103 protein-coding genes and 5 pseudogenes (1 of these 108 only partly in view) are annotated in these 107695 nt (G+C 59.1%); 45 read left to right on the top strand and 63 right to left on the bottom strand.

Features of this window, described 5'->3' with window-relative positions:
• The 3 genes in view from radA to katB are tightly spaced (at most 60 nt apart) and all read right to left on the bottom strand, a layout consistent with a single transcriptional unit that may run on beyond the window.
• A protein-coding gene (radA, locus tag HXW87_RS28140) for a DNA repair protein RadA (protein WP_003228407.1) crosses the window boundary here: on the bottom strand, nucleotides 1-827 show its 5' portion. Its footprint begins 541 nt before the window's first position; 827 of the gene's 1368 nt are visible here — the first part of the coding sequence; it begins with the start codon at nucleotides 825-827; its stop codon lies off the left edge, out of view.
• Nucleotides 828-870: 43 nt separating this feature from the next.
• The gene (locus tag HXW87_RS28145) at nucleotides 871-1407 is read right to left on the bottom strand and encodes an ankyrin repeat domain-containing protein (RefSeq protein ID WP_047296693.1); all 537 of its coding nucleotides are present in this window, start codon (nucleotides 1405-1407) and stop codon (nucleotides 871-873) included.
• A gap of 60 nt (nucleotides 1408-1467) precedes the next feature.
• Nucleotides 1468-3009, bottom strand: coding sequence for a catalase KatB (gene katB, locus HXW87_RS28150; protein WP_047296694.1), 1542 nt, complete (start codon nucleotides 3007-3009; stop codon nucleotides 1468-1470).
• Between the two features lie 285 nt (nucleotides 3010-3294).
• Between katB and mscL the strand changes: the two genes are divergently transcribed.
• Nucleotides 3295-3708 (top strand): large-conductance mechanosensitive channel protein MscL, encoded by a 414-nt coding sequence (gene mscL, locus HXW87_RS28155; protein ID WP_115986790.1) that lies wholly within the window; start codon nucleotides 3295-3297, stop codon nucleotides 3706-3708.
• 42 nt (nucleotides 3709-3750) lie between these two features.
• On the opposite strand, the gene HXW87_RS28160 is transcribed toward mscL, so the two are convergent.
• On the bottom strand, nucleotides 3751-4527 hold the full coding sequence (locus HXW87_RS28160; protein ID WP_239778182.1) for a ferredoxin--NADP reductase: 777 nt from the start codon (nucleotides 4525-4527) through the stop codon (nucleotides 3751-3753).
• Between the two features lie 336 nt (nucleotides 4528-4863).
• Between HXW87_RS28160 and HXW87_RS28165 the strand changes: the two genes are divergently transcribed.
• Both HXW87_RS28165 and HXW87_RS28170 read left to right on the top strand, forming a co-directional pair.
• The gene (locus tag HXW87_RS28165; RefSeq protein WP_047296699.1) at nucleotides 4864-5586 is read left to right on the top strand and encodes an autoinducer binding domain-containing protein; all 723 of its coding nucleotides are present in this window, start codon (nucleotides 4864-4866) and stop codon (nucleotides 5584-5586) included.
• Nucleotides 5587-5742: 156 nt separating this feature from the next.
• Nucleotides 5743-6867: a class I SAM-dependent methyltransferase gene (locus tag HXW87_RS28170; RefSeq protein ID WP_239778183.1), complete on the top strand. Its 1125-nt coding sequence runs from the start codon at nucleotides 5743-5745 to the stop codon at nucleotides 6865-6867.
• A 75-nt stretch (nucleotides 6868-6942) separates the two neighbouring features.
• On the opposite strand, the gene HXW87_RS28175 is transcribed toward HXW87_RS28170, so the two are convergent.
• From HXW87_RS28175 to HXW87_RS28185, 3 genes are all read right to left on the bottom strand, one after another.
• Nucleotides 6943-7110, bottom strand: coding sequence for a DUF2474 domain-containing protein (locus tag HXW87_RS28175; RefSeq protein WP_080963309.1), 168 nt, complete (start codon nucleotides 7108-7110; stop codon nucleotides 6943-6945).
• A gap of 84 nt (nucleotides 7111-7194) precedes the next feature.
• Nucleotides 7195-8202, bottom strand: coding sequence for a cytochrome d ubiquinol oxidase subunit II (cydB, locus tag HXW87_RS28180; RefSeq protein ID WP_007963753.1), 1008 nt, complete (start codon nucleotides 8200-8202; stop codon nucleotides 7195-7197).
• Between the two features lie 3 nt (nucleotides 8203-8205).
• Complete coding sequence (locus HXW87_RS28185; RefSeq protein ID WP_041065206.1) at nucleotides 8206-9648, bottom strand: cytochrome ubiquinol oxidase subunit I; 1443 nt, start codon at nucleotides 9646-9648, stop codon at nucleotides 8206-8208.
• Nucleotides 9649-10199: 551 nt separating this feature from the next.
• On the opposite strand from HXW87_RS28185, the gene HXW87_RS28190 reads away from it, so the two are divergent.
• From HXW87_RS28190 to HXW87_RS28200, 3 genes are all read left to right on the top strand, one after another.
• A complete protein-coding gene (locus HXW87_RS28190; protein WP_239778185.1) occupies nucleotides 10200-11438 on the top strand; it encodes an MFS transporter in 1239 nt (412 codons plus the stop codon).
• A gap of 100 nt (nucleotides 11439-11538) precedes the next feature.
• The gene (locus HXW87_RS28195; protein ID WP_121187832.1) at nucleotides 11539-11817 is read left to right on the top strand and encodes a type II toxin-antitoxin system RelE/ParE family toxin; all 279 of its coding nucleotides are present in this window, start codon (nucleotides 11539-11541) and stop codon (nucleotides 11815-11817) included.
• Nucleotides 11818-11831: 14 nt separating this feature from the next.
• Nucleotides 11832-12119 (top strand): HigA family addiction module antitoxin, encoded by a 288-nt coding sequence (locus HXW87_RS28200; RefSeq protein WP_108183866.1) that lies wholly within the window; start codon nucleotides 11832-11834, stop codon nucleotides 12117-12119.
• Nucleotides 12120-12124: 5 nt separating this feature from the next.
• Here HXW87_RS28200 and HXW87_RS28205 read toward each other — a convergent pair whose 3' ends face one another.
• Together HXW87_RS28205 and HXW87_RS28210 are read right to left on the bottom strand one after the other, a co-directional pair.
• Nucleotides 12125-12676, bottom strand: coding sequence for a DJ-1 family glyoxalase III (locus tag HXW87_RS28205; RefSeq protein WP_239778187.1), 552 nt, complete (start codon nucleotides 12674-12676; stop codon nucleotides 12125-12127).
• Nucleotides 12677-12742: 66 nt separating this feature from the next.
• Nucleotides 12743-13192 carry a DUF4879 domain-containing protein gene (locus HXW87_RS28210; protein WP_108183867.1) on the bottom strand — a complete coding sequence of 150 codons (450 nt, stop codon included), beginning with the start codon at nucleotides 13190-13192 and terminating at the stop codon, nucleotides 12743-12745.
• A 224-nt stretch (nucleotides 13193-13416) separates the two neighbouring features.
• Here HXW87_RS28210 and HXW87_RS28215 point away from each other — a divergent pair, with 224 nt between their 5' ends.
• The 4 genes from HXW87_RS28215 (at nucleotide 13417) to HXW87_RS28230 (ending at nucleotide 17360) form a co-directional block, all read left to right on the top strand.
• A complete protein-coding gene (locus tag HXW87_RS28215) occupies nucleotides 13417-14712 on the top strand; it encodes an NCS2 family permease (protein WP_047296708.1) in 1296 nt (431 codons plus the stop codon).
• Nucleotides 14709-15788, top strand: coding sequence for a tRNA (uridine(54)-C5)-methyltransferase TrmA (gene trmA, locus HXW87_RS28220; RefSeq protein WP_041065191.1), 1080 nt, complete (start codon nucleotides 14709-14711; stop codon nucleotides 15786-15788). The genes HXW87_RS28215 and trmA overlap by 4 nt, the downstream gene beginning before the upstream one ends.
• Before the next feature lie 271 nt (nucleotides 15789-16059).
• Nucleotides 16060-16509, top strand: a complete 450-nt coding sequence (gene aroQ / locus HXW87_RS28225; protein WP_025108744.1) for a type II 3-dehydroquinate dehydratase — start codon at nucleotides 16060-16062, stop codon at nucleotides 16507-16509.
• Complete coding sequence (locus HXW87_RS28230; RefSeq protein WP_239778189.1) at nucleotides 16506-17360, top strand: shikimate dehydrogenase; 855 nt, start codon at nucleotides 16506-16508, stop codon at nucleotides 17358-17360. The genes aroQ and HXW87_RS28230 overlap by 4 nt, the downstream gene beginning before the upstream one ends.
• 79 nt (nucleotides 17361-17439) lie before the next feature.
• Here HXW87_RS28230 and HXW87_RS28235 read toward each other — a convergent pair whose 3' ends face one another.
• Together HXW87_RS28235 and quiC are read right to left on the bottom strand one after the other, a co-directional pair.
• On the bottom strand, nucleotides 17440-18117 hold the full coding sequence (locus HXW87_RS28235; protein WP_007963740.1) for a TetR family transcriptional regulator: 678 nt from the start codon (nucleotides 18115-18117) through the stop codon (nucleotides 17440-17442).
• Between the two features lie 102 nt (nucleotides 18118-18219).
• Nucleotides 18220-20121 carry a 3-dehydroshikimate dehydratase QuiC gene (quiC, locus tag HXW87_RS28240; protein ID WP_182402553.1) on the bottom strand — a complete coding sequence of 634 codons (1902 nt, stop codon included), beginning with the start codon at nucleotides 20119-20121 and terminating at the stop codon, nucleotides 18220-18222.
• Here quiC and HXW87_RS28245 point away from each other — a divergent pair.
• Both HXW87_RS28245 and HXW87_RS28250 read left to right on the top strand, forming a co-directional pair.
• Nucleotides 20120-20353 carry a hypothetical protein gene (locus tag HXW87_RS28245; protein ID WP_095668261.1) on the top strand — a complete coding sequence of 78 codons (234 nt, stop codon included), beginning with the start codon at nucleotides 20120-20122 and terminating at the stop codon, nucleotides 20351-20353. The genes quiC and HXW87_RS28245 overlap by 2 nt on opposite strands.
• 111 nt (nucleotides 20354-20464) lie before the next feature.
• Nucleotides 20465-21802 carry an MFS transporter gene (locus HXW87_RS28250; RefSeq protein WP_086792894.1) on the top strand — a complete coding sequence of 446 codons (1338 nt, stop codon included), beginning with the start codon at nucleotides 20465-20467 and terminating at the stop codon, nucleotides 21800-21802.
• A 128-nt stretch (nucleotides 21803-21930) separates the two neighbouring features.
• Here HXW87_RS28250 and HXW87_RS28255 read toward each other — a convergent pair whose 3' ends face one another.
• The 4 genes from HXW87_RS28255 to HXW87_RS28270 all read right to left on the bottom strand — a co-directional run bounded on the left by HXW87_RS28255 (nucleotide 21931) and on the right by HXW87_RS28270 (nucleotide 25759).
• Entirely contained in the window at nucleotides 21931-22809 is an 879-nt protein-coding gene (locus tag HXW87_RS28255; RefSeq protein WP_047296716.1) for a DMT family transporter, read from the bottom strand.
• 64 nt (nucleotides 22810-22873) lie between these two features.
• Entirely contained in the window at nucleotides 22874-23689 is an 816-nt protein-coding gene (locus tag HXW87_RS28260; RefSeq protein WP_239778191.1) for a sugar phosphate isomerase/epimerase, read from the bottom strand.
• Between the two features lie 2 nt (nucleotides 23690-23691).
• Entirely contained in the window at nucleotides 23692-24753 is a 1062-nt protein-coding gene (locus HXW87_RS28265) for a Gfo/Idh/MocA family oxidoreductase (RefSeq protein WP_239778192.1), read from the bottom strand.
• 229 nt (nucleotides 24754-24982) lie between these two features.
• On the bottom strand, nucleotides 24983-25759 hold the full coding sequence (locus HXW87_RS28270; RefSeq protein WP_047296719.1) for an IclR family transcriptional regulator: 777 nt from the start codon (nucleotides 25757-25759) through the stop codon (nucleotides 24983-24985).
• 176 nt (nucleotides 25760-25935) lie between these two features.
• Between HXW87_RS28270 and HXW87_RS28275 the strand changes: the two genes are divergently transcribed.
• From HXW87_RS28275 to HXW87_RS28290, 4 genes are all read left to right on the top strand, one after another.
• The gene (locus HXW87_RS28275; RefSeq protein ID WP_239778194.1) at nucleotides 25936-27675 is read left to right on the top strand and encodes an FAD-dependent oxidoreductase; all 1740 of its coding nucleotides are present in this window, start codon (nucleotides 25936-25938) and stop codon (nucleotides 27673-27675) included.
• A complete protein-coding gene (locus HXW87_RS28280) occupies nucleotides 27659-28492 on the top strand; it encodes an aldo/keto reductase (RefSeq protein ID WP_239778195.1) in 834 nt (277 codons plus the stop codon). The genes HXW87_RS28275 and HXW87_RS28280 overlap by 17 nt, the downstream gene beginning before the upstream one ends.
• Before the next feature lie 189 nt (nucleotides 28493-28681).
• Nucleotides 28682-29569, top strand: coding sequence for a neutral zinc metallopeptidase (locus HXW87_RS28285; protein ID WP_108183876.1), 888 nt, complete (start codon nucleotides 28682-28684; stop codon nucleotides 29567-29569).
• Complete coding sequence (locus HXW87_RS28290) at nucleotides 29570-30523, top strand: alpha/beta hydrolase family protein (protein WP_239778197.1); 954 nt, start codon at nucleotides 29570-29572, stop codon at nucleotides 30521-30523. It abuts the gene before it with no gap.
• A gap of 114 nt (nucleotides 30524-30637) precedes the next feature.
• Here HXW87_RS28290 and HXW87_RS28295 read toward each other — a convergent pair whose 3' ends face one another.
• The 3 genes from HXW87_RS28295 to HXW87_RS28305 all read right to left on the bottom strand — a co-directional run bounded on the left by HXW87_RS28295 (nucleotide 30638) and on the right by HXW87_RS28305 (nucleotide 32772).
• Complete coding sequence (locus tag HXW87_RS28295) at nucleotides 30638-31231, bottom strand: HAD family hydrolase (RefSeq protein WP_198760290.1); 594 nt, start codon at nucleotides 31229-31231, stop codon at nucleotides 30638-30640.
• Entirely contained in the window at nucleotides 31228-32097 is an 870-nt protein-coding gene (tesB, locus tag HXW87_RS28300) for an acyl-CoA thioesterase II (RefSeq protein ID WP_003228466.1), read from the bottom strand. Before tesB ends, HXW87_RS28295 begins: the two co-directional genes overlap by 4 nt.
• 105 nt (nucleotides 32098-32202) lie before the next feature.
• On the bottom strand, nucleotides 32203-32772 hold the full coding sequence (locus tag HXW87_RS28305) for a GNAT family N-acetyltransferase (protein ID WP_047296730.1): 570 nt from the start codon (nucleotides 32770-32772) through the stop codon (nucleotides 32203-32205).
• An 82-nt stretch (nucleotides 32773-32854) separates the two neighbouring features.
• On the opposite strand from HXW87_RS28305, the gene HXW87_RS28310 reads away from it, so the two are divergent.
• Together HXW87_RS28310 and HXW87_RS28315 are read left to right on the top strand one after the other, a co-directional pair.
• On the top strand, nucleotides 32855-33775 hold the full coding sequence (locus tag HXW87_RS28310) for a histone deacetylase (protein WP_047296732.1): 921 nt from the start codon (nucleotides 32855-32857) through the stop codon (nucleotides 33773-33775).
• Between the two features lie 278 nt (nucleotides 33776-34053).
• Nucleotides 34054-35298 (top strand): TIGR03862 family flavoprotein, encoded by a 1245-nt coding sequence (locus HXW87_RS28315; RefSeq protein ID WP_239778199.1) that lies wholly within the window; start codon nucleotides 34054-34056, stop codon nucleotides 35296-35298.
• A 137-nt stretch (nucleotides 35299-35435) separates the two neighbouring features.
• On the opposite strand, the gene HXW87_RS28320 is transcribed toward HXW87_RS28315, so the two are convergent.
• Complete coding sequence (locus HXW87_RS28320; RefSeq protein WP_041065140.1) at nucleotides 35436-36776, bottom strand: DEAD/DEAH box helicase; 1341 nt, start codon at nucleotides 36774-36776, stop codon at nucleotides 35436-35438.
• Nucleotides 36777-36841: 65 nt separating this feature from the next.
• A complete protein-coding gene (yedA, locus tag HXW87_RS28325; RefSeq protein ID WP_239778200.1) occupies nucleotides 36842-37783 on the bottom strand; it encodes a drug/metabolite exporter YedA in 942 nt (313 codons plus the stop codon).
• A 163-nt stretch (nucleotides 37784-37946) separates the two neighbouring features.
• Between yedA and HXW87_RS28330 the strand changes: the two genes are divergently transcribed.
• The gene (locus tag HXW87_RS28330; protein ID WP_041065134.1) at nucleotides 37947-38399 is read left to right on the top strand and encodes an Lrp/AsnC family transcriptional regulator; all 453 of its coding nucleotides are present in this window, start codon (nucleotides 37947-37949) and stop codon (nucleotides 38397-38399) included.
• Between the two features lie 144 nt (nucleotides 38400-38543).
• Here HXW87_RS28330 and HXW87_RS28335 read toward each other — a convergent pair whose 3' ends face one another.
• The 3 genes from HXW87_RS28335 to HXW87_RS28345 all read right to left on the bottom strand — a co-directional run bounded on the left by HXW87_RS28335 (nucleotide 38544) and on the right by HXW87_RS28345 (nucleotide 40667).
• Nucleotides 38544-39149, bottom strand: coding sequence for a 3'-5' exonuclease (locus HXW87_RS28335; RefSeq protein WP_239778202.1), 606 nt, complete (start codon nucleotides 39147-39149; stop codon nucleotides 38544-38546).
• Between the two features lie 35 nt (nucleotides 39150-39184).
• Complete coding sequence (locus tag HXW87_RS28340) at nucleotides 39185-39664, bottom strand: NYN domain-containing protein (protein WP_041065128.1); 480 nt, start codon at nucleotides 39662-39664, stop codon at nucleotides 39185-39187.
• Nucleotides 39665-39908: 244 nt separating this feature from the next.
• Entirely contained in the window at nucleotides 39909-40667 is a 759-nt protein-coding gene (locus HXW87_RS28345) for a DUF2076 domain-containing protein (RefSeq protein ID WP_239778204.1), read from the bottom strand.
• A 178-nt stretch (nucleotides 40668-40845) separates the two neighbouring features.
• Between HXW87_RS28345 and HXW87_RS28350 the strand changes: the two genes are divergently transcribed.
• Both HXW87_RS28350 and HXW87_RS28355 read left to right on the top strand, forming a co-directional pair.
• A complete protein-coding gene (locus HXW87_RS28350; RefSeq protein WP_047296744.1) occupies nucleotides 40846-41520 on the top strand; it encodes a YciC family protein in 675 nt (224 codons plus the stop codon).
• A gap of 74 nt (nucleotides 41521-41594) precedes the next feature.
• On the top strand, nucleotides 41595-42674 hold the full coding sequence (locus HXW87_RS28355; protein WP_239778206.1) for an endonuclease/exonuclease/phosphatase family protein: 1080 nt from the start codon (nucleotides 41595-41597) through the stop codon (nucleotides 42672-42674).
• 109 nt (nucleotides 42675-42783) lie between these two features.
• Here HXW87_RS28355 and HXW87_RS28360 read toward each other — a convergent pair whose 3' ends face one another.
• From HXW87_RS28360 to HXW87_RS28375, 4 genes are all read right to left on the bottom strand, one after another.
• Nucleotides 42784-43620, bottom strand: coding sequence for an ABC transporter ATP-binding protein (locus HXW87_RS28360; RefSeq protein ID WP_239778208.1), 837 nt, complete (start codon nucleotides 43618-43620; stop codon nucleotides 42784-42786).
• Nucleotides 43608-44411 (bottom strand): ABC transporter permease, encoded by an 804-nt coding sequence (locus tag HXW87_RS28365; RefSeq protein WP_041065113.1) that lies wholly within the window; start codon nucleotides 44409-44411, stop codon nucleotides 43608-43610. Before HXW87_RS28365 ends, HXW87_RS28360 begins: the two co-directional genes overlap by 13 nt.
• A gap of 10 nt (nucleotides 44412-44421) precedes the next feature.
• Nucleotides 44422-45408 carry an ABC transporter substrate-binding protein gene (locus HXW87_RS28370; protein WP_047296750.1) on the bottom strand — a complete coding sequence of 329 codons (987 nt, stop codon included), beginning with the start codon at nucleotides 45406-45408 and terminating at the stop codon, nucleotides 44422-44424.
• Nucleotides 45409-45785: 377 nt separating this feature from the next.
• Nucleotides 45786-47276 carry an aldehyde dehydrogenase gene (locus tag HXW87_RS28375; RefSeq protein WP_239778209.1) on the bottom strand — a complete coding sequence of 497 codons (1491 nt, stop codon included), beginning with the start codon at nucleotides 47274-47276 and terminating at the stop codon, nucleotides 45786-45788.
• A 222-nt stretch (nucleotides 47277-47498) separates the two neighbouring features.
• On the opposite strand from HXW87_RS28375, the gene HXW87_RS28380 reads away from it, so the two are divergent.
• Nucleotides 47499-48443: a LysR family transcriptional regulator gene (locus tag HXW87_RS28380; protein ID WP_239778211.1), complete on the top strand. Its 945-nt coding sequence runs from the start codon at nucleotides 47499-47501 to the stop codon at nucleotides 48441-48443.
• On the opposite strand, the gene HXW87_RS28385 is transcribed toward HXW87_RS28380, so the two are convergent.
• The 8 genes from HXW87_RS28385 to HXW87_RS28420 all read right to left on the bottom strand — a co-directional run bounded on the left by HXW87_RS28385 (nucleotide 48426) and on the right by HXW87_RS28420 (nucleotide 57770).
• A complete protein-coding gene (locus HXW87_RS28385) occupies nucleotides 48426-49610 on the bottom strand; it encodes an MFS transporter (RefSeq protein ID WP_239778213.1) in 1185 nt (394 codons plus the stop codon). The two genes, HXW87_RS28380 and HXW87_RS28385, sit on opposite strands and share 18 nt — an antisense overlap.
• Nucleotides 49607-50842 (bottom strand): ATP-grasp domain-containing protein, encoded by a 1236-nt coding sequence (locus HXW87_RS28390; RefSeq protein WP_239778214.1) that lies wholly within the window; start codon nucleotides 50840-50842, stop codon nucleotides 49607-49609. The genes HXW87_RS28385 and HXW87_RS28390 overlap by 4 nt, the downstream gene beginning before the upstream one ends.
• A 38-nt stretch (nucleotides 50843-50880) precedes the next feature.
• The gene (locus HXW87_RS28395; RefSeq protein WP_239778216.1) at nucleotides 50881-52263 is read right to left on the bottom strand and encodes an FAD-linked oxidase C-terminal domain-containing protein; all 1383 of its coding nucleotides are present in this window, start codon (nucleotides 52261-52263) and stop codon (nucleotides 50881-50883) included.
• A 139-nt stretch (nucleotides 52264-52402) separates the two neighbouring features.
• Entirely contained in the window at nucleotides 52403-53302 is a 900-nt protein-coding gene (locus HXW87_RS28400; protein WP_239778219.1) for a hypothetical protein, read from the bottom strand.
• A 25-nt stretch (nucleotides 53303-53327) separates the two neighbouring features.
• Nucleotides 53328-54068 carry an alanyl-tRNA editing protein gene (locus HXW87_RS28405; protein ID WP_047296767.1) on the bottom strand — a complete coding sequence of 247 codons (741 nt, stop codon included), beginning with the start codon at nucleotides 54066-54068 and terminating at the stop codon, nucleotides 53328-53330.
• A 42-nt stretch (nucleotides 54069-54110) separates the two neighbouring features.
• On the bottom strand, nucleotides 54111-55172 hold the full coding sequence (locus tag HXW87_RS28410) for a histidinol-phosphate transaminase (protein ID WP_239778220.1): 1062 nt from the start codon (nucleotides 55170-55172) through the stop codon (nucleotides 54111-54113).
• Nucleotides 55169-56752, bottom strand: coding sequence for a phenylalanine aminomutase (D-beta-phenylalanine forming) (locus tag HXW87_RS28415; protein WP_182401489.1), 1584 nt, complete (start codon nucleotides 56750-56752; stop codon nucleotides 55169-55171). Before HXW87_RS28415 ends, HXW87_RS28410 begins: the two co-directional genes overlap by 4 nt.
• A 4-nt stretch (nucleotides 56753-56756) precedes the next feature.
• Nucleotides 56757-57770: a TauD/TfdA family dioxygenase gene (locus HXW87_RS28420; protein WP_239778222.1), complete on the bottom strand. Its 1014-nt coding sequence runs from the start codon at nucleotides 57768-57770 to the stop codon at nucleotides 56757-56759.
• Nucleotides 57771-58097: 327 nt separating this feature from the next.
• Here HXW87_RS28420 and HXW87_RS28425 point away from each other — a divergent pair, with 327 nt between their 5' ends.
• Nucleotides 58098-59507, top strand: coding sequence for an amino acid permease (locus tag HXW87_RS28425; protein ID WP_239778224.1), 1410 nt, complete (start codon nucleotides 58098-58100; stop codon nucleotides 59505-59507).
• 668 nt (nucleotides 59508-60175) lie between these two features.
• Here the strand turns inward: HXW87_RS28425 and HXW87_RS28430 are convergent.
• Nucleotides 60176-60724 (bottom strand): antitoxin Xre/MbcA/ParS toxin-binding domain-containing protein, encoded by a 549-nt coding sequence (locus tag HXW87_RS28430; RefSeq protein ID WP_017849609.1) that lies wholly within the window; start codon nucleotides 60722-60724, stop codon nucleotides 60176-60178.
• Between the two features lie 237 nt (nucleotides 60725-60961).
• Between HXW87_RS28430 and HXW87_RS28435 the strand changes: the two genes are divergently transcribed.
• Nucleotides 60962-62131 (top strand): lysozyme inhibitor LprI family protein, encoded by a 1170-nt coding sequence (locus tag HXW87_RS28435; protein ID WP_179294960.1) that lies wholly within the window; start codon nucleotides 60962-60964, stop codon nucleotides 62129-62131.
• A 317-nt stretch (nucleotides 62132-62448) separates the two neighbouring features.
• A complete protein-coding gene (locus HXW87_RS28440; RefSeq protein ID WP_239778225.1) occupies nucleotides 62449-62940 on the top strand; it encodes a hypothetical protein in 492 nt (163 codons plus the stop codon).
• A 720-nt stretch (nucleotides 62941-63660) separates the two neighbouring features.
• Here HXW87_RS28440 and HXW87_RS28445 read toward each other — a convergent pair.
• Complete coding sequence (locus HXW87_RS28445) at nucleotides 63661-63900, bottom strand: hypothetical protein (protein ID WP_081791613.1); 240 nt, start codon at nucleotides 63898-63900, stop codon at nucleotides 63661-63663.
• A 301-nt stretch (nucleotides 63901-64201) separates the two neighbouring features.
• Here HXW87_RS28445 and HXW87_RS28450 point away from each other — a divergent pair.
• Together HXW87_RS28450 and HXW87_RS28455 are read left to right on the top strand one after the other, a co-directional pair.
• Nucleotides 64202-64531: pseudogene (locus HXW87_RS28450) on the top strand (Tn7-like element transposition protein TnsE); the annotation flags it as partial.
• Nucleotides 64532-64622: 91 nt separating this feature from the next.
• A pseudogene (locus tag HXW87_RS28455) lies at nucleotides 64623-64721 on the top strand (ATP-binding protein); the annotation flags it as partial.
• Nucleotides 64722-65014: 293 nt separating this feature from the next.
• Here the strand turns inward: HXW87_RS28455 and HXW87_RS28460 are convergent.
• Both HXW87_RS28460 and HXW87_RS28465 read right to left on the bottom strand, forming a co-directional pair.
• Nucleotides 65015-65167 (bottom strand): annotated as a pseudogene (locus tag HXW87_RS28460) (transposase domain-containing protein); the annotation flags it as partial.
• Complete coding sequence (locus HXW87_RS28465; RefSeq protein WP_001446199.1) at nucleotides 65124-65387, bottom strand: transposase; 264 nt, start codon at nucleotides 65385-65387, stop codon at nucleotides 65124-65126. The pseudogene HXW87_RS28460 and the gene HXW87_RS28465, both read right to left, overlap by 44 nt.
• Nucleotides 65388-65692: 305 nt before the next feature.
• Here HXW87_RS28465 and HXW87_RS28470 point away from each other — a divergent pair, with 305 nt between their 5' ends.
• The 15 genes and pseudogenes from HXW87_RS28470 to HXW87_RS28535 all read left to right on the top strand — a co-directional run bounded on the left by HXW87_RS28470 (nucleotide 65693) and on the right by HXW87_RS28535 (nucleotide 79649).
• Nucleotides 65693-65965, top strand: coding sequence for a helix-turn-helix domain-containing protein (locus tag HXW87_RS28470; RefSeq protein WP_034126242.1), 273 nt, complete (start codon nucleotides 65693-65695; stop codon nucleotides 65963-65965).
• Between the two features lie 43 nt (nucleotides 65966-66008).
• Entirely contained in the window at nucleotides 66009-66578 is a 570-nt protein-coding gene (gene hsp20 / locus HXW87_RS28475; RefSeq protein WP_239778226.1) for a small heat shock protein sHSP20, read from the top strand.
• A gap of 105 nt (nucleotides 66579-66683) precedes the next feature.
• On the top strand, nucleotides 66684-69533 hold the full coding sequence (gene clpK / locus HXW87_RS28480; RefSeq protein ID WP_239778228.1) for a heat shock survival AAA family ATPase ClpK: 2850 nt from the start codon (nucleotides 66684-66686) through the stop codon (nucleotides 69531-69533).
• Nucleotides 69534-69679: 146 nt separating this feature from the next.
• A complete protein-coding gene (gene hsp20-GI / locus HXW87_RS28485) occupies nucleotides 69680-70138 on the top strand; it encodes a small heat shock protein sHSP20-GI (protein WP_016782889.1) in 459 nt (152 codons plus the stop codon).
• 21 nt (nucleotides 70139-70159) lie between these two features.
• On the top strand, nucleotides 70160-71068 hold the full coding sequence (yfdX1, locus tag HXW87_RS28490) for a heat resistance protein YfdX1 (RefSeq protein ID WP_016782890.1): 909 nt from the start codon (nucleotides 70160-70162) through the stop codon (nucleotides 71066-71068).
• A 102-nt stretch (nucleotides 71069-71170) separates the two neighbouring features.
• Nucleotides 71171-72058 (top strand): YfdX family protein, encoded by an 888-nt coding sequence (locus HXW87_RS28495; RefSeq protein ID WP_016782891.1) that lies wholly within the window; start codon nucleotides 71171-71173, stop codon nucleotides 72056-72058.
• Between the two features lie 85 nt (nucleotides 72059-72143).
• Entirely contained in the window at nucleotides 72144-72755 is a 612-nt protein-coding gene (locus HXW87_RS28500) for a DUF308 domain-containing protein (protein WP_000993372.1), read from the top strand.
• Between the two features lie 98 nt (nucleotides 72756-72853).
• Nucleotides 72854-73999, top strand: a complete 1146-nt coding sequence (locus HXW87_RS28505; RefSeq protein WP_029611654.1) for a hypothetical protein — start codon at nucleotides 72854-72856, stop codon at nucleotides 73997-73999.
• Nucleotides 73989-74429 (top strand): heat resistance system thioredoxin Trx-GI, encoded by a 441-nt coding sequence (gene trx-GI / locus HXW87_RS28510; protein WP_000787151.1) that lies wholly within the window; start codon nucleotides 73989-73991, stop codon nucleotides 74427-74429. The genes HXW87_RS28505 and trx-GI overlap by 11 nt, the downstream gene beginning before the upstream one ends.
• A 3-nt stretch (nucleotides 74430-74432) precedes the next feature.
• Nucleotides 74433-76139, top strand: a complete 1707-nt coding sequence (locus HXW87_RS28515) for a cation:proton antiporter (RefSeq protein WP_034113490.1) — start codon at nucleotides 74433-74435, stop codon at nucleotides 76137-76139.
• Between the two features lie 20 nt (nucleotides 76140-76159).
• Nucleotides 76160-77053: a GGDEF domain-containing protein gene (locus HXW87_RS28520; protein ID WP_176464243.1), complete on the top strand. Its 894-nt coding sequence runs from the start codon at nucleotides 76160-76162 to the stop codon at nucleotides 77051-77053.
• Nucleotides 77054-77176: 123 nt separating this feature from the next.
• Nucleotides 77177-77665, top strand: coding sequence for a phosphate-starvation-inducible PsiE family protein (locus tag HXW87_RS28525; protein ID WP_047290147.1), 489 nt, complete (start codon nucleotides 77177-77179; stop codon nucleotides 77663-77665).
• Nucleotides 77652-78615, top strand: a pseudogene (locus HXW87_RS28530) (zinc metalloprotease HtpX). The gene HXW87_RS28525 and the pseudogene HXW87_RS28530 overlap by 14 nt, the downstream one beginning before the upstream one ends.
• 19 nt (nucleotides 78616-78634) lie before the next feature.
• Complete coding sequence (locus HXW87_RS29540) at nucleotides 78635-78766, top strand: hypothetical protein (protein WP_257012236.1); 132 nt, start codon at nucleotides 78635-78637, stop codon at nucleotides 78764-78766.
• A 340-nt stretch (nucleotides 78767-79106) separates the two neighbouring features.
• On the top strand, nucleotides 79107-79649 hold the full coding sequence (locus tag HXW87_RS28535) for a DUF1523 family protein (RefSeq protein ID WP_033896496.1): 543 nt from the start codon (nucleotides 79107-79109) through the stop codon (nucleotides 79647-79649).
• A 127-nt stretch (nucleotides 79650-79776) separates the two neighbouring features.
• On the opposite strand, the gene HXW87_RS28540 is transcribed toward HXW87_RS28535, so the two are convergent.
• The 6 genes from HXW87_RS28540 to HXW87_RS28565 form a co-directional block, all read right to left on the bottom strand.
• Nucleotides 79777-80202, bottom strand: coding sequence for a hypothetical protein (locus HXW87_RS28540; protein ID WP_042561205.1), 426 nt, complete (start codon nucleotides 80200-80202; stop codon nucleotides 79777-79779).
• Between the two features lie 93 nt (nucleotides 80203-80295).
• Nucleotides 80296-80772, bottom strand: a complete 477-nt coding sequence (locus HXW87_RS28545) for a hypothetical protein (protein ID WP_042561206.1) — start codon at nucleotides 80770-80772, stop codon at nucleotides 80296-80298.
• 84 nt (nucleotides 80773-80856) lie between these two features.
• Nucleotides 80857-82068: a hypothetical protein gene (locus tag HXW87_RS28550; RefSeq protein ID WP_033896493.1), complete on the bottom strand. Its 1212-nt coding sequence runs from the start codon at nucleotides 82066-82068 to the stop codon at nucleotides 80857-80859.
• Between the two features lie 11 nt (nucleotides 82069-82079).
• The gene (locus HXW87_RS28555; RefSeq protein ID WP_042561207.1) at nucleotides 82080-84062 is read right to left on the bottom strand and encodes a hypothetical protein; all 1983 of its coding nucleotides are present in this window, start codon (nucleotides 84060-84062) and stop codon (nucleotides 82080-82082) included.
• A gap of 9 nt (nucleotides 84063-84071) precedes the next feature.
• Nucleotides 84072-84929 (bottom strand): SH3 domain-containing protein, encoded by an 858-nt coding sequence (locus HXW87_RS28560; RefSeq protein WP_033896491.1) that lies wholly within the window; start codon nucleotides 84927-84929, stop codon nucleotides 84072-84074.
• 22 nt (nucleotides 84930-84951) lie between these two features.
• Complete coding sequence (locus HXW87_RS28565) at nucleotides 84952-86211, bottom strand: hypothetical protein (RefSeq protein WP_042561208.1); 1260 nt, start codon at nucleotides 86209-86211, stop codon at nucleotides 84952-84954.
• Between the two features lie 418 nt (nucleotides 86212-86629).
• Between HXW87_RS28565 and HXW87_RS28570 the strand changes: the two genes are divergently transcribed.
• Together HXW87_RS28570 and HXW87_RS28575 are read left to right on the top strand one after the other, a co-directional pair.
• Nucleotides 86630-87883: a TerD family protein gene (locus tag HXW87_RS28570; RefSeq protein WP_042561209.1), complete on the top strand. Its 1254-nt coding sequence runs from the start codon at nucleotides 86630-86632 to the stop codon at nucleotides 87881-87883.
• A gap of 327 nt (nucleotides 87884-88210) precedes the next feature.
• Complete coding sequence (locus HXW87_RS28575) at nucleotides 88211-89467, top strand: VWA domain-containing protein (protein ID WP_042561210.1); 1257 nt, start codon at nucleotides 88211-88213, stop codon at nucleotides 89465-89467.
• 57 nt (nucleotides 89468-89524) lie between these two features.
• Here the strand turns inward: HXW87_RS28575 and HXW87_RS28580 are convergent, their stop codons facing one another.
• The 18 genes and pseudogenes from HXW87_RS28580 to HXW87_RS28665 all read right to left on the bottom strand — a co-directional run bounded on the left by HXW87_RS28580 (nucleotide 89525) and on the right by HXW87_RS28665 (nucleotide 107234).
• Nucleotides 89525-90718, bottom strand: a complete 1194-nt coding sequence (locus HXW87_RS28580) for a DUF4236 domain-containing protein (protein WP_080896062.1) — start codon at nucleotides 90716-90718, stop codon at nucleotides 89525-89527.
• A 137-nt stretch (nucleotides 90719-90855) separates the two neighbouring features.
• The gene (locus HXW87_RS28585; RefSeq protein WP_162184592.1) at nucleotides 90856-91812 is read right to left on the bottom strand and encodes a lysozyme inhibitor LprI family protein; all 957 of its coding nucleotides are present in this window, start codon (nucleotides 91810-91812) and stop codon (nucleotides 90856-90858) included.
• A 101-nt stretch (nucleotides 91813-91913) separates the two neighbouring features.
• Entirely contained in the window at nucleotides 91914-92921 is a 1008-nt protein-coding gene (locus tag HXW87_RS28590) for a hypothetical protein (RefSeq protein ID WP_095668235.1), read from the bottom strand.
• Between the two features lie 166 nt (nucleotides 92922-93087).
• A complete protein-coding gene (locus tag HXW87_RS28595; protein ID WP_033896483.1) occupies nucleotides 93088-93666 on the bottom strand; it encodes a TerD family protein in 579 nt (192 codons plus the stop codon).
• A gap of 84 nt (nucleotides 93667-93750) precedes the next feature.
• Entirely contained in the window at nucleotides 93751-94326 is a 576-nt protein-coding gene (locus tag HXW87_RS28600; RefSeq protein ID WP_042561212.1) for a TerD family protein, read from the bottom strand.
• A 27-nt stretch (nucleotides 94327-94353) separates the two neighbouring features.
• On the bottom strand, nucleotides 94354-95355 hold the full coding sequence (locus HXW87_RS28605) for a TerC/Alx family metal homeostasis membrane protein (RefSeq protein ID WP_042562209.1): 1002 nt from the start codon (nucleotides 95353-95355) through the stop codon (nucleotides 94354-94356).
• Between the two features lie 44 nt (nucleotides 95356-95399).
• A complete protein-coding gene (locus HXW87_RS28610) occupies nucleotides 95400-95849 on the bottom strand; it encodes a tellurite resistance TerB family protein (protein ID WP_033896478.1) in 450 nt (149 codons plus the stop codon).
• A gap of 45 nt (nucleotides 95850-95894) precedes the next feature.
• Nucleotides 95895-97076: a TerD family protein gene (locus tag HXW87_RS28615; protein ID WP_033896477.1), complete on the bottom strand. Its 1182-nt coding sequence runs from the start codon at nucleotides 97074-97076 to the stop codon at nucleotides 95895-95897.
• Nucleotides 97076-97663, bottom strand: a complete 588-nt coding sequence (locus HXW87_RS28620) for a TerD family protein (protein WP_033896476.1) — start codon at nucleotides 97661-97663, stop codon at nucleotides 97076-97078. The genes HXW87_RS28615 and HXW87_RS28620 overlap by 1 nt, the downstream gene beginning before the upstream one ends.
• Before the next feature lie 2 nt (nucleotides 97664-97665).
• Nucleotides 97666-98424, bottom strand: coding sequence for an HAD family hydrolase (locus HXW87_RS28625; RefSeq protein WP_042561213.1), 759 nt, complete (start codon nucleotides 98422-98424; stop codon nucleotides 97666-97668).
• Nucleotides 98421-99371 (bottom strand): HpcH/HpaI aldolase/citrate lyase family protein, encoded by a 951-nt coding sequence (locus HXW87_RS28630; protein WP_042561214.1) that lies wholly within the window; start codon nucleotides 99369-99371, stop codon nucleotides 98421-98423. The genes HXW87_RS28625 and HXW87_RS28630 overlap by 4 nt, the downstream gene beginning before the upstream one ends.
• Nucleotides 99371-100465: a cysteine protease StiP family protein gene (locus HXW87_RS28635; protein ID WP_042561215.1), complete on the bottom strand. Its 1095-nt coding sequence runs from the start codon at nucleotides 100463-100465 to the stop codon at nucleotides 99371-99373. Before HXW87_RS28635 ends, HXW87_RS28630 begins: the two co-directional genes overlap by 1 nt.
• Nucleotides 100458-101216, bottom strand: a complete 759-nt coding sequence (locus HXW87_RS28640; RefSeq protein WP_033896472.1) for a hypothetical protein — start codon at nucleotides 101214-101216, stop codon at nucleotides 100458-100460. The genes HXW87_RS28635 and HXW87_RS28640 overlap by 8 nt, the downstream gene beginning before the upstream one ends.
• Nucleotides 101206-102333 (bottom strand): phosphoribosyltransferase domain-containing protein, encoded by a 1128-nt coding sequence (locus HXW87_RS28645; protein ID WP_042561216.1) that lies wholly within the window; start codon nucleotides 102331-102333, stop codon nucleotides 101206-101208. The genes HXW87_RS28640 and HXW87_RS28645 overlap by 11 nt, the downstream gene beginning before the upstream one ends.
• A gap of 73 nt (nucleotides 102334-102406) precedes the next feature.
• Nucleotides 102407-103546 carry a trypsin-like peptidase domain-containing protein gene (locus HXW87_RS28650; RefSeq protein WP_042561217.1) on the bottom strand — a complete coding sequence of 380 codons (1140 nt, stop codon included), beginning with the start codon at nucleotides 103544-103546 and terminating at the stop codon, nucleotides 102407-102409.
• Nucleotides 103547-103624: 78 nt separating this feature from the next.
• Entirely contained in the window at nucleotides 103625-104623 is a 999-nt protein-coding gene (locus HXW87_RS28655; protein ID WP_033896469.1) for an ATP-grasp domain-containing protein, read from the bottom strand.
• Nucleotides 104624-105249: 626 nt separating this feature from the next.
• A pseudogene (locus HXW87_RS28660) lies at nucleotides 105250-106644 on the bottom strand (DEAD/DEAH box helicase family protein).
• Nucleotides 106641-107234 carry a hypothetical protein gene (locus HXW87_RS28665; protein WP_033896466.1) on the bottom strand — a complete coding sequence of 198 codons (594 nt, stop codon included), beginning with the start codon at nucleotides 107232-107234 and terminating at the stop codon, nucleotides 106641-106643. The pseudogene HXW87_RS28660 and the gene HXW87_RS28665 overlap by 4 nt, the downstream one beginning before the upstream one ends.
• A 101-nt stretch (nucleotides 107235-107335) precedes the next feature.
• Here HXW87_RS28665 and HXW87_RS28670 point away from each other — a divergent pair, with 101 nt between their 5' ends.
• Nucleotides 107336-107590, top strand: coding sequence for a helix-turn-helix transcriptional regulator (locus tag HXW87_RS28670; protein ID WP_095669281.1), 255 nt, complete (start codon nucleotides 107336-107338; stop codon nucleotides 107588-107590).
• The last annotated feature ends 105 nt before the right edge of the window (nucleotides 107591-107695 follow it).

A 107695-nucleotide genomic window follows, 5' to 3' on the forward strand; every position in this document is an offset into this window, starting at 1 on the left:
ACTTCTTTCAGGCCCTTGTCGGTCATGCCGAACACGCCGAGTTCGTTGACCGCGCCGAAACGGTTTTTCACCGCCCGCAGCAAACGCAAACGCCCGTCCGATTCGCCTTCGAAATACAGCACGGTATCGACCATATGCTCCAGAACTCGCGGGCCGGCGAGCGCGCCTTCCTTGGTGACGTGGCCGACGAGAAAAATCGCCGTGCCGCTCTGCTTGGCATACCGCACCAGCAACGCCGCACTCTCACGCACTTGAGATACGCCACCCGGAGCAGATTGCAGCTGTTCGGTGAAAATGGTCTGAATCGAGTCGATCACCATCACCTTGGGCTTTTCCTGGCGGGCGGTGGCGATGATGGTTTCGATGCAGGTTTCGGTCATCACCCGCAGTTGATCCTGCGGCAGTCCGAGACGACGCGCACGCATGGCCACTTGTTGCTGGGATTCTTCGCCGGTGACGTACAGCGCCGGCATGCTCTTGGCGAGGTTGCACAGTGTCTGCAACAGGATCGTCGACTTGCCGATGCCCGGGTCACCGCCGATCAATACCACCGAGCCGTCGACCAGACCGCCACCCAGGACCCGGTCCAGCTCTCCGGACGCGGTAGAGAAACGCGGAATCTCTTCGATGCTGACTTCGGCCAGAGTCTTGATCTGCGCCTGCTGCCCGGCCCAGCCGGTACGCCCGGTGGGCGCCGTGGCGCCGCCGCTCTCGATCATGGTTTCGGTCAGGGTGTTCCAGGCGCCGCACTCGCCGCACTGGCCCGCCCATTTGGGAAAGGTTGCGCCGCATTCGGTGCAGCCGTACATGCGCTTGGCCTTGGCCATCTGGATCCCCCGGCAAAAACCGCGATGATAACGCAGCCACCGCTCAGCGCGGCACGGCGGTGCGGATTTCGCCGTTGGCCAGACGCGCGGCGCTATTGCCCAGCGGATCCTCGGCATTGAGGTCGGCGCCCTTGGCCTTGAGCGCGTCGAGCAGTTCGATGCGCTTGAACAACCCGGCGTACATCGCCGCAGTCTGGCCGGCGCCGTTGCGTTGATCCGGGCTGCAATCGGTGGCCATCAGTCGCCGGGCGATCTGCATCTCGCCCTTGAAAATCGCGCCCATCAGCGCCGTGTTGCCGCGCTGGTCCTGCGCGCAGGCATCCGCCCCCGCCGCCAGCAATTGCTCAACTGCCGCCCCCTGGCCGTGATACGCCGCCAGAATCAGTGCGGTGTAGCCCTTGCTGTCGCGGGTATCGAGGGAATAACCGGACTCGATGAAGGTCTCGAGCATCGGCACATCACCACGCCGGGCGGCATCGAAGTAGTAATCCTGCAACTGGGCCTTGATCGCCTCGGGGTTCTGTTCGGCCACCGCAGTCAATGACCAGCAACCGAGCAACAGTAAAAGGAAGGGACGCATAAATGCTCTCCTGGGGCAGAACGGGGCCTGCATCAGGCCCCGCGTTGCATGGCGTCGAGATCAGTCGACCAGTTTCGCTGCCAGCGCCTTGACCCGGCTCAAGTCACCCTTGGCCACTTTGGTCACGCCGGTGCCGTATTCCGGGTCGGCCTTATAAAGGAAGGACAGGATGATGTGCTTGCTCTCGTCATCGGTGGTCGCCAGCGAGCCGCCGAAACTGGCGATCAGGTCCTGACGCTCCTGCTGGCTGAACGAGCGATACAGATCACCGGCCTGCTTGAAGTTCTGCTCGCGCTGAATCTTCGCCTGCTGGGTGCTGCCGGACAGCGCCAGCTGGCTGTAACGCGCGCTTTGCGGCTCTTCACGCGGTTGCAGGCGGCTTGGCTGATAGTTCACGCCAGACTGCGTAGCACCGAAGTTCAGCGCACCGTCCTGATTGCCATTGTTGACCGCAACTTTCGGCGCATTGATCGGTAGTTGCAGGGCATTGGCACCTAAGCGATACATTTGCGTATCGGCATAAGAAAATACCCGGCCCTGCAACAAACGATCTTCCGAAGGTTCGATACCCGGCACAACATTGGCCGGGGCCATCGCAACTTGTTCGGTTTCCTGGAACACATTGGCCGGATTACGGTTCAACACCATTTGTCCAACTTTTCGCTCAGGAACATTTGGCCAGATCTTGGTAGCGTCCAATGGATCGAAATCAAACTTGGACAAATCTTGCGGATTTAGCACTTGGATGTACAAGTCCCATTTCGGGAAATCACCCTTGTTAATATGGCTGACCAGATCATTAGTCATATGACTGTAATCCTTGCCCTGAACTTTCTCGACTTGTTCAGGTGTCAGGTTTTTGATGCCCTGCAAACTTTTCCAGTGAAACTTCACGTAGTGCACTTCGCCCTTGGCGTTCACCAACTTGTAGGCATGCACGCCATTACCGTCCATCTCGCGATAACTGGCCGGAGTACCCGAATTGGAATACAACTCGGTCAGCGTGCGGGTCGCTTCCGGCACGTGGGAGAAGAAGTCGAAACGACGCGAGTCATCGTCCAGGTTGGTACGCGGATCGGGCTTGAAGGCATGAACCATGTCCGGGAACTTGATCGCGTCGCGGATGAAGAACGTCGGGAAGTTGTTGCCCACCAGATCCCAGTTGCCATCGGCGGTGTAGAACTTGGTGGCAAAACCCCGTGGATCGCGCAAGGTTTCCGGTGAGTGGTTGCCATGCACCACGGCGGAGAAACGCACGAACACCGGTGTGACCTGGCCGGCGGCGAATACTTTGGCCTTGCTCAAATCGCTGAGGTCGTTAGTCACGGTGAAGGTCCCGTGAGCCCCGGTGCCGCGGGCATGCACCACGCGCTCGGGAATGCGCTCACGGTCAAAACGCTGGAGCTTCTGGATCAGTTGCACATCCTGCAGCAACACCGGACCGGTGGCACCGGCAGTCTGCGAATTCTGGTTGTCGCCGACCGCGGCACCGTTATCCCGGGTCAGGGGTGCAGCGTGCACGGAGAAGGTCAGCAAGCTGGCGGCGAGCACGCCGAAAGTACGGCGATGGGGAAAAGCCCCCAGTCCAAGAGTGGAATTCATATCAGGTTCCTCTGGTTTTTTGGGCGCATCCAGGTGCGCAAACCAGAGGCTAGAGGGCTATGGCGGTGAACATAAATAGAAAGTTCGTAACTCGACGATTGAAAAAAATGGCTTTGCGATCAGCGATTTACGGCGTATTTCGCGCGCGATTAGTGGCACTTTGCAAACTAATCGTTGATTCATGTGTCGATAAAAACGGGCATTGTAAGAAGGTGTTTCGCGCAGGACGCGTTTTGCTGATTTACACTGCGTACACCAAACTCATCTGTAACAAGGAAATAACCTATGGGCGTGCTAAGTGAGTTCAAGGCCTTCGCGGTCAAAGGCAATGTGGTCGACATGGCCGTCGGTATCATCATCGGTGCAGCCTTCGGCAAAATCGTTTCATCGTTTGTCGGCGACGTGATCATGCCGCCAATCGGCCTGTTGATCGGTGGGGTGGACTTCAGTGATCTGGCCATCACGTTGAAAGCCGCCGAGGGTAACGCCCCTGCCGTGGTACTGGCTTACGGCAAATTCATCCAGAGCGTTCTGGACTTCGTGATCGTTGCTTTTGCGATTTTCATGGGTGTCAAAGCCATCAACCGCCTGAAACGCGAAGAAGCCGTAGCCCCTTCCCTGCCGCCGGTTCCAACCAAGGAAGAAGAGTTGCTCGGCGAGATCCGCGATCTGCTCAAGGCGCAGAACAATCGGCCTTGACGGTTTCATGAATGAAAACGGCGCCTGATGGCGCCGTTTTTTTTACCAGTAATTTTCCACCGCCACCTGACCGGGCCGCCGCGTCAGGCTCAGGCTCATGTGGCGTTTCTTCAGCAACGCGCGGGTGTCATCGATCATCTGCGGATTGCCGCACAGCATGACACGCGAGTGCTCAGGGGTCAGTTTCACGCCGGCTTCACGTTCCAGTTCGCCGCTTTCGATCAACGTGGTGATGCGACCGTGCAAGGCGCCAGGCCCTTGTTCGCGGGTAACCGTGGGGATGAACCGTAATTTATGGGCATGCTCTGCCAGGTAATCACGTGTGGAAAGCTCAGCGATCAATGATTGATAGGCCAGCTCCCTAGCCTCGCGCACGCTGTACACCAGAATAATTCGCTCGAAACGCTCCCACACTTCGAAGTCCTGCAGGATCGACAGAAACGGTGCCACGCCGGTCCCTGTGGATAACAGCCACAGATCCCGGCCGTCGACAAAACGATCCAGCGTCAGGTAACCAAAGGCCTGGCGCTCCACCAGCACGGTATCGCCGACCTGCAACCGGTTCAGTTCGCTGGTGAATTCGCCACCCGGCACCACGATAGAGAAGAACTCGAGAAACTCGTCGAAGGGTGAAGAAACCATCGAGTAGGCACGCCACACCGTGCTGCCATCCGCCTTGGTCACGCCCAGGCGCGCGAATTGTCCTGCGCGGAACCTGAAACCTGTATCGCGCGTAGTGCGCAACGTGAACAGGCTGGGGGTCAAGGGCTGCACGTCGAGCAAGGTCTGGGCAGTAAACTTTTCTGCACTGACAGTCATGGGCCACTCCACTGTAAAGAACCCAGACAGTTTCGCGCAAACTGACACTGTAAACACCACTGTTTTTGTAATGTCTTTTCATTTAGCTAGCGAACCCAATGAGACACAAACTCAGATACACCAATGGAGAAATTTTCAGATTTCAATCTGAAATTGAATGACACATTGAATACAACGCTCTACTCCGGGCTAATAACATTCTTGCAATCAAACTTCTCTGCAAAGAGCAAAAAAGTTCAACGCCAACTGTAGGACATGTCCTAAACTCGGTTGCGTGATGGATTCATTGGATCCAAAAAGCCCAGCGCGTAAAAACGATTTCACGGAGCGTTTGTGATGGAAATGTGGAAGGAGTCGCAATTAAAGCAACTGACTTTCGCGAGAGAAATAGAGACTGCTTATCCGATCCTGCTGAGATTCGCTCAAAACATAGGCTTCAACTTTTGTGCCATCTCTTTGACATCAAACAATCGGAACGCCGACTTTAAAGCCTTGCAAATCAATAACTACCCCACGCAATGGAACAAACTTTATGAACAGGAAAGCTACAGCAAAATCGACCCGATAGTTACGCATTGCAGCCAATCCATGCAGCCCATTGTCTGGAGCGAAGCGTTGTTCTCGCAGACGCCAGCATTGTGGAGCGCTCAGCAGAAACACGGTTTGCGGCACGGCTGGTCGCAGTCGTTCCACCATGACGCCACCGGGTTGTGCAGCACACTGAGTCTGTGCAGAAAAAATGGTCCGCTAAGCCCACTCGAGTTGTACGAGCATTTTGGCTACATGTTTTACGCGACCAGTCATCTTAGTAATCTGTTTGCCAGAAACCTGCCCAAACCACCGGAAAAACCAGCCCGACCCCATCTGTCGCCGCGGGAGCTGGAAGTGTTGAAGCTGTCGGCCGTTGGCAAGACAGCCTATGAGATCGCCAGGATCCTCTGTTTGAGCGAGCGAACGGTGAACTATCACGTGCAGAACATCATCCTGAAACTCGACGTTTGCAACAAAATCTCAGCGGTCTCTGCCGCCCAGCAATTGGGCCTGCTCAGCGCCAGTTAACACTAAATCCCGCGGGCAATCGGCCGGAAAAAAACGTACCATTTGTGACCTTCCTGAGTGATGACGTGCACTGCACGCCGCAGTCCACTCGGACGGTTCCGCCGCGCTATGCCCAAGGCAGCGGGCCACCCGTTGATTAATCAGAGTCCCCGCCCCATGCCTTTGCTCGACACGCCCTTCGCCCAACTCGACCTGATCCGCCAGCCTGAGCAGCAGAATGAACCGCTGCAAGCGTTCGATGCGGCTGACGAGTACCTGCTCAATCATCTGGCCGCGCAACAACCGGCGGCAGACACTCGGGTATTGGTACTCAATGACAGCTTCGGGGCCTTGGCGGCGAGTCTGGCGGGCAAGGTTCAGGTCAGCAGCAGCGGCGATTCGTTTCTCGCGTTCCAGGGGCTGGAAAAGAACCTGGTACGCAACGGCCTGGCATTTGATGCCGTGCGAGGGATTGCGGCGAGTGAGCCGTTGACAGGGCCGTTCGACAAGGTATTGATCCGCGTCCCCAAGACGCTCGCACTGCTGGAAGAGCAACTGATCCGTCTGCAAGGGCAACTGGCCCCCGGCGCCGAAGTGGTGGCAGCGGCCATGGTCAAACACTTGCCGCGCGCCGCCGGTGATCTGCTGGAGCGTTACATTGGCCCGGTACACGCTTCACTGGCGGTAAAAAAGGCTCGCCTGCTGATCGCGACACCCGAAGCCAAAGCCCCGGCGACCTCGCCCTACCCTTCACGCTACCAGCTCGACGAGCCGGCCATCGAATTGCTCAACCACGCCAACGTGTTCTGCCGTGAAGGTCTGGATATCGGCACCCGGGCCTTTCTCCCGCACCTGCCCAAAAACCTTGGCAGCGCCCGGGTCGCCGACCTTGGCTGCGGGAACGGCGTACTGGCCATCGCCAGCGCGCTGCGCAACCCTGACGCATACTACACGCTGGTCGACGAATCGTTCATGGCCGTGCAATCGGCTGCGGAGAACTGGCGCGCCGCGCTCGGCGAACGCGAAGTGATCGTGCGCGCCGGCGATGGTCTGGCCGGGCAGGAGCCGCAATCGCTGGACGTGGTGCTGTGCAATCCGCCGTTCCATCAACAGCAAGTGGTCGGCGATTTCCTCGCCTGGCGCATGTTCCAGCAGGCCCGCGAGGCACTGGTGGTGGGCGGTGCGTTGTACATCGTCGGCAACCGGCACCTGGGTTATCACAGCAAGCTGGCGCGGCTGTTCCGTGGCGTTGAGCAAGTGGCGGCCACGCCGAAATTCGTGATTCTCAAAGCCCGCAAGTAAACCATCAGGCAAAAAAAACCCTCCGCGGTACAGAGGGTCATAAAACCGTGCCCAAGGGCAACGGGACGGGATGTCTCAGTGTGTGGTCAGGCCGGCCGCGCTCATGAACAGGCGCATCAGACTGGCGGCAATGAACAGCGCGCCGACGCTACCGATCCAGATCAGGGCCAACCAGCCGAGCCGCTGCCACAGCGGCTTTTTTTCGGCTTCTTCAATCTCGTGCAGGGAATGTTTGCCGTTCATTGCATCGTTCCTCCATCAGGCGATGACGTCGTCAGGGACGCCATCGCGAGCAGGCTCGCTCCCACAGGTGTGCGGGGCGGCAGTCTAGTGGTAACCGTCTTCATGGGTGACCTTGCCGCGGAACACGTAGTAGCTCCAGAAGGTATAACCCAGGATGAACGGGATGATGAACAGCGTACCGACCAGCATGAAGCCCTGGCTTTGCGGCGGTGCGGCGGCGTCCCAGATCGAGATCGACGGCGGCACGATGTTCGGCCACAGGCTGATGCCCAGACCGCTGTAACCGAGGAAAATCAGCACCAGGGTCAGCAGGAACGGCATGTAGTTGGCGTTGCGTGCCACCGCGCGGATCAGCCCGTACAGGGTGACCAGCACCAGAATCGGCACCGGCATGAACCAGAACAGATTCGGCATGCTGAACCAGCGAGTGGCAATTTCCGGATGCGCCAGCGGCGTCCACAGGCTGACGATACCGATCACAGCGAGCAGCACGAACGCCAGCGGCCGCGCCAGGTTGTGCATCTGCTCCTGCAACTTGCCTTCGGTCTTCATGATCAACCAGGTACAACCGAGCAAGGCATAGGCCACCACCAGCGCGGCGCCGCAGAACAGGGTGAACGGTGTCAGCCAGTCCAGTGAACCGCCGGCGTATTGCCGATTAACCACCGGCAAACCGTCGATGAATGCCCCGAGTGCCACGCCCTGAAAGAACGTCGCTGCCACTGAACCGCCGATGAACGCCTTGTCCCACAGGTGACGTTTGTCGTCCTTGGCCTTGAAGCGGAACTCGAACGCCACGCCGCGGAAAATCAGGCCGATCAGCATGAAGATCAGCGGCAGGTACAGCGCCGACAGCACCACCGAATAGGCCAGCGGGAACGCGCCAAACAATGCCGCGCCCCCCAATACCAGCCAGGTTTCATTGCCGTCCCACACCGGGGCGACAGTGTTCATCATCACGTCACGGTCGGTCTTGCCCGGGATGAACGGGAAGAGAATCCCGATCCCCAGGTCGAAACCGTCCATGACCACGTACATCATGATGCCGAAGATGATGATCACGGCCCAGATCAGCGGAAGATCAATACCCATGAGTCAAATCTCCTTTTCCAGGCTGCGCGGCGAGTCAGCGTCGGCGCCTTCGTCATCGGCGGCGGACAACGGCCGCGCCGGTGTGCGTTTCTGGCCAGGACCACCTTCGTTGGTTTCCTTGCCTTCGTCGGTTTTCGGCCCTTTGCGCACCAGACGCATCATGTAGCCGAGCCCCGCACCGAACAGCGCGAAATACACCACGACGAACATGATCAGGGTGATGCTCATCTGCATGAAGCTGTGATTGGACGAAGCATCCGCCGTGCGCATCAGCCCGTAGACCACCCACGGCTGGCGACCGATCTCGGTGGTGAACCAGCCGGCGAGGATCGCGATCAGGCCGGACGGCCCCATCCACAACGCCAGATACAGGAACGGGCGCGAGGTGTAGAGCGTGTCGCGCTTGCGCAGCCACAGGCTCCACAGACCGGTAAAGATCATCAGGAAACCGAGGCCGACCATGACCCGGAACGACCAGAACACGATGGTCGAGTTCGGCCGGTCTTCAGGCGGGAACTCCTTGAGCGCCGGCACCTGCTTGTCCAGCGAGTGAGTCAGGATCAGGCTGCCGAGGTACGGGATCTCCACGGCGAATTTGGTTTTCTCTTCTTTCATGTCCGGCCAGCCGAACAGGATCAACGGGGTCGCTTCGTTGCCTTTATTCTCCCAATGGCCTTCGATCGCGGCGATTTTCGCCGGCTGGTGCTCAAGGGTGTTGAGGCCGTGGAAGTCGCCGATCACCGCCTGGATCGGCGCGACGATCAGTGCCATCCACATCGCCATCGACAGCATGGTGCGGATCGCCGGGTTGTCCCTGCCGCGCAGCAAGTGCCAGGCCGCCGACGAGCCGACGAAGAACGCCGTGGCGACGAACGCTGCCGTCGCCATGTGCATCAGGCGATACGGGAACGACGGGTTGAACACGATGGCCAGCCAGTCGGTCGGGATCACTTGACCATTGACAATCTCGAAGCCTTGCGGCGTCTGCATCCAGCTGTTGGACGCGAGAATCCAGAACGTCGAAATCAGCGTGCCGATCGCCACCATCACCGTGGAGAAAAAGTGCAGTTTTCGTCCGACCTTGTTCCAGCCGAACAGCATCACCCCGAGGAAACCGGCCTCAAGGAAGAACGCCGTGAGCACCTCATAGGTCAGCAACGGTCCGGTGACGGAACCGGCGAAGTCCGAGAAACGGCTCCAGTTGGTACCAAACTGGTAGGCCATGACCAGACCAGAGACCACACCCATGCCGAAGTTGACGGCAAAGATCTTCGACCAGAAGTGGTACAGGTCTCGGTAAGTGTCGTTATGGGTTTTCAACCACAGCCCTTCGAGCACCGCCAGGTAGCTCGCCAGACCAATGGTGATGGCCGGGAACAGGATGTGGAACGAGATGGTGAATGCGAACTGAATTCGGGCGAGATCGAGCGCCTCTAAACCGAACATAAGTCTTCCTCTGTCAGGTAATACCGGCGATGGGGCTTGTGGCCCCTGCACCTACTGCCCCCACGGATATCGAGTGCGGCGAATTCTGATTCGTTCTTTTTTAATAACCATCGCAACGCAGGGAGTCTGGCCGTCGGGCCACCAGACCATGGCCCGGGAGGGTCTTGATCTGGATCAAGCAACGTTAAAAGAGTAGTCCCATTTCCGACGAAGAACGGCGTGGTCGTTTGCCGCGTGACAAGTTGCCTCAGCGCCTGGGCAACGCTCTGAAATACATGTCCCAGAGCGGCACGACCTGTAGGGAGGGGATTCATCCCCGATGGGCGGCGAAGCGGCCCCCCTCCAATACACAATACACACTGCCTTTTGGTCGTGTCGGCAGTTTTTACGACTGCTACGCAGTCGATCGGGGATGAATCCCCTCGCCACAGGGGGATCGGCATCCAGTCCGGAGATAGATGTCTGGCTAACTAAATTTTTCGTCATGGCAACTTCCTGTTACAGACTGGTGATAACCTCACCCCTCCGCCCCGAGCCAGACCTGCCTTCAGATGCCCAGCCAAGAGCCCCTGCTGTTACGTCACCATCGTCCGTTTCTCGCGTTCTGGTTCGCCCGGATCTTCACCGCCAGTGGCTTTCAGATGCTCACGGTGGCGATCGGCTGGAATCTGTATCAGTTGACCGGCAACGTGCTCGACCTGGGTCTGGTCGGTCTGGTGGAATTCGCGCCACGGGTGCTGTTCATGCTGCACACCGGTCACGTCGCCGACCGCTATGACCGGCGCCGGGTCGCGGCGATCTGCCAGTCGTTGCAGGCGTTGATTGCCCTGGCACTGGCCATCGGCAGTGCGACCGATCACGTGACCCGGGAAATGATCTTCGTCCTCGCCTTCCTGCTCGGCGGCGCGCGCTCCTTCGAGCTGCCGACCACCCAGGCGCTGCTGCCAAGTATCGTGCCCAGCGCCCTGCTTCCACGGGCGGTCGCCGCAGCGCAATCGGCTCAACAATCAGCCACCATCGTCGCCCCGGCCCTCGGTGGCTTGCTTTACGCGTTTGGCAGTGTCTGGGTCTACGGCCCGACGGTGTTGCTTTACGTCATCGCCTGCACCTTGATGCTCAACCTGCCCGCGCGACAGACGCCATTGAACAAAGGCAAAGCCACGCTCGACTCGTTGCTGGCGGGCATCCGTTTCATTCGCAGCCGTCCGGACATTCTCGGAGCGATCTCACTGGACCTGTTCGCCGTGCTGCTGGGCGGCGCCACCGCGTTGCTGCCGGTGTTCGCCAAGGACATTCTGCTCACCGGGCCGTGGGGCCTGGGCCTGCTGCGTTCGGCGCCGGCGGTCGGCGCGCTGGGGATGTCGCTGTTTCTGGCGCGATTCGCCGTCGAGCGCAATGTCGGTCGCGTGATGTTCACCGCCGTCGGCGTCTTCGGCGTGGCGACCATCGCCTTCGGCCTGTCGACCTCGTTCTGGTTCTCACTGGCGGTGCTGGTGGTGCTCGGCGCGGCGGACATGATCAGCATGGTGATCCGCGCCTCCTTCGTGCAACTGGAAACCCCGGACGAAATGCGCGGCCGGGTCAGCGCGGTGAACGGCCTGTTCATCGGCGCCTCGAATCAGCTCGGCGAATTCGAATCCGGCCTCACCGCGCACTGGTTCGGCACCGTCCCGGCTGTAGTGATGGGCGGGATCGGCACGCTGGTGGTCACCGGGACGTGGATCAAACTGTTCCCGACCCTGGCCAAACGCGACCGGATGCATGTGCCGGTGGAAGAGGTGAAGGTCTGAGGCACATCAGCGAAATCAACACGCCAAGCACAAATTGATCGAAAAGGTGCGGTACATAGTTACCGCACAGAGTGTAATGTATCGCCTTACACTCGCCGCCATGATCAAATCCTTTCAGCACAAAGGCCTTCGTGGTTTCTATGAAACAGGTTCGACCCGCGGAATTCGCGCCGATCACGCAAAACGGCTGGCGCGTATGCTGCAGTTCATGGATCGCGCAGCACTTCCCGCAGACCTTGATCTGCCGGGTTGGCGCCTGCATCCACTGAAGGGTGAACTGTCCGAATATTGGTCGCTCAGTGTTTCAGGCAACTGGCGGGTTATCTTTCGTTTTGTCGGTTCGGACATCGAATGGGTCGATTATCTGGACTACCACTGACAGGAGGCAGGCTCATGCCCATGCACAACCCGCCACACCCCGGTGAAACACTGCTCATGGATGTCTTGCCAGAGTTAGGTATCAGCGTGAGTGAATTGGCCCGACATCTGGGCTTCGCCCGCCCTCATCTTTCCCGCGTATTGCACGGCCATGCACCGATCAGCCCGGATCTGGCAGTAAGGCTGGAGCGAGCAGGTATTGGCAAGGCGCGTGTGTGGCTAGGCGTTCAAACCGATTACGATCTGTGGCAAGCAGAGCATCGGGAGCAACCCGCCATTACGCCTATCGCTGCCCACGCCTGAAGCCATCACACCAACATTTCCCCCGCCACTTTCGCCCGCAACGCCTTGCCACCAAGTTGCTCGACCAGCGTCAGGGCAAACGCCAGTGCGGCGCCGGAGCCCTGGGCGGTGATGCAATTGCCGTCGACCACCACCGGTTGATCAACAAACGTACAGCCCGACAACTGGTGACTGACACTTGGCAGGCAAGTCATGCGTCGCTGGCGTAATACGCCAGCGGCTTGCAGGGCGATGGCCGGGGCTTCGGCGATGGCGGCGAACAGGCGTCCGGCGCTGGCCTGGTCCTTGAGCAATTGTTGCAGCGGCTGAGGCGCCGCCAAATGTTGAGAACCGACAACCCCGCCGGGCAGGACGATCAGGTCAAACGTCTGCGCCAGTACATCGACCAGCATGCCGTCCGCCGTCAGGCGCGTACCGCGTGCGCAGGTCAGCATGCGCCGGCCTTCGATGCTGGCCGCCACCACTTCAATGCCGGCGCGGCGCAGCACGTCGATCAGGGTCACGCTGTGCAGATCATCGATGCCCTCGGCGAGGGTAATCAGGGCTCTAAAGGTCATGGGCGCTATCCGCTGAGTGATCTTTAAAGCGTAGTCAGCTTTGCCCTGCCTGTTTGCTGACAGCCGTTACTTGATGTAAAGCTGGGTCGACATCGTGTTGCGTGGCGCGTTGATCGAGGTGTTGCTGAAGCTGAACGTGCCTTCCTGCTTGCCCGCCAGATCGAAGGTATACAGCGAGCCGACCGTTTTGCTGCCGGGGGTGCATTCGGTCAGATTGCCGGTATCGAAAGCGCACACCGGGGCGCGGGTGCCATTCACTTCAAAACCGTCCAGCGTGGCGTGTGGCTGGTTCTGGCCATAGCCGATTTCCAGGACATACACCTTGATACTCGGCCCGCTGTGATTACATTGGGTTTGCGGCTGGTTATCGCCAATGTCTTCCAGGCCACAGGCCGGCGACTGGACCTTGATCACTTTCACCTCAGTCAACGGTGGCGCCGAGGCTGCCAGCACCGCCGTCGACCCGGCCATCAGCCCTGCCATTAACCCGAAAGCCTGCATCCAGCGCTTGCCCATGTGATCGCGTTTCCCCGAAAAATTCAGCGCGCAGTATGGCGCAGATAACCCTGCTACAAAACTTCGACGACGTTCGGCACCAACAACCGCCATATTCCTCACGCTGCTGGTATGATGCGCGGCTTTTTCCGGCCCACCACAAATTCCCAGGCGCTTGCGACGGTCTGTGCTTTGCTGTTGAGGTCGATACATTCACGGCGCAACGCGCGCCACGGGGAGCAGACATGCTGGAAAGGCTGTTTCAACTCAAGGCACACAACACCAACGTGCGGACCGAGATTCTGGCGGGCGTCACGACTTTCCTGGCCATGGCCTACATTCTGTTCGTCAACCCGAGCATTCTCGGCGAGACCGGCATGGACAAGGGCGCGGTGTTCGTCGCCACCTGTCTGGCAGCCGCCATCGGCTCGACCATCATGGGCCTGATCGCCAACTACCCGATCGCCCTCGCCCCGGGCATGGGCCTGAATGCGTTCTTCACTTACACCGTGGTGCTGCACATGGGCCACACCTGGCAAGTGGCGCTGGGCGCGGTGTTCATCTCGGCGGTGTGCTTCTTCCTGCTGTCGATCTTCCGCATCCGCGAATGGATCATCAACAGCATCCCGCTACCGCTGCGCTCGGCCATTGCCGCCGGTATTGGCCTGTTCCTGGCGCTGATCGCCCTGCATAACGCCGGTATCGTGGTCAGCAACCCGGCGACCATGGTCGGCCTCGGTGACCTGAAAGCCCCGGCCCCGATCCTCGCCACCCTCGGCTTCGCCCTGATCGTCGCTCTCGAAGCACTGAAAGTGCGCGGCGCGGTGCTGATCGGCATTCTGGCGGTGACCATCATTTCCATCGCCATGGGCTTCACCCCGTTCGGCGGCGTGACCTCGATGCCACCTTCGCTGGCCCCGACCTTCATGCAACTGGACATCAAGGGCGCCCTGGACATCGGTCTGGTCAGCGTGATCTTCGCCTTCCTGTTCGTCGACCTGTTCGACAACTCCGGCACCCTGATCGGCGTCGCCAAGCGCGCCGGCCTGATGGGCAAGGACGGCCACATGCCGAAAATGGGTCGTGCACTGATCGCCGACAGCACCGCGGCGATGGCCGGTTCGCTGCTGGGTACTTCGACCACCACCAGCTACATCGAATCCGCTGCGGGCGTGAGTGCCGGCGGCCGTACCGGTCTGACAGCGATCGTTGTGGCGATCCTGTTCCTGTTGGCGCTGTTCTTCTCGCCACTGGCGGCCAGCGTTCCGGCGTTCGCCACCGCACCGGCGCTGCTGTTCGTCGCCGTGCTGATGACCTCGGGCCTGGCGGAAATAGACTGGGAAGACATCACCGTTGCCGCACCGGTCGTGGTCACCGCGCTGGCGATGCCGTTCACTTACTCGATCGCCAACGGCATCGCCTTCGGTTTCATCGCCTGGACCGTGATCAAACTGCTGTCGGGGCGCGCCCGTGAGCTGAACCCGGCGCTGGTGATTCTGTCGATTCTGTTCGTGATCAAGTTGGGTTGGTTCAACGCATGACATTCGATTCCCAGGCCTACGCCACTCAACTCGAAGACAAGGTCACGCGTTTGCGTGACCTGCTGGCCCCGTTCGATGCGCCAGAGCCAACCGTGTTCGACTCGCCGCTGCAGAACTTCCGCCTGCGCGCAGAATTTCGCCTGTGGCGCGAGGCCGGCGAACGGCACTACGCGATGTTCTCCCAGGACGACAAACGCACGCCGATCCTGATCGAAGAGTTCCCGATTGCCAGCCTGCGCATCAACCAGTTGATGCCGCAGCTCAAGGCGGCGTGGCAGGCCAGCGCGGCGCTGAGCCACAAGCTGTTCCAGGTGGAATTCCTGACCACTCTGGCCGGCGACGCGATGATTACCCTGTGCTATCACCGTCCGCTGGACGAGCACTGGCATGCGGCCGCGTCGAAGTTGGCGGCTGATCTCAACGTCAGCGTCATCGGGCGTTCCAAGGGCAAGCGCGAAGTGATCGGCCACGATTACGTGGTGGAGAAACTCGACGTCGGCGGTCGCACCTTCAGCTACCGTCAGCCGGAAGGCGCGTTCACCCAGCCCAACGGCACGGTGAACCAGAAGATGCTCAACTGGGCCTACGAAGCACTGGGCGATCGTCCTGACGATCTGCTGGAGCTGTATTGCGGCAACGGCAACTTCACCCTGCCGCTCGCCACCCGCGTGCGCAACGTGCTGGCCACCGAGATCAGCAAGACCTCGGTCAACGCCGCACTGAGCAACCTCAGCGAAAACGCTGTGGATAACGTCACGCTGGTGCGGCTGTCCGCCGAAGAGCTGACCGAAGCACTCAACGAAGTGCGCCCGTTCCGTCGCCTGCAGGGCATCGACCTGAAGAGCTACGAGTTCGGCAGCGTATTCGTCGACCCGCCGCGCGCCGGCATGGACCCGGACACCTGCGAGCTGACGCGGCGCTTTGACAACATCCTGTACATCTCCTGCAACCCGGAAACCCTGGCGGCCAACATCGCCCAACTGCACGACACGCACCGCATCAGCCGCTGCGCGATGTTCGATCAGTTCCCGTGGACGCATCACATGGAGTCCGGGGTGTTGCTGACCCGGCGTTGATGGCCAATGCCAGATGCGAGAAAGCCGTCGTGATTGACGGCTTTTTTGTGGACGCCACAAAAGATCGCAGCCTGCGGCAGCTCCTACCTCTGGAATGCGACCCTCCTGTAGGAGCTGTCGCAGGCTGCGATCTTTTGTTTTGTGCGATTAACGAACACTAAGCGCCAAGGGCAACGCCGTTCAATTGACCAAGGTAACCATCTGGTACATTTTACCTCCACAGGCTGAAACCCTCAGCCCAAGCCAAAAACAATAAGTGGAGTTTGCCCCCATGCCCCCTATCGTTCTGGTGCTCAACGGCCCGAACCTGAACCTGCTCGGCACCCGTGAACCGGCAACCTACGGTCACGAAACCCTGGCCGATATCTCTGCCCTGTGCGGGCGCGCCGCCGAAGAATTCGGCCTGGCCGTGGAGTTTCGCCAGACCAATCACGAAGGCGAACTGCTCGACTGGATTCACGCGGCACGCGGCCGTTGCGCCGGGATCGTGATCAACCCGGCAGCCTGGACGCACACCTCGGTGGCGATCCGCGACGCCTTGGTCGCCAGTGAGTTGCCAGTGATCGAAGTGCACCTGTCCAACGTGCATGCCCGCGAGCCGTTCCGCCATCACTCGTTCGTCTCCGCCATCGCCACGGCGGTGATGTGCGGCTTCGGCAGCCATGGCTATCGCCTGGCTCTGGAGCATTTCAGTCAGCGACTGAAGGGGCGCGCAGCATGACCCGTAAACCGGTAATACTGGCTGGCCTGATCGGTGCGGGCATTCAAGCCTCGCGCACGCCATCCCTGCATGAACACGAAGGCGATGCCCAAGGCTTGCGCTATCTCTATCGGCTGATCGACCTCGATCAGTTGCAACTCGACAGCAATGCCCTGCCCGACTTGCTGCAAGCCGCCGAGCGAATGAACTACACCGGCCTGAACATCACCTTCCCGTGCAAGCAGGCGATCATCCCGCTGCTCGACGAACTGTCGCCGGAAGCCCGGGGCATCGGCGCGGTCAACACCGTGGTGCTCAAGGACGGCAAACGCATCGGCCACAACACCGATTGCCTGGGTTTTGCCGAAGGTTTTCGTCGCGGCTTGCAAGATGTCGCCCGTGAGCGTGTCGTGCAGATGGGTGCCGGTGGCGCAGGCGCGGCGGTGGCCCATGCGCTGTTGAGCGAAGGCGTGCAGCAACTGAGTATTTTCGACGTCGACCGCGAGCGCGCCGAGAGTCTGGCGAACAACCTCAACCAGCATTTCGGCTCAGGTCGCGCGGTGGCCGGGCACGATCTGCCGAGTACGCTGAACCAGGCCGATGGTCTGGTGAACACCACGCCGATGGGCATGGCCAAACTGCCGGGCATGCCCGTGCCGGTGGAGTTGCTGCGCAAGCAATTGTGGGTCGCGGAGATCGTGTACTTCCCGCTGGAAACCGAACTGCTGCGCAACGCCCGCGCCTTGGGCTGCCGCACGCTGGACGGCGGCAACATGGCGGTGTTTCAAGCGGTGAAGGCGTTTGAGCTGTTCAGCGGCGTGGTGCCGGATGCACAGCGGATGCTGGCGCATTTTCAAAGCATGAACGTTTAAAAGATCAAAAGATCGCAGCCTTCGGCAGCTCCTACAGGGCCTTGTGTAGGAGCTGCCGAAGGCTGCGATCTTTTGCTTGTCAGGGCTGCAAGTAGCGCAACACCGACTCGCAGATCATCTCGCGATGACGCTGCTTGATGCTTTCGTCCGGCAGGTCGATCTGAAAGATCTCACCGAACGTGTGGCGGTTCGAGACGCGGTAGAAGCAGAACGAGCTGATCAGCAAGTGCACATCCAGCGCGTCGAGCCCGGCGCGGAACACCCCTTCTTCAGCACCGCGGCGCAAAATCTCGCCCAGCGAATCGAGGATCGTATTGTTCATCGCCTTGATCGCATCGGAACGCTTCACGAATTCGGCGTTGTGGATGTTTTCGATGCAGACGATGCGCACGAAATCGACGTTGCGGTCATGGTGGTCGAAGGTGAACTCCACCAGTCGGCGGATCGCCACCACTGGCGGCAACTCGGCCAGGTGCAGGCGGTTTTCGGTGCTGCGGATGTCGCCGTAAAGCTTCTCCAACACCTCGACGTACAACTGCTCCTTACTGCCGAAGTAGTAATAGATCATGCGTTTGGAGGTATGGATACGCTCGGCGATCGCGTCAACGCGGGCACCGGACAAACCCTGCTGGACGAACTCGACGATCGCCTCCTGCAGGATGTTCTCGCGGGTCTTTTCCGGGTTGTTCTTGCGACTCTTGCGCGGCTCGATGCCGGATTCGACGGGAGCGGCGGGGAGTTCTGAAGTCATTGTCATTGCGGGCTCACGGCCATCACTGCACAGGTGGGCGATTATGGGCCGCGCTGCACAGTGAAGGAAGCCACGCGGCCCGTGTTTAATCCCGCGTTTACGAAATTCCTACAACTTCGCCTGGCGCACCGCGCCGCTGCGTGATTTGGCCATCGCCGCCAGACGTACCGCGACGTTCGCCGCACCATAACCGGCATAGCCGTTTTTACGCTGGATGATCTCGAAGAAGAAGCGTCCCTCGAACGGCTCGGTATAAACGTGGAACAGCTCACCGCCCTGGGCATCGCGGTCGTAGAGCACGTTGTAGTACGCCAGTTCGCTGAGGAATTCATCGTCGAAATCGAAGCGCGCAGCGAGGTCGTCGTAATAGTTGAGCGGAATATCCAGCAACGGCACGCCAGCCTCTTTGGCGCGACTGACTTCAGCGAAGATGTCATCACAATCGAAGGCGATGTGATGCACACCCGAGCCGCGATAACTCGACAGCGCATGGGAGATCGCGGTATTGCGGTTCTCCGAAATATTCAGCGGCAAGCGGATCGAACTGTCGCGGCTGCGCAACGCGCGGCTCTTCACCAGCCCGTACGGATCGGGCAGTACCACCTCATCGTCGGCCTCGAAATCCAGCAGGCTCTTGTAGAACAGCACCCAACTGTCGAGGCTGTCGGCCGGCAGTGCCATCGCCATGTGATCGATGCGCTTGAGGCCGCCACGGGCCTGAGCGTTCGGCAGCAGATTGAAGTCGGTGCCATAGACATCCGCCGCTTCATCCACCAGATAAATCAGGCTGCCGTCCGGTGCACGCACCGCGGCCAGTTCCAGTTCGTTGGGGCCGACCAGGCCGCGATAGGGCTGGCCCTTGTAGGCGACGGCGCGGGCCAGGGCGCTGGCGCTGTCCTTGACCCGCACGGCAGTGGCGCACAGCGACGGGCCGTGCGCCTCAAAGAAACTGTGGCCGAACGAATACGGTTCGGCGTTGAGGATCAGGTTGATATCGCCCTGACGCAACAGGCTCACGCTCTTGGAGCGGTGCTGCCCGGCCTTGACGAAGCCCAGGCGCTCCAGCCAGTTGCTCAGTTTGGCGCCGAGGCTTTCGTCGACAGCGAACTCCAGAAACTCAATGCCGTTGTACTCGCTGGCCGGTGGCGTTTCGAAGAGGATTTCGCGGTTGGCCACCGGCGTCGGTTGCTGCTCCAGCCGCTGACGGGTCTTCTCTTCCAGGTACAGCAGCGAACGCAGACCATCGGCGGCATTCGCCCGTGGTGGTGCGGCGCGGAAGCCGTCGTTGAAAATTTCCAGCGACAACGGACCGGTGTAACCGCTCTGGATGATCGGTGCGAGGAAGCCGGGCAGATCGAACTCACCCTGCCCCGGGAAGCAGCGGAAATGCCGGCTCCACTCCAGCACATCCATGGCGAGGATCGGCGCGTCGGCCATTTGTACGAAGAAGATCTTGTCGCCGGGAATGTCGGCGATCGCGCTTGGATCGCCTTTCAATGACAAGGTGTGAAAGCTGTCGAGCAGCACGCCAAGCGCCGGATGATCGGCCTGACGGACGATGTCCCAGACCTGTTGATACGTATTGACGTGCCGGCCCCAGGCCAGCGCTTCATAACCGATGCGCAACCCGCGCGCGCCGGCCCGTTCGGCCAGCAGGAGCAGGTCATCGACGAGAATCTGTTGATCGCCGATGCTGTCCGCCGAGGCGTTGCTGCAGACCAACACCAGATCGGTGCCCAGTTCCTGCATCAAATCGAACTTGCGCTCGGCCCGCTCCAGATTGCGCGCCAGCCGATCACGCCGGCAGCCCTCGAAGTCGCGAAACGGCTGGAACAGCGTGATAGCGATCCCCAGGTCAGCGCACATCTGCCTGATTTCCCGCGGGCTGCCGTCGTAATACAGAAGATCGTTCTCGAAAATCTCGACCCCGTCGAACCCGGCGGCGGCAATGGCTTCGAGCTTTTCCGGCAGGGTGCCGCTCAGGGAAACGGTGGCAATGGAACGCTGCATGTTTCTACTCCCGATGGGGATCGTCTTGTCACGCGCCTCTGTAGGAGCTGCCGAAGGCTGCGATCTTTTGATCTTCACAAACAAAGATCGCGGCCTTCGGCAGCGCCTGCAGAGGTACGTTTTTTATCGTGAGGAAATTATTGGCTGCATCGTCTTCAGCAGCAATTTAAAGTGTACCAGCCGGTTAGTTTTGCGTGCGATTATCGAACACTATGGCGTTTCGACGAATTGACGATTTTTCGTCCACTGCCCACCATCGACTCCACATTGAGTCCGGATATGAACCTTCGGTCGCAGTGCGTGCAAACAACACCACATAACAAATTCAAAAACGGGTGGAACAATGATTCCTTCACAGACTTCCCGCATGGCTCCGGCCATGAGCACTGCCACGGGTGGCATCGGCGACAAGATCCGCGGCGCCATGGCCGTCGGCAAGACCCGTTGGGGCATGCTGGCGCTGGTGTTTTTCGCCACGACCCTGAACTACATCGACCGCGCCGCCCTCGGCGTCATGCAGCCCATTCTTGCCAAGGAAATGAGCTGGACGGCGATGGATTACGCCAACATCAACTTCTGGTTTCAGGTCGGCTACGCGATCGGCTTCGTCCTGCAGGGACGCCTGATCGACCGGGTCGGCGTGAAGCGCGTGTTCTTCTGCGCGGTGCTGCTCTGGAGCCTGGCCACCGGTGCCCACGGTCTGGCGACATCGGCCGTCGGCTTCATGGTCTGCCGGTTTATCCTCGGCCTGACCGAAGCGGCCAACTACCCGGCCTGCGTGAAAACCACGCGTTTGTGGTTCCCGGCCGGCGAACGCGCAGTGGCCACCGGTATCTTCAACGCCGGGACCAACGTCGGCGCGATGTTCACGCCGATGCTGCTGCCGCTGATTCTCCACGTCTGGGGCTGGCAGGCGGCGTTCCTGTGCATGTCGGCACTGGGCGGGATCTGGCTGCTGTTCTGGGGCTTGAAATACTTCAACCCGGAAGACCATCCGAGCGTCAAACAGTCGGAGCTGGAATACATCCAGAAAGAAGTCGAACCGGAACAGGCCCGCGTCCCGTTCTCACGCATCCTGCGCATGCGCGGCACCTGGGCGTTCGCCCTCGCCTATTCGCTGACGGCGCCGGTGTTCTGGTTCTACCTGTATTGGTTGCCGCCGTTTCTCAATCAGCAATACAACCTGGGCATCAACGTCACCCAGATGGGTATTCCGCTGATAATCATCTACGTGACGGCCGACTTCGGCAGCGTCGGTGGCGGCATTCTGTCTTCGTTCCTGATCGGTCGCGGCATGAACTCGATCAAGGCGCGACTGCTGTCGATGTTCCTGTTCGCCTGCTGCATCATCGGTGTGATCATGGCGGCCGGTTCGAGCAACCTGTGGGTCGCCGTCGCGGCAATCTCCCTGGCGATCGGCGCGCATCAGGCCTGGACCGCGAACATCTGGAGCCTGGTGATGGACTACACGCCCAAGCACATGATGAGCACGGTGTTCGGTTTCGGCGGCATGTGCGCAGCGATTGGCGGGATGTTCATGACCCAGATCGTCGGCCACATCCTGACCGTCACCAACAACAACTACACGGTGCTGTTCACGCTGATCCCGGCGATGTACTTCATTGCCCTGACCTGGATGTACTTCATGGCACCGCGCAAGATTCCTGACGTCACCGAATAACCGGCCCGTACCACGTCCCCCTGTGGGAGCGGGCTTGCTCGCGAAAGCGCCCAGTCAGTCACTGAAGATGCCGACTGAAACGACGCCTTCGCGAGCAAGCTCGCTCCCACAGGGTTTATGTATCTGTCTCACCTACGGCTTTGCTGCCACGCCGCCGCCAGGCCGCTGCAACAGATCACCACAATGCCGATCACCGTCAACAGGCTCGGCGTGTGATTGAACACCACCCAGCCCAACAGCCCGGCAAACACGATCTGACAGTAACCGAACGGCGCCAGCAATGCCGGCGCGGCGTGCCGAAACGCCTGGGTCAGAAACAGGTGCGCGGTCATCCCGCAACTGCCCAGCGCCAGCATCAGTGCGGCGTGCGTCAACGTCGGCACCTGCCAGAAGAACGGCACCAGCGCACTCATCACCAGCGTGTTGCACAGACCGGCAAAGAAGTTGCTGGTGGTCGGGCTATCGACCTCACTGAGCTTGCGTGTCAGCAGTTGATAGAAGCAGAAAAACAACGCCGAGCAGAACGGCAGCAGCACCGCCGGAGTGAACAGTTCACCGCCCGGGTGAACGATGATCAGCACGCCGATGAATCCGCAGATCACCGCAATCCATTGCCCGCGCGTTACCCGTTCCTTGAGCAACGGCACCGACAGTGCCGTCACCAGCACTGGCGCAAGAAAGTTGACCGCCGTGGCCTCGGCCAGCGGGATGTACAACAGCGCCGTGGTGAAAAACAGACTGGTGCCGAGCAGACACAGCGCCCGCGCCAACTGCCATAAAGGTCGTTTGGTGCGCAGCACGCGCAGCCCCGATTGCGGCAGGAAGATACCCGCCATCAGCAAGGTGTGCACCAGATAACGCGCCCATACCACCATGACGATCGGGTAGAAACCCGAGAGGTATTTCGACAGCGCGTCGTGGCTGGAGAACAGGAAGGTCGCCACGACAATCAGCAAGATCCCCTTGAAGGGTTGGTTGACACCGGAGAGCGGAGTGCTGACGGTCATTGGATATCTCTGAAGGAAAAATAAACAGTGGCGAGGACGCTGGCGCCCCGCCACCCACACTGACTTACAACTGCGCCAACAATTCCCGCGTCCTGTCGAGCGCCCTCTGCGCTCGTTGCAATCCGCTGACGCCCTGCTCCAGCAGTTTTACCGTGGGGATCTCCAGGCTCAGGGGAATATTAGCTGGCAGACTGCGCAACAAACCGTGCAGGTCGCAATCGCCTTCGCCGGGAAACCGCCGCTCGTTGCGCGCCTGACGCAAGATCTCGGCCATGTCCGCCGGTCTCGGCCCCGCCACATCGCACAATTGCGCATAACGCAGGCGCGCCGGTGCGACGCTGGCCAGATCCTCCAGCCGTGAGCCGGAGCGATCGAAATGAAAGGCATCGACCAGCACCGCGGCATTTTCCCGATCGGCATTGGCGACGATGCGCAACGCCTGTTCGAGGTTGCACGCATCGGTCCAGGGCATGAACTCCAGATGCGGATGCAAACCGTAAGGCGCCGCCAGATCACACAGCGCGGCAAAGTTGTCGGTGAGCCGTTGCTCGTCAGGATCATTGCCGGCGACGAGTAATTCACTGGCGCCAAACTCCGCGCCGACGGCCAGCAGCTTCTCGAAATCGGCGACCACGGTGTGCGGTTTCAGACGCAGGATTTCCACGTCGAGCACCGCGATGCCAGTGTCGCGCAAACGCCTCAATGTCTGCCGCCGCAGATCACCATCGGCCACCAGCGGAAAGTGGTACTCCTCCGGCGTCGCCGGTTCCAGGCGCAGGCCGACATGGCTGTAACCGGCACGCGCCGCGACCTCGATCATTTGCGGTGGCGACAATTCGAGTACGGTGAGACTGGCCAGGGACAGGATTCGTTCGTCCATGTTCAAGCCTCGACCGCTGCCGGAGAACAGGCACGGCCGCTGGCCGCTGCTTCACGAATCGCCTCAACCAGCGCCAGGGTTCGCGCGGCATCGGCAGCACTGACCAAGGGCTCGACTTCACGCCGCGCGACCTGCACAAAATGTTGCAGCTGCAAACGCAACGCGTCCCCGCCCTCACACTGTTCTTGCAGCGCGATCAGCGGTTCGTGCCAGCCGGCATCGACCTGATCGGCAGGGTAATGCCAACGCTTGAGTTGCGGAATGCTTAACGCTCCGGCAGTGCCCGCCAGCAAATAACACGGCTGATCGGCCTGACGCGGGTAAACCGGGTTCTCTGCGGAATTCAGCTCCCAGCTCCACGGCGCGGCGACCGCATCGGAACCGCTCAGCGTGCCCAGCGCACCGCCGGCAAATTGCAGTAACACCGCGGCGCTGTCTTCGTTGGCAAAACCCCGCACCGCGTTGTCCGTGACGGCCTGCACCGACTGCACCTCCCCGCAAAGGTGACGCAGCAGATCGAGGTCGTGAATCAGGTTGGTCAGCAACAGGCCCGCGCCCGGCTCACGGCGCCACGGGACCTCGAAATAACGGTCGGGTTTGCGTAACTGAAACAGCGCAGTAACCATGGTCAGCCGCCCGAGCGCGCCGCTGCGCAGCAATTGGTGGGCACGCACGATCAACGGATTGTGCCGCCGATGATGGCCGACCAGCACCGGCACGCCGCTGCGTTTGACCGCCGCCACCAGTTTGCGCACCTCATCCCTGTTCACGCCCACCGGTTTCTCCAACAGCACCGGCACGCCGGCGGCGAGGCAATCCAGCGCCGTGCTGACGTGCTGATTATTCGGGTTGGCCACGATCACCGCATCCGGCCGCACCTGCTCCAGCATCTGCCGATGATCAGCGAAATACGCCACGCCCCATTGCGCCGCCAGCGCGGGAGCCTGCGGGCCGGGATCGGCCACTGCGCATAACCGGGCTTCATCGAGGGTTTGCAAGTGCTGGTAATGCTGTTGGCCCATGTTGCCGGCGCCGATCAGGGCGATACGAAGGGGCGGAGTCAAGGCGCGATCCTCTTGTGATTGTTGTTGGAAATGTCTCTTCAGCAACAATCTAGAACTGCGTTCCAGAATCAAACACCCACTAATGGAAAATCCGTGCGAACACCGCACACCTTCGTACACGACGCTCAACCTGTAGGAGCTGCCGCTGGCTGCGATCTTTTGCTCTTGATCTGAAAAACAAAGTCAAAAGATCGCAGCCTGCGGCAGCTCCTACAAAGATCGGCGCGGGTCAGACAAACAATTCAGACGCCAGGCTCGCCGCCGACAACTCCTCGGTGAACTTCATCAGCAACGGCGCCAGTTCATGCAGCCGTGCGCCAGGCATCCGCGCGCTTGGCCCGGCGATGCTCAGTACGCCGATCACCCGGCCGTCAACGGGGTGCTTGACCACCGCGGCAATCGCCGAAGTGCCCACCGCCGAACTTTCCTCGACGCAGGCATAACCCTGCTCCCGCGCCAGCCGCAGGCGCTCCAGCAATTCGATATTGGAGCGCGGCGCATTCGGCCCAATGCCCACTGGCACTTCCGCGCCCTGGCGCTCGACCAGCGACAACGCCTCGGCATCGCTCATGCAGGCCAGCCACGCGTGCCCGGAGGCGGTGTAGAACAACGGCGCGTCGCGGCCCATGTCCGGGTCATAACGCAGGCCCGTCCGTGCGCCCTGCGCCTTGGCGATCCAGGTCTGGCGCTCGCCATCGATCACTCCCAGACGCACCAGCTCACCGGTTTCCTGCGCCAGTCGATCCAGCACCGGTTGCACGATGTCGGCACCGCTGCTCGCCAGATACTGAAACCCCATCGCCACCAGTTTGGTCGACAAGTGATAGCGCAGAGTGTCTGCATTCTGCCGTACGTAACCCAGCCGAATCAGCTCGGCGAGCATCCGGTGAGTGGCACTTTTCGGGATGTCGAGCTGCTCGGCCAGGGTCTGCATCGGCAGCCCGCGCGGCTCACTGGTGAGGCTTTCCAGGACACTGAAAACCCGTTCGATCTGACTGCCGGCCATGGGAAGATCCAAATGAAATTTCGCCGATTCTAAAAGACATCCGAGACAAAGCGAAATCCGGAACTGGCAGTGCGATAACCGCCCACTTTGCTGAAACAGGTCTTGTGGCAGATGCGCTTCATTCGCTAATTTCTGGAATCTAATTCCAATAAAATCCAGTTGCGGAGCTTTGTTTGATGCCTGCCGAACTTCCCGAAATCGACTGCGACGTGCTGGTCGTCGGCTCCGGCGCTGCCGGTTTATCCACAGCGGTCACTGCCGCCTGGCACGGTCTGAAAGTCATCGTGGTTGAAAAGGATCCGCTGTTCGGTGGTGCCACGGCGTGGTCCGGCGGCTGGGCGTGGGTACCGTGCAATCCACTGGCGCGACGCGCCGGCATCGTCGAAGACATCGAGCAACCGCGCACGTACCTGCGCTACGAACTCGGCGAGCATTACGACCCGTCCATGGTCGACGCCTTCCTCACTGCCGGACCACAGATGGTCGCGTTTTTCGAACAGCACAGCGCTTTGCAATTTGCCGACGGCAACGCCATCGCCGACATCCATGGCGATACGCCGGGCGCTGGCACGGGCGGGCGCTCGGTCATCGCGGCGCCTTACGACGGACGCCAAGTCGGACGCCTGCTCAAGCGCCTGCGTACAACGATGCGCGAAACGTCCTTCATGGGCATGCCGATCATGGCCGGCGCCGACCTTTCGGCGTTCCTCAATCTGACCCGCTCGCTGAAAGCGGCTTGGCATGTAACCCGACGTTTTACCCGACACTTGCTGGATCTGGCGGTGCACGGCCGGGCCATGCAACTGGTCAACGGGGTGGCGCTGGTCGCAAGGCTGGCGAAATCCGCCGAGGACCTTGGCGTCCTGTTATGGGAGTCGGCGCCGGTGAGCGAACTGCTGCGCGATGAAGCAAGGGTTTGCGGCGCCGTGGTCAACAGCGCAAAAGGCCCGGTCCGCGTTCATGCACGCAAAGCCGTGGTGCTGGCCGCCGGCGGTTTCGCCAATGACATCGAGCGGCGCAAGGCCTTGTTTCCGCGCACGCCCACAGGTCATGAACACTGGGCACTGCCACCGCTGGCAGTCAACGGCGATGGCCTGCGTCTGGGCGAAAGCGTCGGTGCCACGGTCAACACCGACCTGGCGTCGCCCGTGGCCTGGGCGCCGGTCTCGCAAGTACCCCATGCCGACGGCAGCATCGGCCATTTCCCGCACATCATCGAGCGCGGCAAACCGGGAATCATCGGTGTACTGCGCAACGGCCAGCGTTTCGTCAATGAAGCCAATGGTTACTTCGACTACGTCAGCGCCATGGTTGCCGCCACCCCGGAAGGCGAGGAAGTCGCCTCGTGGCTGATCTGCAGCCGCGCCTTTCAACGGCGTTATGGCCTGGGCATGTCGCGGCCATTTCCCGTTCCGCTGTCAGGATTTATCCGCAGCGGCTATCTGAAAACCGGCGACACCCTTGAAGAATTGGCCAGCGCCTGCGGTATCGATCCCGGCGGGTTGCGCCGCACTGTTGATCACTACAACTCGCATGCGCGCCTTGGCGAAGACCCGCTGTTCGGTCGCGGCGCAACGCCCTACAACCGCAAACAGGGCGATCCGGCGAACCTTCCCAACCCCTGCGTTGCCCCAATAGAGGCCGGCCCTTTTTATGCCGTGAAAGTGCAACCGGGCTGCTTCGGCACCTTTGCCGGGCTCAGGGTCAACCCGCAGGCACAAGTGCTCGACGCCCATGGCCAGCCCATCGCCGGGCTCTACGCGGCAGGTGGCGACATGGCCAGCATCATGGGCGGGCATTATCCGGCAGGCGGGATCAACCTCGGCCCGGCGCTGACGTTCGGCTACATCGCCGCCCGGCATATCGCCGGTATCACTGCTTTCGAACAGGAGATCGACCATGCAGCACATCGTTAACGCCCAGGGTTTGAACATGCCGAAACTCGGCCTCGGCACCTGGCCGATGCTCGGCGACGAATGCACCCGTGCCGTCGAGCAAGCACTGGAACTCGGCTACCGGCACATCGACACGGCAGCGGCCTACAACAACGAAGACGCCGTCGGACAAGCATTGGCGAACACGCCGACACCCCGCGAGCAGATTCATGTCACCACCAAGGTCTGGTGGGACCAGTTGCAACCCGACGCCATGCGCCACTCGATGGAACGAAGCCTCAAGGCTTTGCGCAGCGAGTATGTCGACCTGTTCATGATCCACTGGCCGAGCACTGACTGGGACTTGCCGCGCACGCTTGAAACCCTCGCATCCTTCAAGGAGCAAGGTCTGGCTCGCCACATCGGCGTGGCGAATTTTCCGCTGCCGCTGCTGCGTAAAGTCGTCGAGGAATACGCCATCCCTCTGTCAGCGATCCAGGTCGAGTACCACGTCTTGCTCGGACAAAACGCCTTGCTCGACTATGCCCGCCAACACGATCTAGGACTGACGGCCTACACGCCATTGGCGCGCAACAAGGTCTCGGACATCGCGCAGATTCAGCAGATCGCGAAAAAACACCGTGTGCTGCCGACTCAGATCGCATTGAAATGGCTGCTCGATCAGCCCAACGTCGCGGCGATTCCCAAGGCCAGCAGCCGGGCCAATCAACTGGCGAACCTGGCTTCGCTGCAGGTTGAACTGGACGCTGAAGACCGCGCACTGATCGCCGCACTGCCGAAAAATCAGCGTCAGGTCAGCCCGGATTTCGCCCCGGTGTGGGACGCCTTCGATCGCTGACGCACAGTGCGAAAGGAGAAATCCGCCAACGGATTGAATTAGTCGCGCACACGCTCGTCAATAACAGGCCCGCCCTCGTCACCCGAGGCCGGGCCTGCTTGCGTGTGCGCCAATGGACGGACGACCGGACTGGCGCCACACTCACACACCAGCAACACTCATCACCACGTACAGACAGAGGATTCCCACATGCTATGGAAAAAAGGCCGACGCAGTGACAACGTCGTCGATGCCCGTGGCGATGATAGCGGCGGCGGTGGCATGCGGTTCGGTGGCGGCAAAGGCCTGAGCCTCGGGGCGATCCTGCTGATCGTCGGCATCGGCTGGATCACCGGCCAGGACCCGCTGCAGATCCTCGGTCAGCTCACCGGGCAAATGACCGAACAATCGGCACCGGCTTCGACGCAAACCCGTCAGGCGCCACCGGCCAACGACCAGCAGGCCGAATTCGTGCGTTCGATCCTCGGTGATACCGAAGACACCTGGGGCGCGATTTTCCAGCAGGCCGGCCGCCAATATAAGGACCCGACTTTGGTGCTGTTCAGCAACCGGGTGAATTCCGCCTGCGGTCTGGCGACCTCGGCGACCGGCCCGTTCTATTGCCCGGCGGATCAGAAAGTCTATCTGGACATGGCCTTCTTCCAGGAAATGGCCCAGCGCTTCAAGGCTGCCGGCGACTTCGCCCAGGCCTACGTGATCGCGCACGAGGTCGGCCACCATGTGCAGACGCTGCTCGGCGTCTCGGCAAAAATTCAGGCAGCCCGGCAACAGGGGCGGCAGATGCAGGGCGACGGCGGTTTGCTGGTGCGTCAGGAATTACAGGCTGACTGCCTGGCCGGCGTCTGGGCCTACCATGCGCAGCAGCGCCTGAACTGGCTGGAACCGGGTGACGTCGAAGAGGCCTTGAACGCGGCCAACGCCATCGGTGATGATCGCCTGCAACAACAGGGTCAGGGCCGAGTGGTGCCGGACTCGTTTACCCATGGCACGTCGGCGCAAAGGGTGCGCTGGTTCAAAACCGGATTCGCCCAGGGCCAGGTCGGCCAGTGCGATACCTTCGCGGCGAAAAACCTGTAAATGCGCAAATGGCTTTTGGCGTTACTGATCATCGGCGGCAGCGCGCACGCGGCGGGCGTCGATGCCATCAGCTCCGGGCGTCTGCAGTTGAAGGCCGGCGAAATGGCCGTGGGCATCAGCCCCGCACCGGAAAAAATCGAGCGGGTGCTGATCGTCATTCACGGCCGTCTGCGCAACGCCGAGACCTACCGCAAGAGTGCCGAACACGCCACCGAACTGGCCGGACAAACCGCGCACACGCTGGTGATCGCGCCGCAGTTTCTCAATGAAAGCGACGTCGCCCTGTACTCGCTGCCCAACACGTTGCTGCGCTGGAAAGGCAACGAGTGGATGGGCGGCGGGTTATCCACAGGGCCGAATCCGCTGAGTTCCTACGCCGCGCTGGATGAAATCGTCGCCCGGGTCAGCGACCGCAAGCAGTTTCCGGATGTGAAACAGATTGTGATTTTCGGCCATTCCGGTGGCGGCCAAGTGGTGCAGCGTTATGCCCTGCTGGCCAAGGACCAACCGGCGCTGAAGGCCAACGGCATTCGCCTGCGCTATGTGGTGGCCAATCCGTCGTCGTACGCGTATTTCAACGAACAGCGGCCGGTCGCCTTCGATCACGCAAAGTGCCTTGGGTTTAATCGCTGGAAGTACGGTCTGAGCGACATGCCGGTGTACGCCGGCGGGCAAACGCCGTTGCAGCTTGAAAGCAGTTACATCAAGCGCGAGGTGATTTATCTGCTCGGTCAGCAGGACACCGACCCGCAGCATCCGGCGCTGGACAAGAGCTGCGCCGCCGAAGCCCAGGGTGCGTATCGACTGGAACGCGGCAAACTGTTTTTCGGCTACCTGCTGCGCCGGCATCCGGAAGGGGTGAATCAGCGGCTGGTTGAAGTGCCCGGGGTCGGGCATAACGGCGATGGGATGTTGACGTCGCCGGAGGGGCAGAAAGCGCTGTTTGATCAATGATTTTGCAGTGGCCGCTCAGGCCTCATCGCGGGCAAGCCCGCTCCCACAGGGGAATGTATTTCAAATGTGGGAGCGGGCTTGCCCGCGATGAGGCCCTTTCAGGCGCTAAAGAACTCAGGCCAGAAGCATACGCCGCAACTCGACACAATCCTGCGCATGCCAGTCGGTCAGCTCCGGCCATGGGTTATCCGGCAAATTCACCAGCACCGTCCGCGCCCCGGCCGCTCGCCCGCAATCCAGATCAAAGCGGTAATCCCCGACCATCACCATCTCGCGCGCCGGCACGTTCCAGGCCTCGGCCAGTTTCAGCAACCCGCCGGGATGCGGCTTCGGCGGTGCTTCATCGCGGCCCAGCACATCTTCCACAGCGAAGCAGTCGGCCAGGCCAATCGCTTCGAGCGTCACATGCGCCAGCTCCCGCGCGTTGCGCGTCAGGATGCCCAGGCGATAGCCACGCCCGTGCAGATCGCGCACCAGCTCCACCGCACCGGCAGCCGGTTTCGAGCCCAACGCCAGATCGCGCTCATGCTCCAGCAGCCAGGCATGTTTCGCCGCCGCTTCGTCGGCCGGCAGCGCCGCGAGGTGGGTGAGAATGTCATCCTCGGGCGGAATCGCCAGCGCCACGCGGATCGCCGCAAAGTCATGCACGGCGACCGTCAGGGTGCCGTCCATGTCGAACACCCAGTGCTTCACATCGCTCAGGCTCATGCCCAGTCCTTGCGGTGACGAATCAGGCCTTCCTGAGTCACCGACGCCACCAGTTGCCCGGCGCGGTTGTACACGCTGCCACGGGAGAACCCACGGGAATTGCCGGCCCACGGGCTGTCCATCGCATAGAGCAACCAGTCATCGGCGCGCAGATCATTGTGGAACCACAGCGCGTGATCGAGGCTGGCGACCTGCATGTCTTTCTGCCAGACCGACTTGCCGTGAGGCAACATCGAAGTGGTCAGCAGACCGAAGTCCGAAGCGTAGGCCAGCAGGTATTTGTGCAGCGCCGGAATATCCGCCAGCGCGCCATCAGCACGGAACCACACGTATTTCACCGGATCGGCCGGCTGCGGGTTGTACGGGTCTTTTTCAGTGACCGGGCGCACTTCGATCGGTTTCGGGCAGAGCAATTTTTCGCGCATGTGCTCGGGAATCAGGTGCGCGCGTTGCTGGGTCAGTTCCAGCTCCGACGGCAGGTTTTCCGGACCGACCACCACCGGCATCTGGCTCTGGTGCTCGAAGCCTGCTTCGTCGTACTGAAACGACGCGCTGCAGGTAAAAATCGGGTGGCCCTTCTGGATCGCGGTGACCCGCCGGGTGCTGAAGCTGCCGCCATCACGCACGCGATCCACCGAGTACACGACTGGCAATTTGGCGTCGCCCGGGCGCAGGAAATAACCGTGCATCGAATGCACATGGCGCGCCTCTTCAACCGTCTGACTGGCCGCCGACAGCGACTGGCCGAGCACCTGCCCACCGAACAACTGACGGAAACCCAGGTCCTGGCTGCGGCCACGGAACAGGTTTTCCTCGATCGGCTCCAGGGTCAGCAGGTCGACCAGATCTTCCAACACTTGGCTCATTCAGACTCTCCTCACACAACGCTATGCCGCGCAGTCTTGGCTGCGGCGGCCCATTCAGGTTCTGGCGCGAGCCATTGTCGCGCCATTGTAAACGTCCGTGTCGGCTTAGCCATGCAGGGTTTGCAGCCATTGCTCCCTGGTAATCCGGTACAACACATGCCGGCGCAACGGGTGATCGACGGCAAGTTTGGGGTGATCGAAATCATCGGCCGGATCGTGCTGCATGCCAATCGCTTGCATGACTTTCTCCGAGGGCAGATTGCTCTGGGCGGTGAAGGACACGATTTCCTTCAGCGACAACCGGTCAAAGCCGCAACGCAGAGCGGTCCATGCCGCTTCGCTGGCATAGCCCAGCCCCCAATGCTCGCGGGCCAGGCGCCAGCCGATTTCCACCGCTGGCGTGAACGGGGCATCGAAACCGACCACACCCAGGCCGGTGAAACCGATGAATTCGCCGCTGTCCTTGCGCTCCAGCGCCCATAATCCGAAGCCGTGTTCGGCAAAATGGCCGCGCACCCGACCAATGAGCGACGCACTTTCCAGACGGCTCAAGGGCTGTGGAAAGTAACGCATGACCTGCGGATCGGCACACATCGCCGCAAATGCCGGCAAATCTTCGTCCTGCCATTGGCGCATCAGCAATCGCGCACTTTCCAGTTGCAGTATCGGCTCCATCATGCCCCTCCGTTTCCATGCCGCAAGTCTACATCGCTGGTAGGATCGTTCACTCTTTCCATCGTTCCTACATGAAGTCGCCATGCCACTGCCGTTGATCTACCACGAAGACTACAGTCCCGAGTTTCCGGCGGATCACCGCTTTCCGATGGACAAGTTCCGCTTGCTGCGCGATCACCTGGTCGACAGCGGCCTGACCCGCGACGCCGACCTGCTGCGCCCCGAGATCTGCCCCAACGACATCCTCGCCCTGGCCCATGACCGTCGCTATATCGAACGCTACATGAGCGGCGAGTTGTCCCGCGAAGACCAGCGGCGCCTTGGCTTGCCCTGGAACGAAGCGCTGGCGCGGCGTACGGTGCGGGCGGTCGGCGGTTCGATTCTGGCGGCAGAGAAAGCCCTGGAGCATGGTCTGGCCTGTCACCTCGCCGGCGGCACCCATCACGCCCACTACGATTACCCGGCCGGCTTCTGCATTTTCAATGACCTGGCGATCATCAGCCATTACCTGCTGCAAAGCGGCCGGGTGAACCGGGTGCTGATCTTTGATTGCGACGTGCATCAGGGTGATGGCACCGCACGCATCCTCCACGACACGCCGGAGGCGATCACCGTTTCCCTGCACTGTGAAAAGAATTTTCCTGCCCGCAAGGCCGAAAGCGACTGGGACATTCCGCTGCCCAAAGGCATGGGCGATGGCGACTACCTGAAGGTGGTGGATGACACGCTCAACTACCTGCTGCCGCTGTATCAACCGGACCTGGTGCTGTACGACGCCGGGGTCGATGTGCACAAGGACGACGCCCTCGGTTATCTGCAACTGACAGACGAAGGCGTCGCCGCCCGCGATGAAAGCGTGATGCGCCATTGCCTGGGCCGCGACATCCCGGTGGTTGGCGTGATCGGCGGTGGCTACAGCAAGGATCGCCACGCCCTCGCCCGCCGCCACGGCATCCTGCATCACAGCGCGCAACGGGTCTGGACGTCACACGGTTGTCACTGAGCTGTGCTGCGTTACCCACAATGGCTGTGGAACGGCCTGTGGATAACCTGAGCGAAAGGGACTACAGCCCACAGCGAGCATGGCGTACAGCGCGCTGATTATTTTTCAACCAGCCCACCAGATTTACCGTCGTTCCCCTGTAGGAGCTGCCGCAGGCTGCGATCTTTTGATCTTGCTTTCTCACGTTCACGATCAAAAGATCGCAGCCTGCGGCAGCTCCTACACGGATCCCGGCTGTTAGAATGCGCGCCTTATCCCGCCATACCGCAGCGCACGCCATGACCCAGACCTCCGCCCCCCTCCCCGCTAACGTCGCCATCATCGGCGGTGGCCCCGCCGGCCTGATGGCCGCCGAAGTGCTGAGCCAGGCCGGTGTGCGTGTCGACCTGTACGACGGCATGCCCTCGGTGGGGCGCAAGTTCCTGCTGGCCGGGGTCGGCGGCATGAACATCACCCATTCCGAACCTTACCCGGCGTTCCTCGCGCGCTACGCCGAGCGCGCACCGCAGATCGCGCCCTTGCTGCGCGGCTTCGACGCCGACGCGTTGTGCCGCTGGATTCATGAGCTGGGCATCGAGACCTTCATCGGCAGCTCCGGCCGGGTGTTCCCCACCGACATGAAAGCCGCACCACTGTTGCGCGCCTGGCTCAAGCGCCTGCGCGACAGCGGCGTGGTTATCCACACCCGCCATCGCTGGCTCGGCTGGGATGCACACGGCGCTCTGCGCATCAGCGGCCCCGACGGCGAAATCAGCGTCAAACCCGACGCCACCCTGCTCGCCCTCGGCGGTGGCAGTTGGTCGCGGCTGGGTTCGGATGGCGCGTGGATGCTGCCCCTGGAGCAAAAAGGTGTAGGACTGGCGCCGTTGCAGCCGAGCAATTGCGGCTTCGAGGTGCAGGGCTGGAGCGAATTGCTTGTCAGCAAATTCGCCGGCGCACCGCTGAAAAATGTCGCCATCGGTTTGAACGACGATATCCCACGCTTGGGCGAATGCGTGATCACCGCGACCGGGGTTGAAGGCAGCCTGATCTATGCGCTGTCGGCACCGATTCGCGAGGCGATCAACGCGCAGGGTTCAGCCACGGTGCACATCGATCTGTTACCCGACAGGCCTGTGGATAAATTGCAGGCAGCGTTGGGCAAGCCGCGCGGCTCGCGCTCGATGGCCAAGCATCTGCACAGTCAGGTCGGGATCGATGGGGTGAAAGCGGCGTTGTTGCGCGAGTTGAGTGACGCGGCGACCTTTGCCGATCCGGCGCTGCTGGCGCGGGCGATCAAGGCGTTGCCGTTGACCCTGGTGAAAACCCGTCCGCTGGACGAAGCGATCAGCAGTGCCGGTGGCGTGACGTTCGAGGCGCTGGATGAGCGCTTGATGCTCAAAGCCTTGCCGGGAGTGTTTTGCGCGGGGGAGATGCTGGATTGGGAGGCGCCGACGGGCGGCTATCTGCTGACCGGGTGTTTTGCCAGCGGGCGTGCTGCAGGATTGGGGATGCTGCAGTGGCTACAGCACAAAACCCTGTAGGAGCTGCCGAGTGAAACGAGGCTGCGATCTTTTGACCGTTAAAAACAGGATCAAAAGATCGCAGCGTACCGCAGCTCCTACAGGGAAATGCATTCCCAATTGACGAGCGAAGGCGTCGTTACAGACGCCGCATCACATCAAGGCTTGCGCTTGCGCGGCCCGGTATTGAACACCGGCACTTTACGCACAGGCTTGATCGACGGCTCCGGCGCCTGGGTGTCGCCACTGTCGACCCACTTGCCCAGATTGCGTTTGCCGCCACCGCCACCGGAGGTCTTCGGCTTTTTCGGTTTCTTCGGCTTCTTGATCACCTGACCGCTGGCATCGGTCTCCGGCACACGGTGCTCAGGTTCGAAGTCCGGCTCGTTCTGGCGCTTCAAGGTCTGACGGGTGAGCATCTCGATGGCCGAGAGCATGTTCACTTCATCGGCACACACCAACGAAATCGCCTCACCCGTTGCACCGGCACGGCCGGTACGACCGATGCGATGGATGTAATCCTCGGCCACGATCGGCAGGTCGAAGTTGACCACCAGCGGCAAATCTTCGATATCCAGACCCCGAGCCGCGACGTCGGTCGCCACCAGAATCTGCACTTCACTGAGTTTGAAACGATCCAGTGCACGCTGACGGGTCGCCTGCGGTTTGTCGCCGTGGATACCGTCGGCGTTCACACCAAGGCCCTGGAGTTTTTCCACCAATGCGTCCACGCCGTTGCGGGTCTTGGCAAACACCAGCACCTGCTTCCACTTGTTCTTGCGCATCAGGTGCACGAACAGTTCCGGCTTGCGCTTCTTGTCCACCGTCACCACCCACTGTTTGACGGTGTTGGCCGCGACGTTGCGCGGGCTGACTTCGATGCTCAGCGGATCGTTGAGCATCTGCCCGGCGAGCAGGCGGATGTCATCGGAGAAGGTCGCGGAGAACAGCAGCGTCTGGCGTTTTTTCGGCAGCGCACGGTAGATGTTCGCCAGCTCTTCCGAGAAGCCCAGGTCGAGCATGCGGTCGGCTTCGTCGAGTACCAGAGTTTGCAGCTGATTGAATTTCAACGCGTTCTGGCGGAACAGGTCGAGCAGACGGCCCGGGGTTGCCACCAGCAGGTCGACGCCGCCGCGCAGTTTCATCATCTGCGGGTTGATGCTCACGCCGCCGTACACCGCATAAGTGCGCAACGGCAGGTTTTCCGCGTACTGGCGCACCGATTCGTGCACCTGCTCGGCAAGCTCGCGGGTCGGCACCAGAATCAGCGCACGCACCGAGTTGGCGGTGACTTTCGGCCCTTCCATGGCCAGCAACTGCAGCAGCGGCAAGGCAAAACCGGCGGTCTTGCCGGTACCGGTCTGGGCCGCAGCCATCAGGTCGCGACCGGCCAGCACGGCCGGAATGGCTTGCGCCTGGACCGGCGTCGGGGTCTGGTAGCCGAGCTTCTCAAGGGAGCGCAGCAAGGGTTCGATCAGGCCAAGGGTGGCGAAAGTCATGGGAGTACCGTAGGAAAAATCAGCGCGGTTGCGCAAAACAAGGGTGCAATGGCGCGCAGTTTACCCTAATTCACACGCGGTTCTGCTGGAACGGCGGTCTTCGGCGGCTCCGCGACCAGCGGCTGCGCCGGCCGCCGCCATTGCGGCAGACCGATCAGCACCACCGCGCTGATGATCACCAGCATCGCCAGTGCTTCTTCCATGCCGATGGTCTCGCCGACAAACACGATCCCCAGCAACACCGCCACCGCCGGGTTGACGTAGGCGTAACTGGTGGCCGCCGCCGGACGCACGTGTTTGAGCAGGTACATGTAGGAATTGAAGGCGATGATCGAGCCGAAGAAGATCAGATACCCCAGGGCCAGCCAGCCTTCCACCGGTGGCAGGGCTTGCAGGTGCTCGCCGCTGACCGCGCTGCCGATCAGCAGGACCACGCCGCCCACCAGCATCTCCACGGCACTGGCCATCGCCCCTTGCGGCAACGGCAGGTGTTTGCTCCACACCGAGCCGAAGGCCCAGGTCGCCGCCGCGAAAATCAGCAACGCCGCGCCCAGCGGGCTCGATTGCAGATTGGAGCCCATGTTGAGCATGGCGATGCCGATAATTCCCAGCGCCACCCCGGCCCACTCCAGCCGCGTATTGCGCGCGCCCCAGAAATAGCCGCACAACAACGTAAACAACGGCACGGTCGCCACTGCCAGTGCCGCCACGCCGGACGCCACACCCGTGTGCTCGGCGACACTGACCGCGCCGTTACCGAAGCTGAGCAACAGAATCCCGATGATCCCCGCCGCTTTCCACTGCACCCAGGTCGGCGCCGGCGCGCCACGCCAGCGCAGGAAGGCGTACATCAGGCTGCCGGCAATCACGAAGCGCACCCCGCCGAGCATCAGCGGCGGCCAGTATTCGACGCCGAGGCGGATCACCAGATAGGTCGATCCCCAAATCACATACAGCGCGAAAAACGCGGCGATCAACGGCAAGGAAAAACGGCGCAAGGCAGGCATGGGCAGCTCGACAGTCAAAGGCAGGGTGAGGATTATTCTAGAAAGGCCCGCGAGCAAAAATAAGTTACAAAACCTGTTTATCGCGCCGGTACACTTTTGAAACAACGGAGATCGACGGGATAAGCCGTGATTTCGAAAGTCTGGCATTTTCAGGAGTCCGGCCTTGGACAAATACGACCGCATGCTGCTCAGCGCCCTGTTGGAAAACGGTCGCGCGTCCTACGCCGATCTGGCGCGCAAGGTGAACCTGTCCGCCCCGGCAGTGGCCGAACGGGTGGCCAAGCTTGAGGCGTCCGGCGTGATCACCGGGTATCAGGCGAACATCGACCTGTCGAAAATCGGTTTGCCGATCCAGTGCATGATCGAGTTGCGCCTGCACCAGAACGGCAGCCAGAAGGTCTACGACGAACTGGTGAAAATCCCGCAACTGACCGAGTGCTTCCGTGTGACCGGCGATCCATGCGTGATGATGAAGGGCGCGGTGGGCTCGATGACCGAACTGGAGGAACTGATCAATCACGTGGCGAAGTTTGGCTTCAGCAAGACCTCGATCGTGTTGTCCAGCGCAATCGAGAAGCGCGTGCCGCTGAGCCATATAGAAGCCAACGGCAAATAGTTCGGGCCAACCACAAATCCACTGTAGGAGCTGCCGAAGGTTCGGGCCGCGTTCGGACGATCTTTTGACTTTGACTTTTAAAAGCAAGATCAAAAGATCGCAGCCTTCGGCAGCTCCTACAGGGGGGCTGTGTCGGGCTGGGGATCAGCGGTAGCGCTGCAGGTGTTCGCTGACTTTGGCTGCCGGGACTTTCTGCAGTTTGCACAGCAGGTCATGGTTCAGCTCACGCACGCCATGCTTGTGCCGCAGCTCTTGCGCCAGATGCGCTATCAGGTTGGCCGCCATCTCGGCATCCGCCATGGCCCGGTGCGCCTGGCCGGTGTGTGGCAGGCGGGCGAAGGTGGTCAGGGTGCCGAGCTTGTGATTCGGTGCCGCCGGCATCAGGCGCCGGGCCAGCAGCAGTGAACAGGCGAAGTTCTGCAGACGGGTGCGTTTGATCCGTCCCAGTTCAAAGTCCCAGAATTTCTGGTCGAACGAAGCGTTGTGCGCCACCAGCGGGGTGCAGCCGACGAATTCGTTGACCTCTTCCATCACCCGCTCCGCCGCAGGCGCGCTACGCAGCATGGCGTTGCTGATGCCGGTCAGTTGCTCGATGAACGCAGGGACGCGCACACCGGCATTCATCAGGCTCTGGTAACGCTCGACGATACGGCCGTTTTCCAGCATGACCACGGCGATTTCCGTGGCGCGGCAGTTGCTGTTCGGCGACAGGCCGGTGGTTTCAAAGTCGATGACTGCAATGCGTTCCAAACCGGGTTCAACTCCGTTCAAATCAATTTTTCAGCTTAATTCTTCAGCAACAACGCGCCTTCGATCGGCACGTAACGGCTGGCGGCGCGGATCAGCGAGTTGGCGGTCAAGCCGGGCACGCCGTAGGCGACTGCCTGTACGCCGTGCTTGCTGATGATGCGTTCGAGCAGCATGTCGAAGTCGCCGTCACCGGAGGCCAGGACGATTTCGTCGACGTGGTCGGCGGCGTCCATGATGTCGAGGGTGATGCCCACGTCCCAGTCGCCCTTGGCCGAGCCGTCGCTGCGCTGGATGTAGGGTTTGAGTTTCACGGTGAAGCCGAGGTTGCGCAGGATCTGCTGGAACTGCTGCTGCTTGCTGTCGCCGCGATCGATGGCGTAAGCATAGGCCTCGACGATCTGCCCGTGCTTGCTCACATCCGCCCACAGCGCGGCGTAGTTGAAATGGCAACCATAGGCCTGACGCACGGTGTAGTAGAGGTTCTGCACGTCGGCGAACACTGCGATTTTTTTCACCGGGATTCCTGTGAGCGCATAGCGCACGAAGCGGGATCAGGCGCCAGGCCCGAAAAAGGCGCTCAGTATGCCAGCCCACAGGAAGGTGGCGCGAATAATCGACCCACCACTCCAGACGGATGGTGGACTGTGGCGAGGGGATTTATCCCCGATGGGCAGCGCAGCGGCCCCGAAAATGGGACTGCTGCGCACTCCATCGGGGATAAATCCCCTCACCACAGGTTTGATACTGGCGGCTTATTACTCAGACGAACGAATCGTCGTCATCGAAAAACGACGAGCTGTCATCGCTGTAGTCCGTGTCGGTAAACCCGCCCTGGTCATTGCCGGAGAAACCGTTATCGGCCACACGCTGGTCATTGCCCCAGTCGTTGCCGCTCTGGTCGGCCACCTGCGCCGGTTCTTCCTTGATCACTTCAACGATTTCTTCAGGCTGCTGGTTGTGATGGAACAGGCTGCTGATGCCCTGCGCCAGCATCACGCCACCGGCCACGCCAGCGGCGGTTTTCAGGGCGCCGCCGAGGAAGCTGCTGCCCGCCGCCGGGGCGGCTTGCTGCGCGTAATTGGGCGGTGGTGCGGCATAGTTCTGTTGTGGCGCTGGCGCAGAGTAGTTCTGCTGCGGTGCCGGTTCACGCCAGCCGCTGGTGGAGGCCGGAGCGCTCTGGGTCGGCGCCGGACGCGAGCTGCTGCCGCCGAAGATGCTCGACAGGAAACCGCCACCGCCGCTTGGCGCCGGGGCCACACTCTGGGACTTGGCCGCTTGCAGTTCAGCCTGCAACTGCTGGACTTGTTGGGTCAGTTGCTTGTTCTGTTCGTCGATGCGCTTGATGGCCGCCTCTTGCACCAGAATCGCCTGGGTCATGAAATAACCTGCCGCTGGCTGGCGGGCCAGGTGTTCCTTGATCCGCGCCTCGGCCTGGGCGTCACGCGGGGCTGCCTCCGTTTCGGCCTGTTGCAGCCGGGAAAACAGTCCATCGATCAGGGTTTGCTCTTCGCTGTTCATGGCGACCTCGTAGATTGCCGGGGATAACGTTGCCCGTGCCCACTGCGGACATGGCGCACCTCTGTAATGGAGGCAGTGACAGGATGTTTCAACGACCTTTACCGAATGTTTACGTTTGTGTCGGCCCACGCATCATCGGTTAAAGTGAGCCACTGTTTTCCACCTGCGATACCGACTGATGAATGCCTTCGATGTACTGCGCGACTCTCTGTATTTTTTCAAACGCCACCTGGGCAGCATCGTGCAGCTGTGCCTGCCGCTGGTGATCTTCGAGGCGGCGCTGCAGCAAGTGGTGGATCACGTCACCGACCCGGACAGTTTCTCCGCCGCCAGCGTGGTGGTCGGTCTGCTGGTATATCCGCTGTACACCGCCGCGCTGATCCTGTTCCTCGACGCCCGCACCCGTGGCGAAGCCCCGCGCAATCTCGATCTGCTGGCGATGTCCGCGCGCCTGTGGCCGCGTTTCGCCCTGCTCACGGCGCTCAATACCTTGCTGATTCTGCTGGGGCTGTCGTTGTATTTCCTGCCAGGCTTGATGCTGATGGTCATGCTCGCATTTGGTGAGTACCTGCTGGTGTTGCGCGGTATGGGGCCGTTGCAGGCGATGAAGGAAAGCCTGCGCCTGACCCGTGGGCATTTCTGGCGGATCCTGCTGTGCATTCTGTGTGTGATGGGGCCGTTGTGGCTGCTCAAGGGCGCGACCCTGGCGGCCTACCCCGACCCACAGAATCCGCTGATCGCGGTACTGATCGACAGTGCGCACAGCTTCCTGCAGCTGTTCACCAGCGTGGTGCTGTTCCGCCTGTTCATGCTGATCAGCGAATTGCCTGACAAACGTAGCGGAGCAGTCTGACTTCAGGAGACTTGGGCCAAGCGTCTGCGGTCGGGTATGCTCGCAAGCACTTTTGTAACGCGATAAGCCGAGCCATGCCCCGTCTGCTGCGCTACTCCCTATTGTTGATTGTGCTCGCCATCGCCCTGATCGGCGGGCTGATCTACAGCCTGACCTGGCGCCCCGGCGCGCGCGAAACCTTGCCGGTCACCTGCACCGGCACCCCACCGACACTGGTGCCCGGGCAGGCACTGAAAGTCATGACCTGGAACGTGCAGTACCTGGCGGGCAAGCGCTACGTGTTCTGGAACGACCTCGCCCAAGGCACCGACGAAGCGCCAACCCCGGAAGACATGGCTTTCAGCCTCGACGAGGTGGCGCGGGTGATCCGGGACGAGCAGCCCGACGTGGTGCTGCTGCAGGAACTGGATGACGGCGCCAAGGCCAGTGATTACCAGAACCAGCTCAAGTTGCTGCAGGAACGGGTCACCGACCTCTACCCGTGCAGCGCTCACGCGTTCGACTGGAAGGCCGATTTCGTTCCCGACCCGCATATTTTCGGCAGCGTTGGCCGGCAATTGGCGACCCTCAGCCGCTACCGCATCGAACACGCCGAACGCCTGCAATTACCGGTGCCGCCGGCGAATATCATCGCTCGACAGTTCGCACCCAAGGATGCGTTGCTCGCCACCAAGCTGCCGCTGAGTGACGGCGGGCAACTGACGGTATTCAACACCCATCTGGATCGCGCCAGCCAACCCGACGACACCTTGCAGGCGCAAGTGTCGGCGGTGGCCAAGATGCTCGACAAGTATGAGAGCCAGGGCCTGGCGTGGCTGATCGGCGGTGACTTCAACCTGTTGCCGCTGGGCCAGTATCAACGCCTGCCCGCCGAGCAGCGCACGCCTTATTCCATCGACAGCGCCCTGCACCTGTTATGGGACAAGTACCCGATGATCCCGACCAACAACGAGGCCTGCGGCGTCGACCGCGCCCACTGGCTGACCCACTACCCCAACGACCCCGGCCTCAACGGTCCGGATCGCACCGTCGACTACCTGTTCTACAGTCCGAAAATCAAACGGGTCGAAGCGAGCGTGCGCCAGGACGATACCTTGCGCATTTCCGATCATCTGCCGGTGATTGCGCGGTTTCTGCTGCCCGCTGCTCCCTGATCACCAATTACCGCTGCAGGAGCTGCCGAAGGCTGCGATCTTTTGACTTTTTCAAGGATAAGATCAAAAGATCGCAGCCTGCGGCAGCTCCTACAGGGGACTCATGCGATCAATGGACTTCTTCCAGGTCGTCATGCAACAACCCGAAAATCTCCCGTTTCATGTCGATAAACGAGCGCTCCATGACCATGTCCAGTGAGCGCGGACGCTCGATCGGCACGTCGAGGATCTGCTTGATCCGCCCCGGTTTGGCGCCCATGACATAGACCCGGTCGCCCAGCAGGATCGCCTCGTCGATATCGTGGGTGACGAACAATACGGTCTTCTTGCTGTTGCCCCACACCCGCAACAATAACTGCTGCATTTGCAGGCGGGTCTGGCTGTCGAGGGCGCCGAACGGTTCGTCCATCAGCAGAATCTGCGGGTCGTTGGCCAGCGCCCGGGCAATCGCCACGCGCTGCATCATCCCGCCCGAGAGTTGCTTGGCGTAATTGTCAGCAAACCCGGCAAGCCCGACTTCGTTGACGTAGTAATCGACAATTTCCTTGCGCCGCGCCGCCGGCATGCCGCGCCGCTTGAGGCCGAACTCGACGTTCTGCCGCACCGTCAGCCACGGAAACAGCGTGTAGCTCTGGAACACCATGCCGCGATCGGCACCGGGGCCCTGCACTTGCTGGCCGCCGACGTAGATCTCGCCTGAGGTTGGCTCGGCGAGGCCGGCGGTCAGGTACAACAGGCTCGATTTGCCGCAACCTGACGGCCCGACCAGCACCGCGAACTGCTGATCCGGCACCTCGAACGACACCTGTTCCAGCGCCGTGAACGTACCGCCATCAGGCTTTTCGTAGCGCAGGCTGACCTTGTCCACTTGCAGGCGCGGGGCGGCTTGCGGCGCCGCAGCGCGCGATTCGGTAAAGCGATGATTGGCGGCAGTTACTGAGCCCATGCGGCAACCCTCAGGCGGAGAAAGCGGAACAGTTGATCGGTGACCAGCCCCAGCAGGCCGATGATCGCGATGGCGAGGAAAATCACGTCGACCTGAAAACCGCGCATGGCTTTCAGGCTCAGGTAACCGAGGCCGCTCGACGCGGCGACCAGTTCGGCCACCACCAGATAGGTCCAGGCCCAGCCCATGGTCACGCGCAAGGTGTCGAGCACGCCGGGCACCGAGGCCGGGGCGATCACATGCAGCACCGCGTCGCGGCGGTTGGAACCGAGCGTGTAAGAGGCGTTGATCAGGTCCTTGGAGATGCCCTTGGACACATCCGCGATCATCACCAGTTGCTGGAAGAACACGCCGAAGATGATCACCGATACCCGCTGCTCCAGACCGATGCCAATCCACAGGATGAACAGTGGCACGAACGAGGTCACCGGCAGGTAACGGATGAAGTTGACCAGCGGTTCGAGAAACGCCTGGACGATGCGGAAGCTGCCCATCAGCAGGCCCAGCGGTACCGCCACCAGCGACGAGACGATGAACCCGACCATCACCACTTCGACACTGGCCCACACATGGGTACCAAGGGTGCCGTCGCGGCTCAGGCGCACGGCGGCTTCAACCACCGCGCCGGGCGTCGGCAGAAACATCCCCGGGACGATGCCGCCGTAGGACAGCCCGGCCCACAGCCCGACCAGCAACACCCAGGCCAGACCACTGGCGCTCCATACCACCGGCACCGGCAAGCCGGTCTTCGGTGTGATGCAGCGACTCAGCCATGAATTGCGCTTGAACATGACCAGTCTCCTAGAGCGGGCTGACGAAACGGTTATCCACCAGATCGTCGTTACTGACGTTGTAGGGTTTGCCCTGCAATTCGCTGGCGGTTTCGTTGGCCAGTTTGATCAGCGGTGCGCTGTCACCCGGCGCGCCCGGTTTGCCCAGCAGCTTCTCGCTCATGGCCTGATCGTAGAAACGCACGCCTTGCGCTGCAGCAGCCAGTTCCTTCGGATCGGACAGATAACCGCCGACGCCCTTGGCCATGATTTCGTAGGCTTGCTGTGGATGGTCCTTGGTGTATTGCACCGCTTTGTAGAGACCGGCGACCAGCGCCTTGACGTCTTCGGGCTGCTTCTCGATCACCGTGCAGTTGAGCGCCACGACATCGACAATCACCCCGGGCGTACTGCTGCTGTCGATCAGCACTTTGCCCTGCTGCTTGTCGCGCACCATCGACAGGTGCGGTTCCCAAGTCACGGCGGCCGGCACGCGACCGGCAATGAACGCGGTGGCAGCATCGTCGGCAGTCATGTTCTGCACGGTGATGTCGCTCATTTTCATGCCGTTCTTTTTCAGCAGATAGGAGAGCCAGAACTGCGAGGTCGAACCTTCGTTGACGGCCACGGCCTGGCCCTTGAGTTCCTGCAACGACTTCACGTCCTTGCCCACCAGCACGCCGTCGCCACCATGGCTGTCATCCAGTGCCGCCACGGCTTTGAAGCAGAACTGCGGCCGGTACTTGAGCACTTCGTCGATGGTCGACGCCGAACCGGAGAGTTGTCCGGAAGCCTGTGCGGCCATGTACATCGAAGCTTCTTCGACCACCGGCAATTCGACGGTCAGGCCGTTTTCCTTGAAATAGCCCAGGTCCTGAGCCAGATACAGCGTGCCATAACCCACCCAGGTGGTATGGCCGATGGACAAGGTGCCGGCCTGCGCGCCGGTCGCGACCGTGGCCGCCAGGGCGGTGATCGCCAGTGGATGGGTGAGACGGAGACACAAGGACTTGATCATGGAGCACTCCCGACGCTGTTGATTTAGTTTTGTCATGGGCAGTACGGCCAGCACCAATGATGTGAATCCACACTGCGGTCTCTGCTGGACGCTGGCGTGAACCACCGGGCTGGCAAGATCGATGGTGGCCCATGTGCGGGCTGAGGAAAATCAGGAAATTGTTGGCAGCAAATGATGAAAAAACTGCTTAGCGTGCACCGCAAAAGCGCGGGGTTGGCAGGGATGCTCACGGTCGGTGCAAGCCAGGAATTTTCACTGCCTGGGAGAATGCCATCGCTGGCAAGCCGGCTCCCACAGTAATCGTTGGTGTACCCGGAATGGGTGGACACCACAAAACCTGTGGGAGCTGGCTTGCCAGCGATAGGGTCTACGCGGTCTCAGCGCAACTGAAACCAGGTGGTTTTCAACTGGGTGTATTTGTCGAACGAGTGCAGCGACAGGTCGCGGCCGAAGCCCGATTGCCTGCCGCCGCCGAACGGCACGGTCACGTCCAGCGCATCGACGGTATTGACCGATACCGTGCCCGCCCGCAGCCTTCGCGCCACGCGGTGTGCGCGATGCAGATCATCGGTCCACAGCGACGCCGCCAGCCCGTACACACTGTCGTTGGCCAGGCGCACCGCCGCGTCTTCATCATCGAACGGCACCACCGCCAGCACAGGGCCGAACACCTCTTCGCGAAACAACGCCATGTCGGCACTCACGCCGGTGAAGATCGTCGGCTCGATGAAGTTGTCCGAGCCGTTGAAGCGCCGTTGCTGACCGCCACACACCAGGCTCGCACCCGCCTGCCCGGCCTCGCGGATGGCGCGCATGATGCTCGCCGTCTGCCGGTGATCGACGATCGCTCCGGCGCGGCTTTGCGGGTCGAGCGGATCACCCGGCAGCCAGCGTTCGGCCTGGGCTTTGAGGCGTTCGACAAACGCATCATGAATCGAATGCTCGACCAACAGTCGCGAGTTGGCCGAACACACTTCGCCCTGATTGAAGAAGATCCCGAACGCGGCTTTTTCCGCCGCCAGGTCCAGATCCCGGCAATCGGCGAACACCAGATTGGCACTCTTGCCGCCGCACTCCAGCCACACTTGTTTGAGGTTGGATTGCGCCGAGTACTGCATGAAATATTTGCCGACCTGCGTCGAGCCGGTGAACACCAGACAATCGACATCCGCGTGCAGGCCCAAGGCTTTGCCGGTCTGCTCGCCAAGCCCCGGCAACACGTTGAGCACGCCCGGTGGCAGGCCCGCTTCCAGTGCCAGCTCGGCCAGACGCAATGCCGAAAACGGTGATTGCTCGGCCGGTTTGAGGATCACCGAATTACCCGCTGCCAGCGCTGGCGCAAGCTTCCACGCGGCCATGTCCAACGGGAAATTCCACGGCACCACCGCTGCCACCACACCCAGTGCTTCACGGGTAATGGTCGCCAGCACATTGACGGCGCCGGGAGCGATCTGGTCGTAGAGTTTGTCGAGGCTTTCGGCGTACCAGCGAAACACCCCGGCGGCGCCCGGCACATCAATGTTGTAGGCGTCCATCACCGGTTTGCCCATGTTCAGCGAGTCGAGCAGGGCCAGCTCCTGACGATGCTCCATCAACAGCTCGGCCAGGCGCAGCAGCACTTGCTTGCGCTCGGCGGGCGGGCGTTGCGCCCAGATGCCGGCCTCGAACACGTGTCGCGCGTTACGCACCGCCGCGTCCACATCCGCCTCGCCACAGGCCGCGACATTGGCCAGCAACTGGCCGGTGGCGGGATTGATCGCGGCGAACGTCTGCCCCGATTGCGCGGCGCAATGCTGGCCGTTGATCACGGCTCGATCGGGAAACTTCAAGGCACCGGCCTGGCGCTGCCACTCTGCAAGTTCGAACACGTCGAATGCTCCTTGGACGTTATTGTGCAGTCGATGGTGGCGCAGGCCCGGACGGGCGAAAATTAGTAAAAATGTCTTCGCAGGCAATGAAAAAACTGCTCAATCGGTTTCCCCAAAACCGCTGTGGATGACTAAGGTTCAAGGATAAGAACAACGTCGCGCAGCGGACGCGGCGGCGCACAAATTGCTTGGAAGTCGAGTCCGCTCGTCCTGAGGTTTGCCGTGGCCGCCTACAATTTGCGTCAGTTGAAATACTTCATCACCACCGTCGAATGCGGCAGCGTTGCCGAAGCCTCGCGCAAGCTGTACATCGCACAACCGGCGATCTCTACGGCGATCAAAGGTCTGGAAGACAGCTTCGCGGTGCAGCTGCTGATCCGCCATCACGCTCAGGGCGTATCCCTGACGCCGAGCGGTGCACGGTTCTTTCGCAAGGCGCAGGAGCTGCTGCGCATGGCTCGGGAGTTCGAGCAGAACGCCCTCGCCGATAACGACATCATCGCCGGACAGATCGACATCGGCTGCTTCGAAACCGTCGCGCCGTTGTACCTGCCGCAATTGATCGCCGGGTTTTCCACGCTGTATCCGGGCGTGAAAATCCGCATCCGCGACGGCGAGCAACAGGAACTGGTGCAAGGCCTGACCTCGGGCAGTTTCGACCTGGTGATCCTCTATGAACACGAACTCGATGCCACCATCCAGACCGAGCCGCTGATGCCGGCGCAACGGCCGTATGCGCTATTGCCGGCCGACCACCGTTTCGCCCAGTACAAGCAAGTGTCGCTGCGCGATCTGTGTCTGGAGCCGATGATTCTGCTCGACGTGCAGCCAAGCCGAACCTACTTCGTCAGCCTGTTCGAAGAACTGGGCCTGACCCCGCGCATCGAGTTCAGCTCGCCGTCGATCGAGATGGTCAGGGGCATGGTCGGTCAGGGTTTCGGTTTCTCGATCCTGGTGACCCGGCCCCACTCGGAATGCACCTATGACGGCAAGAAAGTGGTGTGCGTGGACATCGTCGAAGACGTCACCGGCTCAGGTCTGGTCGCCGCGTGGCTCAAGCGCGGGCAACTGACCAAACCGGCACAGCTGTTCGCCGACTATTGTCGCGAACAGTTGACCGCCAAGACCGCTGCCTGCCGCACCGAGCCATCAGGCAATCGGGACTGAGCGCTGTTCCACATCGATGCCGATCAACGGGCGTTTGAGCGCAATCGATACCCAGGCGCCCACGGCGGCGATGACGCAGGCGGCAAACCCCAACAGAAACGACATGAAGCTCAGCTCGTTGGCCACTGCCAACAGGCCGAGCACGGCGGCGGTAGCCTCGGCAGCGCCCCAGACACAGGTCTGCACGGCCATCGCCACGGAACTGCGCCCGCGCCAGATCTTCACGGCCTGAGCCTGGTACAGCGGCCCGCAGATCATCTCGCCGATCACGATAAACACCACCACGACAAACAGGATCGCCTGCGCCTGTGACGAAATGATCAACAGCAGGCAGCCCGCGCCGATCAACAGATTGGAAACGATGACCCGCCACAACCGCGAGACACGCTGCGCGAATGAGGTCACGTAAACCTGGCTGAAGATGATGATCCCGCTGGCCACCAGAAACAGCACGCCGACCAGTTCACTGGAAAAGCGCTCGGTGGCATAGGTAGGGAACACGTAATAAAACTGCGCATAGCCGATCATGGTCAGAAAGTTGATCGCCATGAACGCCACCACCTTGGGCGATGCCTCGGTTTCGCCCAGCGTGGAAGCACGCGCGGCAAACGCCACGCCTGCACTACGCGCCACCTGCGGAATCAGCCGCGTGGAAGCCGTGGCCAGCACGCCCAACAACAGCGGCAGGGCGACAAACCAGTAACCGGTGCCGGCAAGAATCAACGACGCCACGAACGGCGCGACCCCGGCCCCTGCGTTCGCCGCAACATTCTCGTAAGAGAGCACGCGTTCGTGCTCGCCCTCGCGAAAGTACTGCACGATGTAGGAAATCTGCGAGATCGTGGCGATCGAATTGGAGACACCGAACACCACAACCAGTACGACCCAGATCAACACGTTGGTAATGCCCATCGCGGCGGTGACCAGCATCAATAGCGCCGCCACCGCCACACAGAACAAGGCCAGGGCTATTTCCCGGCGTCGCTCGACCTTGTCCAGCATGCCCTGAAAAGCCAATGCGCCGATGCGGTTGGAGACAATCGCGAACCCGACAACGATCCCCGCCGCACTGGTACTGAGACCCACGGAGGCATTGAGCCAAATGGCCATGAACGGATAAAAACAGCTCCAGGCCGCGGACGAAAGAAACCGGACGAAGTAAATCATTTGAATACCGGGCTTCTAGGGCCGCGATCGGTCAGGACACGTACCTGGCCAATCTCGCGCGCGACGACATCGGCATAGCCGGTGAGCATGCCGACCCAGGCGTAGTCGGACGTGCCGATGGGCTGGATCACGCTGCCGACGTTGGCAATGGGCGTGTGAATGGAAGCCATCGGCGGAATCTCCCAGTCATGCACGACGGCTTCGTGATCCAGGCAGTACCAGTAGCTCAGGGTCTGGCGGCAAGATTCGACCGGCTGGTATTCAAGCGCAGCCTCCAGCAAGCCCAGTGGCAGCAGCGCCACGTGCTGCAGGACGGTCGCTGGCGCCAGATCGTAGGCCAGCGCAATCTGTTCAACGATGCTCGCGCCGCCCAGGCGCCCCATGTTGGCATCGATCAGATAAGCCGTGGCGTCGTTCGCAATGAACTCGCAATGGAAGAAGCCATTGTCGAACCCTGAACGGGCAATCAGATCGCGGACCGCCTTCTCGATTTTCGCCCGCACGGGCAAGGCCATGCGGGCGTCGGCCGGGAACTGGTTGGCGACTTCCGTGAATCCCACTCGGTCGCGCCTCGACAGTCCGAGGAAGACCACCCGCCCCTCCTGGGCAAAGCCTTCCAGGCTGACGAGATCACCCGCGCAATGCGCCTGGACAATCCAGGCAGTGTCTTGCGGGTCGTCGATTCCGCTGTTCAGGATGGCGGCGCGGATTACTGCGCCAGGGTCAGCGTCCGGTGCAATCGAGAGCAGGGTGGTGGCCACCGCGCCAGAGCCGACCGAGGGTTTGAGCACCACATCGTTTTGTTGCCCGGGTGTCAGCCAGGGAATGATCACGTCGCCATCGCTCAGCGACACACAGGTCTCGGCGGGCACATGTTCCGGGATCAAGCGGCCGACGAAGCCCTTGGAGGACAGCCGGGCAAACACCTCAGGCGGCGCCTTGAAGCCGAATTCTTCGGCAATCGCGGATACGACCGGGAACAACTCGTCAAAGAATGTCGTGATGCTGCGAATCACGCCAACCAGTGCGGGATGGGCGTTCAGGTAAGCGGACAGCGCGACCCTGTCGGTAAAGGCAGGAATGCAGGTGATCCCTTCGAACACGTTTTTCGCCGCGCCATGAAAACCCGAGGGGTCAACGGACAGTATCGGTTCGAAGCCCGCACCGCGGATCGCCTCGCACACGTACTTGATGGAGACCTTGTTGATGCCCACTATCAAAATATGATCCATATCTTTCACATCCATCCTTAAAAACAAAAATTCGACCGTTATCGAGCGTCAACCCGAAACGATTGATACATCTTGCCGGGGTTGAACAGGTTGTCCGGATCCAGGGCCGATTTGATGGCCCTCATGAACTGCAGCGCTGCGCCGTGTTGCGCCGACATCCACTTCAGTTTTCCCTGCCCTACCCCGTGCTCGCCGCTGACGGTGCCGCCGAACGACAACGCGCGACTCGACAGCCGGCTGAGGAACGCCTGAATGTCCGCACTTTCGTCTTCACCTTCATCGAGCATGATCAGCAGGTGAAAATTACCGTCACCGACATGGCCGATAAGCGGCGCATCAAGACCGGAGGCCGCAATGTCGGCGGCCGTGGCGCTGATGCAGGCACTCAGACAGGACAACGGGACACAGACATCGGTGGCCAGCCCCTTGCGGCCTTTGTAGAAAGCGTGAAAGGCCCACCAGGCGTCATGTCGGGCTTTCCACAGGGCCGTGCGTTCTTCAAGGCGCTCGGAGATCCTGACCTGCCCGCCGTACTCGCCGGCGCAATCCTTGAACAGCTCGACACTGCTGGCGACCGTCGACCGGTCGCCGTGAAACTCCAGAAACAGATGCGGCGTTTCCACCAGCCCCAGTGCCGCAGAATAGGCATTGCACGCACGCACCGCCGTGGCATCCAGCAGCTCGATCCGGGCGATCGCGAGTCCTTGGCCCAGGGCACTGGCCACCGTCTGTACCGCGTTATCCACCGAATCGAACGAACAGACACCGGCAACAATGGCCTCGGGCACCGGATGCAGGCGCACTTGCAGTTCGCTGAAGATGCCCAGAGTGCCCTCTGAACCGATGGCAATCGCCAGCAGATCCAGCCCCATGGCCGATTTGGGCGCGCGGGAACCAATGGCGGCGACCGAGCCGTCCGCCATGATCCAGCGTGCGGCTTTGACATTCCCGGCCATGGTCCCGTAGCGCACCGAGTTGGTCCCCGATGCACGGGTCGCCGCCATTCCGCCCATGGAAGCGTTGGCGCCAGGATCGACGGAAAAGAACAGTCCGGTCTCACGCAAGTGGCTGTTGAGTTGCTCGCGGGTAACGCCCGGCTGAACCGTGGCGGTCATGTCGGTGACGTTCACATCGACAATCGCGTTCATTTCCGAGCAGTCGACGCAGACGCCACCCTGTGGCGCATTGATCTGCCCTTCGAGGGACGAACGCGCACCCGACGGGATCAGCGCCACACCGTACTCACGGCAAAGCTTCACGACCTGAATGATTTCGTCTTCGCTGCGAACGGTCACTACCGCATCGGGGGGACTCAGCTCGATGCCGGGAGGCGCCTGGCAGAACTGTTGCCGGATTCCCTGTTCGAGCCTCAAGCGTTCGCCGAACAACTGACGGAGTTTTTCTACGACTGGAGCATTCATTCATCTCATCCCTGTTCTGACTGATGACGGCCGGTTTGCGGTTCTGCGCCCCGTTTTCTGTACTGTCCGCGCACTCCTGTGAACGGTTGGTTCTTGCCGGGCCATGCCACACCGAAGCGGCGAAGCGCCCGGCAGCTGTTCACTCCTCGTCTTTTTCACCGACGCGGGCCGCGCGCCCGTCGTACTCCGGACGCCCGGAAACCACCAGCCCGAAGAAATAAGGCTGTGCGCCTGAATCCTCCAGCTGACGGCCAGACTTGTTATGCACTTCGATGACCGAGAACAGGTCCACCAGACGGTCCTGAATCTGTTCTATTTCGGCGTCCTTGAGTGTCACCATCGAGCTGTATTTGAAAGAGCCTGAAACATCGAAGTATTCGCTCTTCTCCGGTTTGAGCAGCGACCGGTCCACTTCATGGCGCAGGAACTGATCCTTCAACTTCAACGCATCCACCGTCCTGGGCATCCTCAACGTGGGTGCATGCCGGACAAACGGGTCATCCGGCGTTGCGCGCGGCTTGGAGACCAGGTTCAGGAACGCTTCAGTGTCCCGGTCATAAGCCAGACCGATCTGCTGGCACACCAGCTGAATCTCCGCCACTGAGGCGCTGTCGACCATGTACAGATACGTCATCAATGGCAGCAGTTCGAATTGCGCCTCGAACGCGGCGATCACCTCTTCGGTGACAATGAACTCACGCTCGTAGCGACTCAGGCTCAGGGCCCGGCGCAAGATTCTGGAGTCGTGTTCGCGCAGTTCCAGGCGCGAAGTGAGATCGGTCACCTCGACGCCTTTGCCGAACAACATTTCGTGGACGTCCGCCGGCAACAAATCCCTGAAGTAGTGCCAGAAATAATCAAAACTGGCTTTGCTGGCCGCGTCGATGCCAAGGTGATCATGCAGTTCGACCGCAGCATCGATACTCAGGTATTTCCTTCCGGCCTCGACGTCGCGGTAGTAATTGGCCGAGAACGGAATATTGACCTCGTCGAGAAACGTGGAGATCTTCAGATGCCCCGCGTCGATTCGAAACTGCATGAGAAATGCGCCAAACGCACGTTTGCTATCCAAGCTCTTCCGCCTCTGCCGACAGAGTGACAAGCACTCTGGTCGTGTTTTTCTTGATCTTCATACTGGAAGTCACCACGCCTATTTCTTGCGTATTACGCACATGAACGCCCCCACAGGGGATTGACCAGTCTTCGCATTGCCACCAACGAAATCCCTGTCCCTGGCGGGTATCCGCTTCCGTACGAATCTCATGACTTGCAGAGCAAAACTCGTTCAAGGCATCTGTTGCGCGCCTCAGACTGTCTTCGTCGAACTCACCGACAAACTCGTATTGGTTCTCGCCACCCTCGTCGCTCAGCGGCGAACGAACCGGATGCGCAATCGCTCGCCCGAGCGTCCGCTCGAGCATGCAATGAATCAAATGCATCGCCGAATGAACCCGCATCTGATGATATCGCAATGACCAATCCAGCGTGGCGGTCGCCTGCCGGTCGCTCACCCGCGTCTGCAGGTCAGCGAACGTTTCGTCGTCAATGCTCAGGTAATGCCTGATCTGATCGTCCCGTTTTTTCGTCGCGACGATCTCCAGCGTGCGCAGTGCTTCACCCTCCCCGGCGAGCGGAATGTTCAATACCCCCCGATCGCCCAGTTGCCCGCCTCCCTGGGGGTAGAACACGGTTTCGCCGAGGAGTGCGAAAGGCAGACCGGCGTCGTCGCGCGCCAGTCGATCAACTCGGCAGTCCAGTTGCTTCAAGTAGGGTTCAGCGTGAAACAACGTCAGCGTCTGGCTCATTTTTACCTCAGTCAAGGTTTCACTGATCTTGCCCTGCCGGCCTCAGGCAAGTTCCAGGGTTTGCAGTTTTTGCTTCAGTACAGCGCGCAACCGGGTCATCTGCGCCTGGTTGCCGAAGGAGATCCGCAGACACGTCTCAAGACCATAGTCGGTCAACCGGGACGTCAGGAAACCTTCCCTTTCCAGATGCTGATGCAAATCCTGGCAGCGTGGCGCGGTGACGCACTCGACGAAAACAAAGTTGACGTAGCGGCTTCTGGCTTCAATGCCGCAGGACTTGAACAGGCTCACGAGCTCCTGCCCCCACGCCTGACAATACGCCGCCGTGTTGTCCAGATGATCGCCGTCCTGCAGGACGTATTCGCCTGCCAGGGCGGAAAACGAACTGACGTTGTACGGCGCACGCCGCGCTTGCAGCGCCGGCACCTGATCGCCGCTCGCATAAGCCCAGCCAAGGCGCAGGCCGGCAATACCGTAGGCCTTGGAAAACGTGCGCAGGCATATCGCGTTTTCCCGGCTGTTGACGATCTGAATGCCAGCCGTGTTTTCCCGATCCGGCGCAAACTCTGCGTACGCTTCGTCGATGATGACGGTCGTGCCGGGTGGAATCAGCGCCACCAGCGATAACAGCTGCGAGGGCAACAGATAGTCGCCCAATGGATTGGACGGATTGACCAGCACCACGACGTCGGGCTTTTGCTCAAGAGCAAGTTGCAATGCCGCCTCATAGTCGCCGCTGGCATCCGGGGTCATCTCGCTGTAGTCGGCCCCCAGCAACGCGGCCCGGATTTTGTACATCTTGAAGCAGTGCTGTTGCGTCACGATGCGACTGCCGGGCTTCAACAGGCTACGCAACGCAATGTCGATCAGTTCGTCCGAACCGGCGCCCACCACGACGCGCTCGGGATCAATGCGCCAGCGCTCGCCGATTGCCAGGCGCAGAGACTTGTAAGTGACTTCGGGGTATTCGCTGAGCAGCGTCGGCATCGAGGCGCACAGCTCCAGGGCCAGGCCTGATGCACCCAGCGGATTTTCGTTGGCATGCAGCCGCACCGGCTCAGTGATCGCCGTTGCCAACAGGTCACCCTTTCCCGACGAACTCATCGGCTGTGCCCTCCCAGTACCTGGGTAACGAGCGCTTCCAGGTAAGCGGTCAACGCCACATCCCGATCCAGATACGGAATGTGTTCACGCACCCGCGCATGCCAGGCGCGGCCCTTCGGCCCGAGTCTGGCGTTGCCGCGAATATCGGCGGCCTGGGCTGCACAGATCAGTTCAAACGCGAGAACGTAACGCGTGTTCTGCAGCACTTCGGTCACCCGGCGCGCGGCGACTAGGCCGAAGGAAACCACGTCCTGGAAATCGCCGGTGGTGGTCAGGGTCTGGATCGAGACGGGGGTGGCCAGCGAACGGTTTTCTGCCGTCAGCGACGCCGACATGAATTGCCCGCCCATGAGGCCGAAACGCAGGCCACCGTTTTCCGCGCACAGGAATGACGGCAGGCCATTGCTGTTGGCTTTGGTCAGGAAGCGATCGATCCGCCGATCCGAAAGATTGCACAGGGTGATGATGGAGATCGTCAGGTAGTCCATGGCCGAAGCGATGTATTGCCCATGAAAATGGCCATTGTGAAAAACCTCGCCGTTTTCAGGGGTGATCAACGGGTTGTCGTTGGACGAGTTCAGTTCGTTGCCAACCACACGCTCGACAAATTCGATGGTCTCCAGCACCGGCCCGAGGATTTGCGGCGTGCAGCGAATGGAATAGGCATCTTCGATGGGCATGTCTTCCTGGCGTACCTGGTCGGTGCGCAGGGCGCTCAATTGCGAAGAGAGTTCAAGATCGTCAATCGCCAGTTCCGAGCCTTGCAGATCGGCCCAGATGGCCTCGGCAATTTTTTGCTGGCCCAGGTGCGGTTTCAACTGGTGAACATCCGGATGGAAAGGACGTACCCGAGCCTGCAGCGCTTCAAACGAGAAGGCCGAGATCGACGTGTATTGTTCGAGCAGTTCCCGGGCTTCAACCACATTCATCGCCGCCACCGCGACCATGCAGGAGGTGCCATTGATCAGCGCCAGCCCTTCCTTGTAACTCAGGTGCAGCGGCGCCAGGCCCAATTGCTCGAGCGCTTGCGCCGCCGGAATCCGGGCACCGTCGAGGTAGGCATGACCGTCTCCGGTCAGCATCCGCGCAACCGCCGCCAGCGGCCCCAGGTCGCCACTGGTCCCCAACGAGCCCTTGCTCGGGATTTCCGGGATCAGGCCGGCGTTGTAAATGGCGATGTAGCGGTCGAAATTTTCCAGCGAAAGTGCCGAGTTGCCACGGGACAGCGATACGATCCGCGCAAACATGGTGGCTCGCGCCACACTGTCCGGGAACCGCTCGGCAACGTTGGTCGAGACGCCCTGAATCAGGTTCGATTGAAGCTCGTGGGCTTTGTCGATGGGCACCAGATGGTCAACGAAACCACCCATCCCGGTGTTCACCCCATAAATCACCGCGCCTTGTGCAACCAGATTTTCCAGGGCGTCTCGCGATGCCTGAACCCGTTGCCGGGTGGCTTGCGAAGCGACCACCTTTGCCCCGGGCCGGGAATACCTGATCAAGTCCTTGAGACTGACATCCACGCCGGGGGTCAGTACAAACGTGCTATCCGACGTGAAGTTTCTTTCCTGAATCGTCATCTTTTCATCCCTGAGCTGCGTGTGGCTGATCATCCGCCCAATTGGCGATGATCACGTTGATGGTCCTGTTGCCGGAAAAGGCGCGCCGGCCGTGGGCATACTGGAAATTGTCGAGCAGCAAAATATCGCCCGCCCGCAGATCGACATCCTGTTCCAGACGTCTGACGGTGTGGAACAACTCCAGCGTCAGGTCTTGCGGCAGTGGTTCGCCGTCACCGAAACACATGGCCTCCAACAGTTGCGGCGTGTTGCGCTGCGCCTCGGCCAATTCACTGGCGTCCTGTTCACGACCGTCGATGCGCGCCCATTCGATCATCGCGGCCGCGCCCCAGAAGTGCGCCTGATTGCACCAGATGTCCGCCGCTTTGCGCGGGTGTCGGCGCATCGGGGCGATACAGTCCTGCCAGAGGATCAGGTCGCCGCCACTCCACTCGAAGTCCCAACCGCGCGCCCGGCACAGCACTTCTGCCTCGGCGGTGCTGGAAGTGGAGAACGTCTCCTGCCAGCTTTTTTTCACCCCGGGCTTGAGATTCACCCGCGCCTCGCCGGGCAGCGTGCGGCGCAACTTGAGCCCGCGATCGGTCAGTTGCTGCAGGGTGGCGCGATCAATCAACTGCTCCAGTTTGCGCATGTCCCCGACCACGGATTCACCGCCACGTTCCGCAGGCTCGACACACACGAAAGCGATGATTTCGGGCGGATGTTGTACATAGGCCATTTCCTGATGAAGGATCACCGACCAGTCGGGCGGGGTGCGCGTCGCTTCCATGACCTTGCCCTGGATCGTCGAGCGTGGAGAGCTGCCGCCGAGGTAATCGCGCGTGTGAAAACCCAGCGCACCGATGGCCCGTTCAAACACCTCGGGATCCCTGCACGGCGTGGCACCGCGAATGAGCACCGCGCCTTCACTCAACAGTTGTGCCCGAATGTCCTGCGCCGCCGCCGAAAAATAGCCCGCCGGATCGGCCTCGGCGCCGACCACAAAATCGAATGTCCCTAGTGCATTGCAGCCCGTCACCGTCATCACTCCTCAGTCCCTGGAATCGTTGGCATGTCCCTGTGCGATGCATTAGATACCATCCCCCATTTACAAATTCAACAGATAGAAATATGTTTCTTCCAATAGATTTTTCCATGAAGCGCGCACGAAATCGCGCGCAACCAAGCTGAAAACCCGATCTAACTGATTGATAAAAATAGAAATAATCTGAAGGAACAGAATCCGTATGACTGTGGAGAATTACCCGTCCCCCACTGTTGGCACCGTCGCGTCACTGCATCGGCCCGTCTCGCCCCGCGCAAGTGTCTTGCAAACACTCAAGCAACCTTGCGAGTACCCTTTCTCATGAGCGGACTCCATGCGCACTCAGGTCAACTGCAACGCAGTTTGAAAAATCGACACATCCAATTGATCGCACTGGGAGGCGCCGTCGGCACGGGGTTGTTTCTGGGCTCAGCGGGCGCACTCAAGTCTGCCGGGCCCTCGATGATCCTCGGCTACGCCATTTGCGGCTTCATCGCCTTCATGATCATGCGACAACTGGGCGAGATGATCGTTGAAGAGCCGGTTGCCGGCTCTTTCAGCCATTTCGCCCACAAGTATTGGGGCGCATTCGCCGGCTTCCTGTCGGGATGGAACTGCTGGATGCTGTACACCCTGGTCGGCATGTCCGAGCTGACAGCCGTCGGCAAATACGTGCATTACTGGTGGCCCGAGATACCGATCTGGGTATCGGCTGCGGTGTTTTTTGTGCTGATCAATGCACTCAACCTGATCAACGTCAAAGTGTTCGGCGAGGCGGAATTCTGGTTCGCCATCATCAAGGTGTTGGCGGTGATCGGGATGATCGTCATGGGCAGCTACCTGCTGTTCAGCGGTAACGGAGGGCCGCAGGCATCGTTGAGCAACCTGTGGCAGCACGGCGGCTTTTTCCCCCACGGGATGGCCGGCCTGGCCATGTCCATGGCGGTTATCATGCTGTCCTTTGGCGGGCTGGAAATGCTCGGTTTTACCGCCGCCGAAGCGCAAAACCCTCGTCGCGTGATCCCCAAGGCGATCAATCAGGTAATCTACCGCATCCTGATTTTCTACATCGGCGTACTCGTCGTGCTGTTGTCATTGATGCCGTGGGACAGCCTGCTGACGTCACTCAATGCCACTGGCGATACCTACAGCGGCAGCCCGTTCGTACGCGTGTGGTCAATGCTCGACAGCAATACCGCCGCGCACATTCTCAACTTCGTGGTCCTTACCGCGGCGTTGTCGGTCTATAACAGCGGCACCTACTGCAACAGCCGGATCCTGCTCGGTCTGGCCCGGCAGGGTGACGCGCCACAAAGCCTGGTCAAGATCGACTCGCGCGGGGTTCCTGTGCGTTCGATCCTCGCAACGGCTGCGGTGACCTTGATCGCGGTGGTGATGAACTACGTGATCCCGCAGCAGGCCCTCGAAATACTGCTATCACTGGTGGTGGCGACGCTGCTGATCAACTGGGCGATGATCAGCCTGGCCCACGGCAAATTTCGCCGGCACCTGAACGAGACCCGGCAGACACCACAGTTCAAGGCGCTTTGGTACCCCTACGGTAACTATGTCTGTCTGGCCTTCATGGTGTTCATCATGGCGGTCATGCTGATGGACCCCGTCAACCGGATGGCGGTCTACGCGATTCCGCTGTGGATCACGCTGGTGTGGGTCTGCCACAGCATCAAGCACCGCCGCCGTGCTGCGCAAAGCCTCTACGGCGAGGCCTGATCATCCCCGGACAAAGGCTCACTTGCGCGGTTTGATCCGCGCCGTGGCCTCGGCCACCAGCGGATCATCCGGCCAATAATCGCCCGGATCAGCTACGTCTCTAACCATTGACACAGCAGTAGGCCTGCAAGATTGGGCTTTACCACTGAGTCAGTGAACTGCTCATTGACAGTCAATGTTTGCGCCTGATATTGACGCATCAGGAACGCCAAAAGTGGAGGATTGACAGAGGCATCCGGCCTCAGATTCTTAACGCCTCCAAACATTGACAGTTTTATTTGGGTGAATGCAAACGTGCCTTTGAAAAGGCAGTGCCGAAGCCGATGAGAATTACGACAATTTGCGGCCGAGCCAAGCACTAGCGGCGAGTTCAAACCTACGCCGAGGCTATATACAAAAATCACGACCTCACTGAAGCAGATATGCGCCGAGCGCTGTTTGGCGGTGCAGCCACTTGCGCAGACTCATGCCTTACATGAACATGACAATCTTTCGGATAACTCGAACATCCAGCCAGTGAAGGCTGCGGAGAAAAAGAAGATCGGTGAAAGCGTTCACCCCCGTGTTAAGGGTCACGCTGCGGGTCGGTAATGAGTTTGAGGGTAGGAAGCACACAATGGTCCATGAGGAGGATACGCTCAGTACGCGTCTCGCAGAACAGAAAGCGATCAAAGCGGCCAGGAAGAATTACCGCCTTGTAGAGTTGGTTTCTGTAAAACCGATGTAGCGTGGCTCATCGACTTGCCACCAAAGATCAGTGCACCCGTTATAAGACCATCCCCTCGGCAAACCTGAATCAGCAGTTTCTCGACCATCCGAGTGCCCTGGGTAGTGGATAACAGTGCGAGGGGCTGTTCCTTGGCAAAACGTTGCTTAGGCTTGCTCAGCCAGCGCTGGGCTTTTTTGACGTCTCCGAACAGCGCCTCTGCCATTGCTGTCACATGTGCAAGTCGGAACAACCGATCACTCTCGTCCAGATTTAAGCGTTGTCGGCGAGCCAATCGGGCGTTAAGGGTCCCAACCGGCATAATCTTTTCAAGGGCGACTGCGTCGTACACGCCAGATTCGCTAAGCAATTTGAATCTCTCGGCTGCGAATCCTGCCGCGATAATCTCGTGGTTCTCTTGCTCTGATGCCCCTACGCCAATTTGAAGTGAAACTCCAAGATGACGTCGGTAGTGACGGTACACCGGTTTAGGCAGCAATTCAGCCAACATAGGTCGCCTCTTGACCGGCCATGTTCCACGACGGGTGACGTTCTTCTAGGAAATATGGGCTGGTAGTACAGCCCTGTCAACGTCGGCATCTGACAACAAAAATTCCCCGGGAAGGAAATGTTGCTGCTCAAGACTTCAACTGACGCGTCCACACGAGCATGCAGGTTCTCCTCACGTATTCACATGCCCGGCCGATAACCACTATGCCCTGCTGGGCACTGGATAACGGAATTAGGGATGAACCGGATGATGTTTCGCAACGCTCTCGCATTTACGCTGGCATTAGTGGCCTGTAACTCAATAGCAGCAAGCTTTGATTGTTCTAAGGCCGCAAATTTTGCGGAATCCAGCATCTGTAATGACGGCTATCTGAGTGGCGTCGACAGCATTCTGGCGCGCTCCTATCAAAAAGCCCTCGCTGAAACGGAACACCCGGATGAGCTACGGCAATCACAACGCGAATGGCTATCGGTGCGAGACCAGTGCACCACCCAGAAGTGTCTCGATCAAACCTTGGGAGCTCGTGTCACCTTTCTGGATAGTTACTCACGCGTTGAAAAAAGTAAGGCATACGCTGCAGAAGAGAAGCTGCGCAAGGATGAGTATGAAGCTCAGCGCCAGGCAGAGGATCTTGCCAACTCACAAAGAGATCAGCAGTACCGGATCGCTCAGGAACAATTCCGTCAACAAAAACAGCAATCTGCTCAGCCGCACCAGGTGGCTCAAACACAATCACAAAGTGTGCAACCGGCGCCCTCCTCTCAGAGCCCAGCCAATGTGTTTTCGGCACAGCAAGTGCGCCCTGCTCAGCCTGTAGCTGGGAAACCAGCAGTGCTACGCATGTGGCAGGCCTTCTGGGCAGGCCCGGCATGGAAATACACGCTCTTGATAGGATCTTTGATCACCTGCCTGGCGATCTGGAGACACCACACAGAGGCTGCCACGATCTACACCGACTACACCGATGCTGCGATCACGAATGCGCTGCCCGCGATCGGAGCGGTTGCGGCTCTGATCCTTCGCTGGCTTGAAATGCCTGGCTTGGTCTCAGGGATAGCGTTGGGTACCGGGATTATCTTGGCCATTGCATATGCCGTATTCGCGACCTTCCGGACAAACCAGGGAGCTCTGAGTATCACCCTAGTTATTGTTGCCAAGCTCACTCTCATCACAGTGTTCTACGCGTTGATTGGAATGCTGATCGCGTCTCTCTTTTCGAACAGTGCCAGACGCAAAGGTGAATCCCAAGCGCGTGCTGCTGCTAGAAACAGTCGAGAGAAGAAGCAAACGATGGCTCTGATCACAGGCTTGTCGGTGGCTTACACCGCTTTTACTGCCTGGGTCTGCCGGCGACCTGAGTTCACCTCACTTTCCGAATGCCTGGAATTTGATACAGCACCTGCATAAGCCAGGGCGATCGGAACGCGATCGCGTGCTTTAGTAAACAAGTAGCCCGGGAGATTTCCTGGGCTTTTTTTGTGCCACGTTACTATCAGGGGTTTGGGGAGCAATGGAACCGAAAACCAACGTAAGCACGAATTAGAGTTCGCTTTACTCGTATGTGACTGTTGATTGGAGAACTCTGATTGTCGAAACGAGTTTATCGAACCGCTTTTCGGATGTTTACGGTCCTTCCTGATGTTCGTTAAAGCGGTTTCATAAAACGGTGGTTTTATCGTACTCCCCAGACAGAGCGCTGGTTTGCGGGCAGGTACTGGGCTTAAGTGCGTTTACTGTTCCATTGCTCCCCGAACCCCTCCATCGGGCTGATGCCGTCCGACACCGGCGAGCCTGGCGGGAAACGTCATGGCCAGCAGATGACGCACTACATCATCGAGGGCGGGCCGTTCGATCTTTCCAGCAAGGAACTGATCGAACAGGGCCGCATGTTGTCCTGGATCGACGTGGTAACCAAACGGGTTCCTATGTCGGCAGTGCTGCTCTACGGGCCTGGCGGCGAGCCGGTGCCAGGTACGCCGGAAGATCCGACGATAGATATATCGGCGCTGACCTCGGCGGGTTTGCTGCAGCCAGATCCTGGCAAGGAAGACCCGAAGAACAAGCGCAAGTACACCTGTCCGAGTTGCCACCTGAATCTATGGGGCAAACCGGGGCTTAGCGGTCGGATTCAATGTATTGAGTGCGCAGTCCCGTTTGTGGACTCGAAAGAGCTGGTCGAAGTCCCGCCAGAGGTGGCGGCTGAGAGCGGCGAATAGGCCCGCGCAGATCGCGGGCGAAGCCCGAACCATTCCAACTTGCGGATCCAAGGGGGGCACCCCTTTGGTCGCCGAAGGCATTCCGATGCAATGGCCAGCGCATGAAAAATCGCCCAGCGAGCGGGGCCCGTCAGAGGCCAGAGCGAGCGATGCAGTTATCCACGGGCCGGGAGGTTTCTTGCCCGGGCGGTGGATAACTGCAGGGTGATTTCCTGAGTCGTGCGCAGATCCAGGACGCGGGCTGTTGCATCGCCCGGGCTATCGGCTTTTTCCCTGTATCGATATAAAGAGTGGGGGACGTTGACCTGGTGCAAGCGGAGCGCGCAGCCCGGGACGGGCGAAGGCGTGAGGATCGAAGCCCGAAGGGCCAAGACCCGGCGCGCTTTTGGCCGGGGCTTGGTTTACGAGAGCCGTTTCGGCGAGGCCGAACACGCACAGCGGCGGGGTCACACCGGCTCGCGTTGCGGGTAACGCACCCTATGTTCAATCGGGGGTACAGAGAAGGGGTGCATAGAGAAAACGGAAAAAATCGTACGATAGGCCCTGTGACCCGCAAAGTTCGGGCATGTCTCTGTCAGAGTGTTTGCACTTGCTCGGTTTGCCTTTCATTTCTTGACTACAATCGTGGGAGCTGAAGGATCAGATCCCCTCAACAAAAGCCCCGTCAAGATGCCGGGGCTTTTGTTTTCAGTCCACACCGTTGAGCAGAGAACGACTAGATCATGGTGAGCTGATGCCGGTAGGTGTTGTCATAGAGGTTTGATAGTGCTCCATGTTCAGTCTTTCGCATTCAGCATCTGCTTCTATCTGTGTCGGGTAGGTGAACTGCAATCGCTGCTTATCTTGATTGTCATAAATATCAAACCCGCCAGGAACTGTAGTGGAGTGAAAGCGAGTTCCATTACGAATCGATCCTGTTTCGATGGGGATCGCAGGAACAACAACAAATCTCTGAATCATCGTCGCGTCCTTGTGTTGAGTGAATCTTAACTAATAGCGGCAGCCCGCCACTTCTTCAAGTTTTGATAAACCCAATGACAACCAAGCAGCCTGAAGCCGTGGCCTGTCAGGTTGAAGTCATAGAGGTTTGTAGGGAAACGTCAGGAAAAGCCGAAATAGCCCCTATCTTGACGTACTTCGGTCGTCCGGTCTGACGCCAGGTTGAGGCATACCCCATTCGGACACCGACTACACAACCTAAGGGCTTGCAGGCTGTCAGCAGGGCTTATCGTACGATTTTTTCCGTTTTCTCTATGCCCCCCTGATTGATCACGAAAAATCACGCTGCTATCTGCTGGCAAGGTTCAAGCTGCAAAACGGCGATCAACGCTACCTTCTAGAAATAGATACCTCAGACAACCGGAAGACCATGTCAACGCGGATCATGGGCTTCAAAGCAGGTGTTGAGGCAGGAAAATGCATAGACAGGATCTTGAGGGAGACAGTGAAAGGCTCGTTGCGTTGGCCAGGCACCATGGCGAAGTACTGTGAGCCTTTGCACTCTGTGCATCACCCGAAAGAAAGCTCACCTGGGGCCAACCATGCCCGGGTGTTCGACTGGAAGCAGCGGATACGCGCGGCCCTAGGCTGATTGCAGAATACACCGCAGTTCGGCTGCGATACATCTTGTCGCGCACTGCGTGCAGCCTCCCCGAAACTGCCCGGAGCCGTGCCAAGGCGATATAGGCCCCTTGGGAGTCGGCAAGACGCATCTGGCCATCGCACTGCGCTATCGGGCGGCGCAGTGCGGCATCAAGACCCGCTTCATCACTGCGGCCGACCTTGGTGCTGCAACTGGGCGCGGACCAGCGTAACCGTCCGGGCATCCCGGCTGGCTTGACCCCGCCAAGCTAAGAGATGGTGGCAGTTCGTGGATGCCGTTTCCCGGGTGCACGCGATCCGAGACCACGCGATCAAGCAGGAAAACGAGCACCTGGGCTTGCCTGACTGACCGCAGGCCGGCGACGACAAGGTGGAAAAGTTCGGCGTGTGGCTCTGGCGGCAACGATCCCGCGAAGGGCGGACGGTGCTTGAGCTGTTGAACGTAAGCGTGCGGGCAAACCGTCTTGCGCGACTATGCCGGATGCCACCTATGCGGCAGCAGCTCTGCAATCTCACTCGCCCGCTGCGTCGGCAACCGTGTCAGCACATCCTTGAGATAGGCATACGGATCGTGCCCATTATTACGGGCCGACTGGATCAAACTCATGATCGCAGCAGCGCACTTGAGCATGCGATCCCGCGCCGAGCATTTGAGAAGGCAACGGGATGAACGCTGGCTGGATAGCCGTGGTTTTCTGGGTATGCAGCCGAATCCATTTGTGGACGAGGTTGGCATTGAGGCTGTAGCCCAAGGCGATGTTTGCGATGGAGGCACCGGGTTCAGAACACTCCTGAATGACCTGGGCCTTGAAAGATTTGCTGTAGGTACGGCGCTGAGGGGGCATGGAAAATCCGCTTGATGGGCCATGGCCTTCGGCGGCGGTGTCGGGAAGGTGTGTTGGCCGGACGGATACTGTTGAACTACGCTGTCTGGGGCAACGGAAGTGTTTCGGCCCGACTCTGGAACGCGATCCGCAGCGACGACTGGGCAATTCCGCACGTTGGCCTGAGCAGTTGACCTGCATCAATGGGGCGGGAGATCGCTGTACATTGACTCTTGAAGTTTGTCCTGGTAAGCGCAATATCTTGCAAAGTCTTGCAAGGATTTCCTTGGCCGGAACCGCAAAGCGACGCGATTGGAGAGGGTGAGATGAAAGCGCACCTACAGGTGATTTTCACGCTCGATGAATTGGCTGCGTACTTGAAAGTCGGCAAGCGGACGCTTTATCGGCTCGCCGCGCACGGGGAAATTCCGGCTTTCAAGGTGGGCGGGACGTGGCGGTTTCGTCAAAGTGAAATCGATCAGTGGATCAATGATCAGACCCGAGCCGGAGCAAAGAAGGAGGTGATGCGCAAGCGTGAACAGCAGAAGTCATCCGAGCCGCCCGTGTCGCCTGGGCGCACTGCCCGTCGCAGCAGGTAAAGGGCTTGAGTAACTCGTTTTTCAATTTTTCTGGAGGTATGACATGGACATCGATTTCAAGAAGTTGGCTCCCTGGAACTGGTTCAAGAACGAGCAGCAAGAGCAGCAGACCGCCTCTTCCCTGCCGGTGCAGCGCAATGACCTGCCAGCGGCGAGCGGGCCAGTCAGCCCGATCCTGCAACTGCATCGCGAGATCGACCGGCTGTTCGATGACGCGTTCCGGGGCTTCGGTTTTCCGGCGCGGGCCATGCCGCGGCTGCCATCCGATTGGTCGGGCATGCTGAAGCCGGCCCTGGACATCCAGGAAACCGACAAGCAGTACAAGATTGCCCTGGAAGTGCCCGGTGTCGAGGAAAAGGACATCCAGATCACCCTCGACAACGACGTGCTGGTGGTGCGTGGCGAGAAGCGCCAGGAACAGGAGAAGAAGGAAGGTGGCTTCCACCGTGTGGAGCGCACCTACGGCAGCTTTCACCGCGCCTTGAACCTGCCTGACGACGCCAATCAGGATTCGATCAAGGCATCGTTCAAGAACGGGGTGCTCACGGTCACGATCGACAAGCGCGAGGTCAGCGCGCCGAAGCAGGGACGTTCGATCCCGATCAACAGCTGACGTCGCCGGCTCGTTCGTCACAAGAAAAACCCGGTACGAGACGAGGTGTCGCGGCTCGCGATGCCTCGTCGCCTCAACCTTGTCAACCTTCTCAGGAGCATCAGCATGGCCAGAAAACAATGCCAGGTCTGCGGCCAACCCGCCACCGTGCGGGTGGAAGCCAATCTCAACGGGCGTCACAGCACCATGCTGTTGTGCGACGACCATTACCGCCAACTGGTGCGCCAGCAAAAGCGCACCGTCTCGCCGCTGGAAGCCTTGTTCGGCTCGCGCAGCGGCCTGTTCGAGGACTTCCTCGGCAGTGACTTCTTCCGCATCGGCGACGACGCGACGCCCTTTGCCGCCGATACCGATGACGTGGTCGATGCCGTGTTTGGCGAACCCGCCGCCGCAGGTTCGGGGGCACCGCGCCGGCGCGGCAGGGGGCTGGCCAGCCGCCTCAGCGAACAGTCGGAAGCCCTGCTGCAAGAGGCCGCCAAACACGCTGCCGAATTTGGCCGCTCCGAGGTGGATACCGAACATCTGCTGCTGGCGCTGGCCGACAGCGACGTGGTCAAGACCATCCTGGGTCAGTTCAAAATCAAGGTCGATGACCTCAAGCGGCAGATCGAGTCCGAGGCCAAGCGCGGGGACAAGCCGTTCGAGGGCGAGATCGGCGTGTCGCCGCGCGTGAAGGATGCGCTCAGCCGCGCCTTCGTGGCCTCCAATGAACTCGGCCATTCCTATGTCGGTCCGGAGCATTTCCTGATCGGTCTGACCGAGGAAGGCGAAGGGCTGGCCGCCAACCTGCTACGCCGCTACGGCCTGACGCCGCAGGCGCTGCGCCAACAGGTCAGCAAGGTGGTCGGCAAAGGCGCCGAGGATGGCCGCGCCGAGACGCCGACCAACACGCCAGAACTCGACAAGTATTCGCGCGACCTCACCAAGATGGCGCGCGAGGGCAAGCTCGATCCGGTCATCGGCCGTGCGCAGGAGATCGAGACCACCATCGAGGTGCTGGCCCGGCGCAAGAAAAACAACCCGGTGTTGATCGGTGAGCCCGGCGTCGGCAAGACCGCCATTGTCGAAGGACTGGCGCAGCGGATGGTCGCCGGCGAAGTGCCCGAGACGCTGCGCGACAAGCGTCTGGTGGAACTCAACATCAACGCCATGGTGGCCGGCGCCAAGTATCGCGGCGAGTTCGAGGAGCGCGTGCAGAAGGTGCTCAAGGAAGTGACCGAGCACCAGGGCGAGATGATTCTCTTCATCGATGAAGTGCACACCATCGTCGGTGCCGGCCAGGGTGGCGGCGAAGGCGGGCTGGACGTGGCCAACGTGTTCAAGCCGATGATGGCGCGCGGCGAGCTGAACCTGATCGGCGCCACCACGCTCAACGAGTATCAGAAGTACATCGAGAAGGACGCCGCGCTGGAGCGTCGTTTCCAGCCGGTGATGGTGCCCGAGCCGACGGTAGCGCAGACCATGATGATCCTGCGCGGCCTGCGCGACACCTTCGAGGCGCACCACAAGGTCAGCATCACCGAGGATGCGATCATCGCCGCCGCCGAGTTGTCGGACCGCTACATCACCGCGCGCTTTTTGCCTGACAAGGCCATCGACCTGCTTGACCAGGCGGCCGCACGCGTGAAGCTGTCGGCCACGGCTCGCCCAGTGGCCGTACAAGAGCTGGAGTCCGAACTGCACCAGTTGCGGCGTGAGCAGGACTACATGGCCTCGCGCAAGCAGTACGACAAGGCCGCCGAGCTGGGCAAGCGCATCGAGGCAAAAGAGGCCGAACTCAAGAAGCTCATCGAAGATTGGGAGCGCGAGCGCGCCTCGGGCAGCGCCGAAGTCAAGGCCGAGCATGTCGCGCAGATCGTCTCGCGCCTGACCGGCATTCCGGTCAACGAGCTGACGGTGGAAGAACGCGAGAAGCTGTTGCATCTGGAACAGCGGCTGCACGAGCGCCTGGTGGGCCAGGACGAAGCGGTGCGCGCGGTGGCCGATGCCGTGCGGTTGTCGCGCGCGGGGCTGCGCGAAGGCGGCAAGCCGGTGGCGACTTTTCTGTTCCTCGGGCCGACCGGCGTGGGCAAGACCGAGCTCGCCAAGGCGCTGGCCGAGTCCATCTATGGCGATGAAGGTGCGCTGCTGCGCATCGACATGTCCGAGTACGGGGAACGCCATACCGTGGCACGCCTGGTGGGCGCGCCTCCGGGTTATGTGGGCTATGACGAGGGCGGCCAGCTCACCGAGAAGGTGCGTCGCAAGCCCTACAGCGTGTTGCTGCTGGACGAGATCGAGAAGGCTCACCCCGACGTCTACAACATCCTGCTGCAGGTGTTCGACGACGGGCGGCTCACCGACGGCAAGGGCCGGGTGGTGGATTTCACCAATACCATCATCATCGCCACCTCGAACTTGGGCTCGGACATCATCCAGCGTCGGCTGAAGGCCCGTAGCGCCGCCGGCGAGGAATACGAGAAGACCAAGTCCGAGGTGATGGACGTGCTGCGCGGACACTTCCGCCCCGAGTTCATCAACCGCATCGACGAGATCATCGTCTTCCATGCGCTGGGCAAGGAGGAGATCCGCCATATCGTCGGCCTGCAGCTCGATCGTGTGGCCCGCAACGCCGCCAGCCAGGGCGTGACGCTGACCTTCGATCAGACCTTGATCGACCACTTCGCGGAGGAAGGCTACAAGCCCGAGTTCGGTGCGCGTGAACTCAAGCGCCTGATCCGCAGCGAGCTGGAAACCGCGCTGGCACGCGAGATGCTCGGCGGCGGAATCGGCAAGGGCGATCACGCCAGCGCACGCTGGGACGACAAGGCCGAACGGGTGGTCTTCGAGCGCCAGGAGCCACCCGCAAAGCCGGCCGAGCCTGAGAAGCCCGATGCCGCGAACGTGGCCGAGACGCCGCCGAGCGACGCGAGCAAGCCTGCGCGCAAGAAAAAGTCAGCGGGCGGCGAATCTTGAGTCATGGGGAGGCTGTCGTGATCCTTCAATTGACCCAAGGACTTGTTCTTGATGGAAACGAAAAGTAGCAGGCGCTATTCAGAGTGCGCCGGCGGCTCTGTTCGGTGCGTCATCCAATTCGCCGGCATTGTTCAAGGAGAACCGATATGTCTGCATTGACTCCGTGGGACCCCTTCCGGGAACTGGATGAATTGCAAAACCGCCTGGCGACGATGTTGGGACGGCCCCCCCAGCGACAGGGCGCCCGTACCGGCAACGAAGCCATGACCACGGCGGACTGGGCACCAATGGTGGACATCAGCGAGGATGAGAACGCATTCCTCCTCAAGCTGGATCTGCCGGAGGTCCCCAAGGATGCCGTGCGCGTCAGCGCGGAAAACGGCGTACTCACCATCAGCGGCGAGCGCAAACTGGAAAAAGAGGAGCAGGGCAAGAAATTCCACCGCATCGAACGTGCGTATGGCCGCTTTGTGCGCAGCTTTGTCTTACCTGACAACGTTGATCCGACCAAGGTGACGGCTTCGATGAAAGACGGCGTGCTGGAAGTGCGGCTTGTCAAGGCCGAGCAAGCCAAGCCGAAGCAGATTGAAATTTCAGTCAATTAACTTCAATTGGAGTCCAACATCATGAATATCAAACAGCCCCAATACATCCGTTCCGCACTTGCCCTGGCGGTCTGCATCGGACTGAGTGGACCGGTTTTGGCCCAATCGGCGGCAAGTCCAAGCGCTGCAGCGCCCTCTGTCGCACCCAAGGCGGCGCAGCCACAAGTAGACGACAAGGCCGCCCAGGAAGCCGAAAAAAAGCGTTCCGAGCTCACTCAGGACGCCATCACGGCGCTCACCAAGACCCAGGAGGCTTTGACCCTCCTTGATGCAAATAAGACCAAGGAGGCGCTCGCTGCGCTGGAACTGGCCACCGGAAAGCTGGAACTGGTATTGGCACGCGACGCCAAACTTGCTTTGGCGCCGGTCGATGTACGCGTCATCACCCATGATATCCACGCCAACGTGGAATCGGTAAAGAAAGCGGTCAAGTTGTCTCGGGAGTTGTTGGGTGATGGCGAGGTGCAAAAGGCCCGGCCCATCGTTGCCAATCTGGCCAGCGAAATCGTGATCGAAACCGACAACCTGCCCATGGCAACGTACCCGGCAGCGATCAAGTCGGCTGCACGGCTCGTCGACAGCGGCAAGATCGACGAAGCCAAAGCAGAGCTCGCCCGAGCACTGAACACGCTGGTGGTCATCCAAGTTGTACTCCCTCTGCCCGTGCTACGGGCCGAGGCCGCGATAGCAAAAGCTGAAAAGCTGGCCGAGACTGACAAGCGCGATGCCAAGCAGAACGAGGAGCTCAGCACCTTGCTGTCGTCCGTGCGCACGGAGATCGAGCTGGCGCAAATCCTGGGTTATGGCAAGAAGGAGGACTTCAAACCCATCTTCGATCAGGTGAAGTCCATTGAGCAAAAGTCGGCTGGTGGCAAAAGCGGCAATGGATGGTTCGACGAGTTGAAGACGCGCATCCAAAAGCTGTTTTGAGGTGATGAAGGGGCCGACTGCTCCATCGGTCAGTCTCGCGATATTCGCAGTCGGCCCCAATAGATTCCCCTATTTTCACTATCTCATACGAGGCATATCACCATGAATGAGCAAACATCGAATCCCAACGCGATCAACGAAGGCACGAACGAACAGGCCGCGGTAAGCAGCCTTCCTGCCAGACCAGAGCCCAAGCCTGAAGTCGTCACGGAGGTACAGCCTGAGGTTCAGAAGGAAACGGACTCGCAAGCGGCAGACAAACGTAAACAAGTCCTCGATGAGGCCGTCTCGGCCTTGGCGCTGACCAAATCAGCGCTGGCGGCCCTGGACGAAAAAGAATCCGCGCGAGCACTGGCAACGCTGGCCGAAGTGACGGGAAAGCTGGAGCTGATCGTTGCACGCGAACCCACGCTCGCCCTGGCCCCCGTTGATGTGCGCACCATCGTGCACGACTTGTTCGCCAACACGGAAACCGTTGAGGCGATGACTGACGAGGCGCTGGATGCCCTCAAACATGGCGAGGTGCAACGCGCTCGTCGCGTGTTGGCATTGCTGGCCAGCGAAATCGTGATTGCGGTCACCAACATCCCTCTGGCGACTTACCCGGCAGCCGTGAAATCCGTCGTGCCGCTGATCGATCAGGGCAAGATCGAAGAGGCCAAGGCCGCGCTGCAGTTGGCGCTCGGCACGCTCGTCGAGACACTCAGCGTCATCCCGCTGCCCATCCTGCGCGCCAAACTGCTCGTCAAGCGCGCCGAGACCTTGACAGAAGATGGCCAGCGCAGCGAGGCGTCCGGTGAACGCCTGCAGGACTTGTTAAACGAAGCCCGGCAGCAGTTGGAAATGGCAGAACTGCTGGGCTATGGCAAAAAGAAGGACTTTGAGCCCCTGTACTCTGAACTCAAGAAAGTCAAGGAAAAGACGGCCGGAGGCGGGAGCGGAAAAGGCTGGCTCGATGAAATCAAGGCGAGACTGTCAAAGCTGTTCTAAAACCGCAAGAGAGGGGCGAATAGCCCCTCTCTTCGCCATGAAGGCTTGATTTTCCTGATCTCATGATCCATCAAGGAGATATCGCATGAATGCAAATACCATCGCCGATTCGAATGCGGATAACCCTGCCGATGCCGTGTGTTCACTGACCCAAAATTGGTGGTTGTTTGCGCTGCGCGGCATATTCGCGTTGATTTTTGCAGTCCTCGCATTCTGGATGCCACACTCGGCTTTGTTCGCCATGACGATAGTGTTCGGCGCATTTTCTTTGGTCAATGGTGCGTTCAACCTGGTTGCAGCGGTGCGGCAAATGCGGCAAAAGCAGCGCTGGGGCTGGCTGTTGTTCAGCGGCATCGTCGGCATACTCACCGGTGTCGTTGTGGTAGTTGCCCCTCTGGCTGCCACTTTGGCGTTGGCCTATTTCTTGTGGGTAAGCGTGGCATTCTGGGCAATTTTCACCGGTATGCTGGAGATATCCGCCGCCGTTCGTCTGCGCCGGGAAATCAAGGGCGAGATCTGGCTTGCCCTCAGCGGGCTGCTTTCCGTGCTCCTCGGTGCGATCATCCTATGGATGTTTTTTACCCGCCCGATCGAATCATTTCTGGCCGCGGGCTGGGTATTGGGTTTCCATGCTGCGATCTTCGGTATGACTCTTTTGCTTCTTAGTTGGCGTTTGCGCAAAGCGCGTCAGCGGTAAGGGCGTGAAAAACCAAACCGTAAGATCATCTTTGAAAATCAACATATCCAATCACCCGGGTCCACTCACCTGGGCGGACAACCCTAAAGGGCTTGAGCATGCGTATACAATATAGCTATCGACTCGTCGAAAAAGAATTTCATGAACCTTGGCGAATGTCTGTAGAAAAAGCGGTTGAACCCGCTCTCAAGCCGCTGATCGAAAAGCGCTCCGAAGATTCGGTACGTCTTCAAATCGTCCTCGAACGCGCGAAAAAAGGATCTCGCTTAACGGCCAGTGGCCACATGCACTTGCCGGGCAAAAAAATCGTCAGCGTCACTGCATCGCATAACGATCTGACGCCTCTCGCGCACATGCTAGCGCAGGCGTTGTTCCGGCAGGCCAAGAAGCACTTTGATCGGCTGAGCGCTCAGGATCAAATCAAGCGTAAGGCGCGTCGTGAACGCTTGCGCGAGCTCAAGGCGCGGATCGACACTCAACCTGCCTCTGTCGTCCAGCAAGCACGCGGGATAATCGAGACGCTGCTGCCGAAGGTTGAGGCCGTTGCGCAACGCGAGTTGGCTTATCTGCATGCCGCCGGTGATTTGCCTCGCGATTATCCGACGCTGCACGACGTGGTGGACGAAGCGATTGCTCTGGCTGAATCGGTATGGACATCCGTTCCAGAAGAAAATGCCGCTTACCTCGATCTTTTGAAACATCTTTTTGCCGTCATTGATCGCGAAGTGGCAAACAGCCGGCAATATGGCGAGGCCGTTTCGCTGGATGCGCCGGTCGAAGCGGATGCGCAGGACATGGCGGAGGCCATGGTAGAGGAAGAGTTCTACGAGTTTTATCAGCCTGATGACGCACTCAGCCTGGCCGACGTCATGGCTGATAGTCGGCTTCCCGACCCAGCAGCAATCGCCGAACAGGAGGAAATTGGTGACAGATCGAGCGAATTCGCATTTGCATTCGACCTGATGAAGGGTATGCCGCACTTGTGGCGCCGCATTTTTCTGCTTATCCGGGTGGATGGGCTGGATGCAGGCTGCGCTGCTGAAATCCTGCGGATGCCTAATAAGATAGATGCTGTCAGAGCGGGGCTCATTCAAGCCGAAGCCTTCATTGCGGCTCACGTGGAAGATGCCGGCGTGAGCGAAGACGGGAACGATTGGATCAAAGGCGTAAATTGGTCGGCGATGTCGGTGATCCGAAGCGAGGCAACCTCACCGCAGTCCAAGGAAGCGAACCATGAAAAATGAACTCCACATCGTCTGCCCACATTGCCAGTCCATCAACAGCGTGCCGGCCGCCAAGCTCGCGGATCGTCCCAACTGCGGCCGCTGCCAGCAGCCCTTGTTCACCGGCGAGCCCATCGAGTTGACGACGGCGACGTTCTCGCGCCACGTGGAGCGCAGCGATCTGCCGCTGCTGGTCGATTTCTGGGCGCCCTGGTGCGGGCCGTGCAAGATGATGGCGCCGCAGTTTCAACAAGCCGCGCGCCAGCTCGAACCCGGGATCAGGCTGGCAAAGGTGAACACCGAGGCTGAGCCCCACCTGGCCGCGCAGTTCGGTATCCGCAGCATTCCGACGCTCGCCCTGTTCCAGGGCGGACGTGAGATCGCCCGCCAGGCAGGCGCCATGGGCTCGCAGGACATCGTGCGCTGGGCCTCTGCACAGGTGGGACGCTGACCGATGCAGGATTTGCTCGGCACTACCCTGATCCTGCTGGCGGCGTGCAGCCTCGCGGTGGTGGCGACGGCGGCGTTCAGAGTACCCGCCTTGCTGGGTTACCTCGCCGTCGGCGCCTTGCTGGGCCCCTCGGTCAGCGGTGTGATCGCGCCGGGAGAGGCGTTGACTTTCATATCCGAACTGGGTGTGGCCCTGCTGCTGTTCATGGTCGGACTGGAATTCTCGCTGGGGCACTTCTGGCTCACTCGCAAGACCGTACTGGCGTCCGGCAGCTTGCAGATGGTCGTCGTGGCCGCGCCACTGACCCTGGTGCTGATCGGGTTGGGTCAGCCAGCTCAGAGCGCTGCACTGCTCGGCGCCGCAGCGGCCATGTCGTCCACGGCGCTGGTCAGCCGACAGCTGGCCGACCAAGGCGAGCTCACCACCCGCCACGGCCGCAGTGCCATCGCCGTGCTGGTCTTTCAGGACCTGGCCAGCGTGCCCCTGCTGGCCCTGCTGGCGATCTGGGCGCGCGGCGACTCGCCGAAGATCGAGAGCGTGCTGCTCGAAGTGTTGGGCGTGCTGGTGTTGTTCGCGGCAGCGGCGGTTGCCTCGCGTCGTCTGTTGCATGGCCTGCTGGGCTGGGTGGCGCGGCAGGGCCACGAAGAATCCTTCGTGCTGGTCTCCTTGTGCGTGGTCGTGGCGGCAGCCGCTGCTGCACACGCCGTCGGCGTATCCGCCGCCCTGGGGGCCTTTCTCGCCGGCATGGTCCTGGGCGAGAGCGACTTCCGGCACCACATGGAAAGCCACCTCAAGCCCTTTCGTGATGTGCTGTCGGGCCTGTTCTTCGTGACCATCGGCCTGCAGCTGGACACCGCGCAGATCGTGGCCGCACCGCTGGCGGTACTGGGTTGGCTGTTGGCCTTGGTGCCTCTCAAGATGGGGCTGAACTTTCTGGCGCTGCGCGCAACCCGCCTGTCGGCGCTCGACGCCTGGCGCGCAGGCATCGTGCTGGGTCATGGCGGCGAGTTTGCGCTGCTGCTCCTGGGCATGGTCATGCAGCAGCACCTGATCGCCGCCACCATGGTGCAACCGATGCTGGTGGCGCTGGTGTTGAGCATGGGGTTGGCACCGCTCCTGATCCGACACCATGACCGATGGGCGCGGGCTTTCAGCCGCTCGGGCGCACTCGGTCAGCCACCGCAGGCCGAAGAAGGCGAAGTCGCCGAGCGGGCGCGGTCGTTACGCGACCATGTGATCATCTGTGGGGCGGATGACGTCGGGCTGCTGCTGAGCCGAACGCTGCGCCTGGCAGGCATACCGCATTTGCTGCTGGAATCGGACCGCCAACGGGTCGAAGCGGGGCGTGCGATGGGGGCGCCGGTGTCGTATGGCGATGCCAGTCGGCTCGACACCCTGGCCGCCGCCGGATTGGCCCATGCCCGCCTGGTGGTGCTGACGTTTGCCCGTCCGCAGACGGCCCTGCGTATCGCTCAGGCGGTTCTCGACCGCCGCCTGAGCTTGTCCGTGGTGGTGGCCACTGAGCGCGTAACGGATGCCCAGCTTTTGCGTAATCTGCCCAATGTCAGACTGTACCCGTTGTACCTGGCTGCGGGACTGGGACTGGCCGAGCAGGTACTGTTGATGTTGGGCATCAACGCCGACCAAGTCGACCACCGGATCGAGGAATTACGGCAGACACTCAGTGAGTCAGGTGGGGATAGACCATGAACGGGCCGACCATTTGACTGATGGTGTCGCTACTTGCCAATATTGGCATGGCGGTTGCGCTATGGCGTTTTGTTCGTACCAATCGCCAGAGGCGTGACGAGCTGAAGCATCGCCAACAAGCGCAAATCGATGACAAGGAACGGATCGCCATCGCCCTGGAGGGCGCAGGGCTGGGATTCTGGGAGTGGGATATCGCTACCGACAGCTTCAGGCTTTCTGCCCGCAGTCTGGCGATGTTCGGCTTGACCTCCGACGAGGAGGTTGGCGCCACCCATGCCGCATGGCAAGCGCGTACTCACCCGGAGGATTTGCCGGTCGCTCTGGCAAAGGTGCGCGCTTACCAAGAAAACCCGTCGGAGCGATTGGAGTGCGAGTACCGCGTTCGTCATCGATCTGGCGTTTGGATTTGGGTGCTGGATCGCGGCCGTTGGCTGGGTGGCGCGGGCAGGCAACTGATAGTCGGCACTCTGCTCGACATCTCTTCTCGCAAGGAAATGGAGCAGCAGTTGCTGCGTATGGCGATCACCGACCCCTTGACCGGCTTGTCGAACCGGCGGGCTTTTAACGAACGATTACAGCTGGAATGGGAGCGCCTCAAACGCAGCACCGAGATACAAGCAGCACTTGTGCTCTGCGACATCGATCACTTCAAGCGTATCAATGACACCTATGGACACGGATGCAGCGATGAGGTGCTCAAGCACTTTGCTTCACGGTTGAGGGAACATGTTCGCGCAACCGACATGGCTGCCCGGATTGGGGGGGAGGAATTCGCTGTGTTGTTGGAAGCGGCATCGATAGAAGACGCCCAAGTATGGGCGGAGCGATTTCGTCAGGACACTGCGGCGACAGCGGTGGTGTGTGGAGAGGTGTCGATCAGCTATAGCGCCAGCATGGGGGGAGGCTCTCCTTGACCCCCGTTTGCACTCTGTCGAGCAGGTGATGCAGCAGGCGGACAGCGCGCTCTACCAGGCAAAAAGACAAGGGCGCAACCAAGTTGTGGGTGCACAAGTATTTCAGAATTGAGAGGAGTGGCGATGAAGGAAAAGCAAGCAGACCCGATCAAAACATTTCGCGCCCAATGGGCAGTGATGACGTTCTACGAGCGCTTCGAACAGGTGATCGCGCTCGCGCTGTCCGCAATCATTGCCGTGATTATCGTGGTCTCGCTGCTGCAGCTGATCTCGATCGTCTTCAGCCTGCTGATCATTGATGCGTTCAATCCGCTCGATCACAAGGTCTTCCAGACCGTGTTCGGCATGATCATGACGCTGCTCATCGCCATGGAGTTCAAGCATTCCATCGTGCGGGTGGCCTTGCGGCGCGACAGCATCATCCAGGTCAAGACGGTGATCCTGATCGGGCTGATGGCCCTGGCGCGTAAATTCGTGATCCTCGACCCGGAGACCGGCCCCGCCAAGGTCGCGGCGCTCGCAGGCGCGACACTGGCCCTCGGGGCGACTTACTGGCTGCTGCGCGAGCGCGATGACCGGACAGCCGGGGAAAGCTCAGATGATCAGTCGTGATCTGCGCCACGCGCAGAATGTCGGCGCGCGGCATCGCTGGCTCAATCGCCTGCAAACCGCGCTGTTGGTGCTGACCCTGCTCGGGATTGCCGCCGTCGCTGGCAGCCTGCTGTTGGGTGACGGCGGGCTTTGGCTGGCGCTTGCGGCCGCGGGGTTCACCCTGCTGCTCGAACCGGCGGCCGCCTCCGGGCTGACCTTGCGGCTGTATGGCGCACGCCCCCTGCACCCGGATGAAGCGCCCGATCTTTGGGCTGTGTTGCGCGGAACTGGCGGCGCGGGCCGGGCTGCCTGCCGTGCCGGTACCGCACTACGTGCCCAGCGGGGTCGTCAACGCCTTCGCCACCGGTTCGAAGCATCACGCGGCCATCGCGCTGACCGACGGCCTGCTGCGTAGCCTCACGCCCCGCGAGTTGACCGGCGTGCTCGGCCACGAAATCGCGCATATTGCGAACGAGGATTTGCGTGTCATGGGCTTGGCCGATTCCATCAGCCGGCTCACCCATCTTCTAGCCTTGTTGGGGCAGCTTGCGATCGTGCTCAGCTTGCCAGCGCTATTGCTTGGAGTCACGGAAGTCAATTGGCCCGCGTTGCTTCTACTGGCGGTCGCGCCACAGCTAGCCTTGCTGGCTCAGTTGGGCTTGTCCAGGGTGCGCGAATTCGACGCCGACCGGCTCGCTGCCGAATTGACCGGCGACCCGCACGGGCTGGCCTCGGCGCTCGCCAAGATCGAGCGGGTGAGCCGCTCCTGGCGCGCCTGGCTGCTGCCCGGATGGGGCAATCCGGAACCCTCCTGGTTGCGCACGCATCCGGCGACGGCTGAACGCATTGAGCGCTTGCTGGAACTTGCTCCGCCGCCCGCGATGCCGCCGTTTCCATCGGCCCGTTTCGTCCCCGAGGTGACCGTATCACCACGTCCGCCACGCTGGCGCACCGGCGGCCTTTGGCGCTGATTTCAACATGGAGAATGACGTGACCTACCCCGACCCCTACAGCCGCCCGGCGCCGGACCGCTTCAGCCGGCGCTGGCTCGTCATCACTGGCTGCATCGCCGCACTCATGCTGCTGGGGTTCGGGGAGCAATGGAACAGTAAACGCACTTAAGCCCAGTACCTGCCCGCAAACCAGCGCTCTGTCTGGGGAGTACGATAAAACCACCGTTTTATGAAACCGCTTTAACGAACATCAGGAAGGACCGTAAACATCCGAAAAGCGGTTCGATAAACTCGTTTCGACAATCAGAGTTCTCCAATCAACAGTCACATACGAGTAAAGCGAACTCTAATTCGTGCTTACGTTGGTTTTCGGTTCCATTGCTCCCCAAACCCCTATCACTGCAGCACCTACACATTTGCTAACCAAGTTTAGTAGCACCCCAGCGGTCAAAGGTGAATACCCAAGATCAAATTGGGGCAGAATTCGACGATCAAAATGGAGCACATAAATGAAGTGGATTAAAGGGGTGATTGTCGGCGCATTCTTGCTCGTAATCACTGGTGCGGGACTGGGTCTGTTTTATGTTTTGCCGCAGTACGACGTGGTGGCCATCACCGGCGTTGAGGTAAAACGTGTGGACGATGACGGCGTCATCAATGCTGAAAACCCGGCCGACGGCCCGACCCGGGACGTGTATTTCATTAACACTGAACACCCAACATCGAAAGTGGTAAAAGTTTACCGAAACGACGACACCGGCTGGAGTTTTCCGTGGTACTTCAAGTTTGATTCGGCCGACGTTCAGGCAAAGGCTCAGGGTTACTCACGAGATGCCCAGCAACTGGCGCTGATCCGTTACTACGGCTGGCGCATTCAAATCTTGTCCGTGTTCCCAAACATCACAGACATCGAAGCCACAAACAGTCGCGAAGAGCCGTTTCCTTGGTTCAACACGATCTTCCTCAGCGTAGGCACGCTACTGATTTTGTTTGTGGTGTTTTTCATGCGCCGGCGATTCAAGCGCAAGACCAGGGGCGAAGTACTGGGTTGAACAGTTGAACCACCCGCCTTTTCAGCTTGGAAGATTCGTTAACCGCAGAATGAATGCCAGTCAGTTACCTGACTGGCATTTTTTTGTAGGTGCGATTCCTTGTTACGGCTAGGCTAAAGCAAGCCAGTCAGCGCTTTACCATTTCACACTGACGTCGCATGTCATCGTTTTTGATGCTCCCGCAACTGCCATTGCCAGTCTTGGCGTAGCACAGGTATCGCTGGTCGTCGTCGCGGATACTCGCGCAACTGCCGTTGCCTGTTTCGACGTAGCAGGCGTTACGCAAGTCGTCATTGTTGATGCTTGCACAGCTTCCGTTGCCCTCTTTCACGTAGCAGTATTTGCGCTTGTCATCATCACGGATACTCGCACAACTGCCATTGCCGGCCTCCACATAGCAGGTAGCGCGCAGATCGTCGTCCTTAATGCTCGCGCAACTCCCATTCCCTTCTTTGACGTAGCAGTAGGCGCGTTGATCGTCGTTGTTGATGCTGCCGCAACCGGCGTGAGCGAAGCCGCTGAGCGCCAGCAGCATTACCAAAAATAGCCTCATCCCACCCTCCATTAATTGCCAAACGCTACCTGAAACTGTTCGTAATTGCCGCCTCGATAACCGTGGTTCGGGCACAAGAAGGCAAATGACAGATCAGCCGCGAGCTTCTTTCTGAAGGTCGTCCAACTCGTCCACGATGTCTTCATCACGATCCTCGAACGCTTTGGCCATATCACGCTGTAGATCAACCTGGACTTCCATGGTTTTCTTGGCCAATTTCATGCCGTCCTTAGAGCCCATGATAATTTTCATCGCCTGATCCGGATGCTTGCTGGCCTCGATCATCAATTCGAGTTCGTCGGCATCAAAGTGATCTGCGTAGACCTGGACCAGGGTGTCTTTCAGTAGGTCCTGGGAAATGTTGTCCTCGATCACGGCCTTGATTTTTTCTGGCGCGACTTCGCGATATTTGGATGCATAACCCGACGTGGCGACTTGCACTACCATCTTGTATTGGACGTCCATGCCCATCAACTTGACCAGTTCTTCAGCTTTGTCCTGGCTTGAACCGCAACCGGCCAGCAGCACCGAGCAGAGCGCCGTGATTGCCCATTTGGAAACGTTCGTCATGAAATGCCTGCCTTTGTCTTGAGATTTTTTTAGGTGACCGTGGAGTACGGCGGACCGCACTCCAGGCTCTAGGAAATGTGGTGATCAGTTCGTCTCAAGCGTGAAGCTTTTGCTCACGAACAGGCCGGAAAATAACGACTTGTCTTCCTTGAAAATGTAGGACTCTTCAAACTTGGCATCGGTGGCCAGCTTTTGAGCGATCGCGCACTCCGAATCGCTGTGATCCTTGCCCTTGACTCCAAAGTCACTCTGATAACCTGATAGGCCTGTTTCATTGCAAAAGCCGGTGAACTCCTCACGCTTGGTAGCGGCCTTGAATTCGTCGAACGACTCCTTTAACTGGTCGAAGCCCTTGTAGGTCAGCGAGTAGCTGGCCACCTTGGTCTTACGAGCAAAGTCACCTGCGGCTTCCGCAATTACGGCCTGGCCCATGGACGTACTGTAAGCCCCCATGATGAAGCCACTTAGCGCGCTCTTGAGTTGCGCCTGGACATCGTCAAGCTCTGGGATGGACGCAAATTTAGCCTCGCGCACAATCCGGCCAACTTCGCTGCCGTCATTACGATGCACCACTACAAACTCGACCGAGCCTTCGCCGTCGCTGGAGCGCGTGAGCTTGAAGTCCAAGTCAACTTTGGTGCCGAACTCCCCTGTAGCGCCGGTGATAAATGCACCAGTGAACGGCAGACGTTGGACGATATTGCTACCCCACGAGTAGGGCGACTTGACCACGCCTCCGTACTGATCCATCTCCGCGCGCGGCTGGATCTCATCCGCTACTTCCGAAGGCAGGACCACATCTGTGCCTTTGTGCGACAGGTAAGGAGTACTCATGTCCATGCCCAACAATTGGACATGAATCTCGCCCTTCTTGTTATCACCTTCGCGGCTAACCTTGAGGGCGTCGGCCTTCAAGTAAACGCCACCGGCACGACCGCCACCAGTACTGGACGAAAGCAGATACCGTGACCATTCGACCAGGGCAGACTCTTTTGCCCCGGAGTCCATTCCACCGAGCAGCCCCATAATCCCTTTCAGGAATTTATCTGCGCCGTTGGTCTCTGCTGCAACCAGGCGGATTTCTGGTGTTTCAACGGTGACGTTTCCCGACCAGAAGGAATAGGAAATATCTCCCTCGCTCAGGACGTTCTCGAGGAAGTACTGTTCCTTCATCTCATCGTACTGACGCAGCGCTTGCTTCTTGCCGGAGCTCGATAACCCCACACCAGCCGCAAGAATCGCAATACCGGCGACCGCAGCGGCGATGAGGATGTGCTTCTTGTTCATCGTTTTCATAGTCGGTTGCCTTACTGAATTTGAGCAGATGCTTGCTGCCAATCAATCACGTGCTGCTGAGAGACTGCAGGCGTCCAGTTGAAGTCGATCCCGGCGCTAGGAAATTCCTTGGCCAGTACGGCACCAAATGACACTCTGTCAGCACAGTGGTCTTGCTTGCAGGCCTCAGCCGCGCCAGCGGTATACACGCGATACGTAGGAACGGCGCGACCGTCTTCGAGCGGCAGGAAGGGTGTCATGTTTGCCGCCGGCAGCACGTACCACTGGCTCTCCAGTTCAGCATCAGCCTGTACACGCCCCTTACGTGGGAAGTCGACCTCGTAGAAGTCGCCGCTCTTTCCGGTGACGTGAATCATCATCGGCACAGCGGACTTTGAAGAGCTCGGGTCCTGCATTGCGATCGGCGATGGGAAGGTGACTTTGATACCGGCCATCTGCGCCAGCGCTTCAGCCTCCCGACCTTCGAATTCCTTCATCCCGGATTTGAGTTGTTCGTAACGCTCCAAGACGCGTGTGTGCAGCTCAGCCATTTGCTGCTGCAGGCGACGTACTTCTCTCATGCGGATCTCCTCGCGACGCAGGGCGAAGTTATTGCCTTGGCGAGCATCGAAGTAAAACTCACCACGGTTCTCGCCCATACGCGTTTTGAGAATGTTGTCTTTGGTTTCCGACGCGTATCCCTCGGGGTAAAGCGCTTCGAAGTTCTTGGCGAAGAAGAGGTTCGACAGGCCGACGGTCGTTGGCGACGTTGCCTTCACCAATTGGTAGACCTCAACCACAGCGCGCTTCAACTCAACCGCATCAAGAGCAAATGCCTCATCTGCAGTGATCACTACGTAATACGGATCACTGGAGAACGGCGACAGGACACGGTAGTTGGGGCGCTCAAAGGCCAAATACACCTTCATGTTACGCGCAGGCAGTTCACCCACCTGAAAGAGTGCTTGGTCTGCCCGGCTATTCAGGAAAGAAAGCGCCTTGCCTTTCACCGCTGGGACCAGTGCCTGGTTGAACATCAGACCGCTCGGGTGCACGGTTGTTTTTGACCAGGTATCACCGCGATAGGTGTTCGGTACCGCCCAACGCAATTTGTCAAAGGACCCCTCGGCATAGCCTGATGCAGAGCAAGGCATGGCGGGTGTCGACGCAAAGGACAGACTTGGATCGGACTCATCAGTTACCGACTTACTGATAACCCATTTGCATCCGCTTCCGTCGGTAATCCCCATCAGGTTCTGGTTGGCCAGCACCAATGAGCGGCCGAAGTCACCGGTAGGAACGGCGGCAACAGCGGCCGGCGCTTCAGCTGGAGCGGCAGGCTTAGGGGCGGCGGCTGGAGCTGCCTCCACAGGTACTGTGGCCACGGCAGCTACAGGAGCAACAGGGGCAACGGGCGCAACCGTCACAGGTACTTGAGCCACCGGCACCGGTTGCACTGGCGCGGGTGAAGCCTCTGGTGCTGGTTGTGGTATCACAGGTGCCGTTACAGGCGCTGGGGCCGGTGCAGCAGCCACAGGCGCTGCGACGGCAGGCTCAGTAGGCGCAGCGGCGGCTGGTAGTACAGACGCAGCCGCCCCAGCTGCTGGTGGCGTAGGAGGAGAAGCCACGGGGGCTACCGAAACAGCGGGCGCGGCAGCGGCCGGAGCGGCAGGCGGTGAAGTCAGCGTGGCCAGGCCCAGATTGGTCGCATTGCCCGCACCGGTGGCGTAAACCGCCCCCTTTGCGTCGACTGCTTTCCAGGTGACCTTGGCCGTCGGGCATTCCTGTCCGAGAATATACGGGAGCTTCGATAGAAGCGTGTTCAGCGGCTTCTGGTCATCCCACGTTGGACGCTGCATGGTGATGGCCACTTCTGGTTTGCACCAGGTGGTCGCCTCACCATCGACGTTCACCTGGATCTGTTCTGTCTTCGAGTAGGCGAGCTGGTGAGCCCAGGCTTGCGGCGCGATGCCGCAAGCACCCACTACAACGAGAGCGAGTGCGCGGTTTTTCATGAAGATCCCTTAGATGAGTTCCCAGGTGCCGTTGGCTTGTTTGCAGAAGGTGTTCTTCTCCTGCTCAGTGTTTCCGTCGGCCGCTTTGAGGCTCACGGTCACCGGCCGGCAAGACGTTTCAGCAGCGACCTGCTGAGTTGGCAACGTCGGGATCGAATCCAGATCGAAGGCCTTTGTTTCCTTGTCGGCAGCGACGTTCATCTCGTCCAGGTTGGCCGCGGGCTTCACACTCTTCGCAACGGCTACTGATTTTGGTTCAACCAAATCTTTGTGGACGTAGCCGACAGTGACACCCTTGCGGCCGACAAGAATCCAGTCGCCTGTCGAACCAACGGCAGTGAACTCGGTGCCGGGTTTCAAACCACCCACTTTGTCTGCGCCTTTTTCAGGCGCGGCGCGGACGTTCGAACTGCTTTTGGTGACGTACTGCTCGTTAATGAGTTTCATCGAAGGGACGGCAACGATCTTAGGTGCACGTTTCACTTCAACCGTTTTGGTTTGGGTGAACTCTTGGCCCTGAACGATCTCCGCCGAAGCGCCGGAATGCGCCGATGTCCAGGACACAGGCAAACTGGACCCGCTCGGCGAGGCGTTCAAAGCATCTTGCGTGCGTTGCGCCAGGGCCTGCTGATCCTGCTCATCGAGTTTTGCACCGATTTTGTTACCGATGTAACCGCCCAGTGCACCGCCGACCAGGGTTGCCACGATCCGTCCGTTGCCTTTCCCGATGAACTGCCCGATGACAGCGCCAGCGACGACACCCACTGCGGTACCAGCCTGTTGCTTGTTGATGCCCAACTCAGCGCAGCCAGAGGTTGATGCTGCGATGGCCAATGCCAGTACTGAAACGAGAAACTTTTTACGCACGGTGACTCTCCCTTTGTGTAGGTCACTCTGCTTTCAGCAGAGGCCTTGTGATGTTGTAAAGCATTGCTTCTGAGGACATGGCCCAATGGAAAACGGTGGCAAGCACAACTGGCTGTTTGCCCAAGCTCCTGAACGCATCTCTATAACCGGGGCTATCGACAATTGCGTTGCCAACAACGAGAGGCAGCATAACGATCGAAATCACGGCGACCGGTCGAACGAAGCGAATTCGCCCGGGGAGGCTTCGAAGCGCCTCAATACCCGAGATGATCAAGACCACAAGACTGATGCCGCCGAAGAACAACCCGCTAAGAAGGGAGAAGGGGATAAACCACATATTCTTGAGGACGTTCAAACCCTCAGCGCCGTGGATGTCGGTGTGAGCGACGTCATAGGCCATGTTGTCGGCAATGCCAGGCAGATAAGCCTGGTACTGCTCTCGCGTAGCCAGAAGGTTCATGCCCTTCACATAGAGAGGACCGAGCTTGGTTTTCGCCATGTGGCGAACCTCGGTGGTGTTGGCCAGCGCATCTCGTGTCCGCACACCGGGATTGATTGACCGGGCATACTCGTCAATGGTCGGCTGGTACCCCAGATCTGCCCCAGCATTCGGCCACTTGATCGGTCGCCACTCACTCCCCGGAATTCCCCCTGCACGAAAACCTTCGAGCTGTGCATACGCCCTGCTGATGTCACTGATGGAGGGCACGACAGTTTCTTGCAGCCGCTCGTATAACGCGTCTCCATTACGGACGGTGTAGCCACGAAAAACTGCAGCTGAAAAGCCTTGGAAGTTCTTGTCGATGCGCTCGACGTAGGAGCCTTGAACACTCATCAGAACGCCGAGGTTTGCTATGAAAGCCTTGCCCTCTCCCTGGTCCTTGTAGGCCTTGTAGGGTATCTGCGGAATAGTCAGGGAGTCGTAAAGCAACCCCTTTTTGGTGACGTATGCGTAGAGGCTGCTAACCCGTAGCGAGCCGGGGAATTGCTCGGCGATCCAATCCGGAGCGGCCCCCTGAAACCACCAAGTCAACGGAGTGACAACAAGTGTCGATGCTGCGAGCCAAACCCACAGCACCCTCCCCTTGCCTTGGTAACGTCGATAGCAGATTCGCCATACCAGCAAGCACATGCTCGTAGCCGCCAGGATCTGGCTATACGTCTCAAGGACTTCGAGTTTTCGGAGGGGGATATCAGCGCCAGCGAAGTTGAGCAGCTCGGCGTTGAACAGCAGACTGCAGATCAAATAAAGGGCGTTCAAAACAACAAGTGCGATTAGCATCCAACGGGTCCTTGTCAGAAATTAAACGCCAGGCCCTGGATGATAAGGGGGAGCGCGAATAGATGTAGCATATTGCCATCTAGCAGAAGACGGCACCACTCAAAATGCCCCGTCGAATTCCGATGCAGAACGCCGGGCAGATGTTTTCGTTACCTACGATCAGAACTTAACGGGACTGAGAGGACTTTCAATGCCGGGCACAACATTCCCTCCCGCACGTTCCAATTCTGGGTTTCAGACGGTGTGTAAATGGAGAATGGATGTCTCGGCGGTCGCCGGCGGCCAAGCCGTTAAACTGCATCAATGCGATCAGTCCCAATGAGGGGATCTTTCCCCTTGGCCGGCGTTCGCGCTCAAACAACGAAAGCGCAGCGCATGAACAATGCATTGCGAAAACCCATGGAATAGGCGGCATGAATTGAATCAGTCACTCAAACCCGGCGAGAACACAACGATCTCTTCCTCCCAAGGGCGGGTGGAAGTTACCCATGCGGCAGGTAACAACCTGGACGTAAACCTTACTGCGTTTTTGGTCACCGACACTGGCAAGGTGGTGGATGACAGCGGCATGGTTTTCTTCAATGCACCCGTGCACTCTTCAGGCGCGGCGACATTCGCGCCCCCGATCGCTCATGGCGACACGGTCAGTCACAGCATCAGCTTCGACTCGTCTCGACTCCCGTCCAATATCACGAAGATCGCAATCACTTTGACGCAAGACGGCAACGCCGGCGGCTTCGAAGCAGTCAAAGACCTTCGCGCTATCGTCATTGCCGGGGACCAAACCCTGGAACTGGCACCTGAGCCCTTTTCACAAGAGACGGGCATCATCGTGCTTGAGTTGTACGTCCGGAACGGCCAGCTCAAGGCGCGCTCTGTATGGCAAGGTTTCGCCTCAGGTCTTGCCGGACTCTGCGGGTTTTATGGCATCGAAGTTGAAGACGTTGCATCCTCCGCGCCGGCGGCGACACCTGCACCGCCTCCAAAGCCCGTCAACATCGCCAAGACCGTGGTTAAACTGGACAAACCTGGCAGCAGCCACAAGGTGTCCCTCGAAAAAGGGCCGTCCGCTCCAAAGGTTATTCGGGTCAGCGCAACGTGGGTTGATAACGGCGACGGATCTGACAATGACGACCTCGATCTGCGGATTGGCATCCTTCGTCCTGATGGGCGAATGTCCATCATCCAGGCACCTGACAAGCGTGGGGCTTTTGACGTCGATCCCTTCGTTTTCCATACCGGTGACGTAGTCTGCGCCAGCGCCTCCGCTCCAGGTATTGAAACCGTCGAAATTAATCCAGCAATCTCGCAGCTCATGGGGGGCAAGGTAGTGCTGGTCTGCAGCGTTTATTCAGCAGTAGACAACGGTGCGGTTTCGGTGGCATCGCTAAAACCAAAGATGCGGATGGAATACGGCGACCAGGTCGTAGAGTGCGCATTCGAATTCAAGTCCGGGTTTTTCAGCTCAATGGTGTTCACCTATGTAATCGGTCAAATCGAAATTGACCAAGATGGTATCCATCTAAGTCCATCCGGAGTTACCTCCAAAGCCGGCAGTGAAGCCACCCCCTGGCTGACTCGGAAGGGAGACAAAATTGAGCTAACGATGGACGGCCCACACGTATTCAAAGGGCGCCCAATCGAAAGGAGCGGCAAAAAGCAGTACGTCTAAGCTTTCGTGCTAGTAGGCGCTTTAAGCAGCTTCATGCCTGACCAGTACTCCCGCGACGGCACACGGCCGCCGCGGGATTTCTATTTTGGTTGTATGCCAGCATCATCGGCCTCATAAACCCATGTTGAATCGCCCCGCGCCCTCGAACAAAACAGCTCTTCCCATAGGAACTTCCCGCGGCGACCTCACTGGCCGTATAAGACTTGCAGGAACTTCGAGCGCCGTTAGGTTTAACCCGACGGATGAACCAGCCGCCGGTGCAGATACGGCTGTTTCACCAAGGCCATCTCATCATCAGGCGCTCTAATCGTCACAAAGGAACCATGCATGCAGATCACCCAAGGCCAGCGCATGTCGCTGGCAAATATTCTTCCCGGTCTATCCTTCACTCTCTCGGTCAACATCGAAAGCCCCAGCGTAGTCGACTTCGTCTGTTTCGGTGTCGACGACCAAGGCAAGCTTTCTGATGATCGCTATATGGTCTTCTTCAATCAGCCTGTTACGCCTTGCAGCAGTGTGAAGCTTGCTGCGGGTGGCCAGTTTGAAATTAATCTAGCCATCCTGCCCGCCACTATCGATCGCTTGATCTTCACTGCCTCCATCGACGGTGCCGGGGCGATGAGTGACATCCGGAATGGCAACTTCAAAGTAATCAGCCCCGCTGGTGAGATAGGAGCGACCTGCGCGTTCTCAGGGCTCACGTTCACAACCGAGAAAGCGGTAATGATCGTTGAGCTTTACCGAAAGAATGGGGAGTGGCGGTTGGCCTCTAACCTTCAGGGTTTTGCTGAGGGCCTGGACGCTCTCGTGAGGCACTTTGGCGGCGAAGTTACTGAAGAAGCTGCACCGGCACCAGCACCTGCCCCATCTCCCTCCACAATCTCTCTGGAGAAACGTGTAGCTGCTGTCGCGCCGGAACTGGTCAGTCTGGCCAAGAAGGCACAGGTAAGCCTCGAGAAAGCCTGCTTGGTTGGGATGAAAGCTCGTGTTTTGCTCGTGCTCGACGTCACCGACTCGATGCGAAATCAATACAAAACCGGCCGCGTACAGGAAGTTCTCAATCGTCTTGTGCCCATCGCCGTAGCCATGGATACAGATGCCGAACTTGAGTGCTGGACATTCGCCGAACGGCCACTGCGACTCTCACCTGTGACGCTTACCAACTACCAGAACTTTGTCGAATCCGACAACAATGGCTGGACCAAGTGGGACGTCGGTCGGCGTTACAATGATGAACCGAGAGCGATCCAAAAAGTGATCGAATCCTTCCAGGCGTCCAAAGACAAAACCCCTATGTTTGTCGTTTTCATCAGCGACGGTGGCGTTTCTGAAAACCGCAAGATCACGCAACTGATGGTGGATGCAGCGAAGCTGGGAATCTTCTGGCAATACGTTGGTTTAGCAGGCCGGAATTACGGCATTCTGGAAAAACTGGACACCATGCCCGGGAGAGTCGTGGACAACTGCGGATTCTTTGCCCTGGATGACCTTCACGACATGACGGAAGAGCAGTTGTACGACCGGCTGATGCAGGAATTCCCGATGTGGATCTTGGAGGCAAAGCGCGAAGGAATCATTCGCTAATCCTCTCCTGCACTGCCCTGCCTCACACCGCGGCGGCTCAAGCCGCCGCGGTTGTCTTCAGTTCAAGACCAACATATCCATCGGCGTCACCTCAACAAAACGCGCAGAGCGGTCCAGCTTTACCACTGCGCCACACGCGTTCAGGGTCGCTGCAGGATCGATCGCATCCAGACGATTAAAATCAATCGCATCCCACTGATCTCGGCCTACTAAGACCGAGAGCACGTAGTGATCATCCACCGCACCGGTTGCGGTGTTGTTACGCTGAATGTAGCCCGACACCAGGATCTTCTGGATCGCTGGCAGTAGAGCAAATACCTCTCCTACAACTCGAAACAGAGAGCCATAGCACAGCGCGACAAAGTCTCTGCGTACCTGGGCATCCGAACGATTTTTGAAGGTTAGTTTGCCGTTACCCCGGGCTTCAGCGCTGCGCTGCGGGATATCGCCCTCATCAGGTAAATCAACATCGAGCGCGACGCCGGTAACGTCTTGTGAGAACTCATAGGCCACTTGGGTTTCTTTTGGCCAGGCAATGCCGCTCAACACATAGTCCAGGGCACGTTCCATCTGAGCACTGAAGCCCTTTGCCGCCAGCCGGAATGCTTTCTCGATTTCGGTGCGTTCAAGTTCATGGGCGTCCCGCGTGGACTGCCAGTTCGCGAGGTCTTGTTGATACTGCTCTTCCGCCGACTCAGCCTCACGCTCAATCTTCGCGCTGCGAAGGAGCATTCGATCCATCAAACCCGGTGTTTGCTGAGCAGGCCTGCGGGGCTCTTCAATGGCGAATGGAGCTGGGATTACCGGCATGGCCCCCGGCCGAGGCGTCAGGAGGTGCACGCCTAGGCAGGATTCAAGCTCCTGATTGACCTTATCAGCTGCTTTGGTCAGCAAGTCCTGAATGGAGTCGGCCATCTCGGATTTGACGCGTTTGACGACAGCCGCCGGCAACTCGATGTCATCCATGTCCGTAATCAACAACGTGCCATCGTCGTTTACCTTGACCTTTACCTGGCCCGAGTATTCGCTTCCGGCAGGACCTGGTTGGGAACTACTCGATCTACTGGGCCGGTCGATCCTCTCACGGTATGAAAGACCAGTACCGGGTAACCCAGCATTGAGAAAGGTGCCATTGCGGCCCATCGTCATACTCAAGCCCCGGGGGCCAACTGAAGTGCTGATCCCCTTCCCGCTGATGTTAAGGCGTACGCCAGGCACAATCGTGATTCGCTTGCTGAAACGAAATCCCATGACTACTCCTTGATCCTTATTCCTGGATTCTTTGTTGTTTGAAATGCCGGCATCGGTCGGAGCCCCTACGATAGGCTCGACGTCCATTTACATCGGAGGTCGCGCCTGTGGCAATAGCGCAACCACCGATATATCACTTATGCCCGTCCGGCAATGTAATCGTCGATCGAACTGAATTGCCGATTGCGGCACATCCAGCCTGAGAGGAATACGAATATCGTCGTGGCAAGAACTGCCCAGCCGCGCCGCCGCCGGGCCTCACTTTTGGTGCGGGCACCACCGCACAGCAGGAGGGCCATCATCAGGAGGTAGAAGGTCAGCAGAATGACCTTTGCGAAGAGGGATAGAAGAAAAAACCAGATGCTGTTGCTTCTGTACGTTTGAATAAGCACCTGCAATGACATAAGACCACCAAGGACACAGGCAGCAATGATGGAGTAGTTGCGTGGGACCTCGAGCCAGGCGCTCGCGACGAAATACGCACCAATTCCCAAGATTGGAGTCAAGGTTGTCCAAAGCGCGTCGGTGTAGTCCTGATAGATCGTAATGGTCCCCCGGCGGTGCAGGTAAATGCAGACCAGCAGCAACATTGCCATCACGAACAAGCCAATCTTCAAGTTCAGGATCGCTTGATGATCATCCGCTGCACTTCGCGTCGCTGCCGACTTCACCACGGCAGAGACCATTGGAGAAGAAGCAGCCTTTGAAATCACATTTGTTTCAGATTGATCAACCCGGGTAGCGGCAACGGAGGTTGGCGCTTTAGATGGCAGATCAACCTTGGTGCGTGATAGAGCACTGAGCCGCTCATTCATCGATGCGGATAAGCAACTGGCGGTCTTGCAGTTGTCACGCAGGCGCAACCAGTCTCGTTGGTCTTGACGGACCTGTCCCTTGTTCGGCGCTGCGTCTAGAGCGCGGACATATTCGGAGTTCATCTGCTCATCCAGATGACTGAGTGCAGAATCTGCGCAAATCGATTTCTCAGCAAAGCTTGCAGCTTTGTTGCAATCAAAGCTGGTGGCATTTGAGTGGGCTGAGACTAGGGTGAGCAACATTACGAAAAGGCCAGAGCCGATGTTGAGTCGCGACATATTCGATTTTCCCTTCATTTTGTTTGCTCCAGCGTTTCGCCAGAGCCCTGCCTAACCGCGCTCGTATGCGAACGCCTAGGTGCCTGATGTCTGGCTCTTATTTACGACGTTGGGACCTGAAGAAATGTCGTGCCGTCCCACTTGTAGTTTTCGGTGCTCTGAACACTCGGGCAGCAATCTGCATCATCCGGACCGACGGAGAGAACAGTCAGCCTGACGGTTTGGGGGTCAACAACCTGGATGTCCTGGACACCATTGCCGACTACAGCTTTCCCACGGAACTCCCAGCCTGCCGAACCGCCAATGAACGCGGCAAGTGTTTGGAAGTAGCCATTTCCACCACCCTGGCCTTCGATCGTGTAGAGCACCACAGCATCCTTGATGCCGTCGCTATTCAAGTCTGCAAAGATGATCTGACGGCCGTCCTTGTATTCATCCCCGCCATCCTGAGCAATCTCACTCGCAATCATCCGATCTGCAGATGCAGCAAGATCGGATGGCACTAATGCCTTTGCCTGAACTGCAGGCACAACGGACTGGCTCGCTGGCTCAGCTGCAAAGGTAACTGGAGCGGCCGGAGTCTGAGTCGGTGTGTGAGGAACCTTACCTAACAAGATTGCCTCGGTCTCAGACATTGGCTCGGCAGGCTTAGCAGAAGCGTTGGTGGCCTTAATGCCGGCACTGACCTTTTGAAGCACTGCGGCACGCAGTTCTTGCATGTCTGAAATGTCGAAGAGTTGGTTGCGGGTATTTCCGAACGGTTGGGCTTCCCCCAGGAACCATCGCGCAAAAAAACCGGGACGTTTGTTTTCTTGTTGGTCGACCAGGTGGTCAATCAGCTCATTGGCGGTTTTTGAGAAGCGTTCAAATCCATCCTTGCCAACGACCTGCACGATCGAGTCCTTTTCCCGGTCAATATTACTGCGCGCGAGCTCGAGCATGACAATGTTCGTGTCGACCAGTTTGCTTTCGCACTCGTTCGTATAATTTCCAAGGCATGCCTGCCTGTATTCTTGAACTGCGTTGTTGGCCTTGAAGTCGTTGTAGGCTCCGCAGCCTGACATGGACACCAAAACACCTACAGCTACAACCCCACGAAACATGCCCATCCAAATATCCTTTTAAACCCGAGAACCGGTGGACTGCCGTGGAGATCGCCAGCAGTCGTTCCTAATGTTGAAGAGATCAAACCGCCGCCCACATGACCCATTCCGAGGTCATTCTGTAGGCAAGAAAAAGCCCCCGGTTCGCGGGGGCTTTCTCAAGCCTTCCGGCTTAGCCGATGTTCACGCCCATCGATTTAGCCAGAGGGGCCAGGCCGCCCGCAAAACCTTGGCCGATCGCCTTGAACTTGAACTCGTCGCCATTGCGGTACAGCTCGCCGAAGATCATGGCGGTTTCGGTCGAAGCGTCTTCGCTCAGGTCGTAGCGCGCCAGTTCTTTGCCGTCAGCCTTGTTCACCACACGGATGTAAGCGTTGGCAACTTGGCCGAAGCTCTGCTTGCGTGCTTCAGCGTCGTGAATGGTCACGGCGAATACCAGTTTCTTCACAGCGGCAGCCAGACCGGTCAACTTGACGTTGGCTTGCTCGTCATCACCGGCGCCTTCGCCGGACTGGTTGTCGCCCAGGTGTTCAACCGAACCGTCAGCCGATTTTTTGTTGTTGTAGAAAATGAAGCTGGCGTCGTCGAGGACTTGGCCGCTTTCACCCAGGATGAAGATCGACGCGTCGAGGTCGAATTTCGAGCCGTCGGTAACTCGTGCGTCCCAACCCAGACCTACAGTGACTTCGGTCAGGCCTGGAGCCTCTTTAGACAAACTTACGTTCCCACCTTTCTGCAAAGATACGGCCATTTTTGATTCCTTTTAGTGAGGTTGAAAGGCCTTTAATACAAGGCCAATCAGGAAAAATATTTAATTAAATCAACGACCTACGCGCTAGAAGTTCATGCCGTAGTTATTGGCAAGAGCTTTCAAGCCACCGGCATAGCCCTGGCCAACAGCGCGGAATTTCCACTCGCCACCGTTGCGGTACAGCTCAGCAAACACCATCGCAGTTTCGGTCGAAGCGTCTTCTGCCAGGTCGTAACGAACGACTTCCGCGCTGGTCGTATCGTTAACGATACGAATGAAGGAACCGCCGACCTGACCGAAGCTTTGCTTACGTACTTCAGCATCGTGAATGGTAACGATGAAGACGACTTTGTCCACGTCGGCCGGGATGCGGCTCAGGTCAACCTTGATTACTTCGTCGTCGCCATCGCCCGCACCGGTGCGGTTATCGCCAGTGTGCTCAACCGAACCGTCAACGCTTTTCAGCTGGTTGTAGAAAATGAAGTCGGCTTCGCCGCGTACTTTGCCATTTGCTGCCAGCAATAGCGCACTGGCGTCCAGGTCGAACTCAGCACCATCAGTAGCACGCGGGTCCCAGCCCAGGCCTACCAAGATTTTGGTCAGGCTCGGGTCGGTTTTGGTCAACGAAAGATTGCCACCTTTCTGTAGGGTCAACGCCATGGGTATTACTCCTTGTGGTATGGGCTGTTACTCAGCGGTTTCAGGTTGAGCTTCTTCCTTGCCTGGGAAGACAAGGCTTGCAACCACACCAATCGCCAGTACAACCATAACGATCAGCAGGCTGGTGTTTGCATCGATTGTGTAGCCATGGTGGAACATGTGGTCGGTTGCGTTCAGGCCGAGTTTAATGGCGATGAAGAACAGCAGCGCGACTACAGATTTTTCCAGGTGGACCAGGTAGCGTTTCAGCGCTTCGAGCACGAAGTACATGGTACGCAGACCCAGGATCGCAAACAGCATGGCAGAGTAGACGATCAGGGGCTCACGGCTAACCGCGATCACCGCCGGCACAGAGTCGAACGCGAACAACACGTCAGACACTTCGGCCACTACAAGGCAAAGGAACAGCGGGGTCGCAAAAATCGTTCCTTTTGCTGCCAGAGTCATGCCTTTGTTCTCAGGCTTCTGGAGTTCCACCTCCAGCTGCTTACGGCTGACGAAGAAATTATGGCCATGGAGTTTCGGCCACACAGGGAACAACTTCTGGGCGAAGCGGTAAGCCATATGCTTGGAGTAGTCCTCTTCCTCTTCATCATCACCGCCGGCGCGCAGCATCATAACTGCGGTCCAAGCCACGATCACTGCGAAGACGATTTCGACCCACGGACCGAAAGCCAACAGGCCGGTACCAATGGCAACGAAGATGCCGCGGAACACAATGGCGCCGATAATGCCCCAATACAGGACTCGGTGACGCATGCCATCTGGCACTTTGAACCATGCGAAAATCGCCATGAACACGAACAGGTTGTCGACGCTCAGAACTTTTTCCAGGGCGTAGCCAGTTACAAACAGGCTGGCGACTTCAGGGCCGTGCTGTACGTATAAGAAGCCGGCGAACGCTAACGAGATAGCGATCCAGAAGATCGACCAAATCGAAGCCTTAGCCAGGGAAATTGGCTTGTCACCGCGGTGAGTAACCATGTCGAGGAGAAGCGCGCCGAGCGCGATCCCGACGAATACCGCCATGGTCAGCGGAGGGAAACCGATTTGAGTGTCCAAAGTAACGCTCCTTAGAGTTCAAAATCAGCTGGGTTAAGGCCCAGCTCAAGGCAGACCAAACGGCAGGCCGCTTTTTCTTGGGCGTCAAAGTCGCCGTCCGACGCACCGATGGCACAGCCCACGCGCACCAGGAGTCGGGACGCGCCGGCATCGTTCTTGATCTTGCCGATGACCTTCAGTGCTTCGGCTTGGCCGAGTTGAAAGTCGAACTCGAACTTTTCACAGTGTGCGTTGAACGCCTTGATCACATCGCCCATGTCGAAAACTTTCAACTCAGGCGAGTTTTGGATGAAGCCGGTCATCTTCTGTTTTTCCTCAGAAGAGATACCGCCGGATGCAGCTGAGATGAGAGCGCAATTGGCGGTCATCGCATCTAGAAATTTCTGATTCTTGAACTTCGAAACTTCGGTAGTTAGTGCTTCACGCGCTGCTGCTGCGTTTTGCTTAAGCCATGCAAACATGTTGTGTTCCCCCAAGGGCGGGGTCGTATGACCCCGCCATGATTTCTATTTGGACCCTGCAGTCCACCTCATGCCCCAGCCATAAGCCTGGTCCATGAGTTTGTGGCCTCGGTGGAAGTCCACCCGCCGAGAGACCTTAACGGCACCGTTCACGTTTTCAAGCATCGCTATGGCACACATTGGTTCACGGCCACCCTCTTCATTGAGACGCACCTCAATGTCAGGCTGACCAGGAATGTAAATAGTCACCACTCCATCGGTTTCTTTCCAAGAAGGCGAGCCCTCATAGATGAAGGCGAACACTAAAATGCGGCGAATTTCACTCCATTGTTTGCCATTGATATGCAACCACTCGCCACCGGAAACAGAGCCAGTACGGTCATCGCCCATCAGCTGTATGTATGGTTCCCGATTGAGACTGCCGAAGGACTCCCCGAGGGCTTGAACAACGCCCTTCTCGCCGTCTTGCAGCTCGTACAGGCAACCAACGTCCAGGTCGACGGATTGGCTTCGCTTGAAGAAGCCGCCCGAGCTGCCTTTGTTCCAGTTCAAGTTCACCTTGATTTCGCCGAAACCGGCTGCCGTCTTTTCAAGACTGATAGACGATCGTGTTTTATCGAGGGTGACCTTGCTCAGACTAATCGTAGATTTAGGTGCAGCGGCCGGAGCAGGCGGCGGCGTTTGTACCACTGGAGCAGGTGCAGGTGCAGGGGCCGGCGCTGGTGCGGCGACCTCTACACCAAAGTGCTTGGCCAACGGCTCAAGGCCGCCATTGAAGCCCTGGGCCACACAGCGGAATTTCCAGTCACCATTTCGGCGATAAAATTCGCCGAGGATGAGTGCTGTTTCCTTCATGCCACCGGTTGGGATTTGAGCTTCAATTCCACCCGTCACCACAACCGAAAGTTGTGACACGCGCTCAAAGCTCGCCTTGTTCTCGTAGATCGTGGCAGTGAGCGCCACTTTCTCAACTGCAGACTCAAGACGACTCGTATCGAGTGAAAATACTGCGCGCCCAGCCGAGGATTCGGTCAGCTGAACAGCGCCACCCAGAATTTGAGGCTGGCCATAGAAACACATGTCGCCATCGCCTCGGACTTTGGCCGAGGCGCCCAGTGCGAAGGCCGATACGTCAATGTCGGCCCCCGGGATAGGCGAGTAATTGATATCAACGCGAAGCTGGCCGCTGGCAACCGGCGCATTACCACCAGGTACGAGATTAGCCATTAGCGTAACGCCTGAACGGCCAGAGTGATCAGGTCGTCAGCAGTACGACCATTCGTGGTGGTGCCGATCGCCTTGAATTCCCAGTCGCCATTTTCGCGAGCCAGGCTCGCCATGACGATGCCGGTGTGCCCACCTTTTTCAGAAAGGTTGAAGCGTGCCAGCTCGGTGTTGTTGCTGCCATTCACGATACGGCAGTAGGCCTTTTCGACCTTCTCAAAAGACTGGCCCGTGAATGAATTAACGGTAAAAATCAAGTACTTAACGGAGGCTGGCAGGCGCTGCAGGTCGACATTAATGGTCTCGTCATCGCCTTCGCCATCGCCGGTACGATTGTCACCGGAGTGCTTGATCGAACCGTCCTGGGACTTCAGTTGGCGGAACCACACCAGGTCGATTTTTTGGTAATCGCTGTTCAGCAAAATGCAGGAAGCGTCGAGGTCGATCTCGGAACCACCACCAAACATCTTGCCGAGGAAACCGCCCGCCTTGACTGGGTCCCAACCCAAACCAAGGCTGATGCTGGTCAGCGAACTGCCGGCCGTTTTAGCTAGGGAGATGGATTGCTGTTTTTGCAGGGTAAGTGCCATGGTTACGCTCCTTGTTGGTCATCAGTGTTCGCGTGTCGATCAGGGTTGACCGCCACTTGCAGGTTAGCGTGCGCGACATTGCTCACACCCAAATTCCCGCTTCTATCTGCCCGCAGGCGAAGACGGCGCCATGCGGGGTGAAAGTGTCGCCAGTGTGCTTCTTGCGCCGCGGCCAACAACTCGAAATCACCGCGGGTGTCACCCCATGCTTTAAGCCGGTACTGGCCGAGCGGCCCATACACAGCCTCAAGTCTGAGTACTTTGTTCTCGCATCTGCAGTTGTTGCCAGTCATGCGTCCGGTCAACAGACCGTCTACCGCCTCAAGCTCGGTGCCGATCAACTTGATGCCAAGTCGATCCGCAAACGGCTGGAGCACCAACGCTGGGGACGCGGAGCAGAGAGTAACTACTGCACCTGCCTCTACTTCGGCGGCGACAGATTTTAAACCTGAAGGGCGCATGAGCTGTTCCCAAAACAACCCGCAGAATTTCACGGCCTGCTCCTGCACCCATTTCATTTCTACGCCTGTAAGAAACGTGCTGATCAGCTGTGCTTTCAACTCATCACGATTCAAACGCCGAGCCAGGAATCGAACGCTTGGCAGCGCAAGCCGCAAAATGCGTCGATTGAATTCCCGGGGTCCGAAGGCAAACTTCAGGAATGGGACGAAGCTATCGTGCCGGGTCAGCGTGCCGTCGAAGTCAAAAACCGACAGCACCTGACGCCTTTGCCCGCCAGCATCGTCAAATCCCATTGTCATCGCGCGGCCTCGGCCAAACGGATAGGCGCCTCAATAGGTCCTACATCCGGTTGCCGAACTCCGTGCCACTCTGCTCTTTCAAGGATGTTGACCGCCCATTTGTAATGGGTCGCAGGCTCGCACATGGCATCGTTGTGCTTGAACACTGCCGGAGCAACTTCACTGACAATCATCCTGGCGCAGTTGAGGTCTTCGAGGCTTACGCGCAACGCGTCCTGGATCGTGTTGATCTGAGATGGATGAATCGCCGTCTTCCCTACCAAGCCATGGGCGATGTCGAGTTCCAGCTCCTCCATCAGCAAATGCGGTGTCGCGAGTTGTTCGAACACCGGTGCCGTCAGTGCGAAACCTTGAGACCCCATGACGCCTGCCAACATTGGGATCACGTAGCCCATTGGGGTGCTGTAGAGCGTTGTTGCGGGATTGCGACGAAGTCCAAGACTTCCCATCAGGTCGTTCCCGCCGATACGTAGGGCGATAATTCGCTGATTCAGGTTCGCCTTCAGCGCCTGGCCCAACTCGACCATTCCACCTGGGTTGAACACGTCTGTAGTTTCCAGCGTCGGCATGAGGTACAGCGCCGGGTTTGTAACGGCCTGTTCCCAATCTCCAAGGTTGCGCAGGGTCAATTTCGGCACAACGAACCCATCGACGTGGGCCATCAATGGCCATTCATTCAGCACGGCAGCCATCACCGAGTCTCGGGGGCGAACAAACAGCAGCGGACCATCAGACGGACGCCCACCGCGCTCGTTGATCGCGGTCAACAGGCCATGCAGATTTTTCAACGCCGTGTCGACGTCAATTTCCGCGACCGCATCCTCCAAGCAAACAACCAGAGAACGCAGTTCAGGCAGTTTTGTGCGGAAAACCACTTCCAGCAGATCCGCACGTGTGGCCGGCATGTAGAGCGTTGCCCCCAGGGCATAAGGAGAAAGGACTTTCATCAGCTCACACTCCGAATGATGGTAACCGCCCGGTAAGGGCCCAATGCAGCACCGACCTCTTCCACAGCCACCCCAGCGCCCTCAGTCAGGTGCATGAGCAACTGAACATCGCTGTCGCTACGGCTGCGAACCAAGACGTGATCCGGTACGCGACGCAGTACCGCGCGGGTTGCTTCGGCAATACCTGGCTTTACTCGGTTGAGATTGGTAATGCCGAACTGGGAGGCCAGCGACTTGACTACGTGCGCAGCTGCACCCTGCAATTCAAAACGCTGGGTGTCGGTCCATGGCGAGGCTTGAGGAACCGCCCCCAGCGCCTTTCGCTTCTCGTCGATCTGCTCGATGAACTCGCGGGTTAAATCGTGCTCACGCAGATGGTCGTAAACCACACAACCATGCAGGCCTCCATTCGCGGGCCAGATGGAGCGCGAAACCAGACCAGACACCGTCGCACCAAGGATGCCGGAGGGGATAACCCAGTCTTCAGCCGACGCGGACAACCACGCCCGGCCGCAGGGATCTGCCAGCACAACAAGCCGAGGTTCCTCAGGAAAGCGTGAGTCGCCATTGAGGCTGCGCTGAATCTCACCAGAGATAGCGCCCTTCCCTGTCCAGCCATCGACGAAGACGATGTTCTCGGCACCATGTGCCTGAATGATGGCTTCGAGGGCGACCTTATCTATCCCCCGATCCCGAACGATGCTGATTCCGTAGTGGTGCGCATCTCGACCCATGTCGAGCAGGGCCCGACGCAACAACACGCCGAGCGGCAGGCCAGCACGAACGAAAGACACGAGAACAATTGACGGACCCGTGCATGCCTCGCTCAGCGCCAGCGCCAGGGACTGAACGTCCATGGCCATGCGGGTACCGTTTTGTTCAAGTGCGCGCTCGTATAGGGCTTTATGCACGTCAGTCGGCGCACTCTCCAGGCTGATCATTTCGGAGTAGTGCTTCTGCTTCGACTGAATCAGACGCTCCTTCTCCAAGACATCAGTGGTTTCCATCTGAACGGCCTGCAGCAGAAACTGAACATCATCTGCTGCATAGCTGCCGCTCCCTACGGTAACCAGACCCGCAACGGCCTTAGTCATGGATTTTCACCCCAACCAGCTTGGCCAATTGGCTACGCGCAGGGGTCGCCCACATATGACACTCCTGCATGAAACCGAGGTCAGTGATGCTGTCCCCAAAGCCCAGCACAGGACGCTCACCATTGGCCTCACGATCACGGCGCAACAATTCTTGAACGGCCACTTCCTTCGACAGGCCCAGCGGCAAGAACGCGAGGTTGTTGGAATTTCCGTGGATGTGCATCCCTTCCAGTAAACCGCGAGCCTGTACTTCCGCGAGTACCGTTTGCAGGACTTCATCGTTGGATTCGTTGTGCTTGGTCACCACGTAGTGGCGCAGGCCTTCTTCCTCGACAACCCATCCGCGCAAGGAAATGCCAAGCTCCTTACCAATGGCGAGGGTTGCTTCACTGAGGCCTGGCAAGCGAGCCTGATAGTCAGCAAGAACATCGCTCATGCGTGCTTGCCATTCCTCGTCAAGCTTTCCATCAGGACCAAGGATCACGCCGCCATGGGAGCAGACGGCACCGTGCATGAAAGGCAGTTGCACACGACTGAATGCTTCAACGCTGCGCGCTGTAACTGGGATCACGTCGGTTGTGGATAGGAGCCAATGGGCAAGGGAATGTTGGACAGTGCTCATGTAGCCATTGGGTTGACCCTCGATATCGAGAGTCGCAGTGACCCGCGGCAAACCTTCTGGCATTTTGCGAGCAGTCTGGAACAGGGTGTCGTCGAGATCGACCAGGGCGAGGGGGCGCTTATTGACCATCGACAATCACCTCCGCGTTCAGGGATTCAATCAGCGAGGCGGACACAGCCTGCACAGGTGTTTCCGAGCAAATCAGGACGCGATCAAACTGTCCGGGGCTCACGTTGTAGAGGAAGTTGGGGATACCGAGACCGTAGTTGTCCGCGAACGACAACACGTGACCGATGGCATGGCCCAGAGCGATTGGCGAGCGACTGGTTGAACTGAAATGCACATCTGCGCCAGCACGCTCTAAGCGTTCAGCGAGCAGAAATGGACGCCAGACGAATTCACTGGTACCGACCACAAGTACGCGCTCACCTGCTTTGACGTTCAGGTCCAGAGCCAGGGTGTCTTCTACGACGCGAATACCATGACGCCCCCAGTCACTCTCCGCCATCAACGGCCACTCACCAGGCTCGATGGTACCAACGGCCGGCATTTCCGGTAGCGGCGCCTCAGCGTCCTCGTGGAAGGTGTACGAACCCTGCAACAGCGATACCTGATGTGCCGAGTCCCCAATGGTTTTGCGAACAGCATCGCCGGACCAATCCGTCAGTACGCACGTCACCACGCGCTCGACCTGGGTCAGGCCGGCATCGACCAGCGCACGGTGAAGATTGATGAAAGTTTTGCCGGTGGAGGCTTCGTCGTCGACCAGCACCAGCGAACGGGCATTCAACATCATTTCCCGAACATCGGGATCGACAGGCAGATGAATGAGATGAGCGCTGGCGTGGCTATGCTCTTCTTCAAAACGGGCGAACAATTCATTGCCCGTCGGGTGACGTGTGCTGACCATGTAGACGGTGTCAGGGCGGGTCGCGCTGAAGGCACGATGTACGCCGGCACCCAAGCCAACTGCTGTTTCCGCCATGCCGATAACGAGCACAGGCCCTGGCAGATCTTCAGGTATTTGCGCCGCGAGACTGTGAAAGCTCGCGTTCATGATCGAAGGACGCACAGGGATATGGCGGCCCAGTACTTTGGACACGAATAGAAACGCACGCTTGGGATTACGGCGCTCGGCGAAACCGAACAATGAGCCCGGGTCGATCTGTGAGGCATCGACGGTGACATCGAGACGCCCGCGCATCAGTTGTGCGCTTAGCGCTTTTGTTACTGCGTTACTTTCCATGAAACAAATTCCTAGGTTAGCGTGAGGTCGATAACCTAACGTCTCGTCCGCAGCTTTCAAGTCAAAATAGGGGCTAAAAATTCTTGGCTTCGACGCGCCACATAGATGCTTGGGCCGAGCGAGCTAATTCAGCAGTGGTGAACGTCTTGCTGTTGGATGTTTGAGGTGCATCGACGCGGCACGCATCCAGAAAGGAGAGGAGCAACGACGCCTTAACCGCAAAATTCATATTTTGAGCATCAGGCATTGTCGACGTGACCAAACCGACTACGGCACCTGATGAATCAAACAAGGGAGATCCGCTAGAGCCTGGTTGAATGGCCGCGGTAAATTGCAAAAGGCTTGAATCGTTGTGGAGGCCAAACAACGCCGACACACCACCCTGGGTAACGTGCACACCGCCGCCGGCAAAACCTGACAACGGGAAACCCAAAGCAACAACAGATTCGCCTAGGTCACAGCCAAAGCCCTTTTTGAAGGACACTGGTTTCAATGTGGGGGATTCCATGACTCTGAGGAGAGCGATGTCGTTACGCTGATCGATTACGACTGGCTCCGCACGATAACGACCCTCAAAGGAGGAAATAGATATCTCACTCATACCCTCGATTACGTGGGCACAGGTGAGCACATGGTTCTGCGAAACAGCGAAGCCGGTACCGGTTGCTCCCGTGCGCGATCGATCAGGATCACCTGTACGACTGCGCCCTTTGGGATGAGCGTCATTGATATCGATGCCAATCCGACGCCCAAGGGCTGCCAACCCATAAGCCGAACCCTCAGCTAGGGCACGAAACTTCCATTGCTGATTACGGATGTAGAACTCGCCGATGATGATCGCCGCTTCACCGTTATCGTGAAGGTCCAATCGGTATTCGATCTGTTCGTCCACAAGCAAATGCAACGAACGAAGCTCGCTTACCGGGCCGGCTGCGGAAAATGTGTACGCGATAAGAAGCACCCGATCGCTGCCGGGCGGGAGGGCTGACAGGTTCAACTTACAACCAACCTTCGCTTGGTCGCCGCTCCACTCCATCCATGACTGTGTAGTCTGGAATAGTGCAGCCTCACCAGTGGGTTGGCGTTTGTCATTTACCGGCAGTATGGCAATCGCCGCGTACTCCCCGAAAGCCGAGGAGTTTCCGCATTCCAGAGTCCATTCACTCCGTGCACCTGATACCGCGGTGTTTACGCCTGGCGCGAGCACCATCATTCCTTGATTACTCCTTGAGTGCTAAAACCACCGCGCTGCAATGGTACCAAACTTCAGGTTTCTCGATGCCTCAGGATGTCATTTTGGCACTACAGCTGCAACGGTGACCCCTTTCACACGTACGTCTGGCCGCCAAACGGTAGCTGGCTCAGGGAGATTCAGGCGGCGAGTAGCAAATATGCCCGCCAAATTGACGCCAGCCTCCCGGGTATAACCAACGCCACCAGAGTAGCGCGGGTTGATTTCCAACAAGTGGGGTATACCCTGCGCATCATCCTTTGTCTGAACGTTCACAATGCCGTCACACTGGAAATGCTCGGCCGCTTTGAGTGCAAGCTCAACCGCTGCACCATCGTTTTCAAAAATCTGATGGACGCCGGTCTTCCTCCGGGCCACGAACGCGATCGCTCGGCCAGCCTCGCAGACCATATCGACCGAACACTCGCTCCCGGGCATGTAAGGCATCACAAGCATCGCTGGCGGCGTTGCTCTTTCGCTGTAAGCACGCATGTATGTAGCGAAATTCGCAACCCGTGCATCGGGATCAGCAAAGCAGCGAAAGGGATCAGCACCCTCTTTGAAACGCCAAAAGCCTTGGCCATAGATGCCGACTGCAGGTTTTACGCAGACCTCACCCGACGCCGAAAGAGTTTCGTAAGCAGCAAACATATCCTCAGCATTCGTAGCAGTGATCGCCGGCACGCAAGCCAAGCCAGCACGCTCTGCCTCAGCAGTAAACCTGCTCTTGTCATCAACGAGGTCGAAGGTTCGCATCGATGTCCCACCGGTTACCAGCACCAGGCCAGCTTCCTCGAATCGAGCCCGGGCCTGCTCAAATACACCCCCCAATCGACCTGCCAGGATTACTTTGATGCCATAGGTGCGTGCAGTCGAAATCACCCACGAGATCCGCTCTTCAGCACCACGAGGCTCGGTGAAACTAATATCTGCACCGGCCGTGATTTCAGGGCGATCGTCGCGATGCGAGGCGAAAATCTTCACCTCAGGTGGCAGCGCATCACGCGCACCTTGAATAATGTCGCGCTGGCTAGACTGCCCTTCGAGAAACCAAATCATGTTTTAACCTCACTTGTAGATGTGCACTGACAGTCAAACCCGATGACGGGGACTGACAGCATCCGATAAGTTCAACCGGAACATAACGAGTCCGGCCGTAGCGTCAAGGCAATGCAGCGCGTTGTTCCAGGAGAGCGTCATCACGAGACAAGCTCCCATCCACAATTTCGGTTTTCAGCTTTTAAACTGGACCGCTTGCATGCGGTTCCTGCGCTCGTAAAATAATTCGGGACGGTGGTGGTGAGGCAAAACTAGGCGAGGTCAGCCGGAGAAAAACAAACAGCATCGTCATTTTCGAGTCGAGTCCAGTTAAGAATGGGCACCGATCGCAACATTTTTCTAACAATTCTGCAGCGACATCAAGTAAATCGTCCACAGACATTCTATTTCAGCGTATGAAGCTGCAGGGCAACTGAAGCTCACCCCGTACCGTCCTCAAGTTTTGAACCAGTATCGACCCCGGGATAATCTATACCACCACCTGGAGTCCGGCGACTAAAGGGTCAACAACTACGCGATTGGGCAAAATTCCGCGTATCCACATTCCATGAAACGAGGACACCCGTGAAGGTCCATTTCCGCATAAGCCAAAACCCGCTCGCGCGCACCAGATGAGTGGCCGGGGATTAACAAACTCGAAGTAACTGCGTGCGGTAGTGTTGCGAAAAACTAAGCTCGTATGCAGGTCCAATCACGAAGTCTTTAAGAGACGCTGAAGAGCTATGACCAGCTTGATCTGGATGCATAAGGCCGAACCCGATCTCCAGATCGCTCCTCGACTCAGCATCGCCACTTCCAAACTCGTAGCTGACGGAGTCACTCGGCGCCCCCCGTACCAAGCTGAGCACAGCATGGGAATCTGGCAAGTCATCAGCTACCCGCTCAGAAAACTGCTGAAGCGTTGGTTCCGCCAGGACGTAAAGCCATGCTTCGTTGTCAGTCGTAGTTGAACGACGCAGGATCCGTCCTAGAACTTGTCGGTAGTATAATTCGGTCCTGATCCGACTCAGGTGACAGCACACCTGTAACCTAGGGATATCCGTCCCTTCACTGATCATCCCAACAGCGACTATCCAAGGACAACTGCTGTAGCGAAAGTCGTTGATTACCTGCTGAGCATTGGGAGTCTTGTTGGTTACGACTTGGCACATCTCACCTTGGTGCCGGAGCATAGCCGCGATCTGATGGGCATGTTCAATGTTCGTTGCTACCACTAGGCCGCCGGCGTCAGGCTTCACCTCGCGAATCGAATTAAGCTTGTTACACCCCAAGAGCAGTAGCTACTTGAGAATATCCTCATGACATAAAAGATCTTCGTAGGACACAGGAGAGTCGGCCAAAAGCCTGGCTATGTTTGGGAAAATCGTGACCGTATTCTCGCTTGCAACGGCCTCAGAAAACCTAACCATTTGATTGTCAAGAATGACTATCCGAGGCGATCGACAAACTTGGTCCGCGATTGCCTCTGGCAATCCATATCGATAATCGCAGATAAGATTTGCCTCAGGCGTGGAATAGCGTGCCAAGGCGATTGCCTTTTGATCAGATCGCCAAGGAGTACCCGAAAGTGCAAGCGTGCATGCTGCGCGATCTTGAACTCTCTGAATGATCTGTTGGCCCCAAGCATTGCTTAACAGCGCATCGTGGCCTGCACAGTGATGTATCTCATCAAATACGGCGAATATACGATGCTCATCGAAGAGCCTCCAAAACGCCTCATCCCGATACTCCATACCTTGATAGGTACACACAGCACCCACAGCGCCGATTAACCCATCAAGCCGTCTCCCGAGCACTTCGGCAAACGTCCGACGGAAGCCATCTACCACTTGTCGAGATGGAGCGAAACAAAGGATCAAATCAATTTCATTGCGCTCGAGCAGCACCTTGGCTAGCTCTGCTGCCATTCGCGTTTTTCCCGAACCTGGTGTTGCTTGGCAGAAGAAGTGAGGGTTACCGCGATAGTGCTCAAGCGCGGTTTCTATACATTCCCTTTGCCACTCTCGAAGAGATTTTGTCATGCCGCGGCAATTGCCTTGAGCGAGTTTTCAAGCGCACGAAGATGCCCCAGCAACCGAGAGCTGCGGTCTCGAACCTCATGGTATTCGCCTTGAAGCCGGGCTCTTAAAACAGGGATCTCCTCAAAGAGCTGTTTGTAACGCTCCGTTTCCCCCATTGAGGACAGGAGGTCTAGGCGAGTCTCTTTTAGCATTTCTTGAAGACGGCCTTGGTCGTCCGATTCATTTTGTGCTGATCGTGTTGGCAGCTCGACCAACGGACCTTCAACGCTTTCAGAGTGAAAAGGGGATGAGTTGTCAGGTCTTTGAAATCGGGAAGCAACCAGCACAAGGTTTATATGGGCCGGCATTTCCAACAGATGGAAGAGCTGTCCACGCTTACTGAGTTTCGGCGACTTCACAACCCAGCCGGCACGAATCAGTCGACGGATTTGCTCATAAACGTAAATCCGAACTGCGCCCAGCTCATAGCCAGGGAAGTCTAGAGTCGCTGCATAGGCATCTCGAAGCTGGCGAGTCGTGAACCGCTGATGTATTTCTTGGCAAAGCAAGTCGTACAACTGCCTGTCGAATTCGAATGAATCATGTTTCATGCAGGCACCCAGAGTTCCGCGAACAAAAATACGGATTATAGTCCGTGGCTGATTCGTCCGCAAACGCCCGATAGTGCTGCCTCAAGCAGGTTGAGGCAGCTATGGGGAAATTGGCGAAGGCCTTGGGAACGAAGATACGGGAAGCAAGGAAGGCTAAGGGCTTGTCCCAAGACGTCCTAGCTCTCGTCTGCAAGGTTGATCGTAGCTATATGGGGCGCATCGAACGTGGAGAGGTAAACATAACGGTCGAGAAGCTTTATCAGATTGCTTTGAGCCTAGGGTGTGAACCAGGGTCACTTCTGCCGACAGTGAACGAGCCCCATGAAAGACAGGACACCGTTTCCCCCTTACGATAAGGGATAGGCAAACGGTTATGTTTATGACTAATAGCAACGACAAGAGTGGGGAGCTTTTGGGCCAAGAGCGGCGGCGCCGCTGGAGCCCGGAGCAAAAACTGGCCA

Source organism: Pseudomonas sp. Y5-11 (genome assembly GCF_022368695.1).
Taxonomy (GTDB): domain Bacteria; phylum Pseudomonadota; class Gammaproteobacteria; order Pseudomonadales; family Pseudomonadaceae; genus Aquipseudomonas; species Aquipseudomonas parakoreensis.

Excerpts from the sequence above, each read along its gene's own strand:
- HXW87_RS28315 (WP_239778199.1), top strand. The coding sequence starts at position 34,054 with ATGACCCAGACCTCCGCCCCCCTCCCCGCTAACGTCGCCATCATCGGC.
- HXW87_RS28580 (WP_080896062.1), bottom strand. The coding sequence starts at position 90,718 with ATGGGATTTCGTTTCAGCAAGCGAATCACGATTGTGCCTGGCGTACGC.
- HXW87_RS28270 (WP_047296719.1), bottom strand. The coding sequence starts at position 25,759 with ATGGCCGGCAGTCAGATCGAACGGGTTTTCAGTGTCCTGGAAAGCCTC.
- HXW87_RS28410 (WP_239778220.1), bottom strand. The coding sequence starts at position 55,172 with ATGAGTTCGTCGGGAAAGGGTGACCTGTTGGCAACGGCGATCACTGAG.
- HXW87_RS28635 (WP_042561215.1), bottom strand. The coding sequence starts at position 100,465 with ATGACTAAGGCCGTTGCGGGTCTGGTTACCGTAGGGAGCGGCAGCTAT.
- HXW87_RS28290 (WP_239778197.1), top strand. The coding sequence starts at position 29,570 with ATGCGCAAATGGCTTTTGGCGTTACTGATCATCGGCGGCAGCGCGCAC.
- HXW87_RS28585 (WP_162184592.1), bottom strand. The coding sequence starts at position 91,812 with ATGTCGCGACTCAACATCGGCTCTGGCCTTTTCGTAATGTTGCTCACC.
- HXW87_RS28215 (WP_047296708.1), top strand. The coding sequence starts at position 13,417 with ATGCTGGAAAGGCTGTTTCAACTCAAGGCACACAACACCAACGTGCGG.
- HXW87_RS28590 (WP_095668235.1), bottom strand. The coding sequence starts at position 92,921 with ATGGGCATGTTTCGTGGGGTTGTAGCTGTAGGTGTTTTGGTGTCCATG.
- HXW87_RS28415 (WP_182401489.1), bottom strand. The coding sequence starts at position 56,752 with ATGACGATTCAGGAAAGAAACTTCACGTCGGATAGCACGTTTGTACTG.
- HXW87_RS28355 (WP_239778206.1), top strand. The coding sequence starts at position 41,595 with ATGCCCCGTCTGCTGCGCTACTCCCTATTGTTGATTGTGCTCGCCATC.
- trmA (WP_041065191.1), top strand. The coding sequence starts at position 14,709 with ATGACATTCGATTCCCAGGCCTACGCCACTCAACTCGAAGACAAGGTC.
- HXW87_RS28595 (WP_033896483.1), bottom strand. The coding sequence starts at position 93,666 with ATGGCCGTATCTTTGCAGAAAGGTGGGAACGTAAGTTTGTCTAAAGAG.
- HXW87_RS28275 (WP_239778194.1), top strand. The coding sequence starts at position 25,936 with ATGCCTGCCGAACTTCCCGAAATCGACTGCGACGTGCTGGTCGTCGGC.
- HXW87_RS28175 (WP_080963309.1), bottom strand. The coding sequence starts at position 7,110 with ATGAACGGCAAACATTCCCTGCACGAGATTGAAGAAGCCGAAAAAAAG.
- HXW87_RS28365 (WP_041065113.1), bottom strand. The coding sequence starts at position 44,411 with ATGTTCAAGCGCAATTCATGGCTGAGTCGCTGCATCACACCGAAGACC.
- yfdX1 (WP_016782890.1), top strand. The coding sequence starts at position 70,160 with ATGAATATCAAACAGCCCCAATACATCCGTTCCGCACTTGCCCTGGCG.
- HXW87_RS28540 (WP_042561205.1), bottom strand. The coding sequence starts at position 80,202 with ATGAGGCTATTTTTGGTAATGCTGCTGGCGCTCAGCGGCTTCGCTCAC.
- HXW87_RS28495 (WP_016782891.1), top strand. The coding sequence starts at position 71,171 with ATGAATGAGCAAACATCGAATCCCAACGCGATCAACGAAGGCACGAAC.
- HXW87_RS28605 (WP_042562209.1), bottom strand. The coding sequence starts at position 95,355 with ATGGCGGTATTCGTCGGGATCGCGCTCGGCGCGCTTCTCCTCGACATG.
- HXW87_RS28610 (WP_033896478.1), bottom strand. The coding sequence starts at position 95,849 with ATGTTTGCATGGCTTAAGCAAAACGCAGCAGCAGCGCGTGAAGCACTA.
- HXW87_RS28190 (WP_239778185.1), top strand. The coding sequence starts at position 10,200 with ATGCCCAGCCAAGAGCCCCTGCTGTTACGTCACCATCGTCCGTTTCTC.
- HXW87_RS28345 (WP_239778204.1), bottom strand. The coding sequence starts at position 40,667 with ATGAACAGCGAAGAGCAAACCCTGATCGATGGACTGTTTTCCCGGCTG.
- HXW87_RS28205 (WP_239778187.1), bottom strand. The coding sequence starts at position 12,676 with ATGACCTTTAGAGCCCTGATTACCCTCGCCGAGGGCATCGATGATCTG.
- HXW87_RS28425 (WP_239778224.1), top strand. The coding sequence starts at position 58,098 with ATGAGCGGACTCCATGCGCACTCAGGTCAACTGCAACGCAGTTTGAAA.
- HXW87_RS28395 (WP_239778216.1), bottom strand. The coding sequence starts at position 52,263 with ATGAATGCTCCAGTCGTAGAAAAACTCCGTCAGTTGTTCGGCGAACGC.
- HXW87_RS28310 (WP_047296732.1), top strand. The coding sequence starts at position 32,855 with ATGCCACTGCCGTTGATCTACCACGAAGACTACAGTCCCGAGTTTCCG.
- HXW87_RS28305 (WP_047296730.1), bottom strand. The coding sequence starts at position 32,772 with ATGGAGCCGATACTGCAACTGGAAAGTGCGCGATTGCTGATGCGCCAA.
- HXW87_RS28260 (WP_239778191.1), bottom strand. The coding sequence starts at position 23,689 with ATGGACGAACGAATCCTGTCCCTGGCCAGTCTCACCGTACTCGAATTG.
- hsp20 (WP_239778226.1), top strand. The coding sequence starts at position 66,009 with ATGGACATCGATTTCAAGAAGTTGGCTCCCTGGAACTGGTTCAAGAAC.
- HXW87_RS28390 (WP_239778214.1), bottom strand. The coding sequence starts at position 50,842 with ATGGATCATATTTTGATAGTGGGCATCAACAAGGTCTCCATCAAGTAC.
- cydB (WP_007963753.1), bottom strand. The coding sequence starts at position 8,202 with ATGGGTATTGATCTTCCGCTGATCTGGGCCGTGATCATCATCTTCGGC.
- HXW87_RS28200 (WP_108183866.1), top strand. The coding sequence starts at position 11,832 with ATGCCCATGCACAACCCGCCACACCCCGGTGAAACACTGCTCATGGAT.
- quiC (WP_182402553.1), bottom strand. The coding sequence starts at position 20,121 with ATGCAGCGTTCCATTGCCACCGTTTCCCTGAGCGGCACCCTGCCGGAA.
- HXW87_RS28320 (WP_041065140.1), bottom strand. The coding sequence starts at position 36,776 with ATGACTTTCGCCACCCTTGGCCTGATCGAACCCTTGCTGCGCTCCCTT.
- HXW87_RS28575 (WP_042561210.1), top strand. The coding sequence starts at position 88,211 with ATGCAGATCACCCAAGGCCAGCGCATGTCGCTGGCAAATATTCTTCCC.
- HXW87_RS28645 (WP_042561216.1), bottom strand. The coding sequence starts at position 102,333 with ATGGAAAGTAACGCAGTAACAAAAGCGCTAAGCGCACAACTGATGCGC.
- hsp20-GI (WP_016782889.1), top strand. The coding sequence starts at position 69,680 with ATGTCTGCATTGACTCCGTGGGACCCCTTCCGGGAACTGGATGAATTG.
- HXW87_RS28550 (WP_033896493.1), bottom strand. The coding sequence starts at position 82,068 with ATGAAAACGATGAACAAGAAGCACATCCTCATCGCCGCTGCGGTCGCC.
- HXW87_RS28195 (WP_121187832.1), top strand. The coding sequence starts at position 11,539 with ATGATCAAATCCTTTCAGCACAAAGGCCTTCGTGGTTTCTATGAAACA.
- HXW87_RS28285 (WP_108183876.1), top strand. The coding sequence starts at position 28,682 with ATGCTATGGAAAAAAGGCCGACGCAGTGACAACGTCGTCGATGCCCGT.
- HXW87_RS28280 (WP_239778195.1), top strand. The coding sequence starts at position 27,659 with ATGCAGCACATCGTTAACGCCCAGGGTTTGAACATGCCGAAACTCGGC.
- HXW87_RS28555 (WP_042561207.1), bottom strand. The coding sequence starts at position 84,062 with ATGAAAAACCGCGCACTCGCTCTCGTTGTAGTGGGTGCTTGCGGCATC.
- HXW87_RS28385 (WP_239778213.1), bottom strand. The coding sequence starts at position 49,610 with ATGATTTACTTCGTCCGGTTTCTTTCGTCCGCGGCCTGGAGCTGTTTT.
- HXW87_RS28165 (WP_047296699.1), top strand. The coding sequence starts at position 4,864 with ATGGAAATGTGGAAGGAGTCGCAATTAAAGCAACTGACTTTCGCGAGA.
- HXW87_RS28535 (WP_033896496.1), top strand. The coding sequence starts at position 79,107 with ATGAAGTGGATTAAAGGGGTGATTGTCGGCGCATTCTTGCTCGTAATC.
- HXW87_RS28655 (WP_033896469.1), bottom strand. The coding sequence starts at position 104,623 with ATGATTTGGTTTCTCGAAGGGCAGTCTAGCCAGCGCGACATTATTCAA.
- HXW87_RS28185 (WP_041065206.1), bottom strand. The coding sequence starts at position 9,648 with ATGTTCGGTTTAGAGGCGCTCGATCTCGCCCGAATTCAGTTCGCATTC.
- HXW87_RS28430 (WP_017849609.1), bottom strand. The coding sequence starts at position 60,724 with ATGTTGGCTGAATTGCTGCCTAAACCGGTGTACCGTCACTACCGACGT.
- HXW87_RS28170 (WP_239778183.1), top strand. The coding sequence starts at position 5,743 with ATGCCTTTGCTCGACACGCCCTTCGCCCAACTCGACCTGATCCGCCAG.
- mscL (WP_115986790.1), top strand. The coding sequence starts at position 3,295 with ATGGGCGTGCTAAGTGAGTTCAAGGCCTTCGCGGTCAAAGGCAATGTG.
- HXW87_RS28370 (WP_047296750.1), bottom strand. The coding sequence starts at position 45,408 with ATGATCAAGTCCTTGTGTCTCCGTCTCACCCATCCACTGGCGATCACC.
- yedA (WP_239778200.1), bottom strand. The coding sequence starts at position 37,783 with ATGCCTGCCTTGCGCCGTTTTTCCTTGCCGTTGATCGCCGCGTTTTTC.
- tesB (WP_003228466.1), bottom strand. The coding sequence starts at position 32,097 with ATGAGCCAAGTGTTGGAAGATCTGGTCGACCTGCTGACCCTGGAGCCG.
- HXW87_RS28400 (WP_239778219.1), bottom strand. The coding sequence starts at position 53,302 with ATGCAGTTTCGAATCGACGCGGGGCATCTGAAGATCTCCACGTTTCTC.
- HXW87_RS28665 (WP_033896466.1), bottom strand. The coding sequence starts at position 107,234 with ATGAAACATGATTCATTCGAATTCGACAGGCAGTTGTACGACTTGCTT.
- HXW87_RS28515 (WP_034113490.1), top strand. The coding sequence starts at position 74,433 with ATGCAGGATTTGCTCGGCACTACCCTGATCCTGCTGGCGGCGTGCAGC.
- HXW87_RS28505 (WP_029611654.1), top strand. The coding sequence starts at position 72,854 with ATGCGTATACAATATAGCTATCGACTCGTCGAAAAAGAATTTCATGAA.
- HXW87_RS28525 (WP_047290147.1), top strand. The coding sequence starts at position 77,177 with ATGAAGGAAAAGCAAGCAGACCCGATCAAAACATTTCGCGCCCAATGG.
- HXW87_RS28210 (WP_108183867.1), bottom strand. The coding sequence starts at position 13,192 with ATGGGCAAGCGCTGGATGCAGGCTTTCGGGTTAATGGCAGGGCTGATG.
- HXW87_RS28620 (WP_033896476.1), bottom strand. The coding sequence starts at position 97,663 with ATGGCACTTACCCTGCAAAAACAGCAATCCATCTCCCTAGCTAAAACG.
- katB (WP_047296694.1), bottom strand. The coding sequence starts at position 3,009 with ATGAATTCCACTCTTGGACTGGGGGCTTTTCCCCATCGCCGTACTTTC.
- clpK (WP_239778228.1), top strand. The coding sequence starts at position 66,684 with ATGGCCAGAAAACAATGCCAGGTCTGCGGCCAACCCGCCACCGTGCGG.
- HXW87_RS28520 (WP_176464243.1), top strand. The coding sequence starts at position 76,160 with ATGGTGTCGCTACTTGCCAATATTGGCATGGCGGTTGCGCTATGGCGT.
- HXW87_RS28235 (WP_007963740.1), bottom strand. The coding sequence starts at position 18,117 with ATGACAATGACTTCAGAACTCCCCGCCGCTCCCGTCGAATCCGGCATC.
- aroQ (WP_025108744.1), top strand. The coding sequence starts at position 16,060 with ATGCCCCCTATCGTTCTGGTGCTCAACGGCCCGAACCTGAACCTGCTC.
- HXW87_RS28650 (WP_042561217.1), bottom strand. The coding sequence starts at position 103,546 with ATGATGGTGCTCGCGCCAGGCGTAAACACCGCGGTATCAGGTGCACGG.
- HXW87_RS28670 (WP_095669281.1), top strand. The coding sequence starts at position 107,336 with ATGGGGAAATTGGCGAAGGCCTTGGGAACGAAGATACGGGAAGCAAGG.
- HXW87_RS28600 (WP_042561212.1), bottom strand. The coding sequence starts at position 94,326 with ATGGCGTTGACCCTACAGAAAGGTGGCAATCTTTCGTTGACCAAAACC.
- HXW87_RS28230 (WP_239778189.1), top strand. The coding sequence starts at position 16,506 with ATGACCCGTAAACCGGTAATACTGGCTGGCCTGATCGGTGCGGGCATT.
- HXW87_RS28500 (WP_000993372.1), top strand. The coding sequence starts at position 72,144 with ATGAATGCAAATACCATCGCCGATTCGAATGCGGATAACCCTGCCGAT.
- HXW87_RS28630 (WP_042561214.1), bottom strand. The coding sequence starts at position 99,371 with ATGAAAGTCCTTTCTCCTTATGCCCTGGGGGCAACGCTCTACATGCCG.
- HXW87_RS28615 (WP_033896477.1), bottom strand. The coding sequence starts at position 97,076 with ATGGCTAATCTCGTACCTGGTGGTAATGCGCCGGTTGCCAGCGGCCAG.
- HXW87_RS28145 (WP_047296693.1), bottom strand. The coding sequence starts at position 1,407 with ATGCGTCCCTTCCTTTTACTGTTGCTCGGTTGCTGGTCATTGACTGCG.
- HXW87_RS28445 (WP_081791613.1), bottom strand. The coding sequence starts at position 63,900 with ATGATTCAGAGATTTGTTGTTGTTCCTGCGATCCCCATCGAAACAGGA.
- HXW87_RS28245 (WP_095668261.1), top strand. The coding sequence starts at position 20,120 with ATGTTTCTACTCCCGATGGGGATCGTCTTGTCACGCGCCTCTGTAGGA.
- HXW87_RS28545 (WP_042561206.1), bottom strand. The coding sequence starts at position 80,772 with ATGACGAACGTTTCCAAATGGGCAATCACGGCGCTCTGCTCGGTGCTG.
- HXW87_RS28350 (WP_047296744.1), top strand. The coding sequence starts at position 40,846 with ATGAATGCCTTCGATGTACTGCGCGACTCTCTGTATTTTTTCAAACGC.
- HXW87_RS28465 (WP_001446199.1), bottom strand. The coding sequence starts at position 65,387 with ATGCCCCCTCAGCGCCGTACCTACAGCAAATCTTTCAAGGCCCAGGTC.
- HXW87_RS28405 (WP_047296767.1), bottom strand. The coding sequence starts at position 54,068 with ATGAGCCAGACGCTGACGTTGTTTCACGCTGAACCCTACTTGAAGCAA.
- HXW87_RS28625 (WP_042561213.1), bottom strand. The coding sequence starts at position 98,424 with ATGACAATGGGATTTGACGATGCTGGCGGGCAAAGGCGTCAGGTGCTG.
- HXW87_RS28250 (WP_086792894.1), top strand. The coding sequence starts at position 20,465 with ATGATTCCTTCACAGACTTCCCGCATGGCTCCGGCCATGAGCACTGCC.
- HXW87_RS28435 (WP_179294960.1), top strand. The coding sequence starts at position 60,962 with ATGAACCGGATGATGTTTCGCAACGCTCTCGCATTTACGCTGGCATTA.
- HXW87_RS28565 (WP_042561208.1), bottom strand. The coding sequence starts at position 86,211 with ATGCTAATCGCACTTGTTGTTTTGAACGCCCTTTATTTGATCTGCAGT.
- HXW87_RS28255 (WP_047296716.1), bottom strand. The coding sequence starts at position 22,809 with ATGACCGTCAGCACTCCGCTCTCCGGTGTCAACCAACCCTTCAAGGGG.
- trx-GI (WP_000787151.1), top strand. The coding sequence starts at position 73,989 with ATGAAAAATGAACTCCACATCGTCTGCCCACATTGCCAGTCCATCAAC.
- HXW87_RS28160 (WP_239778182.1), bottom strand. The coding sequence starts at position 4,527 with ATGACTGTCAGTGCAGAAAAGTTTACTGCCCAGACCTTGCTCGACGTG.
- HXW87_RS28295 (WP_198760290.1), bottom strand. The coding sequence starts at position 31,231 with ATGAGCCTGAGCGATGTGAAGCACTGGGTGTTCGACATGGACGGCACC.
- HXW87_RS28360 (WP_239778208.1), bottom strand. The coding sequence starts at position 43,620 with ATGGGCTCAGTAACTGCCGCCAATCATCGCTTTACCGAATCGCGCGCT.
- HXW87_RS28640 (WP_033896472.1), bottom strand. The coding sequence starts at position 101,216 with ATGGTCAATAAGCGCCCCCTCGCCCTGGTCGATCTCGACGACACCCTG.
- HXW87_RS28470 (WP_034126242.1), top strand. The coding sequence starts at position 65,693 with ATGAAAGCGCACCTACAGGTGATTTTCACGCTCGATGAATTGGCTGCG.